Origin of the sequence: Streptomyces sp. NPDC000348 (assembly GCF_042898795.1) — a bacterium.
In the GTDB taxonomy this organism is placed as follows: domain Bacteria; phylum Actinomycetota; class Actinomycetes; order Streptomycetales; family Streptomycetaceae; genus Streptomyces.
This window is the reverse complement of the sequence record NZ_JBIAZD010000004.1, coordinates 311194-423674: the sequence shown is the minus strand read 5'-3', so window position 1 is coordinate 423674 and position 112481 is coordinate 311194. Positions and strand designations below refer to the sequence as shown.

Below are 112481 nucleotides of genomic sequence, written 5' to 3'. Positions count from 1 at the left end.
CGAGACGACGCGCAGGATGCTGTGCGCGACCATGTGCCCGCCGATGGGTGTTTCGAGGGCCAGTCCCTGAAGGTAGGGGTCGAGCGACACGTAGAGGGTTTCGAAGAGCATCTCGTCGTCCGCGAGCGAGACGTCCACCTCCTCGACCACCTTCTCGTAGATCCGGTCGATGTCGGGAACGCCCGGCACGTGCTCGCGCACGATCCATTTCTCGATCCTCATTCACACTCCTGGGCCACGGGGTCGGTGGTCGGGCGCCGGCCGACCGGGATGACGATCTGGGTGGGCGGCGGCTGGGTCCGGTCGATGTCGGCGGTGAAGTCCACACCGTCGTCCCGGCAGATGAACTGTGTGACGTGACGGCCCGCTGCCGCGGCCCGGATGAGGCCGCCGATCGTGGACCAGGTGCCGGAGAGATAGAAGTTCTTCAGCCCCGGCGCCACCGGACCGTTCTTGTTGATCTCCTTCTCCAGCGTTTCCGCGCCGTCCACGAACGGCAGCCAGCCGGCGATGGTTCCGTTGTGGTTGCCGGTGTAGCGGATCTGGGTGAGCGGAGTGCCGGTGTCGCGCGCCACGACCGCCTCCGCCAGCCCCGGGAACCTGCGGTCCAGGAAATCCGCGGCGGCGCGCTGCACCTGGCGCTTGGCGGCGTAGTACGCGGGGCCGCGGCGCACCGCCAGCGTATGCAGCTCCTCCCCCTTGTGCATGCGGCTGTGCTGGTCCGGCCCTTCGGTCAGCTTCCGCCAGACCCGGGTGTCGGAGAAGTAGGTGACGAAGACGACGCCGGTGCCGCGCGGCGAGAGTTCCGGGTAGTGGACGCTGCGGAACTGCACGTTGATGCTGGGATGCCCCATGCCGACGAACGAGGCCGCCTCTTCCTCGTCGAGCAGGTACGTCGTGCAGGGATCACCCTGCGGGAACGGGCGGTTCAGGCCCAGGAAGACGCTTACGTACCCGGGATAGAGCATTCCCGGCTCGTCGATGGTCTTCGTGTAGAGCCGCTCGTACGTCTTGTTGAGGTACCGGCCCTTGAGGAGGTCCATCATCGTGGTGCGGCCGTCGCAGGCGGAGACTACGATGTCGGCCCTGAACTCCCGTCCGTCGCTCAGCCGGACGCCCACGGCCTGGTCGTCCTTGACCAGCACATCGTCGACCTTGGCGTTGTAAGTGACCTCCCCGCCGAGTCGCAGATAGCGTTCCTCGACCGACCGCGCCAGTCCCAGCGAACCCCCTTCGGGCACGCCCGCGGTCCCGTTGGCGTGTGACGCCAGCTGGAAGTAGAAGGGGAGGACGGGGAACGCGGGGTGGTACTCGTAGAGGATGTGGTTGAAGGCGTCGCGCAGCAGCGGGTCGGAGAACCGCTCGGTGTAGTCCGTCATCAGGGTGGTGATCGATTTCCGGATGACGTTGAAGTACGGGACGAACGCCGCCAGCATGCGCAGGCGTTCGATCCGTCCCATGAGCCCCGCCGGCTTGAGGAAGGGGTAGACCGCCATGCACGCCTTGAATTTCCGCAGGCTCGCGCAGAACTCCTTGATGGGCTTGGCGTCGGCGGGCGAGAGGCCGAGCAGGTGTGCTTCGAGACGGTCCGGATCGGAGTAAAAGTACACCGCCCGGCCGTCGCGGGCGCGTACGACGTTGAAGACGTCGAAGTTGCGCATCTCTTTGCCCTGTAACGCGCCGAGTTCCAGCCAGATCTGGTGCATCTCGTCGCCGGGGCCCGAGCCGAGCAGCCAGCTGACGCACCAGTCGAAGGTGAAGTCGCCCTTGTCCCAGGCGGTGCAGCAGCCGCCCGGTAGCTCGTGCATCTCCAGGACCCGGGTCCGGTACCCGTTCATCTGTGCGTAGCAGCCCGTCGACAGTCCGCCGAGCCCTCCGCCGATGATGACCATCGTGCGCCGACGCCTTCGGCCGGATACGGTCTCATGCCCCATGCGTCCCACCTCCCGTGGCCGTGCTGGATGCGCCGACGCGGTGCTCGGCCGGCGTGCGGGTCAGGACCGCGCGGACCAGGCCGGCGTTGTGCTCCAGGTGCTCCGGATCGAGCATGTCGGCGTGTTCGCCGGAGCCGGTCAGCACCGCGGTCGAACCGGTGGAACTGCCGTGCCAGGAACCGGGCTCCCCAGCGGCGTAGAGGGCGGCCTTGTGTTCGTCGGAGATCACGGTGACGGCGGCGCGTACCGTGCCGAGGTTGGGGGTGCGGGAGCAGAAGCCGATGTAGTCCCTGGCCTGGTCGAGGGTTTCCTGGGCCAGTTCCTCGGAGCCGGTGTGCTTGCGCAGGTGCTCGCGCAACTCGCGCTCGAATTCCACGAGGTGCTCGTCACCGACGGTGTAGGGAGTGGGGACCCGGTACGCATCGAGGACGACGACATCGCGGACCTCCCGACCGCGGTGCTCCAATTCCTTGGCGACCTCGAAGGCGAGGTTGCCGCCGAGCGAGTAACCGAGCAGCTCACAAGGGCCGTGAGGCTGGAGGGTCTCGATCAGATCGGCGTAGCGGGCCGTCTTGCCGTCGCCGGTGAGATAGTTGAACGCCACGAGCTCGTACTCCGGCAATTGAGCGGCGAGGAGCCGGTAGACCAGCCCGTGGCCGCCGGCGGGCGGGAAGCAGAAGGTGACGGGTCCGGCACCGGGATTGAACCGCAGCCAGGGCTGCGCGCCGGGGAGCCGGCCGGTGATGATGTGCTCCACCGTCCTGGCCATGCCGTGCAGCGTGGTCACTCTGAACAGGTGACTGACCGGGATGGTCATGTTGAACTCGTTCTGCAGGTGATGGATCAGTTCGATCAGCTTGACGGAGCTGCCGCCGACTTCGAAGAAGTCGTGCTGGAGACCGACCTCTTCGACGCCCAGGACCGCTTTCCAGTGGTCCGCCATCCGGGTTTCGTAGAGGGTCACGGGCGGGTCGTGCGGAGTGTCGTCGGGGGCGGACCGGGGTGCGGGCAGCGCGGCAAGGTCGACTTTGCCGCTGGAGGTGAGGGACAGCTCCGGCAGTTCGGTGAAGGAGGCCGGGATCAGATGCGCCGGCAGATGCTCGGCGAGATGGCGGCGGAGTTGCCGCCAGTCCACTTCCGCACCGGGCGCTGCCACGCCGTACGCGCACAGGATGTTCTCGTCGCGGCCGTCGGGCCGCAGGGTGACGACCGCCTGGGTCAGCGCCGGCCATTGGGCGAGACGGGACTCGATCTCGCCGAGCTCGACCCGGTGACCGTGCACCTTCACCTGGGCGTCGGCTCGACCGAGGAGATGGACACACCCCTCGCTGTCCCATCGCGCGAGGTCGCCGGTCCGGTAGAGGCGAAGGGTCCGGGCATCGGACCCGCGGCCGACGGTGCGGGTGGCGAAGCGGTGCGCGGTCTGCTCGGGGTCGTTGAGGTAACCGGCGGCGACGCCCGTACCGCCGATCCACAGTTCGCCCGTGACACCGGGCGGCACCGGTTGGCCGTGCTCGTCGACGATGTACAGCTCGGTACCGGGGAACGGCCGGCCGATGGGCACGGTCCGGCTCGGTTCCAGACCGTTCACGGGCCCCTCGAAGTACGTGCTGTCGATGGTGGCCTCGGTGAGGCCGTAGGAGTTGACCAGACGGGTCTTCGGGCCGCACAGGGCGCGCAGCCGGTCGTACTCCTCGACCTTCCAGGAGTCGGAGCCCACGATCAGCAGCCGCATGAAGTCCAGCCGGTTGCCGCCGTGCTCGCAGTGGGCCACCAGCCCCCGGACGACGGAGGGCACGAACTCCGCGCAGTCGACACCTTCCTGGCGCATGACGGCGTACAGCCGCGCGGTGTTGAACAGCACCTCACGCCCGACGAGCACCAGGGTGCCGCCGGAGCACAGGGCGCGCACCAGGTCCCCGGTGAAGACGTCGAAGGACGGGCTCGCCATCTGCAGGTGCACGGCGACATCACGGTCGAGGCGGTACTCCATGCGCCAGGCTTCGTAGGCCGAGGCGAGATTGCGGTGGCTGACCAGCACCGCCTTGGGCCGCCCCGTGGAGCCGGAGGTGTGGATGACGTAGGCCGGTGCGTCCATGCCGGCGTCGGGTTCGGCTGCGTCCGAGTCGGGCGCGCCGGGCGAGGACCCCGCGGTCAGATCGTCCAGGGTGAGCACCCGGCACGGCAGGCCCGCGAACCGTTCGCCCTCGCCGGTGTCGACCACGGCCCGCTCGGCACCTGTGTGCGCGATGAGGAACGCCAGCCGGTCCTGCGGGTCGCGTGGGTCCAGCGGCAGATAGGCGGCACCGGCCCTCAGTACCGCCAGCAGGGTCACGATCAGCTCGGGTGACTTGTCCAGGCAGACGGCCACCACCGCACCGTCCCCCACGCCCAGCTCGCGCAGCCGTCGGGCACGGGCGCGACTGCGGAGGTCCAGTTCCCCGTAGGTCATCCGCAGGCCGGCGCCGTCCTCAGCGGGAGCGGAGACGGCGACGGCCCCGGGCCGCTCGGCGGCGATCCGGCTGATGAGCCGGTGCACCGGCACGTCGGGTACGACGGCCCGCCGCCCCGCCCCGCTCCAGCCGTCGACGAGACGCTCGCGCTCCCGGGCCCCGAGCATCTCCAGCCGGAGGGCGGGCTCCGCGGGAGCCGCGCGGGTCAGCGCGTCGAGCAGGTTGGTGTAGTGGGAGGCCATCCGCCGCATCGTCTCGGGGAGGAACAGGTCGGTGTTGTACTTGAAGACACAGTGGAAGCGACGATCGGACTCGTCCTCGTACACCGAGAGGGTGATGTCGAATTGCCCTTCCTCTTCCGGCAATTCGATGTACTCCAGGCGGTAGCCGTACTTCTCGGTGGCCACCTTGTGGGTGAGCAGGATGAACATCGCCTGGAAGACCGCGGACCGGCTCGGGTCGTGCTTCAGACCCAGTTCCTCGACCAGCAGTACGAACGGGTACTCCTGGTGGTCCAGGCCCCCGAGCACGACGTCGCGGACTTGGGCGAGGAGTTCGGCGACGGTCGGCCGGCGGGCGAGGTCGAGGTGGAGCGGCAGCGGGTTGACGAAGTAGCCGTAGACCTTGGCGAACTGCTCCTGGGTGCGGCCCGTCACCGGACTGCCGACGATGATGTCGTCCTGTCCGGAGTAGTGGTGGAGCAGTAGGTAGTAGGCGCTGATGAGCACCATGAACACGGTGACGTCGTGTTCCCGGGCCAGGGCGTGGACGCGGGCGCTGAGGTCGGCGTCGAGGACGAAGAACTCCGACGCGCCGTTGTGGGTCTGGACGGGCGGGCGGGGCCGGTCCGTCGGCAGACCGAGGGCCGGGATGTCGGTCGGCAGGTGGGCCTTCCAGTAGTCGAGCATCCGCCGGGCGTCGCGGCCGGTGAGGAACTGGTTCTGCCAGTTGAGGAAGTCGACGTAACGGGCGGGGACGGGAGGTAGTTCGGGCGTACGGCGCAGGCGCAGCGCCTCATGGACCGCGAGGAGTTCCTCGATGAAGGTGAACGTGGAGACCGCGTCGGAGATGATGTGGTGGACGGCCTTCATCAGCACCCAGCGGTCCGGGCCGCGTCGGAACAGGCGCAGTCGGATCAGCGGGTCGTGTGCGAGGTCGTACGGCTTGCGGTACTCACTGACGATCAGTGCGTGAATGTCGTCCCATGGCCGATCCTGGACGTCGAAGAGCGCGACGTCCGTCCGGGAGGCGGAGTCTTCGGCGGGAGCGGTCTTCTGCACCGGCTGCCCCTGGTCGTGGGTGAAGTTGGCCCGGAGGCAGGGGTGGCGTTCGATCAGGACGCGGAACGCCGCGAACATCAGCTCGGGGTCGACTTCGGTGCGGATCTCGACGGCGCCGCCGATGTTGTAGGCGAAGCCGTCGGGGTTGAGCTGCTTGAGGAACCACAGAGCCTTCTGGTTCTGGGTCAGGGGGTGCTGTCGCTCGTCGTGGAAGAACTCGACCGCGGCTGTGGTCTCGGCCTCGTCCGGACCCGCGGTGACCAGTTCCGTGAGTTCCTCGTGGAGACGGCTGATCAGGTCGCCGACGGGGGTGTTGCCGAGCAGGGCGACGACCGGGAGCGTGACGCCCAGGTCGGCCTGGACCCGCGAGCGCAGTTCCATCGCCAGCAGGGAGTCGAGACCGAGCGCGCCCAGTCCGGTGGCGGGGTCGACCTGTTCGGGCGGCATCCGCAGCACACCGGCGACGACGTGGGTGAAACGATCGGTGAGGAGGGCCTCGCGGGTGTCAGGGTCCGCGGCGCGGAAGACGGACCGGAAGGTGTCGAGGGCGCTGCCGTCCCCGGTCGCCGACGAGTCGCTCTCGTCCGCCGCCGCGGCCAGGTCGACGACGAGGGGCGGCGGCTGCGGGTACCAGGCGAGGAAGAGGGGCCAGTCGACGACGGTGGCGACGAGCAGTTGGGCCCGGTCCTGGCCGAGGACGCGTTCGAGGACGGCCATGCCCGCTTCGGGGGAGAGCGAGCTCATGCCCCGGCGGGTGCGGTAGTGCTCGACCAGCCCCAGTTCCTCGATCATGCCTGTGGCCCAGGGGCCCCAGTCAACGCTGAGGGCGGGCAGGCCGCGGGCGCGGCGATGGTGGGCGAGCGCGTCGAGGAAGGCGTTGCCGGCGGCGTAGTTGGTCTGGCCCGCGGTGGTCAGCAGCGAGGCGATCGACGAGAAGAGGACGAAGTGGTCGAGTGGTTCGTCGGCGAGGTGGCGGTGGAGGAGGTACGCGCCGAGCACCTTGGGGGTGTACACGGCGTCGAAGGTGGCCCGGTCCATGTCCGGCAGGAGGGTGTCGCGGACCTGGCCGGCGAGGTGGAACACACCGCGGATCGGCGGCGACTGACGCCGCCGGTAGTCGGCGAGCCACGTGGTGAGGGCGGACTCGTCGGCGATGTCGAGCGGGGCGAGGACCGGCTGGGCGCCGAGTGCCTCCAGCTCCTTGAGGAAGCGGATACGGTCACCGGAGGCGGAGTCCGGGTCGACGGTGTGCCACTGGTCACGGTCGGGCAGCGCGGTACGGCCGACGAGGATCAGACGGCGGGCGCCGCGGGTGACGAGCTGACGGCACAGCAGCCTGCCGAGCGCGCCGAACGCACCGGTCACCAGGTACGCGCCGTCAACACGAAGCCGTAGCGGCAGCGGGCGGGGCAGGCCGGTGACCGGGGTGAGACGGCTGGTGAGGCGGCGGCCGTCGCGCAGCGCGACCTCGTGCTCGCCGTCGGCCGCGGTCACCTCCCGCAGCAGGGCCTCGGCCTCCGCGGCGCGGGCCGTGGTGCCGTCACCGGCGAGAGGGTCGAGGTCGATGAGCGTGCCGCGGTGGTCGGGAAGCTCCTGCTGTCCCAGTACTCGACCGATGCCCCAGGAGGGCGCGGACAGCGGCTCGGCGTGGTCGCCGGGGACGACGGCCTGACAGCCACGGGTGACGATGTGGAGCCTGCTGCCCGGCTGGTGGGTCGGCAGCGCGCGGGCGAGCGCGACCAGCGAGTAGCCGGCGAGGTCGGCGCGCTCACGGACATCGGATGCCGCGCGGATCGCGTCCATCGGCGGGAGATCCAGACTCCACAGGTGGACGACATGGTCGTACGGCGGCGCACCGCCCGCGCGCAACTCGGTGAGGAGCCGCTCCAGGTCGGCGGTGGAACCCGGTGCGACCACCGACTCGTGCCGCTCGGGGGCCATGCGGTAGGCCGGGCCTGGCCGCACCAGGTGGCAGCGGCCACCGCGGGCGGTGATCCGGGCCGCCAGTTCGTCGGCGACGCCCTGCCCATCGGCGAGAACAAGCCAGTCCTGTACGGAAATCGCGGATGCGTCGGGGGCGTACGGGGCCTCGGTCCAGGTGATGTCGGCCAGCCAGGAGTCGATGGTGCCCAGGCTCACGGCGGCGGAGACCGTCTCAATGTCGGCGGCGCGGAAACCGGTGACACGGCCGAGCGGGCGGCCGTCGTCGGCGTGCACCGCGATGTCGCCGACGAGTTCACCGTCCGCGTTGCCGGTGAGGACGGCGTGCGCCCACAACGGCTGATTCCCGACGGTGTCGAGGTCCACCTCGCCGATCGACAGCGGCAGCCGGATACCGGTGCCGACCGCTTCCTCGCCCTCCTGGTGTCCGAGGAGTTGAGGTGTCAGCAGCGCCTGGAAGCAGGAATCCAGCAGGACCGGGTGCACATGGTGGCGGGCGGCGTCGTCGCCGATCGGCGCGGGCGGCCGGATACGGGCGAGCGCCTCGCCGGGGCCGATCCACACCTCCTCGATGCCCTGGAACGCCGGACCGTAGTGGTAGCCGAGGGCAGCCAGCGCTTCGTAGCAGGCGGCGCCGGTCAGGTGGAGTGTGCTGCCGCGCCGGACCGAGTCGACGTCCAGCGGGGGGAGACGCCGGTGGTGTCCGGGCTGGGTGGAGCGCACGGCACCGCGGGCGTGCACGGACCGCTCACCGGTGTCACCCCGGGAGGCGGTGGCGATGGTGAACTCCGCGTCCTCGCCGCGGAAGGAGAGCTGCACCGGTGCCGTCCCTCCGGCGGAGCCCTCGGGCCCGGTCGGCAGGAACAGCGCCTTGCGCAGTTCGATGTCGGCGAGGGTGGCACCGCCGCCGCTCATCGCCTGGACGGCCTGCGTCGCCATCTCCACATAGCCGGCCGCCGGGAAGACCGCGCTGCCCTGGATCCGGTGGTCCCCCAGGTAGGGCAGGGACTCGACGTCCAGCCTGGCCTCCCAGGTCGGCTCGGCGGTGTCGAGACGGCGGCCCAGCAGCGGGTGGTCCAACCAGCCGAGGCGAACCCGTGCGACCGGCTCGGGCTCGGTCCAGTGCCGGTCCCGCTTCCAGGGGTAGCGGGGCAGGGGCACCGGCCGACCGGTGGGGTGGACAGCCGCCCAGTCGATGTCGACACCGAGGTTGTGCAGGGCGGCGAGGGAGAGGGTGAAGCGCTCCCGCTCGTCCTCCTGGCGGCGGATCGACGGCATGGTCCGCGCCTCGCGCCCCTGAGCGGTGAGGACTTCGCTGATCGCGTGGCCGAGGATCGGATGGGGTCCGATCTCGAGGAAGACGCTGTGGCCGTCATCGGCCAGCCGGCCGACGGCGTCGGCGAACCGCACGCTGTCGCGGACGTTGCGCCACCAGTACGCGGCGTCCAGTTCCGGACCCTCCGCATACCGGCCCGCCCACTCCCCGCCCGCGGTCAGGCAGAGCGGGAGGCGTGCCGGTCGCGGCCGGAGACCGGCGAGAGAGGAGAGCAGGTCGTCCTCGATGACGTCCATGCGCGCGCTGTGGTACGGCACTCGAACGGCGAGGAACTTGACGAAGACCCCCTCGTCCTTGAGCCCGTCGGCGATCTCGGTGAGGGCCTGCTCGTCCCCGGCCAGGGTGATTGCCGTCGGACTGTTGACGGCGGCCACCGACACGTGGCCGGCGTGGGTTCGTACCCGGCGTAGGGCTTCCGCCTCCGGCAGACCCACCGCCAGCATGGTTCCGGTACCCACCAGCCTCTGCTGGAGCCGGCTGCGGTGGACCGCGATCGCGGCGGCGTCCCGCAGGCTGTAGACGCCGGCCTCGTAGAACGCCGCGATCTCACCGGTGCTGTGCCCGACGACGGCGTCCGGCCGCACGCCGTGACTGCGCCACAGAGCCGCGAGGCCCACCTGCACTGCGAAGTTGGCGGTCTGGGCCAGCCAGGTCTCGTCCATCCGGGAGCCGGTCTCGTCGGCGGCCAGCTCCTCCACCAGCGACCAGTCGGTGAACTCGCGCAGCGCGCGGTCACACGCCTCGACCGCCTCCCGGTAGACCGGCTCGGTCTCGAAGAGCTGCCGCCCCATGCCCCACCACTGCGGCCCCATGCCGGTGAAGACCCAGACCAGCCGCCGGTCCTGTGCGGGCCGTTGCCGGTCCAGCAGTACCCGGGGGTGGGCCTCGCCGCGCAGATGAGCGTCAAGGGCCTCCTTCAGCGAGGCAGGCGAGTCGTAGACCACCGACAGTCTCGCTTCGAGGTGCTGACGGCGGTGGGCCAGGGTGTGGGCGAGGTCAGGCAGGGAGGGTGCCGGGCCGTATGCGCCGGACAGTTCCCGCCGGATGTTCTCGGCGACCTCGGTGAGCAGGGCGGGATCGCGTGCGGTCAGGGGCAGGATGGCAGGGCCCGAGCGCGCACGGCGTTGCCTCGGCAGACCGGCCGTTCCGTCCGCCGGGGCGGCTTCGAGCAGGACATGGGCGTTGGTCCCGCCGAAACCGAAGGAGTTGACGCCCGCCCGCGCCGGACCCTCATGGTCGGGCCAGGGAACCGGACGGGTCGGGATCTCGTACGGCAGCGTCGCCAGATCGATCGCCGGGTTGATCTCGTCGAGGTTGATGTGGGCCGGGACGGTGCGGTGCTTGAGGCTCAGCACCGTCTTGATGAGCCCGGCGATGCCCGCGGCCGACTCGCAGTGACCGATGTTGGCCTTTACCGAACCCACGTAGCACCGGCCGCCGGGCGTACGCCCGATGGACAGCGCGCGGCCCAGCGCACCCGCTTCGATGGGATCGCCGACCGGGGTGGATGTGCCGTGGGCCTCGACGTACTGGAGGTCGCCGGGCATGATGCCCGCCTCGGCGCAGACCCGCTCGACGAGCGTGACCTGGGCATCGGCGTTGGGGACGGTGATGCCGTCGGTACGCCCGTCCTGGTTGACGCCACTGCCGATGATCACCGCGTGCACGGGGTCGCCGTCACGCAGGGCGTCGTCCAGACGTTTGAGGACGATCACACCGACACCTTCCGCGCGGACGTAGCCGTTGGCTGAGGCGTCGAAGGTGCGTGACCGGCCATCAGGTGAGAGGAAGCCGCCCTTGGTCTCGGCGATGGTGTACTGCGGGGCGCTGTGCAGGAGCACCCCACCGGCGAGTGCCAGCTTGCTCTCACCGCGGCTCAGGCTCTGGCACGCCAGGTGGACGGCCACCAAGGAGGAACTGCACGCGGTGTCGAGAGAGACACTGGGACCGCGGAAGTCGAAGCAGTACGAGATGCGGTTCGACACCATCGTCATCATGGTGCCGGTCGCGGTGTGGGCGGTGAGCGTCTCGAAACCGAGGTCGGCGAACTGAAGGATCTTGTAGTCGAGGGTGAAGGCGCCCACGAAGACACCGACGTCCTGACCCGCGAGTTCCGCCGGTTTCTGCCCGCCGTCCTCCAGCGCCTCCCAGGTCACCTCCAACAGCTTGCGCTGCTGCGGGTCCATATGGGCGGCCTCGCGCGGGCTGATACCGAAGAAGGCCGGATCGAACTCGTCGAAGCCGTCGATGTATCCACCGCGCCCGCCGACCAACCGGCCGGGCCTGGCCTGGTCCTGGCTGGCGAGTGTCGTGATGTCGTACCGGTCGGACGGCGTCGGGACGATGCAGTCCTTGCCGTGCAAGAGGTTCTGCCAGAAGGTCCGGTAGTCGGATGCTCCACCGGGCAACCGGCAGCCCATTCCGATGATCGCGACCTTGTCTCGCGTGGCAACGCGCTGTAACTCCGACATGGGCATTCCTTGAAGAGGCAATGATGGGGAGTCGCCGGTTGACAGGGGACGGCCGGCCGGCACGCGGCCGCCACCGTACTCGGGCGTGGCGGAAGTACGGTCACACGGAGTGCGAGATCACCTCGACCGGGTACCGCTGATCTCGGTGCGACAGCGACGCGCTCCCCACGGACGACCGTTCCAGCCCGGTCGGCCGGAAGGGCGTTTCACCGGACAGCCGGCGTGACGGTGCCCGGGGCCGTGCTGCTGAGGTACGTGGTGCTTTCACCCCGCGACGACTCGCGGAGTGAAGGCGGATGAGGTCTCTTTCGCAGCTCTTGCCGGAGTGGCCGGCTACAGGCGGTCGAAGGAGCAGTGGCTGGGGGCCGACTCGCTGGGGGTGTCGAGGATGACGACCTGGTTGGGCAGGTTGTAGTAGGGGCGCAGGGCCTGCTTGGTGGCGCGGGAGACGGTCCGTGCCTCGTAGGGGTTGTTCCAGCGCGAGACGAGGTTCCACTGGAACTCGTAGGGGCTGGAGCAGGTCGCCTGGGTGACGAAGGGCTTGAAGCCGTCGTAGAGGCTGCCGGGCTTCAGGCACTTCTGGGTGTCGGTGTTGCGGATGATGCAGCACTCGCTCTGCACCCGCTCCAGGCGCCAGGAGTCTCCGCTGGAGAGTTCGTTCCGGGCGTGGATGAGGATGTCGTTCTGGTGGTTCATGCCGAAGCCGTAGGGCACCAGGTGGCCGCTGGTCGCGGAGTTGACGATGCGCCAGGGGCCGCTGTCGAACTCGGCGGCGGTGGCGGTGTGGGAGGTGACGGCCAGCAGACCGAACAGAGCGGCCGGCATGACCGTGAGCCGGGCCAGGGGCTGGAAGAGCGGAAGAAGCGCTTGCTGCGCACGGGTGTTCTCCTTGTGCGAGGGGACGGCGCTCTCTGGCGTTGGTCTGCTACCGGTGTCGCGGCTGTCCAGCGGGGGCCGCGGGCAGCGCACGGCAACCCGCCGTCACAGCGTGACTGAGGTGATCGCGGGCGAGCCGCCCGAAAGGGGGATGGAAACCGGGAGCGGCCAAGAGGCAGGTCGCTTCGGGCCGTCAGGTGTCGGCATACGGTTCTGCCCGGCCGGCAGCGTGCAGTGCGTCGTGCGGACGTGGTCGGCCTTGGAGGGTGAGCCGGCCCGGCCCGCGTCAGATGGGGCGTCACCACTATGCGGTGTCACGCACAGAGAGCGCAACGGCGCTCTCGGTAACCATTCGTGTGGGTGAGGCATTTCCGCCGGAGCGCGCGACTCCGCTTCTTCTGGAGCCCTGCACGCCGGGGCGAGGAGTGCGACAACGGCACAGTCGCGCGCTGTTGCAGCCCAGCCTCCCGCATCCGCGCCGGTGGTACGCGACCTGTCCGCCGCCATGTTTCGTGCGCCGAAGGCCGACTCGGCGGCGCATGCGTCTTCGTGCGGAGCGAGAGGCCGCTCGAGGTGAGGCGGGGCCCGTGGAACGAGGAGCCGAAAACGGCCGGCGAGAAGTGCACAGCACCACCGCACCCGGGCCGCAGTGATCCCGCCCCTCATCAGCCTTCCCATACGCCGCGCCGGCGGTCCGCCGCTGGAAGCAGGTCCGCCACGTCCGGCTTCACGTACCACCTCTTCGTCGTCTTCACGTTGGTGTGCCCTTGAGCACCTTCGACACGGCCGGAACGGAGACGCCCGCGGACTCGGCGATGTACGCAACGGTCACCGGCCCGGGCCCGGCGCCAGGCTCACGGTGTTCGTCCGCCGAAGGTCTTCCCGATCGGCCGGCCGGCACGGTCGCCTTCCCCATCCCCCGACTGCTGCGACCGCCCTTCCGACTCCTTGCGTCAAGGGTGCGGTTGGAGCGCTGCGCCGACGGTCGCGGACTGCTCGGCGACGCGCTGCCTCACCGCGTCGGGAACCACGGTGACGGGCACGACGTCCTGAGCCGGGACCGTGCCCGCCCGGAGATCTCCCGAGCGGACACGGCGCTCAGCCGCGGGCGGTGCCGTGCAGGGTGCAGGTGCTCGGCGGGAGGGTGTCGCCGGTGCGGGTGGCCGGCCTGGAAGCCGATGCACCGACGCCCGGGGTCCCACCGCAGCCGGAGCCGGGGCGGCCGTGCCGGCGGACGCGGCAGCCGTGCGGGAAGGCCGTGGCCGGGGTGTCGTCGCCCTGGCCACGGCCCAGTGCCGTGTCGCTCACGCGCGGTTCCACTTCTGGTTGGCCTGGCCGTTGCAGGTCCACAGCACCAGCGGGGTCCCGTTGGCGGTGCCGGCACCGTTGGCGTCGAGGCACAGTCGGGAGCGGACGTTGCGGATCGAGCCGTCGGAGCCGACGGTCCACTTCTGGTTGTCCTGGCCGTTGCAGGGCCAGGTGATGACACGGGTGCCGTTGGTGGTGCCCTGGTTGTAGGCGTCCAGGCACTTGTCGCCGTAGACGCGGATCTCGCCGCCCGCCCATGTGGTCCACAGTTGGTTGGCGGCCGTGTGGCAGTCCCACAGCAGAGTCGCGGCGCCGGCGGCCGTCGAGGCGTTGTCCACGTCCAGGCAGCGGTCGGAGGCGTCGCCCCGCAGGCGTGAGGTGGTGGCGGCCAGCGGGCTGCCGCCGCTCACCCGGTACGCGGCGACGCCGTGCGCGGGGACGCTCGCCGAGATCTGCCCGGACGTGCTCGACGTGCCGCCGGTCCACAGGTCGGTGAGGGTGAACGGTCCTCCGCCCAGGCCGATCTGGGCGGCCGTCGCGGTGACCGTCGCCGCGCTCCCGCCCCGGTTGAACAGCCCCACCGCGACCGAACCGTCCGCCAGGGGCTTGGCGAACACCTCGATGGTGCCGTCATCGCGCACCCTGCGTCCGCCCGCGCCCTGGGAGTCCTGGTTCACCGCCAGCAGGCGCGGGTTGCGCAGGATCGCGCTGACGTCGGCGGACATCGTGCGGATGTCGTTGCCGGCCATCAGCGGGGCGCTCATCAGCGCCCACAGGGCGAAGTGGGAGCGGGACTCGGTCAGCGACAGGCCGGGGCGGCCGACGACCAGCATGTCGGGGTCGTTCCAGTGCCCCGGGCCGGACTGTGCGGCCAGCGGCGCGTTGACGTCCAGGACGTTGCCGACGCCCATCGGGTAGCTGTTGGTGTTGCCGTTCTGCCAGATGTCGAGCAGGTCCTCGGTCGTCCGCCACAGGTCGGCGACCTCGCCCCAGTTGTACGTGGACCCCGTGATGGCGTGGAAGCTGTTGGGGTTGATGCTGTAGACGATCGGCCGGCCGGTGGCGCGCAGGGCATCACGCATCAGCGTGAACCGCGCGACCTGCTCGTCACGGGTGCCGCTCGAGGAACACCAGTCGTACTTGAGGTAGTCGACCCCCCACGTGGCGAACGTGGCGGCGTCCTGGACCTCGTGGCCCCTGCTGCCCGTGGAGCCCGGGTAGGTGCCCACGGTCTGCGCGCAGGTGCGCTCGCCCGGCACCTGGTAGATGCCGAACTTCAGGCCCTTGCCGTGGATGTAGTCCCCGAGGGCCTTCATCCCGCTCGGGAACTTCGTCGGGTTGGCCCGCAGGTTGCCCTGCGCGTCACGCTGCGGGTCGAACCAGCAGTCGTCGACCACCACGTACCGGTAGCCGGCGTCCCGCATGCCCGAGGACACCATGGCGTCGGCGGCCTGGCGGACCTGGGCCTCGGTGATCCCGCACCCGAAGCTGTTCCAGCTGTTCCAGCCCAGCGGTGGGGTGAGCGCCGGACTGCCCGGCGCGGCCGTGGCGGTGGACTGCGCCGAGGCCGTCACGGAGGCGGTCACCGTCAGCGCGGCGGCCGTGAGGAGGCGGAACAGTCGTCCGCGTAATCGTCTGGGCACCGGGACTCCTTCGGCAGGGAAAAGGGAGGAGAGGGTTCGAAATTTCGGTTGACGTTCGGAAACCTCGGATGCCCCACGGATACTAGAGAGGCGACCGGTCATGTCAACACCTCGGCGGGGGACAGGATTTGTCGCGCGATCAGCAAGGGAGCAGGGCCGAGGCGCATCGACTCCACACCAGGCGCTTCGAACGTTTCGAAGCGGCGCACGACTTATGCGAGAAGGGTTGACGGGGTACGCCAACCTCCTATCATCCAGAATGCTCGACAAGTCGCACCACGTTCGACATTTCGAATGCGACAGAGCCACTCCGACCGATGAACTCGAGGTGAACACCTCCATGGATCTGTCATGGTCGCATCAACCCCTCACTCGTCGCCGCACGCTCGCGGCCGCCACCGGCCTGGCCGCCGGCGCCCTCCTCCCGCCCGGGCCCGCCCTCGCGGCCGCGGCGCAGTACGCGAACCCGGTGATCTGGCAGGACTTCGCGGACATCGACATCATTCGCGTCGGCGACACCTACTACGCCTCGGCCTCGACGATGCACTACTCGCCGGGCGCGCCCGTTCTGCGGTCGTACGACCTGGTGAACTGGGAGATCGCCGGCCATTCGGTACCCGTCCTCGACTTCGGCGCCAAGTACGACCTGAACGGCGCCCGCGGCTACGTCAGAGGAATCTGGGCGTCGTCACTGGCCTACCGGCCCAGCAACAGGACCTTCTACTGGCTCGGCCAGATCGACTTCGCCCGGACGTACCTCTACACCGCCACCGCGGTGGAGGGACCGTGGAACAGGCTGACGACGATCAGCACCCCCTACTACGACGCCGGCCTGCTCGTCGACACCGACGACACCCTCTACGTGGCGTACGGCAACACCACCATCAGCGTGGCCCAGCTCTCGCCCGACGGCCGCACCCAGGTCCGTACGCAGGAGGTGTTCAGGACACCGTCCAGTGTCGGCACCTTGGAGGGCGCCCGGTTCTACAGGATCAACGGGCAGTACTACATCTTCCTGACCCGCCCCGCGAACGGCCAGTACGTCCTCAAGTCCTCGAGCGGCCCCTTCGGCCCGTACACGATGCGGCAGGTCCTCCTCGACCTGCGCGGACCGATCCCCGGCGGCGGCGTCCCCCACCAGGGCGGGCTGGTGCGGACGCAGAGCGGCGCCTGGTACTACATGGCCTTCGTCGACGCCTACCCCGGCGGCCGCATGCCCGCCCTGGCACCGGTCACCTGGACCGCGGACGGCTGGCCCGTCGTACAGCTCGTCAACGGCGCGTGGGGCACCACGTATCCCAGTCCGGCCGTGCCCACTCCGCCCCGCCAGGTCACCCCGATGACCGGCGTCGACACCTTCGACGGTACGACCCTGAAACCGGGATGGGAGTGGAACCACAACCCCGACAACACCAAGTGGTCGGTCGGCAACGGCCTGACGCTGCGGACCGCGACCGTCACCCACGACCTCTACTGGGCCCGCAACACCCTCACGCACCGCATCCAGGGCCCCACCTCCACCGCCACGGTCCAGCTCGACCACTCCGCGATGCGGGACGGCGACCGGGCCGGGCTCGCGCTGCTGCGTGACTCCTCCGCCTGGATCGGCCTCAAGCGCGACGGCGGTGCGACACGGGTGGTGATGGTCACCGGGCTGACCATGGACGGCAACTGGAACACCACCGGCACCGGCACCGAGATCGCGAGCGCGCCCGTCTCCGGCGGCCGCGTCTGGCTGCGCGCGAACGCGGACATCCGCCCTGGCGCACCGCGCCCCGGGACCTTCTCCTACAGCACCGACGGCATCACGTTCACCCGTCTCGGACCCGCCTTCTCCATGGGCAACGACTGGCGGTTCTTCATGGGCTACCGGTTCGCCCTCTTCAACCACGCCACTCAGGCCCTCGGCGGCGCGGTCCGCGTCACACGGTTCGAGGTGTCCACACCCTGAACCGATCCATCGACCGCACCGCCCGGCCCCCGCCCCGACCAGGAGAACCATGAGCCCGCTGAGACAGCTCGGTCCTCGCCGGGCATCCGTCCCGAGCGTGCCGGCCGCGACCGTCCCGATGAACCCGGCACCGCGACCGGCGTCAGCAAAAGAAGGGGCGGGCCGCGACCAGTACCCAAGCCATCGGACCGGACGGCAGTCGCTGCTTCCGCTGCCGGACCCCGACCACCCCGGCCGGCTCCCCGGACGCCCCGTGCCGCGTCCGGGAGCGACCCGTTCGGGCCGGGGCCCGCCCCTCCCGGACAGTGAGGAGTCAGGCGCTGGCCCGGACGGCCAGGCGGGTGGGGAGGACCAGCGGGGTGGGGTCCTGCCCGTTGACGAGCGCGACGAGCATGCGCGCCATCTCCCGTCCGAGGGCCTCTATGGGCTGATGGACGGTGGTGAGCGGCGGATCGGCGATCCGGGCGACCGCCAGGTCGTCGAAGCCGACCACGGCGACGTCGGCGGGGACCCGTCGGCCGGCCTCCCGCACGGTGCGCAGCGCTCCCGCCGCCATGTTGTCGTTGGCGGCGAACACTCCGTCCACGTCGGGGTGTTCCGCCAGCAGCGCGGCCATGGCGGCGGCTCCGCTGCGCTCCGTGAAGTCCCCCTCCAGCGGCGGGAACGGATCGAGACCGGCGCCCAGCATGGCATCCCGGTAGCCGCGGTACCGGGCGCGCCCGGCCCCGGTGTCCAGACGCCCGCAGATCACGGCCACGCGCCTCCGGCCGAGTGAGACCAGGTGCTCGGTCGCCTCGCGCGCTCCGCCGACGTTGTCCACGTCCACGTACCACCGGGGAGCCGAACCGACCGGGCGCCCGCCGAACACGACGGGCATCTGCGCCTCGTCGGCCATCCGGGTCAGCGGATCGTCCTCGCGCAGCGCCATCAGCATCACACCGTCCGCGCCCCTGGACCGCAGGAGCTCCTCGACCCGCTTGCGGCCCCGGTCGGAAGCGGCCAGGCACAGCATCAGATGCAGGTCGGCCTCGTCCAGGGCGGCCGACGCCCCCACGATCACCCGGGCGAAGAACGGATCGGCGAAGATCGACGGATCCTCTCCCGAGACGACCAGGGCGGCCGCTCCCGTCTGACGGGTGGCCAGCGCGCGGGCGGTCGGATTGGGTACGTAACCGAGTTGCCGCACGGCCCGTTCGACGGCCTCGCGCTTGGCGCGGCTGACGTGCGGGGCGTTGTTGAGGGCGCGGGAGGCCACGGAGCGGGAAACGCCGGCGCGTTCGGCCACCTCGTCGAGCGTCGGATGCCGACGCGGCGCTGCTTCTGCCATGGCCCGTGAGTCTTTCACAGGCGGGGAGCGCTCAGGGACGCATGAGATGGGACCGCTTCCAGTGCAATGGCCTACAAGACCTGCGTCCCCCTGTGAAAGTCGAATACTGCGCCGACCATTGACAGCTCCAACACCCACCCTCACGATTGGGACCGCTTCCAGTGGGAGCGCTCCCAAAGCGCACCTCCTCTGAAACCGAGGTACTGTCTTGAGCCGCAGAATCCGCACCCTGATGGCAGCGCTCTGTGCTCTGCCGCTGGCGTTCGCCGCCGCACCCCCCGCCCACGCGGCCGACCCCACCACCATGACCAACGGGTTCTACGTGGACCCCGACTCGAGCGCGAGGCGGTGGGCGGCCGCCAACCCGGGCGACGGCCGGGCCGCCGCGATCAACGCGTCCATCGCCAACACACCGATGGCCCGCTGGTTCGGCTCCTGGAGCGGCACCATCGGCACCGCGACAGGTGCCTACGCCGGAGCGGCGGACTCCCGGGACAAGCTGCCCGTCCTCGTCGCCTACAACATCTACCACCGTGACTACTGCGGCGGGCACTCCGCCGGCGGAGCCGCCTCGCCGTCCGCCTACGCCGGCTGGATCGCTCAGTTCGCCGGAGGCATCGCGGCCCGCCCGGCCGTCGTCATCCTCGAACCGGACTCCCTCGGGGACTACGGCTGCATGACCCAGGCCCAGATCGACGAACGCGAGGCCATGCTCACCGGTGCCCTCGCCGAGTTCAGCCGCCAGGCCCCCAACACCTGGGTCTACATGGACGCCGGCAACCCGCGCTGGGCCGACGCGGCGACCATGGCCCGGCGCCTCCACGAAGCCGGCCTCCGACAGGCCCACGGCTTCTCGCTCAACGTCTCCAACTACATCACCACCGCCGAGAACACCGCCTACGGCAACGCCGTCAACAACGAACTGGCCGCCCGCTACGGCTACACCAAGCCGTTCGTCGTGGACACCAGCCGCAACGGCAACGGCTCCAACGGCCAGTGGTGCAACCCCTCCGGCCGCCGCATCGGCACGCCCACCCGGACGGGCGGAGGCGCCGAGATGCTCCTGTGGATCAAGACCCCGGGCGAGTCCGACGGCAACTGCGGTGTCGGAACCGGCTCCACGGCCGGCCAGTTCCTCCCCGAGGTCGCCTACAAGATGATCTACGGCTACTGATCCAGGACTCCCGCCGCCCGCACAGGCGACCGGCAGCCCGCCGGGCGGCGGGCACTCCCCGGCCATCTCACCGGAGAGAGGCCGACGTGATCCCCCCTTGAGGGTCCGGGGCCGGGTCCGGTCGGGACCATCCGTCACGACAACTGCGGCTGCGGCTGCGGCTGCGGTACCAGCGGTTCCCGCTCCTCCCACCACGACAGGTCCGGCACCCTCAAAACCCTCAACGGTCTGGGCGCCTGTTGCTCGGCGTGTACTTGCGGCCATGCCGGCAACAGGTCCCCGGGGATCGTCCCGAAGCCGTCCGGGTTCTCGCCCACCGGTGGCCCGGTGGGCGGCGGCTATCGCACGAGGCAGGGCCGCTTCGCGTCGAACTGCCAGCCGGGGACCAGGTACTGCATGCCGATGGCGTCGTCCCGCGCCCCCAGGGCCTTCGTCCGGTAGAGCTCGTGGGCGGCGAGGAGGCGGTCCATGTCGAGCCGGACGCCGAGGCCGGGTGCGTCGGGGACGGCGATCTCCCCGCCGACGATGCGGGGCGGGGCGGTGGTGAGCCGCTCCAGGCCCTCCTGCCATATCCAGTGCGTGTCCAGGGCGTTGTACGCGCCGGGCGCCGCGGCTCCGCAGTGGGTGACCATGGCGAGCGAGATGTCGAAGTGGTTGTTGGAGTGGCAGCCCCAGGTCAGCCCCATCGCGTTGCACAGCTGTGCCACGCGCACGGAGCCCTGCATGGTCCAGAAGTGAGGGTCGGCCAACGGGATGGAGACCGACTGCAGGGCGAGGGCGTGGGTCAGCTGCCGCCAGTCGGTGGCGATCATGTTGGTCGCGGTGGGCAGGCCGGTCGCGCGGCGGAACTCGGCGAGGACCTCCCGCCCGGAGTAGCCGCCCTCGGCTCCGCAGGGGTCCTCGGCGTAGGCGAGCGTCCCGATCAGCGGCCGGCAGAGCTCGACGGCCTCGCGCAGCGACCAGGCGCCGTTCGGGTCGAGGGTGATCCGGGCCTCGGGGAAGCGGTCCTTCAGCGCACGGACGGCCTTGACCTCCTCCGCACCGTCCAGGACGCCGCCCTTCAGTTTGAAGTCGCGGAAACCGTACAGCTCGTAGGTGGCCTCGGCCTGGCGGACGATCGCCTCGGGAGTCAGTGCCTCCTCGTGCCGGATCCGGTACCAGTCGGTCTCCGCGTCGGGTTCGCGGACGTACTCGAGGTCGGTGTGGTCGGGGTTGCCGACGTAGAAGAGGTAGCCCAGTACCCGTACCGAGTCGCGCTGCTGACCGTCCCCGAGGAGCGCCGCGACCGGTACGTCGAGGTGCTGGCCCAGGAGGTCCAGCAGGGCCGACTCCACGGCGGTGACCGCGTGGACGGTGGTGCGCAGGTCGAAGGTCTGCGCTCCGCGTCCGCCGGAGTCGCGGTCGGCGAAGCGGTCCGCGATCTCCCGCAGGACGCGCTTGTAGTCGCCGACCTTCGCACCGACCACGAGCGGCTCGGCGTCCCGCAGGGTCTGTGTGATCTTCTCCCCGCCGGGCACTTCGCCCAGGCCCGTACGCCCTTCGGAGTCCGTCAGGACGACGACGTTGCGCGTGAAGTAGGGACCGTGGGCGCCGGAGAGGTTCAACTCCATGCAGTCACGGCCCGCCACGGGGTAGACGGAGAACGCGGTGACGGTCGGCTGGCTCGTGCTCATGCTCTCTTCACATTCCTTGTACGACGGGGGAGGAGGGGCAGGACGGACGGTCACAGGCCGAGGACGTCAAGAGTCCACTCGGCCACCAGGACACCGCCCAGGCCGAGGACCGCCAGCACCGTCGTGTACGTGGTGCGGACCTTGATGGCCTGAACGACCGAGAGGTTGAAGTACTCCTTGAACAGCCAGAAGCCGGGGTCGTTGACGTGCGAGAAGGCGATGGAACCACAGGAGACGGCGAGCACCATCATCTCGGCGTGGGCTCCGCTGCCGGCGAGCAGGGGCAGCACCACGCCGGAGGCCGTGACCACCGCGACCGTCGCCGAGCCCAGGGCCACCCGGAGGATGGCCGCGATCAGCCAGGCGAGGACGAGGGCGGAGACGGACCAGGAGTCGGTGACGTCCTTGATGTAGTCGGAGATGCCTCCTTCGACCAGGACGTTCTTGAAGGCGCCGCCGGCCCCGATCACCAGCAGGATCATCGCCATGGCCTTGACCGCCGAGGAGCAGGAGTCGCCGACCTCCGACAGGCTGCGGCCGATCCTCGGCCCGAAGGCCCAGGTGGCCAGGAGCAGGGTCAGCAGGAGGGCGATGGGGGCCGAGCCGATGAACGCGACGGAGTGCAGGAACGGGCTCTCGTCGGAGGTGGCCATGTCGGTCACCGCGGCGCCGGCGATCAGGACGACGGGGAAAAGGGCCACCGACAGCGACCAGCCGAGGCCCGGCATCTCCTCGTCGGTGAACTCGCGCTCGGTGACCAGGCCCTTGGGGATGGCGGGGTTCATCGCCTTGATGAACGGCAGGCGCGGCCAGAGCAGTGCGATGAACGCGCCGACCGGAATCGCGATGAAGAGACCGTAGAAGAGGGTCAGCCCGACGGAGGCGTCGAACGTCGCGGCGACGGCGGTGGGGCCGGGGTGCGGCGGCAGGAAGCTGTGCATGGTGGACAGGGAGATCGACATGGGCAGCCCGACCCACAGCAGGTTCGCCCCGGTGACCCTGACCAGGGTGAACGCGATGGGCACGACGATGATGAAGGCGACCTCGTAGAACATCGTCACGCCGATGAGCATGGACGTGACCACCATGGCGACCTGGACCCAGCGGGGACCGAAGGCGTCGAGGAGTCTGCCGGCTATGCGCTGGGCGGCACCGGAGTCGCCCATGATGCTGCCGACCATGGCACCGAGTCCGATGGTGAGCATCGTGTCACCGATCTGGCCGCCGATGCCGTCCGCGAGGATGTCCGGGATGTCCACCAGCGGAATCCCCTGGACCACGGCGACGCCGACCGCCACCAGCAGGAGCGCCGCGAAACCGTTCAGTTTCAGTCTGGTCATGAGGAGCAGCAGAACCAGAACGCTGATTCCGACTACGAGAAGTGGCATGTCAGTTCCCCTTTGAACTGTGGGTTGGGGGACGGGCCGGCCGGCCCGGGCGTGCGGCACGCTCCGGTGGGGGACGAGCGGGACGGCCGGACGGGGTGCGGCCGTGACGTCGGGCCGTGGCGGTCGGGGAGGAGCGGGACACGGGCGGGGCGGCGCGCCGGACCGGCTCGTGACCGGTGCCGGTGCCCGGCCGTCTCCCCCGTCCCCGCGCTCCCCGCCCCGGCCCACGACGGCAGCCGTGAGCGGCGGAGCCGGCTCCCCGCTGTCGGACGGAGGACCAAAGCGGCCGGTGTGGCACACGGGATCCTGGTCGGCCGTGCGCTCACGCTCCGCGGGGCGCCTGGCCGGCGCGATCCGTCACGGCATCGAGGACCTCGGGCGGGATCCGGTCACTCGGGGCGGACCGCACCGACGGCGCTCCGGGACGGCGGCCACCGGCGCGTTCTGCCGGACGGAAGCAGGCATGGTCGCATCTCCTGGACGGGGGGCGCGACAAGCACTGCCGCGTACGATCCGAGCCACCGAACCGGTGGCTGAGTTGACCGTAGAGACGGTTCCGATGCACGTCTATGTCGAATATTGTTGGCTGCAATACCTTCTCTGTATGACTACTTCGTGACGGGGACGTGCCAGGCACGTGTCACAGGTGCTGCAGGAGCGCGTCCAGGGCCGGATTGTCGTTGTTCTTGCGCCACACGAGGTTCAGTTCGACGGGCTGGGGGTCCGGTAGGACCACGGGCCGGAAGACGATCCCGCTGTAGCGCATCCGGGCCGCGGCCTCGGGGACGAGGGCGAGACCCCAGCCGCCGCTGACCAGGGCCAGGATGCTGTGGACCTGGGTGAGGTACTGGGTGAAGACGGGCCAGACGTCCGCAGCCCTGAAGACGCTGATCAGCAGCTCGTGGAAGTAACGGGCCTCGCTGGGCGAGTACATGAGGAAGTCCTCGTCGGCGAAGTCCTCGACCCGCATGGGCTCGTCCGTGGCGGCCAGCCGGTGTCCTGCGGGCAGGGCGGCCAGCAGCCCCTCCCGCACGGCCGTCCGGGAGACCAGATCGGCCCCGGTGGCCGAGGGCCGGGCGAGCCCGAGGTCGAGCGAGCCCTCGCTGAGGGCCTCCAGCTGACGGCGGGTGACGAGCTCCTGGAGGAGGATCTCCACTCCCGGCAGCGCCGCCCGCGCGGTGTCCAGGAGACCTCCGAGAGCGGAGTAGGCGCCGGCCGCCGTGAAGCCGACGGCGATCGCCCCCGCCTCGCCGGTGGAGACGCGGCGCACGGCGAGGGTGGCCTGCTCGGACTGGCGCAGGATGCGGCGGGCCTCGATCAGGAAGGCCCGGCCGGCGGGGGTGAGCCGCACGGTGCGGTTCGTCCGGTCCAGCAGCTGCACGCGCAGCTCGCTCTCCAGTAGCTGGATCTGGCGGCTCAACGGCGGCTGGGTCATGTTCAGCCGTTCCGCGGCACGGGTGAAGTGCAGTTCCTCGGCCACGGCCACGAAGCTCGTCAGCTGAGCAAGGGTGAACATTGATGCTCTCCAGGTATTGCGGCATCCAAAATCTATGTTGGACGTGAATCACGCGTGACCGTAGCGTCAACGGCGGACAGTCGGCGACCGGAGAGTCGTCCGGCACCCGGCGCACGTGCCGTGACGGGCCCGTCGCGACGGCCGGGAGGCCTCCTTCCGGGCCGGCCCTCCGTCACGCACGTGCGGACGTCGGCTGTCCGGCCCCGACAACCGGTGCGCCGCCCGTGCGCGTCCGCTTGCGACGGACGTCGCCGTGCCGGACCCGGCCGCGGTCGCGGGCCCCGCACCGACCGCCTCGACCCCAGGGACAGGACGTAGGGACATGACGTGGTGACCACGCCGCGTACGGCGCCGCACGCCGTACGCACCGCAGCCGGGACCGCACCGGCCGGCGAAGCGAGGGCCCCCGGTGACCGGCCCCGCACACACACGGTCGCGGCGGAAGGGGCCGGTACCCGCCCCTGACCCGTCGCCCCCTCGGTTCCCGCCCCGGCCGGCGCTCCCCGGATCCCGGCGCGGGTGGCGTCGACCAGGACAGCCGCGCCACCCGCGCCGTCACCGCCTGCCGCCCCACCCGCCCGCCGCATCGCCGGCGTCCCGCCCCTCCCCCGCCCCACCACGACTCCCAGGAGCCCTCTCATGACGTCCTTCACCCCGACGGAACTCGGCCGGCGCATCGGCTCCGGACTGCTGTCCTTCCCCGTCACCCACTTCCGTGACGATCTGTCCTTCGACGAGGACGCCTACCGCGAGAACATCGTCCGCCTGGCCAAGTACGACGTCGGCGGCCTCTTCGCCGCCGGCGGCACGGGCGAGTTCTTCTCCCTCACCCCCGGCGAGGTCGAACGCGTCGTCACCGCGGCTGCCGACAGCGCCCCCGACGGCACCCCGATCCTGGCCCCGGCCGGCTACGGCACCGCCACCGCGATCGAGTTCGCCGCCGCCGCCGAACGCGCCGGCGCCGACGGCATCCTGCTCTTCCCGCCCTACCTCACCGAAGCCGGACAGGAAGGCCTGGCCCGGCACGTCGAAGCCGTCTGCCGCGCCACCTCCCTCGGCGTCGTCGTCTACAGCCGCGCCAACGCGGTCTACTCCGCCGACACCGTCGCCCGCCTCGCCGACACCTGCCCCAACCTGATCGGCTACAAGGACGGCGTCGGCGACATCGACACGATGACCCGCATCCACACCCGCCTCGGTGAGCGCCTCACCTACATCGGCGGCCTGCCCACCGCCGAGACCTTCGCCCTGCCCTATCTCCAGCTGGGCGTGACGACCTACTCCTCGGCCATCTTCAACTTCCTGCCCGGGTTCGCCCTCGACTTCTACGGCGCCGTCCGCGAGCGCCGGCACGCCGACGTCACCCGGATGCTGGCGGACTTCGTCCTGCCCTACACCGAGATCCGCAACCGCCGGGCCGGCTACGCGGTCAGCATCGTGAAGGCCGGCATGACCGCCACCGGCCACGGCGCGGGCCCGGTCCGCCCCCCACTCACCGACCTGGCCCCGCAGGAACTCGACGAGCTCAGGGCCCTGATCACCGCGCTGCCCGCCGCGGCGATCTGACCCCCGCCCCAGCCGCCTCGGGAGGAGGGCTCCCCGCACGGGCAGCGCCGCCGTCCCCCGCCACACGGCTCACCCGCCTGCGAACGGCCTGAGAGGGGCGATGGCCGTCACCGGGACCGGGCGGCCGGGGTACGTTCCCCGGCCGCCCGGTCGGCTCGGGAGCCGCCGCCGGGCGCCGCGCCCCCGCGCAGGAGCCATGGTGAACACGTCCCGTGACGCATGAGGCCGGTGCGGGCGGCGCGCCGGGCCCCGCCTCCGGGAACGGGCGCCGGAGAGCCGGCTCGGTGCTCCCGCCGGGGAAGCCGCCCGGCAGCCGCTGACATGCCGCCCGTCCGTTACCCGTCTAGCGTGGACCGGGCAGGCGTTGTCGCGGAAAGGAACCGCCCATGCCGGTCGCCCGGAAACCATTGCACGGCCGCACCGCCGTGGTGACCGGGGCCGCCCGCGGTCTCGGCGCGGCCCTGGCCCGGGTCCTGGTCGACCGGGGCGCCACCGTGGCGCTGCTGGGCCGCGAGGAGAGGACGCTGGCAAGGGTCAGGGACTCGTTGCCGGCGGGGAGCTCGGTGTGCTGGGAGGTCGACGTCACCGACGACCGGGGCATGGGTCTGGCCGCTTCCGGGATCCGCGCGCGGCTCGGGCCGCCGTCGGTGGTGGTCGCCAACGCCGGGGTGGCGGAGGGCGGCCCGTTCGCGGAGTCGGATCCCGCCGTCTGGCGCCGCGTCGTCGAGGTGAATCTCGTCGGCAGCGCGGTCACCGCGCGGACGTTCCTGCCCGACCTGTTCGACACGCACGGTTACTTCTTGCAGGTGGCGTCGCTGGCGTCCATAGGCGCGGCACCGATGATGAGCGCCTACTGCGCGTCGAAGGCGGGAGTCGAGTCGTTCGCCCACGCGCTGCAGGCGGAGGTCGCCCACCGGCACGTGGGGGTGGGGATCGCCTACATCAACTGGACGGACACCGACATGGTGCGCGACGCCGACGAGTACGCGGTGCTGCGGGAGTTGCGCGGGCACATGCCGCGACCGGCGCGCAAGGTGTACTCCGCCGCGTACGTGGCGGACCGGCTGGTCCGCGCCGTCGAGCGGCGCCGTCCCTCCGTCTACGTGCCGCGCTGGTTGCGCGGGACCCAGCTCGTGCGCGCCGCGATGCCGCCCGTCGTCACGTCGCTGTCGCGACGCGAACTGCCACGGCTGTCCGCCCGGGAGCCGTTCTCGGCGACCGGACTGCTCGGCGCCGGCGGCCGGGCCGACCAGGCGGGCGGCACCGGCGCTCCGAGCGGTTGAACGGCCGATCGCGCCCTCGCCGTGCATCCGCCCCGGGTGCCGGGGGCGAAGCAGTGCCGACCGGGCCTGTCCGCCTCTCCGGGGGCCCTCGAGGCCGGGAGGGCGGGCGGTCCCGCCGAACGGCGGGAGGACGGTCTCGCCGCATCGGCCGCGGACCACCGCGCCGCGACGCGCGCGGTCGCGTGGTGGCGGCCGTGAGCGACCCGGCGCCGAACGGTGTCCTGGAACGAGCCGGAGGGAAAGACCGTGGGGACGAACGGACCGCGGGACGCGGAGCAACTGCACTGTCTGGTGACCGGCGCCTCCGGGTACATCGGCGGGCGACTGGTGCCGGAGCTGCTGGAGGCCGGTCACCGGGTCCGCTGCCTGGTCCGTTCCCCCGCCAGACTGCGTGATCAGCCCTGGGCGGCGGAGGCCGAGAGCGTCCGGGGGGACGTCACCGACGCGGGGTCGGTGGCCGAGGCCATGCGCGGTGTCGACGTCGCCTACTACCTGGTGCACGCCCTCGGATCCGGTGCGGGTTTCGAGGAGACCGACCGCCGTGCGGCGCGGATCTTCGCCCGGCAGGCGCACGCGGCGGGCGTCCGGAGGATCATCTACCTGGGCGGCCTCACACCGCGGGACGTCCCCGAGCGTTCGCTCTCCCCGCACCTGCGTTCCCGCGCCGAGGTCGGCCGCATCTTCCTGGACTCCCCGGTGCCCGCGACCGTGCTGCGGGCCGCGGTCGTCATCGGCTCGGGGTCGGCCTCCTTCGAGATGCTGCGCTATCTGACCGAGCGGCTGCCGGTCATGGTGACCCCCAGCTGGGTGCACACCCGCACGCAGCCCATCGGGGTCCGCGACGTGCTGCGCTACCTGGTCGGCTCCGCCACCATGCCGGACGAGGTCGACCGGTCCTTCGACATCGGCGGACCCGACGTCCTCACCTACGAGGACATGATGCGCCGCTACGCCGTCGTGGCCGGCCTGCGCCGGCGGATCATCGTGCCGGTGCCGGTGCTCACCCCCCGGCTGTCCAGTCACTGGATCGGCCTGGTGACCCCGGTGCCGGCCGCCATCGCCCGGCCCCTGACGGAGTCCCTGCGCCACGAGGTCGTCTGCCACGAGCACGACATCGCCCGGTACGTCCCCGACCCTCCGGGGCATCCCCTGCCGTTCGACGAGGCGCTGGCCCTGGCGCTGCGGAGGGTCCGGGAGGCCCAGGTCGCCACCCGCTGGTCGTCCGCGTCCGTCCCGGGAGCTCCCAGCGATCCCCTCCCCACCGACCCCGACTGGGCCGGCGGCAGCCTCTACCAGGACGAGAGGCGGCTTCCCGTCGACGCGTCCCCGCAGGCGCTGTGGAAGGTGATCGAGGGGATCGGCGGCGAGAACGGCTGGTACTCCTTCCCGCTGGCCTGGGCGGTGCGCGGTCGGCTGGACCGGTTCGTCGGCGGTGTCGGCCTGCGCCGCGGCCGACGTGACGCGGAGCACCTGCGCGTCGGCGACTCGCTGGACTTCTGGCGCGTCGAGGAGATCGAACCGGTGCACCTGCTGCGGCTGCGGGCGGAGATGCGGCTCCCGGGGCTGGCGTGGCTGGAGATGTACGTCGAGACGGACCCCGAGGGCCGCACCCGGTACCGGCAGCGCGCCCTGTTCCACCCGCGGGGACTGTTCGGCCACGCCTACTGGTGGTCCGTCTCCCCCTTCCACTCCGTCGTCTTCGGCGGCATGGCCCGCAACATCACCCGGACCGCCGCCAGGGGACCGGTGCCCCGCAGGAGTGATCGTCGCGCCGGGCGCATCCGCGGCCTGTGCGACCGGCGAAGTGTCCGGCAGCGGACATCCGCTCACGCACCGCCGCACCAGGAGTGACGCCATGACCGTCGCGGTCGTCCTGTTCACCTCGGACCTGCGCCTGCACGACCATCCGCCGCTGCGCGCCGCGCTGGAGGCGGCGGACGAGGTGGTGCCGCTGTTCGTGCTGGACTCCGGGATCGGTGCGGCCGGCTTCGACGCTCCCAACCGGCGGGCCTTCCTCGCCGACTGTCTGCGGGACCTCGACGCCTCGCTGCGCCGCCGCGGCGGCCGGCTCGTCGTCCGGGCGGGGGCGGTGGCCCGGGAGGTGTGCGCGGTCGCCGCCGAGTGCGGGGCCTTCGAGGTGCACATGTCCGCGGGCGTCACCGCGTACGCCCACCACCGTGAGGAGCGGCTGCGCGAGCGGCTCGGCGGCAGCGGCGTGGCACTGCGCGTGCACGAGACGGTGCTCACCGCCGTCGCTCCGGGAGCGGTGACGCCCTCGGGTTCCGACCACTACGCCGTGTTCACCCCCTACTTCCGCCGCTGGGACCGGGAGCCGCTGAGGGCGTTCCTCCCCGCGCCGCGCGCCGTGCGCGTTCCCGACGGGGTGCGCGGCCGGCCGGTGCCCGGGCGCGCGGACGTGTCCGGCGTCTCGCCCGGTCTCCCGGCCGGAGGGGAGACCGCCGGCCGCGACCGGTTCGCGCGGTGGCTGCGGGCCGGGCTGTCCCACTACGAGGACCGGCACGACGACCTGGCCGGTGACGCGACCTCGCGGCTGTCGCCGTACCTCCACTTCGGGGCCCTGTCCCCGGTGGAACTCGTGCACCGTGCCCGGGGGCACGGCGGGCCCGGCGCGGACGCGTTCGTGCGCCAGCTGTGCTGGCGGGACTTCCACCACCAGGTGCTGGCCGCGCGGCCCGAGGCGTCCGTGACGGACTACCGCACGCGCCACGACCGCTGGCGTGACGAGGAGGACGCCGCCGACGACATCGCCGCGTGGCGGGAGGGGCGTACGGGATATCCGGTCGTCGACGCGGCCATGCGTCAGCTGCGCCACGAGGGCTGGATGCACAACCGCGCGCGGCTGCTGGCGGCGAGCTTCCTGGCCAAGACGCTGTACGTGGACTGGCGGATCGGCGCACGGCACTTCCTGGACCTGCTCGTGGACGGCGACATCGTCAACAACCAGCTCAACTGGCAGTGGGTCGCCGGCACCGGCACCGACACCCGCCCCCACCGCGTCCTCAACCCCCTCGCCCAGGCGAAGCGGTTCGACCCGGGCGGCGCCTACGTACGCCGCTGGGTCCCCGAGCTCGGGGACGTGACCGGCACAGCGGTGCACGAGCCCTGGCGGCTCCCGGCGGACCGACGCGAGGAACTCGGCTACCCCGGCCCGCTCATCGACCTCGCCGACGGACTCGCGCGCTTCGAGCACGCCCGCGGCCGCGCCTGAGGCGGCCCCGTCGCGCGCCGGCTCCTCGGCGGCCGGCCCGGCCCTGCGCGGACGCGGCCGAGCACGACGGGAACCTCCGCGTCACCCCTGCCGCCCCAGGTCGGCGAGCACCTCCCGTGCGGCACGCGTGCCCGACGCCAGAGCGCCCTGCACCGATCCGGTGGCCCGGTGGTCCCCGCACACGTACCTGCCGGGGCCGAAACGGGTCGTACGGCTCAGCGGCCAGGGCGGAAGCATCGCGGGCAGCGCGCCCTCGACGGTGTGGGCGGCGATCTGGCTCCAGCCGCTCGTGTCGGCGCCGTACAGGTCGGCCAGCCGGCGGCGCACCCCGTCCGCCGCACCGGGCCGGTCCCGTCCCAGTACGGAGGTGGAGACCAGCGCGGTGCCGGGCGGCGCGTACGTGGGGGCCACCTCGCTGAGCACACAGGTGTTCAGGACCGCTCCGGTGCCGTCCACCCGCAGGATCGGTTCCGCCGACGGCACGGCGTCGGTCGCGTGGTAGTAGGTGGTGACCGTGCGTCCGTCCGGCACGGACAGGCCCGGCAGCAGGCGGCCCGCGGTGGCCGCGTCCGTCGCGACCACGACGGCGGGGGCCGGCACGTCGGCGCCGTCCCCCAGGAGCACCCCCTCGTCGGTGACCTCGGCGACGGGCGTCCCGAGCCGCAGGACGCCGCCCGGCAGGCCGTCGGCGAGCCGGGCCGGCACCGCTCCGATGCCGGCGGCGGGCAGGCACAGGGATCCGCGGACCATGCTCCGCCAGACGAGGTGGAAGAAGCGCGCGGAGGTCTCCAGGCGGTCCTCCAGGAACACTCCGGACAGGAACGGCCGCAGTACGCGCGCGATCACCTCGTCCGACAGGAACGCGCGGGACAGGGCCGCCGAGGTCGGGCGGTCCGCGCGGCGTTTCAGGACGTCCACCGGCAGCACCGCGTCGCGGGCGGTGAGCGCCGCCAGCGCGGCCAGGTCACGGGCCGTGAGCACCCTCCCCGGCAGCAGCGCACGTACCGCGCCCGGACTCCGGGTGGGATCGGCGAGGCGCGCCGACCCGGTCGGGGTGTGGACGACGATGCCCGCGGTGAAGGGCCGCAGCCGGAGGCTTCTCAGGTCCAGGCGGCGTTTCACCTGCGGATACGAGGTGTTGAACACCTGGAAGCCGCGATCCAGCAGGAACCCGTCCCGCCGGTCCGTACGCATCCGGCCTCCCACGCCGTCGGACGCCTCCAGCAGGGCCACCCGCAGTCCGGCACGGCACAGATCCAGTGCGCAGGCCAGACCGGCCAGACCGGCACCGACGACGACGGCGTCCGGTGCCCCGCGGTGTTCGTGGGTCATGTCTCTCCTCGTTCGACGCGGTGTCCGTGACGCGGGGCCGGCCGTCGGGCCCGTCCGTCCGGCCGGTGCCCCGGACCTGCCGGTGCTCCGGACCTGCCGGTGCTCCGCACCTGCCGCCGGCACCGCCGGTCCGGCGGACCACGTTCCCGGGGCCGGTGCCGGGCGCCACGGCCGGGTGCCCCGGACGGCGGCACGTCACCGGGCGGCCACCGACTCCAGGGCGGCGACGGCCTCGGCGAGCCCCGCCGGACGCGCCAGACCGGCCACCGCCCGCCCTGCCCAGCCCGGCCCGAGCGTGAGGACGACCGGCCTGCGGCGGGCACCGCGCACGCCCCACTCCATGCCGGCCACGTGCTGGGCCAGCGGCCGGCTGGCGGTGGTACGGGACTGCGCCCACAGCCCCACGGCGGCCGGCCCGGTCCGGCGCACCGCCGCGACGAGGGACTCGACGGGCAGGGCGCCGCCGAACATGCGCACCGGGATGCCCCGTTCGGTGAGCGCGGCGGAGAGCACTTCCAGCGGGAGCGTGTGGTTCTCCCCCGGCACGCAGGCGAGCATCGTGGTGGCGCCGGGGCGGTCGGGGATCGTGTCGGGCACGGTGCGCCGCAGCGCGCCGGAGACGTGCCAGGACAGGAAGTGCTCGACCTCGACGTACTTCTCGCCCGACCTCTCCCACTTGCGGCCGACGGCCTGGAGGGTGGGCACGATCACCTCGGTCCAGGCCGTGACCAGTCCGTACTCGGTGATCGCGGCGAGCAGGAGCCGGTCCAGTGCGGCGGCGTCGAGCCGCAGGGCCGCGCGGGCGATGCCCTTGCACTCCTGGCGCACGTCGCCGAGCCGCAGTCCGCTGCCCGCCCGGCTGCGGGCCGGCGGTCGCGGTGCCCCGACGGCCGCCCCGGGAGCCGGGGGCACGGCCGGCGGCTCCCCGCCGCGCGCCAGGCGCGCGGCCTCGGCCGGGGGCAGCCCGGTCGCCGTCAACGCGCACATCCGCTCCAGCCGTGCCACGTCCCCCGCGGTCCAGCGCCGGTGCCGGCCGCCGGTGTGACGGTCGGGGCCCAGCCCGTAGCGGCGGTCCCACGTACGGACCGTGGTGGGAGCCACCCCCAGACGCCTCGCCACCTCGCCGGTGGTCAGCCCGCCACCCGGCGGGACGTCCTCACCGTCCCGGTGCTCACCGTTCTCCGTCAGTGCGTTCATGACCCCACTGTACGACGCACAAACGACGCATGTTGTCTGCGTCGTTTGTGCGTCCAAGACTGGAGACAGCCGCACGGCGGGCCACGCACGGCAGGCCGGCGGACCTGCCGTTCGGCGGGCGGCCTTCCGTCCCCGTACGACGCACCGCAGGAGGAGCCAGGCCATGAGCACCCATGCGCGACCCACCACCGCACTCGTTCCGCCCGTGGAGGAGACCCGGTACGAGGAGGAGCTGGCCCGCGGGCTCGTCGCCGCCGACGAGGAGGCGTTCGCGGCGATCTACCGGCACTGGGGCTCACTCGTCCACGCCATGGCCGCCCGGTCCCTCGGTGACGCCTGCGAGGCCGACGACGTGACCCAGCAGGTCTTCATAGGCGCCTGGCGCGGACGGCACGGTTTCCGTCCGGACCGGGGCACGCTCGGGGCCTGGCTGGTCGGCATCACGCGCCGCAAGATCGTCGACGCGCTGGCCGCCAGGACCAGGCGCCTGTCCCTCGTCGACTCGGCCGCCCACGACGCCGCCCCCGCCGGGCCGGTGACGGCGGCACCGGACGACGTGCTGGACCGCGTACTGCTCGTCCAGGCCCTGTCCCGGCTGCCGCACGCGCAGCGGAAGGTGCTGTGCATGGCGTTCTACGAGGACCTGACCCAGGTCCAGATCGCGGAACGCACCGGGGTGCCCCTGGGGACGGTCAAGAGTCACACCCGCCGCGGCCTGCACCGGCTGCGCCTGGTGATCGAACAGGACCACATGCCCGGCGCGGGCGTGTAGCCGGACCCGAGAAGCACCGCACCGGACGCATCCGCGGCACCACCCGCCCGGGAAACACGACCGAGACTCCGCAGCGTGCGAAGACTTCATTCGAAGGGATGATCCTCATGACCTTCCGGACCCCCGTCGCCATCGCCGCCTCGGCCGGCGCCTGCGCGCTCGCCCTGGGTGCGACCGCACCCGCCGTGGCGGCTCCCGACAAGGCACAGGACACGTCCATGGTGTCCGTCTTCCACGGCATCCCCGGGATGACGGTCGACGTCTACGCCAACGGCGACGAACTGCTCAGCGACTTCAAGCCCGGCACGGTGACCGAGCCGCAGTCCCTCGACGCGGGGACCTACGACATCCAGATCTTCGAAGCGGGCCGGGGCCCCGACGGCACACCGGCTCTGGAGAAGGAGGTGAAGGTGCCCGAAGGCGGCAACGCCACGGTCGCCGCCCATCTCTCCGCGGACGGCAAGCCCCGGCTGACGGCCTTCACCAACGACGTGTCGCGGGTGGACGCCGGCAAGGCGCGCCTGACGGTCCGCCATGTCGCGGCCGCGCCCGCCGTGGACGTACGGGCCGGCGGGCAGCCCGTCCTCACCGGTCTGACGAACCCCGGGGAGGACACCGCGGCGGTCGACGCGGGCACGGTGAACGCCGACGTCGTCCTCGCCGGGACGGACACCGTGGCCATCGGACCGGCCGACCTGGACCTCGAGGAGGGCACGAGCAACGTCGTCTACGCCTGGGGCAGTGCCGAGGACAAGAACCTGGCCCTGGCCACCCAGACGTTCAGCGGCATGGAGTCGACGCCCAACGCCGTCGACGCGGGCGGCAACGGAGCCGCCGTCACCCCGGACTCCTCCGGCCAGTGGCCGGCATGGGCGGCCGCGGCCGGAGCGGTCGCGGTGACCGGCGCCCTGGTGGCCCGCCGGGGCGCGGGCCGGCGTGGCTGACACCGCGCGCCGGCTGACCGGGCTGACCGTGGCGGCTGCCGCTCTGGCGGCCGCCCTCGGCGTTGCGGACCGGCCGTCGGAGCCGGGCCCGGCCCCGCCCGGCTTCGACGGCGCGTCGTCGGCGCAGCGGGCCGCGGCCGTCCCGCTCCCCGGCGGAACGCGGTCCGGGGCCGGCACGGCCCGGGAGGCGCCGCCCGAGCACGTCGAGGCCGCCGGCATCGGCCTCGCCGCCCGGGTCGAGGCGGTCGGCGTGACCCGGCGGGGAGCCATGACCGTCCCCGAGGATCCCTCCGTGGCCGGCTGGTACCGCTACGGCCCGGCACCCGGGAGCCCTCAGGGGTCGGCCGTGCTCGTGGGGCACGTCGACGGCGACACGGGCGACCTCGGCGAGTTCGCCGCTCTGTACGAGGTGCGGCGCGGAGACCGCGTCGAGGTGCGGCGGGCACGGGCGGAGCCGGTGGTCTACCGCGTCGTCTCGCGCACCACCGTGCCGAAGGACGAGCTGCCGCCGTCCGTCTTCCGCCGGACGGGCTCTCCGGTCCTCACCCTGATCACCTGTGCGCCGCCGTTCGTCCCCGAGCGGGGAGGTTACCTCTCGAACCTCGTCGTCACGGCGGAACCGGTGAAGGGCTGACGGCGCCCGCACGAGTTCGACCATCCCGTGCTCTCAGCGGTACGGAGTCCGAGACACAGGAGGGCGCAGTGGGTCACGTGGAGTCGGCGCACTTGTGGGAGCTGGCGCTGGGTCATACGACCGGTGACGAGGATGCCGGCGCCCTGCGGCACGTCTCGGGGTGCCCGCGCTGCCGGGCGGAACTGAAGCTGCTGACCCGCGTGGTGAAGGGCGTGCGGGACGCCGAGGCGGCGGACCTCCCGGCCGCGCCCTCCGAACGCGTGTGGCAGCGGATCGTCGAGGAACTGTCGCACGAGGCCGCCACGCCCCCTCCCCCCGGCGGGTGCCCCGGCCGGCGGTCCCCCGCCGGAACGGCGTACACGGTCCGGCACGTGCGGACAGCCGGGGCCGGGACGCGCGCGTGCCTCCTCGGCCTCGTCCTGGTCGCCGGTGTCGCCCTTCTCCGGCGGTTCCGGGTCAGGACTCGCGCCGGCGCGGGCGGTTGAGCGGTCGCCGGGCCCACCGCCCGGGACGGAGATCACGAGGTCGTGGGATCGAAGCTTCGCGAACCGGCACCGGTCGGAAGGCAACCCGTGACGCACACCTTCGATCATCGGATGGTCATACCGGAAAACACGTTCCCTCCGGCCGGCACCGCCTGCCTACGGTGCCACCACCGGCCGGGGCGAGAAGCACTGCCTCGCCGAAGCCGACGCAACCCACGAGCAGACCGAAGAGGGAGACGTCCATGGCAACTGTGGAAGTGTCGCTGAAGGACATCATGACCGTCACCGAGGGGGCCCTCGGAACGGCCGTCGTCGACTACTCCAGCGGCATGGCCCTGGGGACGCTGGGCGGCGGCAAGGACCTGGACCTGACCGTCGCGGCCGCCGGCAACACGGATGTCATCCGGGCCAAGGTGCGCACCATGGAACTGCTGGGCCTGAGCAGCCAGATCGAGGACATCCTCATCACCCTCGGCAGCCAGTACCACCTCATCCGGCCGGTCACCGGCCGCAGCGGCAACGGCCTGTTCCTGTACCTCGTCCTCGACAAGGCCCGGTCGAACCTGGCGATGGCCCGCCACCAGCTCAAGCGGGTCGAGGAGCAACTGGAAGTCTGAACGCCCCGGAGCCCCGGCCGACGTGCGCCCATGATGTGAAGACTTCTTCAAGTCACCACATCAACATGATCGGAACCCGTGGATGCGCGCCACGCCGGGCGAGAAGGATCGGCTCAGAAGGACCGGTTCGAAAAGGACCGGTCCGAAAAGGACGGCACATCGTGCGGCGGCGCCTTCGCGGGGCGCCGCACGATGGAGAACATCCCCGATGCGGCAGGGAGCACGCGCCCATGCAAGTCCCCCTCTACCAGGCCAAGGCGGAGTTCTTCCGCATGCTGGGACACCCTGTGCGCATCAGGGTCCTGGAGCTGCTGCAGCACGGGCCCGTGCCGGTGCGGGACCTGCTGGCCGACATCGACATCGAGCCGTCCAGCCTCTCGCAGCAACTGGCCGTCCTGAGGCGGTCCGGCATCGTCGTCTCGGTCCGGGAGGGCTCCCACGTCCGGTACGCGCTCGCCGGCGGCGACGTCGCCGAACTGCTCCGGGCGGCCCGCCGGATCCTCACCGAGCTGCTGGCCGGGCGGAGCGAGCTCCTGGCCGAACTCCGGCAGACCGACCCACCCGTGCCGGCGGTCCCCGGGAGCGAGCGGGGCTGAGGACTCCGGGGCCGTCACGGGTCGCCCGGCGCGTCCAGTCCGGTCAGGGCGCCCACGGGGTCCGGGTCGGGGGTGCCGCGGGGCCACCAGTCGTCGTGGCCCGGTTCGGACTCGTAGGCGTACCAGAGGTGGTCGCGGCCGAGGCGGAGCTGGACGTGGCCCCGGGGGTGGGTGAGGCGGTTGCGCCAGGGGCGGAAGGCGGGGAGGTCGGCGGCGAGGAGGAGCGGGCGGGCGCGGTCGAAGCGGCCGGCCGGCGGGTCCCAGGGCTCCTCGAGGACGGCCAGGCCCGTCGGGCCGCCCTGGCGCCAGGCGGCGACCGCGCGCGCCAGCTCGGCGGGGGTGCGGCCGGCGGCTCTGGCGAGGGAGGAGTACAGCGCGCGCGCCGCCCCGGTCAGGCCGGAACCGGGGCGGGCGGCGGCGAGCCGCACCGCGTCCTGCCAGAGGGTGAGCCGGCCGACCGGGTCGCGGCCGGTGGTGAGCAGGGCGTGCGCGCGGGCGGCGGCGTCGGTGGCCAGCTGGTCCAGCGCGAACGGGTCCGGTCCGCCCGGGGACGCGGGATACACGGGCGGCTGCCCGGGGTGCGGCGGCGGGGGCGACGGGGCCGGGAGCGGGGGGAGGGCGCGGTCGCGCCGGGCGAGGACGTCGGTCGCCCGCACGCCGGGCAGGGGCTCCGGTTCCCTCTCCCGGGCGGCGCGGGCCGCGCGGGCGGCGCTGAGCCGGGACAGCGCGTCGATCACCTCGCGCTCACCGCGTCCGCGCAGCAGGAGCAGCACGAACGGGTCGGCGTCGAGCAGCCGGGCCGTCTGGTAGCAGAGGGCGGCGGCGTGCTTGCAGGGGTGGCCGGAATCGGGGCAGCTGCACTGCGGGGCGAGGTCGCCGGGGCCGGGCAGCAGCGGGACCCCGCAGTCGGCGAGGGACTCGGGCATCTCCTTGTCCAGCAGCGCCGCGATGTGGCCGGGGCGGTCGGCGGCGGCGTCCAGGAACCGCTCCCAGTCGGCGTCCCCGAACGTCCGCAGCCGCACCTGCACGCGGTACGGCCGAGGGCGGCTGCCCTGCACGTACGCGAGCACCAGCCCCGGCGTGACGGTGATGGCGTCGACGTGCCCCTGCTCGGCGTACCCGCGCCCGCGGGCGAGCCGGGCGGCGTCCAGCGCCCCCTCCTCCAGCGCGGTGACCCACGCGTCACCCCACCAGGTCTCGGCGAAGCCCGCACGGTCCGAGGCTCGGGGCGGGAACGCCGGGAAGGTACGGCGCAGGTCGCCGTCGCGGCCGGGGGCGGCCATGGAGCGGGGGGTGACGGACGCGGGCGGTGCGGTGTCCCCCGGGGTGCGGGCCGTGCGTATGCCGGCGCCCTCCGCGGCCCCGCCCCGGGTACGGGGAACCGGAAGGCCGCCGTGTGCGCGCGGGTCGCCGGGCGTCGCGGGGGCGCCGCCCGGGCCGGGGGCGACGTCGGTCTCCGGATCCGGCGCGGGCATGCGGAAGGCGTCCGTGAGCGACTCCCGTACCTCACGGGCCCGGGCATCGTCGGCCCGGTCGCCGCGGGTGGTGCGCGGGACCCGGGGGGACGGGGTGCGTCGTTCACCGGACTCGGCGCCCGTCGCACGGTCGCCGGGTGCCGGGCGCGCCTTCAGTGCCTCCTCCCGCGCGGAACGCAGCGCCTCCCGCGCGACGTCCCCGGGGCGCGGGGTCCCGCGGTGTCCGGCGCCCCCGTCGGCGGTGGCCGCCGTGTCCCGGGGCGACGGGTCGGCGGGGGGCGGTCCGTCGCCGTGGGGCCGCTCCTCACGGGGTGCCGCGCCCTCCGCCGCCGTGTCCTCCGGCGCCGTGTCCTCCGCGGGAGGGTGCGCTGCCGGTGCGCCGGTGTCCTCGCGGTCCGGTTCCGCCTCGTCGGCGGACCCCGCCGTCCCGTACCGGGCCCGCACCGCCTGCCGCAGCGCCTCGCGGGCCACGTCGCCCGGGCGTGGTTCCCGGGCGCCGGGCCGAGCGGGCCGACGGGGGCGGTCGGACTGTCCGGCGGCCGGCCGGTCCTGAGCGGGCCGGTGCTCCGGCGTGTCCGCGGCCGTGGGCTCGCGGGCCGCCCGTGCGCGGGCCGCGCGCAGGGCCTCGCGGGCCTCGTCGGAGGGGCGGGTGGTCATGCCGGCCTCCGCAGGGACACCAGGTCGGACAGGTCACGGTCGGACAGCTCCGTGAGGGCCGACTCGCCGGAGCCGAGGATCGCGTCGGCGAGGGCGCGCTTGGACTCCAGCATCCCGGCGATACGGTCCTCGACCGTGCCCTCGGTGACCAGGCGGTGGACCTGGACGGGCTGGGTCTGGCCGATGCGGTACGCGCGGTCGGTGGCCTGCTCCTCCACCGCGGGGTTCCACCAGCGGTCGAAGTGGACGACGTGGCCCGCGCGGGTGAGGTTCAGGCCGGTGCCGGCGGCCTTGAGGGAGAGCACCAGCACCGGGGTCGCGCCGCTCTGGAAGCGGTCCACCATGCGCTCCCGCTCCGCCACCGGCGTACCGCCGTGGAGGAGGTCGACGGGGACCGCGCGCTCGGCGAGGTGCGCGGTGATCAGGCGGGCCATGCCGACGTACTGCGTGAAGACCAGGGCGGAGCCGTCCTCGGCGAGCAGGGTGTCCAAGAGCTCGTCCAGCAGGGCCAGTTTGCCGGAACGGGCCACGAGCCGGTCGCCTCCGCCGCGCGCGTGCTCCTCCTTCAGGTAGAGCGCCGGGTGGTCGCAGATCTGCTTGAGCGAGGTCAGCAGCTTCAGCACCAGTCCGCGCCGGCCCATGCCCCGCGCGCCCTCGATGGCGTGCATCGACTCGCGCACCACGGCCTCGTACAGCGCGGCCTGTTCGCGGGTGAGCGGTACCGGGTGGTCCGTCTCGGTCTTGGGCGGCAGTTCGGGGACGATGCCGGGGTCGGACTTCCTGCGCCGCAGGAGGAAGGGGCGGACCAGGCGGGCGAGGCGCTCGGCGGCCTCCTCGTCCTCGCCGGTCTCCACCGCGCGCGCGTGCCGGGCGCGGAAGGACTTCAGCGGGCCGAGGAGCCCGGGGGTGGTCCAGTCGAGGAGGGCCCACAGCTCGGAGAGGTTGTTCTCCACGGGGGTGCCGGTGAGCGCCACCCGCGCGGGGGCCGGGATCGTGCGCAGTGCCTTCGCGGTCGCGGAGTGGGGGTTCTTGACGTGCTGTGCCTCGTCGGCGACGACCATGCCCCACGTCCGCCCGGCCAGGTCCGGGGCGGCGGAGCGCATGGTGCCGTAGGTGGTGAGGACGAAGCCGCCGGCGAGGTCGTCCAGGGTGCGGTCGGGGCCGTGGAAGCGGCGCACGGGGACGCCGGGCGCGAACCGGGTGATCTCCCGCTGCCAGTTGCCCAGCAGCGAGGCCGGGCAGACCACCAGGGTCGGCTCGGTGCGGGCCCGCTTCAGGTGCAGCGCGATGAGGGTGACGGTCTTGCCCAGGCCCATGTCGTCGGCGAGGCAGCCGCCGAGGCCGAGGGAGGTCATGAGGTCCAGCCAGGCCAGGCCCCGCAGCTGGTAGTCGCGCAGGGTGGCGTCGAGGCCGGGCGGCGGCTGCGCGGGCCGTACACCGGCGGTCAGGCGGTCGCGGAGGGTGGCGAGGGCGCCGGCCGGCACCGCCTCGACCGTCTCCCCGTCGACCTCCGCGCGGCCGGTGAGGGCGACGGACAGCGCGTCGACCGGGTCGAGCAGTCCCAGGTCCCGTTTGCGGGCCCTGCGGACGAGGGCGGGGTCGACCAGCACCCACTGGTCGCGCAGCCGTACGACGGGGCGGTGGGCCTCGGCCAGTGCGTCCATCTCGGCCTCGGTGAGCGGGTCGCCGCCGAGGGCGAGCTGCCAGCCGAACCGCAGCAGGTCGCCGCTCTCGAAGAAGCCGGTGCCGTCGGTCGCCGAGCCGGGGGCCGGGCGGACCACCGCCGTGGCGGTCAGGTCCTGGGCGAGGTCCCGGGGCCAGTGCACGGCGACCCCGGCCGCGGCGAGCCGGGTGGCCGCCACGCCCAGCAGCTCGTTCAGCTCCTCCTCGGAGAGGGCCAGCGCGTCGGGCACGTCCTGGTCGGAGAGCCGGTCCAGCGGCGGCCAGACCCGGGCCGCGCGGCGCACCGCGAGGGCGGCGTCCACCCGCGCGCGGGGGCCGAAGGCGCTGTCCGCCGCGCCCGCCCACAGGGCGGCCGCATCGGTCACCAGGGTCGGGTCGGCGAGGCTGTGCACCTGGACGATCGCGGCTCCCGCGCTCCGCGCGGCGCTCCCGTCCCCGCCGGCTCCCCCGCCCGTGTCGAAGAGGTCGTACGCGGACAGGTCCAGGCGGAGCGAGATCCGTACGCCGGCGTCCATGCCGGCGGCGACCTCGGCGGCCCAGTCGTGGGCGTCGGGCAGCCGCTGCGCCTTCCGCGCGGCGAACGGCAACCCCGAGGCGTACGGCGCGGCCGGGGTGCGGGGCAGGGTGTCGGCGACCGCGTCCAGGAAGGCGCGCACCAGCGCCTCCGGGCGGGGCAGCCGGAGGGGGCCGGGGCCGGGCAGCGGGACGGCGTGGCCCTCGGGGGGCAGGGCGGCGGCCACCGCGCGCAGGTGCGCCACGTCCTCGGGGTCGAGCGGGCCGGCGCGCCAGGCGTCGTGGCCGGTGGCGGTCAGACCGGGCAGCAGCCGGCCGCGGGCGGTGAGCCGCAGGGCGTGCAGGGCGGCGGCGCCCCAGCAGGCGGTGGCGGGGTGGGCCGCGGGATCGTGCCGGGCGCGGACCAGCAGCGGGAGGGCCTCGTCGACGGAGAGGGAGAGCGCCGGGGTCGTCCGCCGCCGCACCCCCGCGCCGTGCGGGCGGACGACGGTGAGGTCGGTGCGCGGCGCGGACGCGGGGGCGTCGGGTGGTCCGGGCGGTCCTTCGCCGTCGGGGCCGCCCTCGGGGTCGTAGAAGGCGACGCGGCCCTCGCGCGGGAGGGGCGCCGGGAGGAAGACGGCCGCGAGCCGGACGGGGACGTCCGCCCCGCCCGCGCCGTCGGGCCCGGCCGTCGTGGTCCGCTCACCCATGTGTCCTTGTCACCTCCCGCCCGTCTGCCGGATCAGTCGTCTCCGACTCTACGGGCGGGGTCTGACAACGGGCCCCGGCGGCCGGGACCGCCGGGATCAGGGCACGGTGCGGGAGACGACGTACACCCTCGGGTAGCCCGGCTTGTGGTGGTTGACGACGACGTCGTGCGTGGGCGCCGGGTCCTTCTGCTCGTGGACGAGGCCGGACCAGGTGCCGGGTCCGTCGAACGTCCAGCCGGTGACGTCCCGGTCGCGCTCGCCGATGGTGATGTCGTCCTGCTTCAGATCGTCCTCCCGCACGCCCATGCTGGTGAGGAAGGCGCTCAGGCCCGCGTCGGTGGTCTCGAACTCGACGTAGAGGCGGCTGGTCCTCCAGTTGTTGGTCTCGTAGGAGGCCACCCACCAGGCGGGGTGCGGTACGGGCACCTGGTAGAGGCGGCGCTGCACCTTCGACGGCCAGCCCTCGGTGAGGCCGGTCGCGGAGTACTTCGCCTCCTTGTCCTTGCCGCTGGCCCGGCTCTGGTTCGCGGAGATCACCAGATACCCGGCCGGGACGCCGATGAGCAGCACGATGATCAGCAGGGTGAGTGCCCTGCGGCGGATCATGTGCCCCCGGTCCTCGGCCGGGCGGGGCGCGTCCGGGAGGGCCCTCCGGTGGGGGAACCCGTCGCTCACAGCGACTCCCGGGTGGTGCGGCGGGCCTCCGCGTACCGCTCGTAGCGTTCGTACCGCTCGACCCGGCGGCGCTTGGCACGGCGGAAGCGGCGGGCCACCAGCCTGGCGAGGTCCGCCGCGCCGACCATGCCGGCCTCGGGGCCGAGCTGGGCGCGGACGATGCGGGCCTCGGGGCGGTAGCCGCGGCCGGTGAGGTGCCGTTTGAAGGCGTCCCGCGCGGGGCCGATCAGCAGGTCGTCGGCGGCCGAGACGCCACCGCCGATGACGAAGCAGGAGGGGTCGAGGGCGGCGGCGAGGTTGGCGATGCCGACGCCGAGCCACTGTCCGATGTCCTGGAGCAGCTCGATGCACATGGCGTCGCCCTCGCGGGCCAGCTCGGTGATCATCGGGCCGCTGATGTCGGCGACGTTGCCCTTGACGTGCTCGATGATCCCGTAGGCGACCGGTGAGTCGGCGGCGGCCAGCTCGCGGGCCTCGCGGACCAGCGCGTTGCCGGAGCTGTACTGTTCCCAGCAGCCGCGGTTGCCGCAGGGGCAGCGGTGGCCGCCGGGGACGACCTGCATGTGGCCGAACTCGCCGGCCACCCCGTACTTGCCGCGCTTGACCTGCCCGTCCTCCAGGATCGCGCCGCCGATGCCGGTGCCGAGCGTGATCATGACGAGGTGGTCCTCGCCGCGGCCGGCGCCGAAGCGCCACTCGGCCCAGGCCGCGGAGTTGGCGTCGTTGTCCACCAGGACGGGGACGGCGAGGCGGTCGGCGAGGCGGTCGCGCAGCGGTTCGTTGCGCCAGGACAGGTGGGGGGCGAACAGCACGCGGTTGCGGTCGGCGTCGACCCAGCCGGCCGCGCCGATGCCGACCGCGTGCACGTCGTGCCGGTCGGACAGGTCCAGCACCAGTTCGACGATGGTGTCCTCGACGACCTTGGGGCTCTTGGACTTGTCCGGGGTCTCCGTGCGCAGCCGTTCCAGGATGTTGCCGTCGGCGTCGACGACGCCCGCCATGACCTTGGTGCCGCCGATGTCGATGCCCACCGTCGGGACACGGGGCGCCGTCAGGTGGGAGCGGCGTTCCCGGGTTCCGACGGTTCTCAGGACCGGGGCGCGGCGGGAGCCGATGGGGGCGGTGAAGTCGCGGTAGGTGCTCATCGTGTGCGATTGTGCCGCACCGGTGCGGTGATTGTGGTGCGGGGCAGGTGGGGGGTGGTGCGGATCATGGCCGGGCGCGGGTGCGTCGGGGTCGATCGCGCCCACGCGGCGGAGCCGCACATCTATACGGCCCCGCGCTCCTGAGGGGGCTGCAGTTCATGGCGTAGATCGTCCAGCTCGTTTCCGCCGGCCATTTGCCGGGTCAGCTCGTCCAGGGTGATCTCGTCCCGCGTGTGGTTGCCCACCATGGTGCCGCGCTTCAGCAGGACGAACCGGTCCCCCACCAGATAGGCGTGATGCGGGTTGTGGGTGATGAAGACGACGCCCAGGCCCTCGTCGCGTGCTGCCGACACATATCTCAGGACCACGCCCGACTGCTTCACGCCCAGGGCCGCCGTCGGCTCGTCCAGGACGAGGACCTTCGCTCCGAAGTGCACCGCGCGGGCGATGGCCACACACTGGCGTTCGCCTCCGGAGAGGGTGCCGATGGGCTGGTCGACGTCGCGGAGGTCGATGCCCATGCGGAGGAGTTCCGCGCGGGTGGTGCGGCGCATGTGGTCGACGTCCATGCGCTTGAAGGGGCCGATGCCCTTGCGGGGCTCGGAGCCGAGGAAGAAGTTGCGCCACACCGGCATCAGCGGGACGACGGCCAGGTCCTGGTGGACGGTGGCGATGCCCCGGTCCAGGGCCTCGCGCGGGGAGGCCAGGCGGGTCTCCTCGCCGTCGAGGGCGAGCGTGCCGGCGTCGTGCCGGTGCAGTCCCGCGATGATCTTGATCAGGGTGGACTTGCCGGCGCCGTTGTCGCCCAGCACACAGGTGATCTCGCCCGCGTGCACCTCCAGCGACACGCCTTCGAGGGCGCGGACGTTTCCGTGGTGCTTGCTGACGCCGGACAGCTCCACGAGGGCCGGGCGGTGATCGGTCCGTGTCATGTCGCGGCCTCCGCGCGGCGGCGTACCCAGGTGTTGAGCAGGGTGGCGAGGAGCAGCATCGCCCCGAGGAAGAACTTGAACCAGTCGGGGTTCCACTCGGCGAAGACGATGCCCTTGCTGGTCATGCCGAAGAGCAGCGCGCCGATCGCCGAGCCGACGGCGCTGCCGTGGCCGCCGGTGATCAGGCAGCCGCCGATGACGGCCGCGATGATGTAGATCAGCTCGTTGCCGACGCCCTCGCCGGACTGGACGACGTCGTAGCTGAAGAGCAGGTGCTGGCCGCAGATCCAGGCGCCGAGGGCGACGCCCATGTAGAGGGCGGTCTTGGTCCGGGTCACGGGGACGCCCACCGCGCGGGCGGCCTGTTCGTTGCCGCCGACCGCGAAGATCCAGTTGCCGGCCCGGGTGCGCAGCAGGATCCAGCTGCCGAGGGCGACCAGGGCGAGCCACCACAGGACGGTGACCTTGATGTGCGTGCCGCCGACGGTGAGGGTCGACGCGAAGAGCGCCCGCGCGGTGGTGAAGCCCTCCATGTCGGCGACGGCCTTGGTGGAGACGGTGCCGCTGATCAGCTTGGTGAGGCCGAGGTTCATGCCGGTCAGCATCAGGAAGGTGCCGAGCGTGACGATGAAGCTCGGCAGCCCCGTGCGGGCCAGCATGATCCCGTTGAAGGCGCCGACGGCGAGCGTGACCAGCAGGGACACGCCGACGCCGACCCAGACGTTGGCGGTCATCTGGTAGCTGAACATCGACGACACCAGTGCCGACGACGTGACCAGTACCCCGGCCGACAGGTCGAACTCGCCGCCGATCATCAGCAGCGCCACCGGGACGGCCATGATGCCGATGGTGGAGGACGCGTAGAGCACGGTGCCGAGGCTGGAGGGGCGCAGGAAGCCGTCGGCGGCGAGGGCGAAGCAGCAGAAGACGGCGATCGCGCCGACGAGGGAGCCCAGCTCGGGTCTGGTCAGCAGCCGCTGGAGCGGCGAAGAGCTGCGCAGAAACCTTTCATCAGAGAGTTCGGGAGTCGTCGCGCTCATCGGGTGCCCCGCTGCGTGTGGTCCTCGAGCGCGGCGGCGTCGTCCTCGGTGACGATCTGCGGTCCGGTGAGCACGGGCCGGCCGCCGCCGAGGACGTCGGCGTTGTACCGGTACAGCCACAGCAGGTCGACCGCCTCGTAGCCCTGGAGGTAGGGCTGCTGGTCGACGGCGAAGCCGAGGCTGCCGTCCTTCAGGCCGGCGACGACCTTGGCGTTGAGGTCGAAGGTGTCGATCTCGGCGTCGCTGCCCGCGCCCTCGCGGGCCTTCACGGCGGTGTCGGCGTAGGGGGCGCCCAGGGTGACGACGGCGTCCACGGCGGCGTCGGACTGCAGCCGGGCCTCGATCGCCGACTGCACGTCGGGCATGCTCGTTCCGTTGACGTGCAGGCGGACCACCGTGCCGTCGAAGGTCTTCTCCACACCGTCGCAGCGCTGCTCGTGACCGACGTTGCCCTGCTCGTGCAGGACGCAGAGGGCCTTCTTCCGGCCCCGCCCGTTCAGCTCCTCGCCGACCGCCTCGCCGGCGATCGTCTCGTCCTGGCCGATGTGGGTGAGCGCGCCGAACTCCTTCGACTCGGCCGAGCCGCTGTTCACGGTGACGACCGGGATGCCGGCCTCGCGGGCGCGGGCGAGGGAGGCCTTCATCGCGTCGGGCTTGGCGAGGGTGACGATGATGCCGTCCACCTTCTTGTCGACGGCCGCGTCCACGAGCTGCGCCTGCTGCTGGGCCTCGTCGTCGTGCGAGTAGAGGAAGCGGACGTTGTCCTTCACCGCGGCCTGCTTCGCACCGCTCTGGACGATGTCCCAGAAGGTGTCACCGTCTCCCGCGTGGGTGATCATCGCGAAGGTCCAGCGGGGGGTGTCCACCGCCGCTCTCCCCTGGGCCGCCGCGGCCGCGCGGACGTCCTCCGCCCGTTTGCCGCCGGTACTGCTGCATCCGGCGAGCGAGAGACCCAGCACCCCCGCCACCGCGATGCCCACCCAGGTCGAAAACCGTGACACGAGGACTTGCCCTTCTTGCCGTGCTCTTGCGTGTGCAAGGGGCCGATGCCCACACCGGCCCCAAACGCCCCATTGTCGAACACGGGCATCGGGCGTTCCCGCGCGGGGACCGGAACTCGGTCACATTGTCCTGACATGACGACGGCGCGGTGCACGCGCCGCACCGGATTGTCAGGACCGTACAAGCAGCTGGAACTCGAACGAGTAGCGGGAGGGCCGGTAGGTGTGGGTGCCGAACTCCACCGCCCGGCCGGTGTCGTCGAAGGTCACGCGCTCCATGGTGAGCAGCGGGGCTCCGGTCTCCTCGCCCAGCCGCTCGGCCTCGCCGGCGGTGGCGGCACGGGCGCCGATGGTCTGGCGGGCGCTGTGCAGGGTGATCCCGGAGGCCCGCATCAGCCGGTAGAGGCCGGTGGCCTCCAGCTGCCCGGTGTCCAGATCGAGCATGCCGGGCGGCAGGTAGTTGCACAGGTACGCCATCGGCTCGCCGTGGGTGAGCCGCAGCCGTTCGATCCGGTGCACCTCGCTGTCCTCGGCCACGCCGAGCGCGGCCGCGACCTCGGCGGACGCCGCCACGACGGTGTTGACCAGCACCTTCGTCCCGGGGCGCTGGCCGGCCGCCTCCAGGTCGTCGTAGAGGCTGCTGAGCTCCAGGGGACGCTTGACCCGGCTGTGCACCACCTGGGTGCCGACCCCCCGGCGGCGCACCAGCAGCCCCTTGTCGACGAGGGACTGGATGGCCTGGCGGACGGTCGGCCGGGACAGACCGAGCCGCGCCGCGAGCTCGATCTCGTTGCCCAGCAGGGTGCCGGGGGTCAGCAGGCCGTGCTCGATGGCGGACTCCAGCTGTTGGGACAGCTGGAAGTACAACGGCACGGGGGAGCCCCGGTCCACGCTCAGCTCCAGCTGTACGGTCGGGTCCACTTCTGGTTTCGGCACGGGCCGAGCGTAGCCCCGTGCGCTGTTGACGGGAAGTTGTGTAGTTCGGTTGTCCGGACATACGCATTGACAGGGAGCGGTGCGGGCCCCACTTTGTTTCCATGCGCATCGGGGTCATCGGTACGGGCCGCCTCGGCACCCTTCACGCCCACACACTCAGCAGGCACCGCGACGTCGGCTCCCTGATCCTCACGGACGTCGATCCGGCGCGGGCCCAGGCCCTCGCCCAGCGGCTCGGCGAGACGGCGGCACCCGGGGTGGACGAGATCTACACCTGGGGAGTGGACGCCGTGGTGATCACGACGGCCACGTCCGCCCACGCCGAGCTGATCGGCCGGGCGGCACGCGCGGGGCTGCCGGTGTTCTGCGAGAAGCCCGTCGCCCTGGACCTGTCGGGCACGTTACAGGCGATCACGGAGGTCGAGACGGCCGGAACCGTCCTGCAGATGGGGTTCCAGCGCCGCTTCGACACCGGCTACACGGGCGCGCGGGAGGCGGTGCGCTCGGGCCGGCTCGGACGGCTGCACACCGTACGGGCGACGGCCGGCGACGCGGAGCCGCCGCCGGCCGGGTATCTGCCGCAGTCCGGCGGGCTGTACCGGGACAGCCTGATCCACGACTTCGACATCCTGCGCTGGGTGACCGGCCGGGAGGTCACGGAGGTCTACGCGGCCGGGTCCGACGCCGGGCCCGCGATGTTCCGCGCGGCGGGCGACGTCGACACCGGCGCGGCGCTCCTCACCCTCGACGACGGCACGCTCGCCACGCTCACGGCGACCCGGCTGAACGGCGCCGGCTACGACGTCCGCATGGAGCTCGCCGGGGAGCGGGACCAGATCGTCGTCGGCCTGGACGACCGTACGCCGATCGCCTCCACCGAGCCGACCGGGCCGCCGGCCGCGGACAAGCCGTGGACCGGGTTCCTGGAGCGGTTCGGGCCCGCGTACGCGGCCGAGCTGATCGCGTTCGTCGAGGTGGTGCGGGGCGAGCGGGCCAACCCGTGCGACGGGCGGGAGGCCCTCCAGGCGCTGCTGATCGCGGAGGCGTGCGAGCTGTCCCGGCGGGAGCGCAGACCGGTCCGGCCGACGGAGCTGCTGCGCGGGGCGACGGCGGCGTACACCTGAGATCAGCGGTCCCCGGTCCCCTCCAGGAGGCCGGCGTCGTGGGCGAGCAGGGCGATCTGCACGCGGTTGTTGAGGCCGAGCTTGGCCAGGACGCGGGAGACGTGCGTCTTGACGGTGGCCACGCTCATGTAGAGCTCGGCGGCGATCTCGGCGTTGGCCAGGCCCCGGCCGACCGCGACGGCGACCTCGCGTTCACGGTCGTTGAGGTCCGCCACGCGCTCGCGTGCGCGCGTGCGCCGCGTGTCGGCGGCGGTGCCGGCCGCGTGCGCCATCAACTGCCGGGTGACCGTGGGCGACAGCACGGGATCGCCGGCCGCGACCCGGCGCACCGCGGCGACGATCTCGGCGGGCGGGGTGTCCTTGAGGACGAACCCGGCGGCGCCCGCGCGGAGCGCGCGCAGCACCTGCTCGTCGGCGTGGAAGGTGGTGAGCACCACGACCTGCGGAGCGTCCTCGCGCCGACGCAGCGACTCGGTGGCGGTGAGACCGTCCACCGACGGCATCCGGATGTCCATGAGGACGACGTCCGGCCGGGTGCGGTCGACGAGCGCCTCGACCTCTCCGCCGTCGGCGGCCTCGCCGACGATCTCGATGTCGTCCGCGCCGCCCATCATGAAGGACAACCCGGCCCGCACCAGCGGGTCGTCGTCGACGAGGAGCACTCTGATCGCAGTCATGGCGCGTACGTAATCACGGCCGCACGGAGCGGGGAAACACGGACCAGACGATTCCAGTTCACCCCCACGGCAACCGGGCCCGCACCCCGAACCCGCCGTCGGAGGCGGGCCCGTGCTCCAGCGTCCCGCCCGCCAGGATCGCCCGTTCGGCGAGGCCGATCAGCCCCTGCCCGGCACCGGGCACGTGCGGCACCTCCCCCTCCGGCGCGGGGTTGCGCACCGTCACGGTGAGACCCTCCCCCGGGCCGCCGGCGACCGACACCGTGACCTCCGTGCCGGGAGCGTGCTTGCGGGCGTTGGTCAGGCCCTCCTGGGCGATGCGGTAGGCGGTGCGGCCCACGGAGGCGGGGACTTCGGCCGGGTCGGCCACCCGCTGGTCCAGGACGACCTTCATACCGGCCTGCCGGGACTGGGCGACCAGGGTGCCGAGCGCCGCGAGCGTCGGCTGCGGCCGGCCCGTGTCGTCGGAATCGCCGGCCCGCAGCACGCCGATGATCTCCCGCAGGTCCTGCAGCGCATCGTGCGCGCTCTCCCGGATGACACCGGCCGCCCGCGCGACGTCCTCGCGCGGGGCGTCGGGCCGGAACTCCAGGGCGCCCGCGTGCACGCTCAGCAGCGTCAGCCGGTGCGCCAGCACATCGTGCATCTCCCGCGCGATGGCCTCGCGCGCGAGCCGCTGCGCCTGCTCGGCCCGCAGCCGCGCCTCGGTCTCGGCCCGCCGCGCCCGGTCCCGCAGGCTCAGCACGAGCTGCCGCTTGGACCGTACGAACATGCCCCAGCCGACGATCGCGCCCACCAGCATCACGAAGAGGATCAGCGAGGCGAGGTACGGCAGGTCGGGATCGGGCCGCCACCAGAAGTACAGCGGGACCAAGGCCGCGTGGACGCCGCCCGTCCACGCCACGTACCGGAAGGGGCGGTGCACGGCGAGCGTGAACAGGGTGATGACCACCACACCGCCGGAGGTCTCCGAGACGAAGCCGACCGGGACCATCGCGGCGGCCAGGGCGAACGGCCACCGCCTGCGCAGCCAGATCACGGCACAGGACAGCGCGCCGAGCACCTGGTCGGCGGCGACCAGCGCGCGCGGGAGGTCGCGGTTGTCGCTGAGCGTCTCGGCGCCCAGCAGGCCCACCAGGACGGCCAGCAGGAAGCAGACGAAGTCGACGACCCAGTCCCGCGCGGTGCGCCGGGGCCGCCGCCTGGAGCGGACCGGGTCGGGATCGAGTGCGTGGACGAGGGCGGACGGGAAGAACCATCGACGCCCCGTGAACACCGGGGCGGTCTGCGCCGCCTTGTCACCAGTCACGGTCGACGAATCTATGCGGGCGGCGCCTCCCTGCGCCGCCCCGCGGGCGGATCTCCTACCGAAGTCGCGGCATCGCAGACTTTCGGCGCTCCGGCCGACGCGGATCGCGGTCTTCCGCCGGAAAGGGCTCGCCCCGCGGCCGATGTGGGCGGGGGGGTCCGCGGGGCGAGGGTCGGGACATGAAGCAATTGCTGGAGGTTCTGGGTTTCCTCGCCGTGGTGCAGGGCGTGGCGGGTCTGGTGACCCGGTTCACCGACTGGAACTGGGGACTGGTGCAGCGGATCGGGTTCCTCGACGGCTACGAGATCTACGCGAGCATCGCCCTGCTGGTGCTGGGCGGCGCCCTGTTCGCCGCCGCGGAGAGCCGAAAGCCCGGCTGAACCCCCGTCCGGGCGGCGAACGCGCCACCGGTGCGCCGGTGTCAGGCGTTCTCCGGGAGCTCGTACGAGCCGTACTCGGGGCGGCCGGCGAAGTCGTAGGTCTGGACGGACACGCCCGCGGCGGTGATCTCTCCGCCGGTGTGCCGGAAGGCGCTCGGCATCGAGCCCTCCGGGAACAGGCGGCGCCCGGCGCCGAGGACGACCGGGAAGGTCAGCAGGTGCAGGGTGTCCACGAGGTCGAGCGCGAACAGGGACCGGGCGAGGGCGCCGCTGCCGTGCAGCTGGAGCTCGCCGTCGGTGCGCTCCTTGAGGGTGGTGACCTCCTTGGCGAGGTCGCCGCGGAGCACGGTGGTGCCGGCCCATCCGGGGTCGGCGAGGCCGGCGGAGGCGACGTACTTCGGCAGCGCGTTCAGTGCGCCGGCGACCGGGTCGGCGGGGTCGGTCATCTTCGGCCAGTACGAGGCGAAGATGTCGTACGTACGGCGGCCGAGGAGGAAGGCGCCCGCGCGGGAGAAGACCCCGTTGACGAACCGGCCGAAGTCGTCGTCGCCGTAGGGGACGCTCCAGCCTCCCTGCTCGAAGCCGTCCCTGGTGTCCTCCTGGGGACCGCCGGGGGCCTGGTAGACGCCGTCGAGGGTGACGAAGGTGGTGACCACGAGCTTGCCCATGGTGGGTTCCTGCCTTCCTGGGGCGGGGTGGGGACGTGTCGTCATCAGCTCAGACCCCGGTGGGGTCCGCAACTCATCGGTGGCGCGTCAGGTCGACGTCCGTTCGCCGCCAGCGCGCCCGGGGCGCGGGCGCTGGGATGGACGCATGACGACAGACACTTCTGTGAAGACCGTGGAGAAGACCCTGCTCGGCAAGGTGGCGCTGGTGACCGGCGGCAGCCGCGGGATCGGCGCGGCGACGGCGCTGCGGCTGGCCCGGGAGGGCGCGGACGTCGCGGTGACGTACGTGAACGGCAAGGAGGCGGCCGAGGACGTCGTACGGGCCGTCGAGGCGCTGGGGCGCCGTGCGGTGGCCCTGCGCGCGGACGCCGGCGCCCCGGAGGAGGCGGCCGGGGCGGTGGACGCCGCCGCGCGGGAGCTGGGCCGGCTCGACGTCCTGGTGAACAACGCGGGGATCGGCGTGCTCGGGCCGGTGGAGACACTGTCCCTCGCCGACGTCGACCGGGTGCTCGCGGTGAACGTGCGCGGGGTCTTCCTCGCCTCCCGCGCGGCGGCCGCCCTCATGCCGCGCGGCGGGCGGATCATCACCGTCGGTACGTGCATGACGCAGCGGGTGCCCGGACCGGGCGGGACGCTGTACACGATGAGCAAGTCGGCGTTGGTGGGGTTGACGAAGGCGCTGGCGCGGGAGCTGGGCGGGCGGGGGATCACGGCGAACATCGTTCATCCGGGGCCGATCGACACGGACATGAATCCGGCGGACGGGCCGTACGCGGGCGGGCAGGCGGAGATGACGGCGGTGGGGCGGTTCGGCTCGGCGGAGGAGGTCGCGGAGACGATCGTCCATCTGGCGGGGGCCGCGTACGTCACCGGGGCGGAGTTCGCGGTGGACGGGGGGCACGCGGCGTGAGGTGTGCCCGGGCGTGGCGGCCGGTGGCGGTCGCCACGCCCGGGGGCCGGTCTGCCGGCGGTTGCGGGGTGCCGGAGGAGAGGGCTGCTCCGCCGGCCGGTGCCGGGTGCCACGCGTAGGAGGCTGCTCCGCCGGCGAGTGCCGGGTGCCGCTGCGCCCACCCGTGCCGCCCCAGCGGCACGACTGCCCGCAGCTGCGGGCAGTGGCGCGGCATGACCTGCCCGCAGCTGCGGGGAGTGCGGCGCGGGGCCCCGGCTGCGGGGGTCAGGTGCCCGGTTCGGTGGTGCCCGGTTCGGTCGGTGAGCCGAAGAGGCGCAGGCGGGAGATGCCGCCGTCGGGGTGGACGTCCACGCGGGCGTGGGTGGCGGTCGCCGGGGCCGGGAGGACGAAGCGGTGGTTGGTGTCGGGCTGGAGGCGGGTGCGGGGGAGGATCTCCCGCCAGTCGCCGTCGTCGCCGTCCTTCACCGACACCGACGCCCAGCCCGCGCTGTTGCCCTTCAGGTACGCCGTGTCGATCTCCAGGGCGCGGATCCGCGACCGGGCCACCAGGCGGTAGCGGATCCAGTCGTGGCCCCGGTCGCGGCGGCGGCGGGTCTCCCAGCCGTCGTCCATCCGGTGGGAGCGGCCGGGCCGGATGGTGTTGGCGGCCGGTGAGTAGAAGCGGTCCGAGGCGTCCTCGACCCGGCCGCCGTTCTCCAGCGCGACGACGTCGAAGGTGCCGAGCGCCGCCAGCCAGGCCGGGTCCGGGACGACTTCGCCGTACACGCGCAGCCGGGCGATGCCGCCGTCGGGGTGCTGCTTGAGGCGCAGGTGGGTGAAGCGCTCCTCGCACGACACGGCGAAGCCGTTGGCCGCGTGGCCGCCGACCGGGGTGCGCGGGACGAGCGTCGTCCACGTGACGTCGTCCGAGAGCAGTTCCCCGGGCGACGGGGAGCCCGCCACCGACGTGCCCTCGACGGACACGGCCTGCGGGTGGTTGCCGCGGAAGTGGGCGGTGTCCACGACGATCCCGCGGACGACTCCGGGCGCGCCGAGCCGGATCAGCGCCCAGTCGTGGTCCTCGGCCGCCGGCCAGGGGTGGTCGGCGGAGGCGCCGCGCCGGCGCCGGGTCTCCCAGCCGTCCATGATCTTGCCCTTGTGCCCGAAGCTCTCTGGGTCGAACGCGGCGCGTCCGGGCAGCAGGAGGTTCTCGCGCTGGGCGAAGAACTCGTCGTTGGCGGCGATGACACCGGCGCCGAGCCGGCGGTCGGCGAGGTCGGCGTGGTGGGTGAAGGGGAAGTCGGCGGTGCGGTAGTCCGCGTACGGGTCACCGCCGCCGTAGGGGCGCGCGTCGCCGGTGAAGCTCTCGATCGCCGTCACGGTGGTCCGGTCCTGCCTTTCGGGAGTCGGGGTCAGGGGGAGCGGGTGAGCAGTCGGCCCTTCGGTTCGGTGAACGCGCCGTCGGCGACGATGCGTTCGCCGCGCAGCCAGGTGGACTTCACGACGCCGTACAGGGTCCTGCCCGCGTACGCCGTCACGCGGTTGCGGTGCTGGAGCGCCGCCGGGTCGACGGTGAAGGTCTCGTCGGGGGCGAGGACGGCGAAGTCGGCGTCGCGGCCGGGCGCGATGGCGCCCTTGCGCGCGTCGAGGCCGGCCAGCCGGGCCGTGCGCTCCGACATCCAGCGCACGACGTCCTCCAGGCCGTGGCCGCGCCTGCGGGCCTCGGTCCAGACGACCGGCAGACTGAGCTGGAGGCCGGAGATGCCGCCCCAGGCGGTCGAGAAGTCGTCCGTCTTGAGGTCGGCGGTGGACGGCGAGTGGTCGGTGACGACGCAGTCGATGGTGCCGTCCGCCAGGGCCCGCCAGAGCAGGTCCTGGTTGGCGGCCTCGCGGATGGGCGGACAGCATTTGAACTCACCGGCCCCGTCCGGGACCTCCTCCGCGGTGAGGGTGAGGTAGTGGGGGCAGGTCTCGACGGTGAGGCGCACGCCGTCCGCCTTGGCCGCCGCGATCAGGGGCAGCGCGTCACCGGAGGACAGGTGCAGCACGTGCACCCGCGCGTCCCGGCGTCTCGCCTGCTCGACGAGGTGTGCGACGGCGGTGTCCTCGGCGGCGCGCGGGCGGGAGGCGAGGAAGTCGGCGTACTTCGGGCCGCCGTGCTGCGGGGCGGCGGCGAGGTGGTGCGGGTCCTCGGCGTGCACGATCAGCAGCCCGTCGAAGGCGGCGATCTCCGCCAGCGAGCGGGTCAGCCGCTCCTGGTCCAGGTGCGGGAACTCGTCCACTCCGGACGGTGAGAGGAAGGCCTTGAAGCCGAAGACGCCGGCCTCGTGCAGCGGGCGCAGGTCCTGGACGTTGTCCGGCAGGGCGCCGCCCCAGAAGCCGACGTCGACGTGGGCCCGGCCGGCGGCGGCCCGCCGCTTGGCGCGCAGGTGGTCGACGGTGGTGGTCGGCGGGAGGGAGTTGAGCGGCATGTCGATCAGCGTGGTGATGCCGCCGGCCGCCGCCGCGCGGGTGGCGGTCCAGAAGCCCTCCCACTCGGTGCGGCCGGGGTCGTTGACGTGCACGTGGGTGTCGACCAGGCCGGGCAGCAGGACGTCGTCGCCGAGGTCCACCGGGCGGGCGCCCTCCGGGACGGGGGCGTCGTACGGCAGGACGGCCGTGATCGTGCCGTCGGCGACCGTGACGGACGCGGCGCGCATTCCCTCGGGAGTGATGACGCGCGTGGAGCGCAGCACCGGTTCGGCGTCGGACACCCGCATCCCCTGACCTTCCGCCGGAATGGAATTCAACGTTCTGTTGAAGGAGTCTTCACCCGCGCCTCCGGCCCGTCAAGGGCGCCCGCCCCGCCCGGTCCGGACCGGCGGCCATCCCTGGACGGTTCCACGGAGCGGAATTAAAATTTCACCCAGCAGAACGCGGCTCCGCACCAGCGGGCGGCCGGCCGGCCGCCGGGTAGGCTTCTGCCCTTCCTGCCAGGCCCCGAAAGGAACGCGCCGTGCCGACGTCCAGCGCCAGCACCACCGGCTCCGCCCGGTCCGCCGCCAGTGGCGGCGTGCAGTCCCTCGAGCGCGCCTTCGATCTGCTCGAACGGATGGCGGACGCGGGCGGCGAGGTCGGCCTGAGCGAGCTGTCCGCGAGCAGCGGACTGCCCCTGCCGACCATCCACCGCCTGATGCGCACGCTGGTCGCCTGTGGCTACGTGCGCCAGCAGCCCAACCGCCGCTACGCGCTGGGCCCGCGCCTGATCCGGCTCGGCGAGTCCGCCTCCCGGCTGCTGGGCACCTGGGCGCGCCCTTACCTGGCCCGCCTGGTGGAGGAGACCGGCGAGACGGCGAACATGGCGCTGCTCGACGGGGACGAGGTCGTGTACGTGGCGCAGGTGCCGTCGAAGCACTCCATGCGGATGTTCACCGAGGTGGGCCGGCGCGTCCTGCCGCACTCCACGGGCGTGGGCAAGGCCCTGCTGGCCGGTTTCCCGCCGGAGGAGGTGCGGGCCCTGCTCGGCCGCACCGGGATGCCCGCCGCGACGGAGAAGACCATCACCACGCCGGACGGCTTCCTCGCGGCCCTGGAGGACGTACGGAGCCTCGGCTACGCGATGGACGACAACGAGCAGGAGATCGGCGTCCGCTGCCTCGCCGTGCCGGTGCCGGACTCCCCCACGCCGGCGGCGATCTCCGTCTCGGGCCCGGCGGGACGCGTCACGGAGTCGGCGACGGAGAGGATCGTGCCGGTGCTCCAGCAGGTCGCGGCGGAGCTCTCCGGGGCGCTCAGCGCGCCGGGCGCCACCCCCGCCGGCTGACCGGGGCGCGCGTCAGCCGCGTGGTGACGGGCCGAACAGGTCCACCGCCTCGCGCAGTTCGCGCACACCCTGCCCCAGCGCGCTCACCGAGCCGATCGCGCCCGCGACCAGCAGCAGGGAGCGGCGCAGCCGGGAGATCTCGGGGTCGCCGGCGGCGGCCATGCCGGCCAGCGCGGCGAGTTCCTCCTCCGCGACGCCCCGGTCCCGGAAGTCCCCGGGATGGGCGGCGAGTTGACGGCGTAACCGGGACACGGCGGAGCGCAGCCCCGCCACCCGTGGGTCCAGCTGACTGCCGGGCACACGCCTCTGCTCCACGCTGCGCAACACAGTCCTCCCCCTGGCACCTTGTCGTGCGCCTCCCCAGCCGGCCGCGGCACCCGCCGGCCGGTCGCGCCAGTAAACGCCACCCCGGCCCCCTCGCGCCAGTCCGCTGCGTCATCGAGTTGCTCCGCAACGTGACATCGCGGCCCGAGGGCGCCCGTCCCGCGCCACCCCGATACCCCGTGCCGGGTGCGGTATGCAGGACGCATGACGACACATCACAGGGACGGGGAGACCGCCACGGAGGTCGTGGGACTGCTGCTGGCCGCAGGGGGCGGGCGGCGGCTCGGCGGGCGCCCCAAGGCGCTGCTCACGCACCGGGGACGGCCACTGGTGGAGCACGCGGCGGGGGTGCTCCGCGCGGGCGGCTGCGCGCGGGTGCACGTGGTGCTCGGCGCGCGGGCGGACGAGGTGCGCGCCCGCGCCCTCCTGCCGGACTGCGTCCTCGTCGACAACCCGGCGTGGGAGCGGGGCATGGGCACCTCCCTGCGGGCCGGCCTGGACTCACTGGCCGGGACGGGCGCGCGGGCCGCGCTGGTCTCGCTGGTCGACCAGCCCGGGATCGGCCCGGAGGCGGTCGCCCGGGTGCTCGGCGCCCACCGGTCCCCCGAGTCGCTCGTCTCGGCCGCCTACGACGGCGTGCGCGGCCACCCGGTGCTGTTCGGCGCCGCCCACTGGGCCGGGATCGCCGCGGCCGCGACCGGCGACCGAGGGGCACGCGCCTATCTGGAGGAGCACGCGGGAGGGCTCACGCTCGTCGAGTGCGGCGACGTGGCCGAGGCGTACGACATCGACACCGAGGCGGATCTGGCGCACCTCGAATGAGCCGGGGCGGCGGGTGAACGGTGGGGGCTCCTCCCGCCCGGGCGCCCCCGACCCGGAGTGCCCCGGCGTCAACAGAACATTGAACTTCCACCATGAGGAAACTACTATCCACAGATCAGAAGCGCCCGGCTTCCGTGCGGGCGTCCGCCGCCGCCCCCGGGTCGATGGGCACCCGGTGCCGGGTACGCCGAAGGAAGTGACAGCCGATGTCCGCACCAGCGCCGTCCCCGCTGACCGTCGTCGACGCCGGACCCCTGCCCCGGCAGGAGGAGGTCCTCACCGAGGGGGCGCTCGCCTTCGTGGCCGAGCTGCACCGGCGGTTCACGCCCCGGCGTGACGAACTGCTCGCCCGCCGCGCGGAGCGCCGTGCCGAGATCGCCCGTACGTCCACGCTCGACTTCCTGCCGGAGACGGCCGCCGTCCGTGCGGACGACTCCTGGCGGGTGGCCCCGGCCCCCGAGGCCCTGAACGACCGCCGGGTCGAGATCACCGGCCCCACCGACCGCAGGATGACCGTCAACGCCCTCAACTCCGGCGCGAAGGTCTGGCTCGCGGACTTCGAGGACGCCTCGGCGCCCACCTGGGGGAACGTGATCACCGGCCAGCTCAACCTGATCGACGCCCACACGCGGAACATCGACTTCACCGATCCGGGGTCCGGCAAGTCCTACGCCCTGCGCCCGGACGAGGAGCTGGCGACGGTCGTCGTGCGCCCGCGCGGGTGGCATCTGGACGAGCGTCACCTCACCGACGCCGACGGCACCCCGGTGCCCGGCGCGCTGGTCGACTTCGGCCTGTACTTCTTCCACAACGCCGAGCGGCTGGCCGGGCGCGGCAAGGGCCCGTACTTCTACCTCCCCAAGACGGAGTCCCACCTGGAGGCCCGGCTGTGGAACGAGGTGTTCGTCTTCGCGCAGGAGTACACGGGCGTGCCGCGGGGCACGGTCCGCGCCACCGTCCTGATCGAGACGATCACGGCCGCGTACGAGATGGAGGAGATCCTCTACGAGCTGCGCGAACACGCCTCCGGGCTGAACGCCGGGCGCTGGGACTACCTGTTCTCCCTCGTCAAGAACTTCCGTGACGGCGGGGCGAGGTTCGTCCTCCCGGACCGCAACGCGGTGACGATGACCGCCCCGTTCATGCGCGCGTACACCGAACTCCTCGTCCGCACCTGCCACCGGCGCGGTGCGCACGCGATCGGCGGCATGGCGGCGTTCATCCCCTCCCGCCGGGACCCGGAGGCCAACAGGATCGCCTTCGAGAAGGTGCGCGCCGACAAGGACCGGGAGGCGGACGACGGCTTCGACGGCTCCTGGGTCGCCCACCCCGACCTGGTCCCGATCGCCATGGAGTCCTTCGACCGGGTGCTCGGCGACCGGCCGCACCAGAAGGACCGCCTCCGCGAGGACGTGGACGTGCAGGCGGCGGACCTCATCGCCATCGACTCCCTGGACGCCAGGCCGACGTACGCGGGCCTGGTCAACGCCGTCCAGGTCGGCATCCGGTACATCGAGGCGTGGCTGCGCGGGCTCGGTGCGGTGGCCATCTTCAACCTGATGGAGGACGCCGCCACCGCCGAGATCTCCCGCTCCCAGATCTGGCAGTGGATCAACGCGGGCGTCGTCCTCGACAACGGCGAGCGGGTCACCGCCGAGCTGGCCCGCGCGGTCGCGGCCGAGGAACTGGCGGGCATCCGTGCGGAGCTCGGCGAGGAGGCGTTCGCGGCCGGCACCTGGCAGCGGGCGCACGACCTGCTGCTGAAGGTCTCCCTCGACGAGGACTACGCCGACTTCCTCACCCTGCCGGCGTACGAGCAGCTCGAGGGCTGAGCCCCACGCCCGCGAGCGGCCCCCGGAGTCCACCGGGGGCCGCTCAGCCGTCTCCTCCCAGGTGCACCGACCAGTCCTGCGCCGCCGCCGGTTTGCCGTGCAGGTCGGGAACCCGCTTCAGCCAGTCCGGGCGGCCCCGCCGCGTCCTGGCCGCCCGCCGGGCGTTCTCCTCGGCGAGCTCGTCCGGGCCGGGGAAGTCGGTGGGCAGCCACGCCCGGGACGCCCGCACGCGCGCGTGCAGGTACGTCACGTACGCCTCGCGGACCTCGTCGGGCGTGGCGAAGCCGGGGTCGTCGGCCAGCCAGTCGTCGGGGACCTCCGCGGCGACGGACCGCAGCAGCTCCTCGGTCACCTTCGGCGCGAGTTCGGCGTCCGCCGCGGGGACGTCGGGGCCGTAGCGGCCGAGGGCGTGGTGGCGGAAGTCGTACGCCTTGCCGGGGTCGGAGCCCTCCCAGCGGTGGTGGAAGACGAGCGCGGCCCCGTGGTCGATGAGCCACAGCCGCGGGGGCGCGACGCCCAGCGTCGGCCACACCACCAGGTTGGAACTGTGGACGGTGCGGTCCACGTTCACGGTGAGGGCGTCGAGCCAGACGATCCGCCCGGCCTCCAGCGGATCGACCGGGAAGTCCCGGGCGACCTCGGGGGTGAGGTCCCGCGCGCCCGGCAGGTAGTCCATGCCGAGATTGACGCCGGCGCTCGAGGCGTGCAGCTCCCGCACCTCCTGGTGCGGCTCGTCGTCCGCCACCGCCGGATCGAAGTGCACCAGCACCAGCTCCGGGAAGCGCAGCCCGAGGGCCCGGGCCAGCTCCCCCACGATCACCTCGGCGACCAGCGCCTTGCGCCCCTGCGCGGAGCCGGTGAACTTGACGACGTACGTGCCGAGGTCGTCGGCCTCGAAGACACCGGGCACGGAGCCGCCCTGCCGCAGCGGTGTGACGTAACGGGTGGCGGTGACCTCGGTCAGCATGTGCCGAACCCTACCCGCGGCCCCGCGTCAGGTCGCCCGCTGCCGCAGGAGCACGAGTTCACGGTTCATCTCCCTGAGGAACCGCACGATCACCGTCAGTTCCTCGGGGGTGAAGCGGCCGCGCGCGGTGTCGGTGCTGTGCGCCAGCGGCCGGAAGTACTCCCTGGCCAGGCCCCTGGCCCGCTCCGCGTACTCCAGGTGCACCACCCGGCGGTCGTCGGCCGCCCGGACGCGCCGGATGTGGCCCGCCCGCTCCAGCCGGTCCAGGCACGCGGTCACCGCTCCGGACGTGAGGTTGAGCTGCTTGCGCAGGCGGCCGGGCGTCATGGGCTCGTCCGGCGCGTCGGCGTCGGCGTCGGCGTCGGCGTCCAGGATCGCGATCAGGGCCTGCATGTCGGTGGGGTGCAGGCCCTGCGCGTGCGCGAACTCCTGGGCGATGCGATTGAACTCGCTGTTCATCCGGCGCAACTGGACGGCGAAGGCCTGCAACCCCGTCGGGTCGTCCGCCGGAAGAAGTGGCGAGGGGGTACCGGAGCCGCTCATGCATGCCAGTATAGGATCACTCGATGATTGAGATACTTAATCATTGACTTACCCCTTCGGCTCACGGGAATCCACATGAGAAGCGCACCGCACCGGGCCCGGTGGCTCGTCCCCCTCGCCCTGTTGATCGTCTGGCTGGCCGTGGGCGGGACACTCGGGCCGTACGCGGGCAAGCTGGGCGAGGTGGCCACCAACGACCAGGCCGCCTTCCTCCCGGAGAGCGCCGAGTCCACCCGGGTCCTCGATGCCCGCGAGGCGTTCGACCAGTCCGAGACCATGCCGGCCGTCGTGGTCTGGACGGCGGACGGCGACCGGGTCACCGGGGCCCAGCGGGCCGCCGCCTCGGACGCGGTCGGCGCCCTCGCCGGGACCGCCGGCGTCGTCGGCCGGCCCTCGCCGGCGCTGGTGTCCGAGGACCGGCAGGCCATGCAGGCCGTCGTCCAGCTCGAGCCCGACCTGGGCGAAAAGCTGCCCGAGGTGCTGGACGAGGTGCGCCGGGCGGCGGACGGCGTCTCCGGAACCACGGCGCGGATCGCCGGTCCGGCGGCGTCCCAGGCCGATCTGTCGGACGCGTTCGCGGGCATCGACGGACTGCTGCTGGGCGTGGCGCTCGGCGCCGTGCTGCTGATCCTGCTGCTGGTCTACCGGAGCGTCCTGCTGCCGTTCGTGATCATCCTCGGCTCCGTCTTCGCCCTGGGGCTCGCCTGTGCCGTCGTCTACGCGCTGGCGGACCGGGACGTGGTGCGGGTCGACGGCCAGGTGCAGGGCATCCTCTCGATCCTCGTGATCGGCGCGGCCACCGACTACGCCCTGCTCCTCGCGGCCCGCTTCCGTGAGGAGCTCGCCGAGCGCGGCGACCGGTACGCGGCCGCGCCGGCGGCCGTGCGCAGGTCCTTCGGCGCCATCACGGCGAGCGCCGCCACCGTGGCGCTCGGTCTGCTGGCCCTGCTCGCCAGCGACCTCACGAACAACCGCGCCCTCGGGCCGGTCGGCGCCATCGGCATCGTGTGCGCGGTGCTCTCCACGCTGACCTTCCTGCCGGCCGTGCTGGCCCTGCTGGGCCGGAGCGCGTACTGGCCCGCCCGGCCGAAGGCGTCGGACGCGTCCGTGGAGGGGCACGGCGTGTGGCGCCGGGTCGCCGCGACCGTGGACCGCCGGCCGCGCCGGGTGTGGGTGGTGACCGCGCTGGTCCTCGCCGTCTTCGCGGCCTTCGCCCCCTCCCTGTCCGCCAAGGGGGTGCCGCTCGACGAGATCTTCGTGAACGACGCGCCCTCGGTCGCCGCCCAGGAGACGCTCGGCGAGCACTTCCCCGGCGGGTCCGGGAACCCGGCCGTCATCATCGCCGACGTCGACCGCGGCGCCGAGGTGACGGCCGCGGCGAGGAGGACGGAGGGCGTGGCCTCGGCCGGCGCCGTCTCCGCCTCGGGGCGGCCGGGGGCCGGTGAGCCGCTGGTCGTCGACGGGCGCGTCCGCATCGACGCCACCCTGGAGGACGCGGCGGACAGCGACGCCGCGAAGGAGACCGTCGAGCGGCTGCGCGAGAGCGTGCACGCGGTCTCCGGAGCCGACGCGCTGGTCGGCGGCTACACGGCCCAGCAGTACGACACCCAGCGGACCGCCGCCCACGACCGCACCCTGATCGTCCCGGTCGTGCTCGTCATCATCCTGCTGATCCTCGTCCTGCTGCTGCGCTCCCTGCTCGTGCCCGTGCTGCTGGTCGCGACCGTCGCGCTCAACTTCCTGGCGACCCTCGGCGTCTCGACCCTCGTCTTCGAGCACCTCCTCGGATTCAGCGGCACCGACGCGTCGGTCCCCCTGTACGGGTTCGTGTTCCTGGTGGCCCTCGGCGTCGACTACAACATCTTCCTGATGTCCCGGGTGCGGGAGGAGGCGCTCGTGCACGGCACCCGGCGGGGCGTGCTGCGCGGGCTGACCACGACCGGCGGAGTGATCACCTCGGCCGGTGTGGTGCTCGCCGCGACGTTCGCCGCGCTGATGGTCATCCCCCTGGCCTTCCTGGTGCAGATCGCCTTCATCGTGGCGTTCGGCGTGCTGCTCGACACGCTGGTGGTCCGCTCGCTGCTGGTGCCCGCGCTGGTGATCGACATCGGCCCCCGGGCGTGGTGGCCCGGGGCCCTGGCCCGCGAGGACGCGGGAGGCGCGCCGCGGGCGGAGCGGGGCTGACTCACCCGCCGGCCAGGGGATTGGGCAGCGGGCGGTAGCGGGCGTCCGCGCCGTCCGCCGCGGTCCAGCGCAGGAGGAGGTTGGTCTTCGCCGGGAGGGCCGGGGTGGTGAGGAGGGAGGGGATCTCGGGGAGGTCGTGGCGGGACAGTTCGCCGCGCAGGGCGGGCCAGGGGTCGAGGCCGGGGTGGTGCTCGGCGAGGGCGGCGGCGATCTCCATGAGGTGGTTGACGACCAGGCAGTAGACCAGGCGCTCCCAGCCCGCCTCCCGGGAGACCGCGGACAGGAGTTTCACGCCCTCCGCGTCCCGGTACAGGGCCCGTACCGGCGTGCCGCCGGGGTCCACGGCGACGAGCGTGTTCTGCAGGTGGGCCTCCAGGACGACGCCGTGCCGGTGGAAGGCCGCCAGGACCGGGGGGACCACCCGCGACAGGTAGGCCTCCCACCAGGCCGCCGGCCGCGGGGCGGCGGCCAGGGGGTTGCCGTCGAAGCCCTCCGCCAGGGCGGCGGCCAGGTACGGGGTCGCGCCGGGCGGGACGTGGCCGCGCAGGCCGTCGCGTACGACCACGGCCAGCTGTTCGTGGGCGAAGTCCGCGGTGCGGTGCCCGCGGTCGCTCTGCCAGGCCGCGTCCAGCCCGGCGAAGGCGTCGCGTACGGCCGTGTCGGTCGCGCGGAGCCTCAGCAGGTCGTGGCGCCACAGCCGGCGGACGTCGTTGGTGATGCGCACGTCCAGGCTGAACTTCAGGAACAGGTCGTGCTCGGGCGCGTACACGGTGCGGACCGCCGCCGTGGGCCACACCGGGAAGGCGGTCGTGCCCAGCCGGATCAGGCGGCCGTCGGCGAAGGCGGGGGCGAGGTCCCGGGCCGCGAGGTCCAGCTGCCAGGGGTGCGCGGGCAGCAGGCGGTAACCGGGCGGTGCGGTGCCCAGGCCGTCGAGGGCCGCGGTGTCGCCCTCCTCCACCACCGTGTCCTCGCGCAGCCCCAGCAGCGCCAGCGGGAAGCGGGCGTGCGCCTCGGGCGCGTACGGCAGCCAGGCCGCCGCCGGGCCGCCGCCCCGTGCCTTGGGGGCGGGATGATGGGGGTGGCCGGTGACGAGGGCCTGCTCGGAGCGGAGATACGGGTCGTCGGGCGGCGTGGCCCGGGCGCGGGCGGCGAGCAGCGCGGCCACCGCCTCCCGGCTGTCGAGCATCTCGGCGGGCAGTTCGTGGTTGGACAGGCCGGTGCGCCGGCGCAGCTCCTCGGCGACGAGTTTCACCAGCTCCGGGTGGCCGACGCGGTGCCAGGCGCCGGCCGCGTGGACCTCGGGTTCACGGGGGCGCCGGGTGCCGCGCACCCGCAGCAGACGGCCCGTGCCGGGCAGGCGGTACGTCGGGTGCGCCCCCGGTCCCGGTACGGGCTGCGCCACTTCGCGCAGCAGGCAGTTCAGCAGCGGCACCGCCGCGTACGCGTCGGCGCGGCGGGCCGCGTCGTCGTCCGCGGGCGGGGTGATGGGCTCCACGCGTTCCTCTGGTCCCTTACGGTCTGTCCGGACGGAGACGATCAGTATGTCTGTCGTCGTCCGCCGCCGCGTCCCGTCCCGCGCGTCACCGAGGAGCCCGCCCGTGCACCGTCCCCCCACCGCCGAGGCCGAGGTCGCCGACGAGCTGGCCGTGGTGCGGCCCGGCCTCGTGCCCCGGTACGCCGACGAGCTGCCCGGCGCCCGCGCGGCCGTGCTGACCCGGCTGTGGCGCGGTCTCGCGCACGAGCCGCTGCCGTGGATCGCCCGCCGGGAAGCGGGCCGCGAGGGGCTCACCCTGCGGCTGGCGGACGGGCGGCGGCTGCGCGGCCCGCACGCGGATCCGTATGCGACCGGCGCGTACGTCACCGCCGTACGGCTGGACGAGGTGGCCTACGACGATCCGGCACGGCTGATGACGGAGCTGGCCGTACCGCACTCGGCGGTCTTCGCCGCCGAACTCGGGCTCAGTGCCGCGTCGTTGGCGCTGTCGCGGGCGGGACGGGATCACCCGTCGCAGTGGCCCGACCGGGACTGGGAGTGGGAGCAGCGGGTGGCCGACGGGCACCCGTTCCATCCCAACTGCCGTTCCCGGCCGGGTTTCTCGGTGGCCGAGCAGCTCGCCTACGGGCCCGAGCACGGGCCGGTCGTGGAGCTGGGGCTGGTGCCCGTGCCGGAGGCCGGGTGCCTGGTGACGGGGGTCTGGCCCGAGTGGCTGCGGGAGCCGGGGCGGGTGGTGGTCCCGGTGCACCCCTGGCAGGCGGCGCACGTGCTGAAGCGGACGGGCGGGCGGCGGCTCGCGGCGCACCCGCTGATGGCGCTGCGCACCCTCGCGCTGCCGGAGGGCCCGCACGTCAAGACGGCGCTGAGCGCCCGGCTGACGTCCTCGGTGCGGGACATCTCGCTCGGCTCGGTGGCCGCGTCGGCGGTGCTGTCGGACTTCGGGGAGGCGGTGGCGGCGCGCACGGACGGGCTGCTGCACATCACCCGCACGCTGGGCGCGGTGGCGGCCGGTTCCCCCGACCTGGCGGCGGTGCTGCGCGAGTCGCCCGGGGAATACGCCGGGGCCGGGGAGCGGGTCGTCCCGGTGGCGGCGCTGGCGACCACCGAACTGCCTCATCTCCCTGGTTGGTCGGGCCGGTTCGCGCGGCTCGCGCTCACGGTCGGGCTGCGGCTGCTGGAGCTGGGGGTGGCGCTGGAGGCGCACGGCCAGAACCTGCTGGTGGTGCTGTCGCCGGACGGGGATCCGGTGCGGCTGGTCTACCGCGATCTGGCCGATCTGCGGATCGGCCCGGACCGCCTGGCCCGGCACGGCGTCCCGCTCCCCGGGCAGCTGCCCGCGCGCATGGTCACGGACGACGAACGCACCCTGCGGCGCAAGCTGTTCGGTTCGCTGGTGGCCGGCGCGCTGGCGGGCACGGCGGGGTCGGGAGCGGCGCTGCGGGCGGCCCTGGAGAGCGCCGTACCGCATCTGCCGCGCACCCCGGACCTGACCGCCCTGCTCGACGGGCCGCTGCCGGCGAAGGCGCTGACGCTGATGCGGCTGTCGCCGCGGACGGCGGGGGACCAATGGGCGGAGCTGCCCAATCCGCTGCGGTACGGGCCCGGGTGACGCCTCGTTTTGGAGCACGGCGCGTCCGATCAATAGGATCCGCCGATGATCAGAAGAAAACGGCCGGTGGCAGGCGCCTGTGCCCTGCTCGCCGCACTGACGGCCGGGTTCGCCTTCCCGGCCGGGGCGGCCGCCGGTGAACCCACGGGTCAGGACGCGCCGAAGGTGAACCTCGTCCTCGATGTGAGCGGCTCGATGCGGGCCAAGGACATCGACGGGCAGTCCCGGATGGCGGCGGCGAAGCAGGCGTTCAACGAGGTGCTGGACGCGACGCCGGAGGAGGTCGAGCTCGGCATCCGCACCCTGGGCGCGAACTACCCCGGTGACGACCGCAAGCAGGGCTGCAAGGACACCGCGCAGCTCTACCCGGTCGGCCCGCTGGACCGCACCGAGGCCAAGACGGCGGTGGCCACGCTCGTCCCGACGGGCTGGACGCCGATCGGCCCCGCCCTGCTGAAGGCGGCCGACGATCTCGAGGGCGGCGACGGCTCCAAGCGGATCGTGCTGATCAGCGACGGCGAGGACACCTGCGCCCCGCTCGACCCGTGCGAGGTGGCCCGGGAGATCGCGGCCAGGGGCATCGGCCTGACCATCGACACGCTGGGCCTGGTGCCGAACGCCGAGCTGAGCCGGCAGCTCAGCTGCATCGCCGAGGCGACCGGCGGGACGTACACCTCGGTCGAGCACCAGGACGAGCTCACCGACCGGGTGAACGAGCTGGTGGACCGCGCGGCCGAGCCCGTGGTGACGCCGGTGGCCACCCGGGGCGCCGACTCGTGCGCCGAGGCTCCGGTACTGACGTCCGGTCTCTACACCGACCGCGAGGAGTTCGGCCGGCAGCGCTGGTACCGCGTGGAACTGCTCGCAGGCCAGGAGCTGCGCACCTCGGTGAGCGTGGCGGCGGACCGCGCCGTGCGCCCGGACCACGGTGTGCTGCTGCGGGCCGTCACGGTGCACGACCGGGAGATCGTGCGCGGCGAGGCGACCGGCAACGGCCGCACCGACGTGCTCTCCACCGGGCTGCGCTACCCCAAGCCCGAACGGGACGACGACGACGGCGACAAGCCCGCGGCCGAGACCGTGTGCCTGGTGGTGACCAACTCCTTCTCGGCGGACTCCGGGGTGAAGACCACGCCCGGCCTTCCGCTGGAGCTGACGGTCGACGTCGTGGACGGCCCGAGCGACGCGGACGACGTGGCCTCCTTCGGTCTCGGCCGGGGCTGGTGGCTGCTCGGCGCACTGATCCTCACCGGCTTCCTCGCCGGTCTCGTCTGGGGCTGGCTGTCACGCTGGCGGGTCGCCGTCTGGAGGACCAACTGATGCGCGCCGTACGTGTACTGAGTGCCGCCCTACTGGCCCTCGGACTGGCCGCCGCCCCCGCCGCGGCCGACTCCTCCCCCTCCCCCGGCGCGTCCGACGACGGCGGGGCACCCACCCGCGCGGGCACCTCGTTCCGTACGGCGACGGAGGTCGAACAGGGGCGGACGGCCACCGCGCGCGCCTCCACGGGCGACTACCTGTACTGGTCGTTCCCGGCGGACGCCGGGCAGCGTCCCACCGTCCGCGCGACGGTGGAGCTGCCGGAGAGCCACGCGGCCGAGACCTGGCAGATCGACGTGTACGACGGTCTGCGCCGCCGTCAGGCCTGCCAGTACGGCGCGCAGACCCGCACCGCCGGGACGGACACGCCCTCCGTGGAACTGGAGTGCGTGCTGCGCACGGTCCGCGCCTGGTCGGAGCCGTGGGCGAACGACCCGCTGCCGGGCACGTACTACGTCCGCCTCACGGCGCTGCGGCTGTCCACGGCCGACCTGGGCCAGCCGGTGGAGGCCGAACTGCGGGTCGGCTCCAAGGACATGGGCGGCGCGGCGGCGGTGGACGGCGCGCTGTCCGAGCCGCTGGTGCCGGGCATCGCGACGCGCGCCGAGTCGGAGGAGGAGGGCGACGGCCCGGCCGTACTGGCCGACCTGGAGCCCGAGGACGGCTGGACCTCCGGCTGGTGGTCCGACCGCTGGGTGTGGACCGCGGTGGGCGGCGCGCTGGCCGCCCTGGCGGGTGTCGTCGGCTACCGCCTGACGCGGGGCTCCGGGCGCCCGCCCGGGGTGCCACCGACCGCGTGACGTCCTCCCGGAAGGCCCGCCCCGTGCGGGCCTTCCGCCTTTCGTCTCACGTCTCCCGCAGGGCCTTGGCGAGCGTGCCGTCGCCCGCCACCCCGACCCGTCCCGCGCGGACCGCGTCGGCCAGGGTCAGTTCGCCGCGGCTGATCGCCGTGCAGGTGGCGGTGTCCAGGGAGAGCAGGGCGTCGGGCTCCCCGGGCGCGGGGCCGTCGCCGTACACGGGACCGTCCCCGGCGCCGACGTGCAGGTGGAAACTGCCCTCCTCCAGGCGGACTTCGACCAGGCCCTCCCCCTCCAGGGCCCGCAGCAGGGGCAGCGCGAACCAGTGGGCCCGTACCGCGTCCGTGGGCCGCCGCTCGCCCAGTTCGGCCTCGCCCCAGGCACCGAGGGACTGGAGCACGGGTAGCAACGCGCTTCCACGGGAGGTGAGTTCGTACACGTACGCCGCTCCGGGCGGGGGCAGCCGCCGCCGGGTGGCGAGGCCGTCGCGCTCCATGTCCTTCAGCCGTGAGGCCAGTACGTCCGTGCTGACGCCGGGCAGGTCCGCGTGCAGGTCGGTGTAGCGGCGCGGTCCGGCGAGGAGTTCCCGGACGATCAGCAGGGTCCAGCGGTCGCCGACGACGTCGAGCGCGCGGGCTGCGGAACAGTACTGGTCGTAGCTTCGGCGTGGTGACATGCGACGCAGTCTAGACATGTCGTTGGACTTTCCAAGCTCCTGCTTGGTAAAACCAAGCAACACCAGAATCCGGAGGGGCGCATGGAGTTCCGGCAGTCGAGCAAGCTCAGCGAGGTCTGTTACGAGATCCGCGGTCCGGTGATCGAGCACGCCAACGCGCTGGAGGAGGCGGGGCACAGCGTGCTGCGCCTGAACACCGGCAACCCGGCCCTGTTCGGTTTCGAGGCGCCGGAGGAGATCCTCCAGGACATGATCCGGATGCTCCCCCGGGCGCACGGCTACACCGACTCCCGCGGCGTCCTCTCCGCCCGCCGCGCGGTGGCCCAGCGCTACCAGACCCTGGGCCTGGAGGTCGACGTGGACGACGTCTTCCTCGGCAACGGCGTCTCCGAGCTGGTGTCGATGGCCGTGCAGGCCCTGCTGGAGGACGGCGACGAGGTCCTCGTCCCGGCGCCGGACTTCCCCCTGTGGACGGCGGTGACGACCCTCGCGGGCGGCAAGGCGGTCCACTACCTGTGCGACGAACAGGCCGACTGGTACCCGGACCTGGACGACATGGCGGCGAAGATCACCGACCGCACCAAGGCCGTGGTCGTCATCAACCCCAACAACCCCACGGGCGCGGTCTACCCGAAGGAAGTGGTCGAGGGCATCCTCGACCTGGCCCGCCGCCACGGCCTGATGGTGCTCGCCGACGAGATCTACGACCAGATCCTCTACGACGACGCCGTGCACCACTCGGCCGCCGCGCTCGCCCCCGACCTGGTCGTCCTCACCTTCTGCGGCCTGTCCAAAACCTACCGTGTGGCGGGCTTCCGCTCCGGCTGGCTGGTGGTCACCGGCCCCAGGCAGCACGCGAAGGACTACCTGGAGGGCCTGACCATGCTGGCCTCCATGCGGCTGTGCGCCAACGCGCCCGCCCAGTACGCCATCCAGGCCGCGCTCGGCGGCCGGCAGTCCATCCACGAGCTCACCGCGCCCGGCGGACGGCTGCGCGAACAGCGGGACGTCGCCTGGCAGAAGCTGAACGAGATCCCCGGCGTGAGCTGCGTGAAGCCGAAGGGCGCGCTGTACGCGTTCGCGCGGCTGGACCCCAAGGTGCACAGGATCCACGACGACGAGCGCTTCGTCCTGGACCTGCTGCTCCGGGAGAAGATCCAGGTGGTCCAGGGCACGGGCTTCAACTGGCCGTCCCCCGACCACTTCCGCATCCTCACCCTCCCCCACGCGGACGTCCTGGAGACGGCGATCGGCAGGATCGGGCGGTTCCTGAGCGGATACCGGCAGTAGGGCCCGGGAACCACCGCCGGGACGATCACGTCGGATCAGGGTATGCGGGAAGAGAGACTGGGCTGTGCGGGCATCCTCCTGGCGGCCGTGGGAGCCGTCGCGGCGGTGCTCGCCTGGGCGCCGAAAGCGCGGGTCAGCGTCCACGGCGGCTTCGAGGGCATGCACCGGGACCTGAGCGTCCTCTACGTCGACCTCCCCCTCATCGCCCTCGGCGGCGCGCTCGTCCCGCTCGCCGCCTGGCTGCTCACCCTGCGCGCGCTGCGCCGCCCGTGGCTCGCGGCCGCGGTCGCGGCGGGCGCGCTCGCGCTCGGGGTCTGGGGGTTGCTGAGCTGGTGGACGCCCTACGAACGGCCCGAGTTCATGGGTTAGGTCCCGTACCCTTGCCGATGCCACGAGCCTGTTGCAGCACCGTCAGCGCCGCGGAGGAGGCGGACGCGGGCTCCGTGGTGAAGGTGACGAGGGACTGGTGCGGTTCCTGCGGGACGTGGAACGTCTGTTGTGTGACGGTCAGGTCCCCGACGACCGGATGGGCCAGGTCGTAGACGTCGCGGCCGCAGGGCTCGACGGTGTGTTCGGCCCACAGCGAGGCGAACTCGGGGCTGTGGATCGCCAGTTCGCCGACCAGCGCGGCGAGGCGCGCGTCGTCGCGATTGCGGGCCGTCAGGATGCGCAGGTTGCCCACCACCGCGCGGGCCTTGGCGGGCCAGTCGCGGTAGAGGGCGCGGGTGTGCGCGTCCAGGAAGACCAGCCGGGACAGGTTGGGCCGGGTCTCCGGGTCATCGGGCGAGGCGGAGGCCAGGTGACCGGCGAGCAGGGCGTGCCCGGCTCCGTTCCAGGCCAGCACGTCGTTGCGGCGGCCCACGACGAGCGCGGGCACGTCACCCATGGCGGCCAGCAGCGTCCGCAGATCGGCGGAGGCGTGCTCCTCGGGAGGCGTCACCGGTCCGCTCCGGTGACTCGCCGTCGTCGACAGGACGTGCAGGTGTTCCCGCTCGGCCGGGGTCAGTCGCAGGGCGGTCGCGATCGCGTCGAGGACCTCGGCCGAGGCGTTGAGCGACTGGCCCTGTTCGAGCCGGGTGTAGTAGCCGGCGCTGACCCCCGCGAGCATCGCGAGTTCCTCCCGGCGCAGCCCGGGCACCCGGCGCCGGTCCCCGTACCGGGGCAGGCCGACGTCGTCCGGGCCCAGTTGTGCCCGCCGCGCCATCAGGAACTCACCGAGCGGTGATCTGCGGTCCATGGCGGCAAGTATGCGCGGCGGCCGTGTCCGTCGCCTGCACCTGTCAGGGGTAGGCAGGAGCGGGTCTGGTCACCCGGGCCCGGGGCCCTCAGAGTCGATCACACGGATCACGGAACGAGCCCTCCGCATCCGTCCCACCCGCCGTCCACGACGCCGCCGGACGCATCGCGAACCGACCCTGCGCGCCACACCCGAACGAGGGAGACACATGCCCGCCACCCCACCCGCGCCGCTCTCGCCCACGGAGGCGACCGTCTCCACGGCGTCCCAGGTCACCACGATGAGGCTGGGGGACGTCGAGATCACCCGCGTCATCGAGTTCTCGGACATCTCACCGATGACGACCGACGTGTTCTTCCCCGGCAGCAAGCCGGAGGAATGGCAGCGCCACGCCGCACTGCTGGACCCGGATCACTGGGACGCCCGCACCGACCTGACGCGCGTCGCCACCCAGTCCTGGGCGCTGCGCAGCGAAGGCAGGGTCATCCTGATCGACACCGGCGCGGGCAACGGCAAGTACCGTCCGCTGCAGCCGATCTGGTCGTACCTGAACACGAACTACCTGGAGAACCTCGCCGCGGCCGGCATCGATCCCGAGGACGTCGACCTCGTCGTCAACACCCATCTGCACGACGACCACGTCGGCTGGAACACCCGGCTCCACGGACGCGACTGGGTCCCCACCTTCCCCAACGCGACCTACCTCATGCCGCGGCCCGACGTCGAGTACTGGCATCCGGAGAACCTGCACAACACCGTGTTCGGCCGGGGGAACCAGAACGTCTACGAGGACAGCATCGACCCGGTGATCGACGCCGGGCTCGTCAGGACCTGGGACGACTCCTACGTCATCGACGCCAACCTGCGGCTCGAACCGGCCCCCGGGCACACTCCGGGTTCCTCGGTCGTCCACCTCGAGTCCGGAGGCGACCGCGCGGTCTTCGCCGGCGACCTGATGCACGGCGCGATCCAGGTCCACGAGCCCCACCTCAACAGCTGCTTCGAGGAGGACGAGGACGCCGCCCGCGCCAGCCGGGCGCGGATGTACGCCTACGCCGCCGACCACAACGCCCTCGTGCTGCCCGCCCATCTGCCCGGCCACGGGGCCTTCGAGATCAGGCGCAGGGGCGCCGGGTTCGAGATCTCCGGCTGGGCGCCCTTTTCCCGCACCTGACCACCGGATCGAAGGAACCCCCATGTCCAGCACGCCTCTCGACGTCTCCTCCTACGGATTCACCCGGCACATCCGGGTGGCGGCCCGCCCGGCTCAGGTCTACGACCTGGTCAGCACGGTGTCGAACATCAGCAGGTGGAGCCCCGACGCCCTGCACGCCGAGTACGAGGACGGCGCCGGGCCCCGTGCGGGCGCCTGGTTCCGCGGCCGCAACCAGGGGTCGGTCAGACAGTGGGAGAGCCGTTCCCAGGTCACCGTGGCCGAACCCGGCGCCGTGTTCGCCTTCACCGTGCTCGGCTCCGCCTCCGTGCCCGTCGTCGAATGGCGCTGGACGTTCACCGCGCACGGTTCGGGAACCCTGGTGGCGCAGACATGGCGACTGCTCGTCGCCGACCCCGTCCTGGGCAGCACCTACGAGGACCTCGACCGGTTGCGCGACGCCACCGTCGACGGCGTCGAGGCCACGCTGACGTCGCTCGCCGACTGGGTGGCCTGCAACGTCACGGCCCGATGACCCGGCGTCCCGTCCCGGGACGCGCCCGCACCACACCGACCGGCCGCGGCTCCCTCCGGGGCGGCGACGGCTCACAGGTAGCGGACGCCCGTCAGTTCCTCGGCCACCGCCCAGAGTCGCCTGCCCACGGCCGGATCGGCCGCCTCCCGGCTGAGCCGGGCCTCGGTGACCCGACCGCGTGTCTCCCCCAGCCCGGACGGCCCGAAGAACTGACCGCCCCGCACACCGGGGTCGGTGGCGGCGCGCAGTTGCGGCAGCGCGCCCCGCTCCACCGGCTGCGTGACCAGCAGGCCGGCCCGCGCGATCACCTGTCCGAGCCGGCCACGGTGCTCCCAGGCGCGCGGGGTCAGGTTGGTGCGGGTGAGACCGGGGTGGGCCAGTGTGCTGATGACCGGTGATCCCGCGGCGCGCAGGCGCCGGTCCAGTTCGACGCCGAAGACCGTGGTGGCGAGCTTGGACCGGCCGTAGGCGGGAGCGGCCCGGTAGTCACGCTCCGACATCAGGTCGTCGAAGTCGAGGTGCGCGTTCTTGTGGGTGATCGAGCTGAGACCCACCACCCGGGGTTCCCGCGCCGCCTCCAGCCTGTCGAGCAGCAGGCCGGTCAGCGCGAAGTGCCCCAGCATGTTGGTGCCGAGGTGCAGCTCGAAGCCGTCGGCGGTGGTGCGGCGCGGGCCGAGCAGCACCAGGCCGGCGTTGTTGACCAGCAGGTCGACCGCCGGATGGTCGGCGGCCAGCTTCGCGGCGAACGCGCGGACCGAGCCGAGCGAGGCCAGGTCCAGCTCGCGCACCTCCGCGTCACCGCCGATCCGGCGGGCGGCCTCCGCACCGGCGGCGGTGTCGCGGACCGCGAGCACGACGTGGGCGCCCCGGCGGGCCAGCTCCGTGGCCGTGATCAGGCCGAGGCCCGAGTTCGCGCCGGTCACGACGGCGGTCCTGCCCTGCTGGTCGGGGATGCGGTCGGCGGTCCATCCGGCCATCTGCTGCTCCTGGGGTGTCGGTGGGTGGACCTACGACGCTAGGAACGGTACGGGCCGGTTCGGTCGTTCTCGTTTCCCTAGGTCTGCGGGACCTACCTCGGGTGCTCACCGGGAAGGCACACTTGCGGCATGACCCATCCGTACGCCCGTGAGCTCGGTGATTTCCTGCGCGCCCGGCGCGACCGGCTGCGTCCGCGGGACGTCGGTCTGGAGCCGGGCGGCCGGCGCAAGGTCACCGGGCTGCGGCGCGAGGAGCTGGCCCTGCTGGCCGGGCTGAGCACCGATTACTACCAGCGGATGGAGCAGGGCCGGGAAGTACGCCCGTCCGACGACGTCCTGGACGCGCTGGCCGGCGCGCTCGGCCTCGACGAAGCGGAACGCAGGCACCTGTTCGGCCTGGCCCGTGCCGCCCGCCGGCCGGTGCCCGCCCGGCCGGACCGCGGTCCGGAGCGGGTCCCGGACAGCACCCGGCGGCTGCTGCGGGTCATGGACACCCCGGCGGTGGTGCTCGGCCGCCACCTCGACCTGCTCGCCTGGAACCCGATGGCACAGGTGCTGCTCGGCAGCCCGGACGGCTACCCGCCCGAGCGGCTCAACATGCTCCTCCTGCTGTTCGACGACACCCGGACCGGCGAGCGGAGCTGTCCGGACTGGGAGCGGCAGGCCCTGGAGTACATCGGCATGATGCGCGCCGCTGTCGCCACCGACCCCGCCCATCCGCGCGCCACCGCGATCATCGGCGAGCTGAGCATCCGCAGCGCCGAGTTCCGGCGGCTGTGGGCCCGGCACGACGTACGGGTCTCGGTCAGCGGCACCAAGACCTTCCGGGTCCCCGAGGTCGGTGACGTCGTCCTGGACTGGGACACCTATCCGCTGCCCGGCCGACCCGGTCCGGTCATGCTGGTCTTCACCGCCGAGCCGGGCAGCGCCGACGCGGACCGGCTGCACCTCCTCGCGTCGTTGCGCGCGACCCGCTCCACCGCGAAGGCCACGCCGCCGGTCACCTCGGACTGAGCCCAGGGGGACCTCGCACCACACCGTCCTGGTGTACGGGTCGCCGCCGGTCACCGGCCCCGTTCCAGGCAGGCACGTCGTTGCGGCGGCCCACGACGAGGGCGGCTCCGGCGGCGGCGCCGAGGTCGAGGGCACCGACGTCGGCCGTGACGGCCGAGGCCGGGGCGGAGCCGGCACGGCGCGGGATCAGACCCTGCAGCGGGGCGATGGTGGCGGTGGCCGGCAGGCCCAGGACCACGAGCACGGCGGTGGGCTTCCAGCCCGCGGCGAACGGCATGGCCCCTATGAGTGGGGCACGCCGTGCAGGCCGTCGAGACGAGGGGTCATTCCAGCCACGTCCCGTCCCGCATGACGACCCTTCCGCGCAGTTCCGGCACACCGCGCCATGCACGCACGGTCCTCGGGACCATACGTACGTACAGATAGGGATCCCTTTCCGTGCGCGGATCCCATCCGAACTTGTCGGCGAACGCCTCCGCCGCGCCGTCGGGAACCTCCCGGTCAGGGAAGCACTCCGCCTCGCCCTGGAGGAGCACCACGTCGAAGGAGTCCGGCAGCGCCAGACGTACGCGCGGCTCCGTGCGGACGTTCCGCGCCGTCACGGACGTGGCGCCGGTGCACATCCACATCGCACGCCCGTCCCACAGGAACCACAACGGCACCTGGTGCGGCCCATGATCGGGGTGAGCCGTCGACAGCCACACGTCCCGCTCGGTACCGAGCCGCTCGAGAACGTCGCGCACCCGCTCCGCCGTACCGCGACGAACAGTCTCCGTGGTTCCCATGAGGATCGACCCTAGCCAGCGGCACCGCACCACGCCTGAGGCGCAGGACCTACTCCCGGAGACCGAGGGAACTCCTCAGCTCCCGGCTCGGGTTCGGCCCCGACTGCGTCGTCAGTGGAGGGCGCTACCGTGCCGGCGTGACTGATCTTGAGGTGGTGGCACGTGGGACGGTCGGCGGCGACGTCACGCGGTTCGCATACAGCCTCTCCATCGCACGGATGCCCAGGAAGAAGCTCCCCTCGTCCGGGAACCCGGCGAAGCCGCAGCACCGCACGTCGTCGTCCACGTCTTCCTCGGGAGGATCCAGGTTGTTCTGCAGCAGCCACGCCCGCAAGTCCTGGGGGAAGGAGAGACCCATCCGCTCCTCTGCGGACGCGAGCGTGTCCTCCGTGGCGGGCCCGGGCAGGCCCGCGTGGTCGGCCGGGGCGTGCTCCCGGAGCAGACGCATCACGCGGGACCAGCTCTCCACCGCACCCATTGCCCGCTGCCCCTTCGACCGGCTCCTCAGCAGTCGTCACCCCAGCGGGACTTCGCACCACACCGTCTTGGTGTACGGGTCTCCGGCGGTGGTGCCCCAGTGGGAGGCCAGCGCCTCGACGAGGAGGAGGCCGCAGCCGGACTCCATGTCGGGTGCGACGGGCGCCAGTGTGCCGGAGCTCGGTGGGCGGTGGTCGGGGCGATGTCGACGTTCATGCCACTCAGCGTGGCCGGTCGACCCCACTCTGCGCAGTGGCGATGCCGATACGCGGAGTCACCGTGCGGATGCTGTCCGGGTCTGTCCGGGTCGCGACGCGTGACGCCCCGCACGGGCGGCGAGTTGGGCACGGGTGGCACAAGGAGGTGTGAGGGCATGAGCGTGGAACCTTACGGCGCGGACGAGGAGTCGGCGGCCGTTCTGCGAACCGTCGGACGGGTCATCAAGATGTGCCGGGAGCGAGAGGGCATGACCCAGGCCGGTCTCGCCACGGCCATCAGGTACGGCGAGGAGCAGGTGTCGTCCGTCGAGCGCGGACGCCGGGCTCCGGCGGAGGAGTTCCTGGAGGCGGCGGACCGGGTGCTCGAAGCGGGCGGCCTGATCGCGGGGCTGAAGAAGGAGGTGGAGAAGGCCCGGTTCCCGAAGAAGGTACGGGACTTGGCCAAGTTGGAGGCGGAGGCCGTGGAGATCTGTGCCTATGACAACTCCGTCATCAACGGGCTCCTGCCGACCGAGGAATACCTGCGGGCAGTGTTCGGGTCGCGGCGTCCGGCGTTCTCCGAGGAGGAGGTGGACCGGCTTGTCACTGCGCGGCTGGCACGTCAGGAGGTCATCGGGGGTATGCAGACGGACCTGTCCTTCAGTTTCGTGCATGATGAGGCTGCACTGCGGAGGCGGGTCGGGGGCAGAATGGTGCTGCGCCGACAACTCGAACGACTGTTGGAGATCGGACAGAAGCGGAACGTGGAGATCCAGGTCCTTCCTCTGGATCGTGAGGACAACGCCGGTCTCGGCGGCCCCTTCCACCTGCTGCGGCTCAAGGAGGGCGCCACGGTGGCACACAACGAGGTCCAGCGGACCAGCCGACTGATCCCGGAGAGGAAGGAGATCCAGATCTTGGAGCTGCGGTACGGAGTCATCCGGGCCCAGGCCCTCCCGCCACGTGAGTCGCCGGCCTTCGTCGAGAAAGTCCTTGGAGAGACATGAGTGTGAAGCCCCCGGCCAGTGACGGTGACGCGCTGGCGTGGTTCAAGAGCAGCTACAGCACCGACGACGGACCCGCCTGCGTCGAGGTCGCCTTCGCCCCCGAGACCATCCACGTCCGCGACTCGAAGCACATACAGGGCCCCCGCCTGACCTTCGCCCCCCGGCAGTGGGCCGCCTTCCTCCCGTACGCCTCCGGACGCCGATGACCCGACCGCTCACCGCCGCGCAGCGCCGGCTCATCGACGCCGCCGATCCCGGCACCGGGCGGCTGAAGGGTACGCCGGCGCAGCTCGCCGCACTGGTGAAGCGCGGGCTCGCGTTCCGGCATCCGAGGCCGCCTCACGACCACTTCCTGACTCCGGCGGGACACCGGATACGGGAGGCGGAGCCGGAACCCACCCCGGTGGAGACGGACGGGCCGGCCCCGACCGGGGTGTTCGCCGCGCGGGTCGGCGGCGAGCACCTCGCGCCGGAGTCGGGCCCCGCCCGGCTCCGGGAGGTGCGCGGCGCCTGGCAGGGCATGCTGGAGCTGCGCCGGATGACCAACACCGACGGCGCCACGGACCGGCCGTGCGGCTGGGAGCGTTCGCACCTGGTGCAGGCCGCCGCGCTCGCCCTGGAGGCCGCCGGACACCGCCCGGCCGGCGCGGACGCCGGGGGCGGCGGTTACCGGGTGCGGGAGACCCCGCAGCCCGAGGCGGTCGCCGTGCACGAGCCGGACGGCGCGGCACTGCGGGCCTGCGCGGCCACCCTGGAGGGGGCCGGCTGGCAGGTCGGGGAGTACACGGAGCCGAGGACGCGGGCCCGCTATCTGCTGGCCTCCCCGCGCCGGGTGTGAGGGGCACACCGGGGGCACACCGGGATCGGCGGGTCGGGCGACGGACCGGACCGGAGCCCGGATCGGCTTTCACGCGCTGAAAGTTTCCGCCGCCCGGTTCCCGAGTTTCCAGGCCATCCGCTCCTACAGTGGACCAGACCACCAGAGAGGAGCGAAGGCTCTTTACACGCCTGGAATCTACGTGCGTAACTAATGACGCGCGCACGTCAACCTGTACGGATCCGCCCAGGTGGCAGCGGCCGACGTCACCTCCTTCGCTCATCCCCACATGTGTCAGGAGGCAGCCCCATGTTCTCTCTCCCCCACCCCCGCAGACGGATCGTCACGGCGTGCGGCGTCCTCGGCGCCGCACTCGCGCTGACGGCCACCGCCACGGGCGGCGCGTCCGCCGCGCCGGGGCCCGACCGGGACCGCGTCCACGTGGAGCCCGGCGAGGCGTACATGGGTGTCGGCACCCGCGTCCACGAGGGCGACCCGGCCGGGGCCCCGTCGCGGGGCGCCCTGGCCCCCACCGACGGCGTCCAGGGCATCGACGTCTCGCACTGGCAGGGCGCCGTCGACTGGACCTCGGTGCGCGGTGCCGGCGTCCAGTTCGCCTGGATGAAGGCGACCGAGGGGACCACCTACAAGGACCCGAGCTTCAACACCAACTACCCGGCCGCGTACCACGCGGGCGTGATCCGCGGCGCGTACCACTTCGCCCTCCCCAACGCCTCCGACGGCGCCACCCAGGCGAACTACTTCGCCACCAACGGCGGCGGCTGGTCGCGCGACAACCTCACCCTGCCGGGCGTCCTGGACATCGAGCACAACCCGTACGGGGCGATGTGCTACGGCCTGTCCACCACGCAGATGCGCAGCTGGATCAACGACTTCCACACCGCCTACACGTCGCGCACGAGCCGTGACGTCGTCATCTACACCACGGCGAGCTGGTGGAACACCTGCACCGGCAACTGGACCGGCATGTCCGCCAAGAGCCCGCTGTGGGTGGCGCACTGGACCTCGGCGTCGTCGCCGACCATCCCCATCGGTTTCCCCACCTGGACGGTGTGGCAGTACACCAGCACCGGTTCGGTCTCCGGCGTCTCCGGCGATGTGGACCGCAACCAGTTCAACGGTTCCCGCGACCGGCTGCTGGCGCTCGCCAACAACACGTGACGGCGTAGGTCCCGGCGCATACGCGAGCACACGGTGGGGGCCGGCGGCCGTCCGTCGCCGCCCCACCGCTCCCCCACCCCTCCCCTCCCCCACGAGGAGTGACGTGCATCCTCACAGCGCCCTCCGGCGCCGTCTCCTGCTCTCCGGCGCGGCCTCTCTGGCCGCCGCCACCGCCCTGCCGGGCACCGCACACGCGCGCGACACCGACGTCATGGAGCCGGACATCGACTCCACCGCGGCCTGGGGCGCCCGTTCCCCGCAGGGGACCATCAGCCTCCTGCGGTACCGGCCGGGCAGGATCGTCGTCCACCACACGGTGAGCGCCAACAGCTCCGACTTCTCCCGCGCCCAGGCGCACGCCCACGCCCACTGGGTGCAGGACCTGCACCTGGACAAGAACAACTGGATCGACACCGGCTACCACTTCCTGGTCAGCCGGGGCGGCTGGATCACCGAGGGCCGGCACGGCAGCCTCCAGGCGCTCACCGGAGGCCGGGACTTCGTGCTCGGCTCCCACACCTCAGGACAGAACGAGCAGGCCGTCGGCATCGCGTGCGAGGGCGCCTACCACGCGGGCGCGGTGCCGCCGGACCCCCAGTGGGACGTCCTGGTGACGCTGTGCGCGTACGTGTGCGCGCGGTACGGCATCCCCTCCGCGCAGCTCCACGGCCACAAGGACTACGGCGGGACGCTCTGCCCCGGCGTGTACCACGAGATGCTGCCCCGGCTGCGGGAGGAGGTGGCGGCGGCCCGGACGTCCTGACCGGCAGCGGGCCGAGGAGTTCGCGCCCGGGGCACCGGCGATGAGCGGGCCGGGGCCCCTCTCGTGCTCGGGGCCGTCTCCGGGACGTACGCGTCCCCGGGACGGCCGCCGCGCACCCCCTGTCCGGGATCCACGGTCACCGGCCGGGGGCTTCGGGGTGTTCAGCCCTGCGCGGCGATCCGTGCCAGCCGTCGGGCCTCCTCACGGGTCGAGCGGGCGATCGCGTCCTCGTCGGCGGTGAGCAGCCGGCCGTTCTCCACGATCTGCCGGCCGTCGACGAAGGAGGCGGTGACCGGGGCCGCCGCGCCGAGGACCAGCGCGGTCACCGGGTCGGCGATGGAGGCGTGCGCGAGGGTGTCCATCCGCCACAGCACCAGGTCGGCGAGCTTGCCCGGCTCCAGGGAGCCGATCTCGCCCGCCCGGCCGAGCACCTGCGCTCCGCCGTACGTGCCGAGGCGCAGCGCCTGCCGGGTGTTCAGGGCGGCCTCGCGGTGGGGGCCGAGGCGGTTGACGAGCAGGGCGTTGCGCAGTTCGGTGTGGAGTTCACCGGACTCGTTGGACGCCGTGCCGTCGACCCCGAGGCCGACCGGGACGCCGGCGGCGAGCAGGTCGGGGACGCGGGCGATGCCCGCCGCGAGGCGCGCGTTGGAGGAGGGGCAGTGGGCGACTCCCGTCCCCGTACGGGCGAAGGCGGCGATGTCGGAGTCGTTCATGTGGACGCAGTGCGCCATCCAGACGTCCTCCCCCAGCCAGCCGGTGGACTCGAAGTAGTCGGTCGGGCCCATGCCGAACAGCTCGTGGCAGAACTTCTCCTCCTCCACGGTCTCCGAGCCGTGGGTGTGCAGGCGTACGCCGAGCCGCCGGGCCAGCTCCGCGCCTTCCCGCATGAGTTCGGTGGAGACGGAGAAGGGCGAGCAGGGGGCGACGGCGACCTGGGTCATGGCGTCGAAGGAGGCGTCGTGGTGACGGCGCACCGTCTCCTCGGTGGCGGCGAGCGCGCCGTCGAGGGTCTCGACGGCGAAGTCCGGGGGCAGTCCGCCGTCCTTCTCGCCGCGGTCCATGGAGCCGCGGGCGAGGGTGAAGCGGACGCCCAGGTCACGGGCGGCGCCGATGACGGCGCCGGACAGGTCGCCGGTGCCCCGCGGGAAGACGTAGTGGTGGTCCATGGCGGTGGTGACGCCGCCGCGGGCCATCATCGCGAGCGAACCCCGGGCCGCCGCGCGCACCATCGGCTCGTCGATGCGCGCCCAGGTCGGGTAGAGGGCGACGAGCCAGTCGAAGAGGTTGTGGTCGGTGGCCAGGCCCCGGGTGATCCACTGGTAGAAGTGGTGGTGGGTGTTGACCAGGCCGGGGGTCACCAGGTGCCCGGTGGCGTCGATCCGGCGGGCGACGTTCCCGAGGCCCTCGGGGGCCCTGCCCGCGCCGAGCGACTCGATGCGGTTGCCGGCGAGGACGACGTACCCCGACGCGTACTCGGTGTCCTCCGCGTCGACGGTGGCGATCGCGCAGTTCTCGATGACGGTGCGCCGGTCCGCTGCCATGGTTCGTCCTTTTCGGGTGCGCCGAAGTGCCGTGTTCTCAGAGGTTGGTGAGGTCCGCCGGTATCCGCGCCTCGCAGCCGTCGCGCAGGACGGTGGCCTCGATCAGGCCGTAGGGGCGGTCGGCCGCGACGTACACGGCCCCTTCGGCGGTGTCGTTCTCCAGGCCGAACGGCTCCAGGTCCACCAGGAAGTGGTGGCTGTTGGGGAGGGAGAAGCGGACCTCGTCGATCTCGCCGCGGTGGTCGATGATCCGCGCGCCCATCCGGTACAGCGTCTGCTGCAGGGAGAGGGAGTAGGTCTCGGCGAAGGCCCGGAGCAGGTGCTTCCTGGTCTCCTCGTAGGACCTCTCCCAGTCGGGCATCTCCTGCTCGTCGTCGGTCCAGTTGAACCGCCAGCGGCCGGAGACCGAGGTGGCGAGGACGCGGTCGCGGGTCTCCTCGAGCGTCGTGTACGCGTCCTTGACGTAGCCCCGGAACTCGGAGGCGGTGGAGTTCAGCACCGTCAGGTCCTTCAGGCCGGAGACGACCTCCCACTTCTCCCCGTCGTACGTGATCTGGGCGAGCCGGGTCTCCTGCCCCCTGCGGACGAAGGAGTGCTCGCCCTCGTGCGCGTCGGAGGTGGCGATGCGCTCCCAGGCGTACTCCTCGACGCGTATGCGCGCCCGGTGGATGGGCTCCTGGGAGGTGACGAAGTGGCGGGCGAGGTGGATGCCGAACTGTTCGGCGGACTCGACACCGTGCTTCTTGGCGAAGGCGAAGACGGTGTTCTTGGTGGTGTCGGTCGGCAGGACGTGGGCGTTGGAGCCGGAGTAGTGGACCTCGTCCATGTCGCCGGACAGGGCGACGGAGACGTTCAGGTCCTTGATGCGGTGGGTGGTGCCGTCCCGCGTGATCCTGACGACTCGGTTCTCCGCCTTGCCGTACTGGTTCTGGCCCAAGATGGTCGGCATTGCTCGCTAGCTCCCTCGGTAAACGGAGTAGCCGAACGGGTTGAGCAGCAGCGGTACGTGGTAGTGCTCGCCCGGTACGACGGCGAACGTGACCGCCACCTCCGGGAAGAACACCCCGGTTCCGCCGTCCCGGTGCGCGGGGGCGTCCTGCTGTGCCTCGGCCTGGTTCCTCGCTGATGGTGCGAAGTACGCCTCGACCGCGAAGTCGAGCCGTACGTGGGTGGTTCCCTCCGGCGGGGCCGGCAGGTCCTCGCACCGCCCGTCCGCGTCGGTCGCGGAGCCGCCGAGCGCCCGCCAGTCCGCGTCCCGGCCCGAGCGGGCGGCGAGGCGGACGGCGACGCCCGCGGCGGGGCGGCCGGCGCTGGTGTCCAGGATGTGCGTGGACACGGAGGCGGTGGTGTCGGTGCTCATGTGCGTCAGTCCTCTCCGGCTTCGGCTCTGGCTTCGACCTTGGCTTCGCCCTCGGCGTCGGCTTCGGCGTCGGCGTCCGCTTCGCCCTCGCCCTCGGCTTCGGCCGCGACGAGACGGGCCAGCCTGATGCGGTTGATCCTCCCCAGTTCGGTGCGGACGATCCCGCGTTCCCGCTCCGGCGTGTTGCCGAGGCGTTCCCGGACGGCGTCGCGCATCTGCTCGCCGGTCCGGCCGGTGGCGCAGATGAGGAAGACATGGCCGAACCTCTCCTGGTAGGCCAGGTTCAGTTCCAGCATCTCGGCCCTCAGCCCCTCCGGGGCGCCGGCCATGCCGCTCTGTTCCCGGGCGGAGGCCGGGTCCCCCGGCTCCGGCCGACCGATCGGCGGGTGCCCGGCCATCGCCTCTTCCAGGTCGGCCGTGGTCAGCCCGGCCGTGGCGGCGTCACTGGCGGCGTACAGGTCGTCGGCGGTGCTGTACGGGCGGGCGGCGAGCAGACGCCGGGCCCAGGCCGTGGAGGCGCAGGCCTCGTGGAGTGCGGCGAGGGCGGCGTGCTCCGTCAGGGTGTTGAAGCGGGCCAGGCCCCTGGGGGTGGAAGTCGACGTCACGGAAGCCTCCGTGGCCGCGAGCGGCCTTCGTGTCGAGCGGGCGTGCCGACAGTGAACGCCGTCACGGACAACCACGTCAACAGTTTGTTGAAAAATCCGCGTAACCGGAGGGCGCATCCGTCGGCCGGCGGATTCAGGTGCCCTTCTCGCGGTTGAGGTAGTTGTAGACGGTGAAGCGGCTGACCCCCAGCGCGCTCGCCACGGTCTCCACGCCGTGCCGCACGGCGAAGGCGCCGCGCGCCTCCAGACCGCGCACGATCTCCTGCTTGGCCTTGCGGTCCAGGTCCGCGAGCGGCCTGCCCTTCCTGCGCTCCAGTGCCGCGAGGATGTGGTCGAGGGAGTCCGCGAGCTGCGGCAGCCGCACGGCGACGACGCCGGCGCCCTCCCAGGAGAGCACCACGTCGTCGGCTCCCGCCTGGTCCGGCGGGACCATCTCGCCGCCCATGGCGTCGACCAGCGGCTTCACCGCCGCGACGAAGGCCTCGACGCCGGTGCCGGTCACCGGTCCGCCTCCTCGACGACGTTGACCTGGAGGGAGATCCGGGTGGCGCCCGCGGTCAGCGCCCTGCGCAGCATCGTGTCCACGGCGCCGAGCACCGCGTCGGCGCCGCCCTCGGCGGTGTTGCCGAAGGGGCCGACGTCCACCGCGTCCAGCTCGGCCGTCTCGACGACCTCCCGCGCCACCACCGCGTGCGCGGGCGCCTCGTCGAGGTCGAAGGGCTCGGTCGTGAACTCCACTCTCAAACGCACTGCGCCCCCCATGAGACCGGCTCTGATCTGCTCGTTCTCCCGGCCCCCGGCCCGGAGAGTCGCTCCTGGACGACCTTAACGGACTCCTCCCGGGCGGGCATCGAGGATGCGCGGACCCGTCGTGAGGCGGGGAGCCCCGACCCCGCCGCCCCGGAGACCGTCACCCGGGTGCTCGCCGCCCGTCACGCCGTCGACGGCGTCACCGGCCGGCTGGAGCTGAGCGCGGAGGCCGTGGCCGTGGCCTGCCGGGAACTCGGTCTGCGGGGCACGGACCATCCGTCCGTGGTACGGACGGCCGAGCGGATCCTCCGCCGTTTGGAAGAGGATCCCGGAGTTGCCCTGGTGATCGGCGAGAAGGACTGACCATGACCTCCGTATCCGCCCCTTCCTCCGCTGCTTCGTCCCGCGCGGGGGAACCGGCCGGTCTCCCCGGCTCGCTCGACGGGCCCCGGCTCGCCGGCGCCGCCGCGGAGCACGGCACTCCGCTGTGGGTGTACGACGCCGGGACGATCCGCGCGCAGATCGGCCGGCTGCGCCGCTTCGACGTCATCCGCTTCGCCCAGAAGGCCTGTTCCAACCTGCACATCCTGCGTCTGATGCGCGAGGAGGGCGTGCTCGTCGACGCCGTGTCGGAGGGCGAGATCGAGCGTGCGCTCGCGGCCGGCTACCGGGTCGGGGGAGCCGACGAGCCGATCGTCTTCACCGCCGACCTGCTGAACCGCTCCACGCTGCGCCGGGTCGTCGAGCTGGGCATCCCGGTCAACGCCGGTTCCCCGCAGATGCTCGACCAGGTGGGCGAGGCCTCCCCCGGCCACCCGGTGTGGATCCGGATCAACCCGGGATTCGGCCACGGGCACAGCCGCAAGACCAACACCGGTGGCGAGCACAGCAAGCACGGCATCTGGCACGAGCACCTCCAGGAGAGCCTCGCGCTGGTCGACCGGCACGGGCTCGACCTCGTGGGCCTGCACATGCACATCGGCTCCGGGGTGGACTACGGCCACCTGGAGTCGGTCTGCGAGACCATGGTCAAGCAGGTCAGGCTGGCCGGGCGGGACATCCGGGCCATCTCGGCCGGCGGCGGTCTCTCCGTGCCGTACGCGCCGGGCGACCCGGAGATCGACACCGACCGCTACTTCGAACTCTGGGACGCCGCCCGGCGGGAGCTCGTCTCCGAGCTGGGCCACCCGGTCCGGCTGGAGATCGAACCCGGGCGCTTCCTGGTGGCGGGCTCGGGGGTGCTGGCCGCCGAGGTCCGCGCCCAAAAGCCCGTGGGCAGCAACTACTTCGTGCTGGTCGACGCCGGGTTCAACGACCTGATGCGGCCCGCGATGTACGGCAGCAGCCACCGCGTCTCGGTCCTCGGCGGCGACGGCGTCCCGCGCGGCGGGGACGCCCGCGACACGGTCCTGGCCGGCCCGCTGTGCGAGTCGGGGGACGTCTTCACCCAGGTGGAGGGAGGCGACGTGGAGCCCGTGCCGCTGCCCCGCACCGAGATCGGCGACCTGGTGGTGTTCCACGACACCGGCGCCTACGGCGCGAGCATGTCGTCCACCTACAACTCCCGGCCGCTCATCCCCGAGGTGCTGGTCGACGGCGACGACACCAGGCTGATCCGCCGCCGGCAGACCGTCGCCGAACTGCTGGCGCCGGAGCTCGACCTCCCGCTCTGACCCGGCCCGCTGCGCGCAGGGCGCGTCCGGCGTGCGGTGCGCACGCCGGACGCGCCCTTCTCTGCCCGCACGCGGGCCCCCGCACCGTTCCACGCCCCGATGCGGACGGTCCCGCGTCCGGGGTGCGGATCCGTCCGGCGCGCAGCAGCCTGGGGACATGGCACATCCAACGGAGCATCCGCACATCGTGGTGCACTCCCCGGCCCTGGACGGCTCGCGGCGGGTCACCTCCGGTGACGACACGCTGGGCATCGCCACGCACGTCGACGACGTGGGCGAGATCCTGCGGCTGGCCGACCTGTACGTCACCGACGTCGAGGAGACCGACCTCATCGAGTGGCAGGGCGGCGGCCCCGACGACTGGCCGGGGCTCTCCGAGCACCACGGGACGACCTGAGCGGCGCTACGGCATCGGCCGTACACCGGCTACGTCACCCTCAAATGAACCTCTGAAGGCGGCCCGGAAGGCTTCGGCCACCCCCGTCGGCGGGCACACTCCTGGCACACGGGGCCCGCCGGCACGGGGGCGGCGGGCCCCGGCCGAGGGGGTGTCGTGCCATGACCACCATGGGGAACGTCCGGGGAACGCCGCACGAGCTCGCCCTGCTGGCCGGCGGTCCGCGCGCCGCGGTCACGGTGGCCGTCGTCGCCCTGCATCTGCGGGGCGCGGTCGAGGCGGGCGCGCCGGGCACGGTACGGGCGGTCGACGGGGAGGCGGGGCGGGCCCTGCCGCCGCTGCCGACGCCCGAGCGGTTCCTGGAGCAGGAGGAGGGCGTCCCGGCCGGCATGCGGGCGCCGTACCTGGAGAGCGCGGTGTACCACTGCCTGGAAGAGCCCTCGGACATGGGGGAGTTGCTGCGGCACCCGGATGTCCGCTGGGCGCTGGCCGAGCTGCGGGTCGGGCTCGCGGAGACGGGGATGCTGGGGTATCCGCTGCTCAGGCGCACCAGGGCCGCCCGCCGACGGCTGAAGGTCCTGCGGAAGGCGTTTCCGCTGCCGTCGAGCCGGCACGGCCGGCCGGACCACGAGAAACTGCTCGCCGTCGCCCTGCACGGCAAGGACGCCCTGCTCGTCTTCGTCCCGCGCTTCGCCCTCCGGGCGGGGCTGACCGACCGGGTCGACATCAGGGACAAGGGCCTTCGCCACTCCCCGGGCGGCGGCACGTACGGCGGCAGCGGCGGCTACCTGTACTGCGGAAGCGGCGGCGGAGGCGGCGGGGAGTGAGCACGGCGAGGGGCGGCCCGTCCCCCTCGGGCGGGCCGCCCCTCGCGTGGGTACCCGGATGCCGGACCTTCAACGTCCCGATCGATACCGGGGCTTGCCCCGGCCCGGTCGCGAGTTCCCCGAACCCGACGGCGTCACCGACGTCGTTGGCCGTCGGCGCCGACGGTGTCGCCGGGCAGCGGGGTCCCGCCGGTCCCGTGCGCACAGGAGAGCACGGTCACCGGAAGTCCTCCTCGCGGTACTCGTCGGCGGAGCCGGCGGCCGTGGCCTCGCGCAGCTCGATGCGGCGGATCTTGCCGGAGACCGTCTTGGGCAGTTCGCCGAACTCGATGCGGCGGACGCGCTTGTAGGGGGCGAGCGTCTCGCGGGAGTGCTCGAAGAGCACCTTCGCGGTGTCCGGGCCGGGCCGCCAGCCCTCCGCGAGCACGACGTACGCCTTGGGGACGGCCAGCCGCAGTTCGTCCGGGGCGGGCACGACGGCCGCCTCGGCGACCGCCTCGTGCTCCAGCAGGGCGCTCTCCAGCTCGAAGGGACTGATCTTGTAGTCGCTGGCCTTGAAGACGTCGTCGGCGCGTCCGACGTAGGTGAGGTACCCGTCCTCGTCGCGGGCGCCGATGTCGCCCGTCCGGTAGTAGCCGCCGGCCATCGCCTCGGCCGTGCGGTCGGGGTCGCCGTGGTAGCCGGTCATCAGGCCCACCGGGCGGTCGGAGAGGTCGAGCGCGATCTCGCCCTCGGCGACGCCGGGCGCGCCGGAGACCGGGTCGAGGAGTTCGACGCGGTAGCCGGGGCTGGGACGGCCCATGGAGCCGGTCTTGAGGACCTGGCCGGGGCTGTTGGAGATCTGGACGGCGGTCTCGGTCTGGCCGAAGCCGTCCCGGACGGTGACGCCCCAGGCGCGCCGCACCCGCTCGATGACCTCGGGGTTGAGCGGCTCCCCGGCGGCGACGACCTCGCGGGGCGGGGTGCGCAGCCGGCCCAGGTCGGACTGGATGAGCATGCGCCACACGGTCGGCGGGGCGCAGAAGGTGGTGACGCCGGCCTTGTCCATCTCGGCCATCAGCCGGGCCGCGTCGAAGCGGGTGTAGTGGTGCAGGAAGACGGTCGCCTCGGCGTTCCACGGGGCGAACAGGTTGGACCAGGCGTGCTTGGCCCAGCCGGGCGAGGAGATGTTGAGGTGCACGTCGCCGGGTTTCAGGCCGATCCAGTACATGGTCGCCAGGTGGCCGATCGGGTACGAGGTGTGGGTGTGCTCGACCAGCTTGGGGCGGGCGGTGGTGCCGGAGGTGAAGTACAGCATCAGCGGGTCGTCGGCGAGGGTCGGCCCGTCGGGCGCGAAGTGCTCGGCGGCGCCGTGGGTGTCCTCGTAGGGGAGCCAGCCGTCGGCGGCCCCCTCCCCCACCGCGATCCGGGTGTAGTCGCCGGGCACCCCGTCGAACTTCGCGGTGTCCGCGGCGCGCACGACCACATGGCGGACGCGGCCCCTCCCGACTCGGTCGCGCAGGTCGGCGGGGCCGAGCAGCGGGGTGGCCGGGATGACCACGGCGCGCAGCTTCATCGCGGCGAGGGCGGTCTCCCACAGTTCGGCCTGGTTGCCGAGCATCACCAGCACCCGGTCCTCGGCGGCCACGCCCCGCTGCCGGAGCCAGTTGGCGACCTGGTCGGAGCGGCGGGCGAGCGCGGCGAAGGAGAGCCGGGTCTCGTCGCCGTCCTCCTCGACGAGGTGCAGTGCGGTGCGGTCGTTGCCGTCCGCGATCACGTCGAACCAGTCGAGGGCCCAGTTGAACCGCTCGGGCCGGGGCCAGGCGAAGTCCCGGTGGGCGGTGGCGTAGTCCTCGCGGTGTTCCAGCAGGAAGTCCCGGGCCCTGCGGAACTCTTCCGTCGACGTCGTCATGTCTCCTCCTCGTACCGGACCATTGCCGGGCGGCTCCCCGCCATCGTGTAATCCGTGATGCGGGTCTCACTACCCCCGAACGGGGGTGCGCGTCCGCACGGGAGCCGCGGTGAAGGGGCGAACAGGTGACAGCCGACCCGATGGACACGGGCGACGCGGCGGATCGGCCACGAGTACGACGCCCCGGTCGCCGCCGAGGGCCTGCGCGCCGTCGTCGCCGTGCCCGTGGTCGTACGGCGGCGGGTGCGGGCGGTGCTCTGCGGCGCCCTGCGCGCCGCGCGCCCTCCCCCACCGTCCTTCGGGCAGTGGGGAGGCTGGGGGTGACGGCCGGGACCGTCACGGCGGTATCTGCGGCCGGCGATGCGGAAGCCGGGGGTGCGGACCCGTGGGCAGGCCGTGGCCGCGACCCGCCGGGCGGGGTGGTTGCCATAGGTTTGCGGTGTTTTCCCGCGAGGGGTATTACCAGCAGTACGACTTTGGATTTGCCCTTGCCCGGCCTGCTGTAATTTGCCTCACTACACGGTCCGCCCGGAATTAAGGAACCTGTTGCCTAATATTGGCCAGGACACGCCACACGGAGGGGAGCGGTGACCGTGCGACGGGACTTCAAGGAGCCTGCCAGGTGCCGCCCCGACCTGGTCATAGGCCGGGAGGAGCTGTACTCCGAGGCGCGGGAGCAGCTCGCCCGAGGGGGCAGCGTGCTGCTGCACGGCCCCGCGGGAATAGGAAAGTCGACCGTGCTGCGGGCACTCGCGGCGGAAAACGCCGGTGCGACGGGGACCGTGTTGCGCTGCTCGGCCACGGAGTCCGAATCCCATCTTCCGTTCCTGGCGCTGGCCGATCTGTTCGGTCTGGTCCTCGACAAGGTCTCCGCCCGGCTGCCGGCCGCCCAGCGCACCGCCCTGGAGTCGGCGCTCACCGGGCGCGGCGAGTCCACCCTCCAGCGGGACGGCCTCGCGCTGCGCCTCGCGGTGCTGTCCATGCTGCGGGCGCTGGCCGCCGAGGGGCCGGTCCTCCTCGTCGCCGACGACCTCCAGTGGCTGGACTCCGCCAGCGCCGAACTCCTCGGTTTCGCCGCCCGGCGGCTCGGCGACAGCCCGGTGCGGGTGCTGTGCGCGGTGCGCACGGACGGCGAGGAGTACGACCGTCATCTGCGCGCCTGCCCGCCGGACACGCTCGCGGTGCGGCTGGGCCCGTTCTCCCGGACCCAGGTGTCCGCCCTCCTGGACCACCGCGGCTACACCGGCCTGTCCCGCTCCACGGCCCGTGACATCCACCGCACCAGCGGCGGCAACCCGCTGTTCGCCCTGGAACTGGGGCGTGCCCTCGCCGAGAGCCCCACCCGGCCCAGACCGGGCGAGCCGCTGCCGGTGCCGACCTCGCTGCGGGCCCTGGTGCTGAGCCGCCTGGAGATGCTGTCGGACGAGGCGCGCCGCACCCTGCTGGTGGCCAGCGCGGGCGCCCGCCCCACCCTGGCGCTGCTGCACGCGGCCGGCCGGGAGAACGCCGAGGCGGAGACGGCGCAGGCCGCCGCGCTGGGGCTGCTGGCGACGGACCCGGAGGAGCCGGCGGTGCGGTTCGCGCATCCGCTGATCTCGGCCGCCCTGTACGCGGAGGCCCCGGCGCGGGAGCGGCGGGCCGTGCACACGGCGCTGTCCACGGCGGCCTCCGACCCCATCGAGCGGGCCCGGCATCTGGCGCTGGCCGCCACCGGCCCCGACCCGGAGGTGGCGGCCCGGCTCGCCGGGGCCGCCGCGCTGGCCCGGGACCGGGGGGCGCCCTCGGTCGCGGCCTCGCTCGGGCTGCTCGCCGCCCGGCACACCCCGGCCGACGGCGAGCCGGGCCCCGACGAGCGGCGGCTGCAGGCCGCCGAGGACGCGATCACCGCCGGCGAGGCCGACCTGGCCCGGGACATAGCGCGCGAGGTGCTGACCCGGGCGACGGTGCCGGCGGAGCGGGTGCGGGCGTGGATGGTGGTCATCGAGGCGGCCGGGCAGGCGCTCGGCGAGGTCGACGCCGTGTTCCCGCAGGTGCTGGCCGACGCCGGCGACGACCCCCGGCTGCTGGCGCTGGTCCACTACCAGCTGGCCTGGCGGGAGGTGGTGGTGGACGGCGACTTCGCCAAGTCCCGCCAGGAGGCCGCGCACGCGGCGGAGCTGGCCGCGCGGGGCGGCGACCGGCGCACCGAGCTGATGGCGCTGGCCTTCCAGTCGTCCACCGAGACCCTGATGGGCCACCCCGACGCCCCCGCGACCATCCGGCGGGCGCTCCAGGAGCCCCAGGACCCCGATGTGGCCTGCCACCACAACGGCGCCGCCATGGCGAGGTTCCGCTGGCTGCTCATGAGCGACCAACTGCCGGAGGCCCGTACGGCCATCACGGCGCTGCTGCGGGAGGCGCGGCGGCGCGGCATGGTGGAGAGCGAGGTGCACTTCTCGCGGCTGCTCGCCGACACCGAACTGCGCTTCGGGCACTGCGGCCGGGCCCTGGACCTGGCCCGCGAGAGCCTGCGGCTGGCCCGGGACTCCGGGATCGGCGAGAGCGCCTCGGCCATGCTCGCCTCGCTCGCGGAGGCGTCGGGCGGGGACGTGGACCGGGCGCTGACGCTGGCCCGCGAGGCGGCGGACCACGCCGAGGTGGACGGCGACCAGCTGTACCTCTCCCTCGCCCTGGCCGCCCTCGGGTACGCCCAGTTGGTGGCGGGGGACGCGCAGGCCGCGGTCCGTTCGCTGCGCCGGGTGCGGGAGCTGGAGCACGGCATGGGCATCAGCGACCCGGCGCGGGGCCGCTGGCAGGGCGACCTCGCCGAGGCGCTGGTGCGGATCGGTGAACCCGGCGAGGCGCAGGAACTCATCGACGTCACCCGGGTGCACGCGCTGCGCCTGAACCGCGCGAGCGTCCTCGCGGTGCTCGACCGCGCCGAGGCGCTGGTGCGCGCGGCCCGTGGTGAACACCAGGCGGCGCACGCGCAGTTGGCGTCGGCGCAGGAGCGGCTCGCCAAGCTGGGGTACGGCCTGGAGGAGGCGCGGGCCGCCTTCGCGCTGGCCCGGCTGCGCGGGCGGGGGCCGGCGCCGGCGGCGTACGACGAGGCCGCCCGGCTGTTCCGGCGCTGCCGCGCGCTGCCGTGGCTGCGCCAGGTGGACCGGGCCGTGGCCGCCGGTCCCGCGGAGGCGGAGACCGTGCCCGTCGCCGCGCCGGGCGCCCTGGACGGACTGGCCGCGATGGAGCGGCAGGTCGCCGCGCTGGTGATGGAGGGCGCCACCAACCGGGAGATCGCCGGCCGGCTGTTCATCAGCGTCAAGACCGTCGAGGCGACCCTCACCCGGGTCTACCGCAAGCTGGGCATCCGCTCCCGGGTCGACATCGTCCGCCTGGCGGCGGGCCGTCGCACGACGTGACCCCCACGGGGCGCCACCGGGGCGACCGAGGGTTTTCCCTGCCCCAACTGCCTTAGGGGGTTCCCTCATTGGGACGCCCGCGCTCCGGGTCGTAGCGTGACGGCGTGCCGCTCGCCGGGCACACGGGGGCCGGTCCCTGGGCCCTCGTGCCAGACCCCCACCCCGCGCGACCCCCACCGGCAACCCCCGAGGAGACCCATGTCCGGGCTCACCCGTGTCAAGAAGGCCGCAGCCGTCGTCGCGGCGACCGCCGCCGCGGCCGCGACGGCGCTGATCGCCGCCCCCTCCGCCGTCGCCGCCCCGCAGCCGATCGTCGGCGGTACGACGACCACGACGTCCGCGTACCCGTTCATGATGCAGATCACCGACGCCTCGCAGAACCAGTTCTGCGGCGGCACCCTGGTCTCGCCCACCAAGGTGGTCACGGCCGCGCACTGCATGGTCGGCGAGACCACGAGCAGCGTGCGCGTGGTCGGCGGTCGCACCTACCTGAACGGCACCAACGGCACGGTCGCCAGGGTCAGCGGGATATGGATCCACCCCACCTACCGGAGCGTCACCCGGGGCGACGACGTGGCCGTGCTGACCCTGTCGACGTCGATGCCGTACACCACGGCGCCCTACGTGTCCTCCTCCGACACCTCGGTGTACGCGGCAGGCACGACCGCCCGCATCATCGGCTGGGGCACCACCTCCTCGGGCGGCAGCTCCTCCAACCAGCTGCGCACCGCGACCGTGCCGACCGTCTCCGACACCAGCTGCCGCGGCTCCTACGGCAGCCGGTACGTGCAGAGCGACATGGTGTGCGCCGGCTACTCCTCGGGCGGTGTGGACACCTGCCAGGGCGACAGCGGCGGACCGCTGCTGATCGGCGGCCGGCTGGCGGGGATCACCTCCTGGGGCGACGGCTGCGCGGCGGCCGGCTACCCGGGCGTCTACACCCGGCTGACCACCTTCTCCGCGGACGTGACGGCCCAGGTCAACGGGTGAGGGACGTCCCCATGAGTTCCTGAGTACCCCTCAGGTGGCAAACCAGGGGGCGTTGCGGGCTTCCACGAGCAGCCCGCAACGCCCCCTCTCCATGCCCGGGTTCACTTCCGTACGGTCCCGAAGCGGATGTCGTGCGCCGTCCCCGGGTGCATCGCGCGGAGCATCCGCTCCCCCTCGGCGGCGACCTCCGCCCGCTGCCGCCCGCCGAGCCGGCCGAACGGCTCGATGACGAGGGCGTGTCCGTCCAGCCGCCACAGGCCCGCCAGGAAGCCGTCGACGAGGAGGACGGGGTGGGCGACGTTGCCCTGCCAGTGGCGGCCCCGGTGCTCGGGCGGTACGACGCGGGTGCGGTCGGCGTGGGAGAGGAGCAGGTTGTCGAACTCGGGCAGGAAGCGGGGCGGGGCGGGGGTGTCCGGGTCGGGGCGGGGGGCGTCCGGGAGGTCGAAGAGCTCGGCGCCGGTTTCGTCGCGGAAGGTGACGAGGTCCGGGCGGAGGCGTTCGAAGGCCGGACGCAGCCGGGTCAGGCCGGCCCAGGTCTGCATGTCCTTCACGGAGGCCGGCCCGAAGGCGGCGAGGTAGCGCAGCACGGTGGCGTCCGGCGCCGGCGCCGGCTCGGCGGGCCTGCCCAGCCAGTGCTCGGCGGTGGTGAGCGTGACCTGGCCGCTGCGGCCCCACAGCCCGCGCGGGGTGATCTGCACGAGGGGGAGCCTGCAGCGGGCGGCGACGGAGAGGGACTGCGGGTCGGCGTCGGGCCACCGCTTCAGCAGGGCCTCGCGCACCTGCTTCATCGTGCGCGGTTCCGCCTCGACGAGTTCACGGGCCAAGGCGGCGAGCCGGTCCAGGTCGACGCCCGCGAGCCCGTCGCGGAACCGGGTCAGCTCGCGGTCGCGGGCGGCCTGCACCAGGGACCGCAGGGTGAGGCAGTCGCGGGCGGTGTGGGTGTGGATGGTCGAGCGCAGGGTGACGATGCGGGCGAGCGCGCGGCCGGCCATCGGCCGGGACAGCGCCTCGGGGGTGAAGCCGTCGAGGCGGGCGGCGAGCGCGTAGTAGGGCGGCTTGACGTTCTGCGCCTGGAGACCGACGAGGTGCCCGACCGCGTCCTCGGCGGACATCGGCGAGCGGCGCAGCAGCAGTTGCCGCTCGAGGGTGGCCCGGTTCAGCGCCCGCGTACCGAGCACCCGCTTCGTCGTCGTCATACCCACATGCTGGCGGCCCTTGCGGTCAGGTTCTGTCCGCGGGCGTGCGGCGCCGATTGCGTCCCGCCGGAGCGGGCACCCGGGGCGCACTGTGTACGGACGAGAGGGACCGGGACCGCGAAGGGTCCTGCTGACCGGGTGGTTCAGCTTCCGCGACGGGGAGGCGACCGCCGGGGACGTGCTGGCGCTGCGCCGGGTGGAGGAGGTGCTGCGGGGCGCCGGGATGGCGTACGACGTCGTGTGGAGCCCCGTTTTCCGGCCGGAGGCGCTGCACTTCGACGACGTGCGGCCCGGCGACTACTCGCACCTGGTGTTCGTGTGCGGGCCGCTGCACGGGCCGCAGGTCGAGGAGCTGCACCGGCGTTTCGCGCACTGTGTGCGGATCGCCGTGGGGACGTCGGTGATCGACCCGGACGACGCGGCCGTGACCGGCTTCCACCGGGTACTGGCGCGGGACGCCCCCGGCAGGGAGCCGTCCGAGGACCTGGCGGCCCGGGCCCCGGCGGTGCCGGCGCGGCCCGTGGTCGGGGTGATCCTCACCCACGGACAGCGGGAGTACGGGGAGCGGCGGCGGCACGGGCAGGTCGCGGAGCGGGTGACGCGCTGGCTGGCCGGGAAGGACTGCGCCCGGCTGGAGCTGGACACCCGGCTGGACACCCGTGACTGGCATCTGAGCGCGACACCGGCGCAGGTGCAGTCGGTGCTGGCCCGGCTCGACCTGGTCGTCACCGACCGGCTGCACGGGCTGGTGCTGGCGCTGCGGGTGGGCACGCCGGTGCTGGCGGTGGACCCGGTGGCCGGTGGCGCCAAGGTGAGCGCGCAGGCCCGGGCCTGCGGCTGGCCCGCGCTGCTCGCCGCCGACCAGCTGGACGCGCGCCGGCTGGAGCGGTGGTGGGACTGGTGCCTGACCTCGGGCCGGGTGGCCGCCCGGCAGCTGCGCGACGCGTTCCGCGAGGACCGGGTGCCGGACGGGGCGGACCGGCTGGTGGAGGTGCTGGCGCCACGCGCCGGCGCCGGTTAGGCGGGAGGCCTCCCGGGCACCCGGACGTCCTTGCCCTCGCGGTCGCCGGAGGAGGGGCGGTATCCATCGGCCGGCTCACCGATCACGAACAGCGCGTCCTCGACGAGATCGAGCGGATGCTCGGCCGCGACCGCCGTCCGGCCCGGCGGCTGCGCACACTGCGGGTCCGCCGGGGACCCGGCCTGACGCGCCCGCTGCTGCGGGTCGCGTCCTGCCGTCCGCGCGGCCGTACCGTGGCGGTCCTGCTCGCGGTGTCCGTCGCGCTGATGGTGACCGGCATCGTCACCTCGGCCCCCTGGGCGATCTGTGCCTTCGCGGCGGTGTGGCCGCTCACCCTCTTCGCGGCGTTCCGGCTGCTGTGCCGGTGGTCCGGCGGCTGAGCGTGTGCCCATCGGGGCCCCGGGCGCGCGGCCCGCCACGGGTGCCGCGGGGGCGGGCCTTGGTGCGCGCGGCGCGACCCGCCACCGGTGCCGCGGGGGCGGGCGCCGTGCGCGGGGTGCGCGGTTCAGCCGGTGTAGCGGCGGGCCGTGGAGGTGCGCTGGGCGGGTTCCAGGAGGCGCAGACGGGACTCGACCTCGCGGGGGAGGACCCGGCGTTCGCGCAGGACCCAGGGCAGGGCCGCGGCCGCCTCGGCGAAGGCGCGCAGGGAGGCGGTGTCGCGGGGCACGGTGCGGGCCAGCTCCAGGGTGCGGCGCAGGGCGGGACGGGCCGGGCGGCGCAGCCAGGTGAACCACAGGGTGTTGCGGATGCCGTGCATCCGACGCAGGGTGGCGTCCCGCGCGGCCGACGCCTGGTGGTGGATCGTCAGGTGATCGGCGTAGACGAGCCACCAGCCGTCGGCCGCCAGGTCGGCGGCCAGCAACTCCTCCTCGCCGCCGAGCCACAGGCGCGGGTGGAAGCCGCCCGCGGTGCGGAAGGCGTCGGTGCGCAGCACGGTCGCGGCGGCCAGGAAGGAGCCGAGGGCGGGACCGGGCAGCCAGGGCGGGCCGGGGACGGGCGATTCGCGCAGTTCGCGGACGATCGGGTCGTCGGTGCCGTCCGGTTCGACGATGATCCGCGCCGTGACCGAGCCGAGCGCGGGGTACCGGTCGAGCAGGTCGGCGGCGCCGGCCAGGGAGCCGGGTGACCACCAGGAGTCGTCGTCGCAGAAGGCGACGTACGGCGTGCGGACGTCCCGTACGGCGAGGTTGCGGCCGACGGCGCCGAGGTTGCGGCCGGGGCGCAGCAGCCGGACCTCCGGGTGGTGGCGGGCGACGGCCTCCGCGGTGCCGTCGGTGGAGCCGTTGTCGGTGACGGTCACCGGGGGTTTCTCGGGGAGTCCGGCGAGTTCGCCGAGGGTGCGCAGCAGTTCGGGGCGCCGGTTGTGGGTGATGACGACGACGGTCGTGCGGGGATCGGTCATGCGGTCGTCCTCTCCGGCTCCAGCAGGCGGGCGGCCCGTTCCACGTGCGGGGGCAGCGGCCTGCGCTCGCGCAGGGCCGCCGGCAGACGGACCAGGGCCTCCCGCAGGGCGCGCCGGGCCTGGTCGTCGCCGCGCGCCTCGGCCGCGAGGGCTCCGGTGCGGGCGAGGGCGTACGGGACGGGGCGGCGCAGCCAGGCGGTCAGGACCGCGTTGCGGCGCTGGAGCGCCGGGCGGCCGGGGCGGGCCGCGGGGGCCGGGTGGTGGTGGGCGACGACGTCGGGACAGTGGGTGACGCCCCAGCCGCGCGCGGCCAGGTCGTAGGCGAGCAGGGTCTCCTCGCCGCCGAAGAACAGCAGCCGGTGGAAGCCGCCCGCGTCGAGGTGGGCGCGCCGGCGGACGACGGCGCCGCAGGCGAGGAAGCCGAGCACCTGGGTGCCGGGGAGATCGGCGGCCGGGCCGAGGGGGGAGGCGGCGAGGAGGTCGTTGAGCGGGTCGGGGTCCGCGCCCGGGCCGACGAGGGTGCGGGCGGCGATCAGGCCGAGCCGGGGGTGGGCGTCGAAGAGCTCGGCCGCCCGGCCGAGGGCCCCGGGCGCCCACCAGGAGTCGTCGTCGCTGAACGCCACGTACGGGGTGTCGAGGGCGCGGGCCCCGTGGTTGCGGGCGAGGGCGCCGTGGTTGACGGGCAGCGCCAGCACCCGCACCCCGGGGAAGTCCCGGGCGATCATGGCGCGGGTGCCGTCGGTGGAGGCGTTGTCGACGACGAGGATCTCGGGCCGCTCGGGCAGGCGGCTCAGCTGCCGGAGGGTGACGGCGAGCCGCTCGCAGCGGTCACGGGTGGCGATGACGACACCGGGACGCGGGTGATCGGTCATGATGCGTGCTCCCTTGCGCCGGCCGGCCGCCCCGGGCCCGCCGGGGTGAACCCCTGCCGCGCACGTCCACGGTCCGCGGGCGGGGTGGTCATGGTGTGGTCCCGCGTGCCGGGGGCGGGCCGCCGGGGAGGCGGGCGAGGGCGCGCAGCACCTCGTCGGGGGTGATGCGCAGGAGGGCCGGGTCGGGGCGGTGGCCGTGGGGGTCGCCCTCCGGGCCGTGCCACAGGGTGATGTGGCGGGGGTGTGCGAGCGGACCCCACCGGGCGGGCGGGACCGGACCGAAGAGGGTGACCGTCGCGGTGGCGTGGGCGACCGCCAGGTGGGCGACGCCGGTGTCGCCGCTGACGACGGCGCGGGCGCCGGCGACGAGCGCGGAGAGCCGGTCGAAGGGCAGGCCGCCGGCGAGGACGTCGGTGTCGGGCAGCCGGGCCTCCTTGGCGAGCCGTGCCACCAGGTCGTCCTCGTCCGCTCCCCCGGTGACCACCACCCGCAGCCCGCGCCCGCGCAGGACGTCCGCGACGGTCGCGTACCGCTCCACGGGCCAGCGGCGCGCGGGCGCTCCCGCGCCGGGGTGCAGGACGACCGCGCCGGGGGCGGGGGACGCGGCGTGCGGGCGGGGCAGCAGCAGGTCGGCGGGGTCGGCGGCGATGCCGTACCAGTGGAGCAGCCGGCACCAGCGGTCCCGTTCGTGCTCGTCCGCGTACCAGGGCGGGCCCTCGATCTCCGGGGTCCCGGGGTGCGCGAACGCGAGCAGCCGCAGGGGGCGCAGCTGCTGCAGCAGGCGGTGGCTGGGCGGCCCGTTGCCGTGCAGGTCCACGGCGACGTCCGGGGGCGGGCCGGTCCAGTCGAGGGTGCGGGGCACGGCCCGTCCGGGCGCGGAGGCGGGCAGCACCCGGTCGACCGCGCCCGTGGCCCCGGCGGCCGGCGCGAGCCCGGCGGGCGCCGCCAGGACGAGTTCGTGCCCGGGAAACCCCCGCCGCAGCGCCCGCAGCGCGGGGACCCCGGCGAGCAGGTCGCCGAGCCCGAGGGCGCGCAGCACCAGGAGCCGCGGCCGCGGGCCGGCGGTGTCCCGCCGTGCGGCCGGGGACGGCGCCACGCCGGCGCCGCCCGGCACTGGCCCGGTCCCGCCTCCCCGGGTCGTGGACACCCGCCCGTCACCCGGCCCGGTCGCGGGCGGGCAGCCGGTGGGGTGCGCGGCGCGGGGGTACGGCGGCGCTGTCGGCACCGGGACGGACGTGGCCGGCGTCGGCACCGCCGCCGGGCGCGCCGCGGGGGCTCGCGGGCCCGGACACCGTGGCGGTCCTCATCGGGTCACCTCCTTCAGCAGCCGCTCCCAGTCGTCCAGGAAGCGGGACAGCCCGTAGCGGGCGAGCGCCGCCGCGCGGGCGCGCTCACCGGTGCGGCGGGCGTGCGCGGGGTCGGCGACGAAGTCCCGTACGGCGTCGGTCAGTACGTCGAGGCGGTTGGACACCACACCGGCGCCGGGCGGTACGGCCTCGGTGACCTCGGTGGTGGCGAGGGCGACGACGGGCATGCCGAGGTGCATCGCCTCCAGCAGGGACAGGCCGAGGGAGGTCCAGCGCACGGGGTGGGCGTAGACCCGGCGGCGGGCCAGCGCCCCGTGCAGTTCCGCCTGCGTCAGTTCGTACGAGCGGCAGCGGTCGGGGGGCAGGCCGAGGTGGCCGGCGAGTCCCTCGGTGCGCATGCCGAAGACGTCGAGGGGCGCGGCGTCGGCGAAGGCCGGCAGCAGGTCGGTGCCGGTGGTGCGGCCGCGCCGCACCGGCTCGTTGACGACGACGGCGGCGTGCGGGAGCTCGCCGGTCCAGCGCGGTCCGGGGTCGACGATGCCGTGCTCGATGACGGTGGTTCCGGTGCTCCCGGCGTCCCACATCAGGCGGTTGAAGTGGGTGACGTGGACGAGGGTGACGCCGGGGATGTCCGCGGCGGGGTGCCGGGTGTCGGGCACCCCCGGGGAGCCGCCGTGCGGGGCGTTGTGCTCCAGGTAGACCAGGGGCGGGCGGCGGCCCAGCCACCGGTCGACCAGGGCGGGCTCGTGCGGCCGTTGCAGGACGACGACGTCGATGTCCTGCTCCCGGAGGCGCTCCGGGGGCACCTCGACGACCGAGTCGGGCCAGTCGAAGGTGCGGGCGCGGCCGAGTCCGTCGGGTCCGCGGTCCGGGGTGACGGGGACGACGTAGGTGTGCGGGCCCCGCACGAAGGCCGTGGTCCACGACCCGTGCACGTGCCACAGCAGGATCCTCATGTCACCTCCACGAGCTTGTCGACCGCCGCGACGACGTCGCGCGCGGTCACGGTGTCCAGGCAGGGATGGCCGGGTACGGGGCAGCGCCGGGCGCGGGTCCCGGCGCAGGGTGCGTCCTGGTCGCCGAGCAGCACGTACGGCACCCCGTACGGCCGCCAGCGCTCGGCGGGGACGACCGGGGCGAACAGGGACACCACCGGGGTGTCGACGGCGGCGGCGAGGTGGGCGGGGCCGGTGTTGCCGGTGACCACGCAGGCGGCCCCGGCGAGCACGCCGGCGAGTTCTCCGGCACCGGTGCGGCCGCCGAGGTCGACGGCCCGGTCGCCGGCGACGTACGCGGTCAGGTCCCGCTCCCCCGCGCCGCCGGTCACGACCACCCGGCGTCCGGCGGCGGCGAGTTCGCGCACCGCCTGCGCGCACCGGTCGGGGCTCCAGGCGCGGGCGGGCACGCTGGCGCCCGGGTGGACGACGACGTACTCCCCTTCCCCGGAGCCGGTGAGCGCGCCGGTCGCGGGCGGCGGGAGCACCCGCAGCCGTCCGTCGTCGACGCGGGGGAAGCCGGCGGCCTCGGCGAGGTCGAGCGCGGCCTCCGCCTCGTGGGCGTGGGGGGCGCGGTGGTGGCGCACGTCGAGCAGGGAGCCGGGGTGGTCCTCGCTGTCGGCGGCGATGAAGCGGACGCCGGCCAGGCGCAGCAGGAGGGCGGTGGGCAGCGGGGACTGGTGGAAGGAGGTGAGGACCAGCGCGGTGTCGGCGTCGACGGCGTCGACGACGGCGTCGATCTCCTCCCGGCTGACCGCGGGCGGCTGGAACCCGGTCCACGGCGAGTCCCAGACGAGCACCTCGTCGACCCCGGGCAGCAGGCGCGCGGCGGGGGCCCCGTGCGGCCCGCACAGCAGCGTGACGGTGTCGGCGCGGGCGGCGACGGCCCGCACGGCGGGCCCGGCGAGCAGGACGTCGCCGAAGCTGTCGAGCCGGGTGACGAGGGCTTTCACACGGACCTCCCCGGCAGCGGGCGCTCCGCGCCGGTGGGCGGTGGAAGGTCCGCGGGCTCGTCCCACGGCGGGGCGGCCAGGAGCAGGCGTACCGCTGTCGTGAGGTCCGGGGCCACGTGGGGCGCGGCGGTCGTCTCCTCGGTGCGCGTGCCCGGGGTGGGGACGAGGATGGCGTGGGCGCCGGCGCGTCGCGCGGCCTCCACGTCGGCGCCGATGTCGCCGATGACGACGCAGTCGGCCGGGTCCACGCGAATGCGGCCGGCGGCCCGGAGGATCATGCCCGGCCGGGGTTTGCGGCAGGGGCAGCCGTCGTCGGGGCCGTGCGGGCACACGGCCCAGACGTCGAAGGGGCCGAGGAGCTCGTCGACGCGCCGGTTGACGCGGCGGGCGTCGGCCTCGGTGAGCAGTCCGCGCGCGATGCCGGACTGGTTGGTGACGACGCCGGTGCGGATGCCGCGGGCGCGGAGCGCGTCGAGCGCCTCGCGGGCGCCGTCGACGGGCCGCACCAGGCCGGGGTCGGCGTTGTAGGGGACGTCGTGGACCAGCGTGCCGTCACGGTCGAACAGCACCGCCCGCACCGGGCTCATCGGGCCACCTCCCGCCAGGCCGGGGCGTTGCGGTGGCGCCAGGCCCCGGCCAGCCGGTGCCAGGTCGCGGCGGGCGGGATGACGACGCTGGTGGCCAGCACGGTCGTCACCTCGTCGCGGGTGCGCGGTCCGGGCACGATGCGGGCGCGGGCGAACTCGGCGGTCCCCGCGGCCCAGCCGAGCGCGCAGGCGGTGGCGGCCCGGCGGTGTCCGGCGGCGGCGAGGACGCAGGCGGCGGCACCGGCGGCGGTGATGGCCGCGTGCCGGCGGATCCGGCCGCGCGGCGCGACCGCCTTGTCCCACCAGTCGGGACCGTGCAGCCGTCGCATCAGGGCGTCGTCGGCGTTGCCGCGCTGCTGCCCCACCGACGCCCAGCGGGAGGCGGAGCGCACCGGGTGCAGCGTGGTGCGGCGGCCCTTGCGGATGCGCCAGCCGGCGTCGAGGAGGCGCAGCGCGAGGTCGGCGTCCTCGCGGAAGGCACGGGGGAAGCGTTCGTCGAAGCCGCCGACCTGCCGGAGGGCCTCGGTGCGGTAGGCCATGTCGGCGGTGATCCAGCGGGCCCGGGCGAGCCCGGCGGTACCGCGTTCCCAGTCGGTGGGACGGCGTTCGCCGGGCAGCGGCACGGTGATGACGCCCTGGACACCGGCCGTGTCGGGGGACGCCTCCTCGAGGTCCCGCACGAGCTGCGCGCACCAGTGCGGCCCCACCTGGACGTCGTCGTCGAGGAAGGCGACCCAGGGCGTGGTGACGGTGCGCAGCCCGAGGTTGCGTGCGGCGGCGGGTCCCCGGCCGCCGGTGACGACGGTGGTGGTGCGTTCGCGCAGGTGGCCGAGGACGGTCAGGGCGTGGGCCAGTGCGTCGGGCGCGGGATCGGGGCCGGGCCGCCGGTCGTCGACGAGGACGATCTCGTCGGGCCGCGGCCCGCGCGCCGCGGCCAGTGCGGCGAGGCAGTCGGCGAGGGTGTCCCGCAGCAGGGTGGGGATCACGACGGCGTACGACGTCATCCGGGCGTCCTCCCCCCGCGCACCGCGCGGGGCCCGGTCGCGGGCGGGCCCTCCCCGGCCGCCGTCCCCCGGCCGTCGACGGGCGGAGCGGCGGCGGGGCCGTGGGCCGGTGCGTCGGTACCGAGGATGCGCATGTGGAGTGTGCTCCGTCCTGCGACATGTGAGTACTGCGGAGGTGCGGGTGCCGCACCCGCAGCTGTCTCAAACACTTGGAGACAGCTCGCAGTGTTCCGTCCCGGTACACACCTGTATGCACCAGCTCCGGGCGGCGGGCAACCGTGCGGGGCGGGAGGAGTGAAGCGGATCGGGGGGCCGCGGACCGCGAGAACCGGCCACCCGCGGGCCGCTCGCCCCGGCGCGAGAGGCCCGGTGACGTCCCTCGCGCTCCCCCGCCCGGTCGGCCCCGGGCGGAAGTCCTGCGGAGCGCCGCCGCGGAGGGCCACGGGACAGAGGAGGCGGGGCCATGGGGGCGCCCGGTTCCTCAGCCGCTCGTCCCGGGGAAGGCGGAGCCCGGGGAGGTGTGCCGGTACTACCGGTAGTACCCGGGACTGGGCCGGGCGGGTGATCCGTACCCGGACCCGCCGACGGGCCGGGCGGATTTCCTAGGATTCCCCCGTGGCCCTCTTCCAGCTCCAGCGCACGGCGCCCCTCCCTCCCGACGAGGCCTGGCGCCGACTCACGACGTGGTCCCGCCACGGAGAGGTGGTCCCGCTGACCCGGATGACGGTGGTCACTCCCCCGCCCACCGGCGAGGGCACGCGGTTCGTCGCCCGCACGGGCCTCGGCCCGCTCTCCTTCGACGACCCGATGGACGTGACGGTGTGGCAGCCCCCGGAGGACGGCTCCCCGGGCCACTGCCGTCTGGAGAAACGCGGCCGGGTCGTCACCGGCTGGGCGGAGATCGAGGTGCGGCCGGGGCCGGGCGGCCGGACCCGGGTGACCTGGCGGGAGGACATCCGGGTCCGCTTCCTGCCCTCCTTCTGCGACGCGGTCCTGGCACGGGCGGGCCGCCGGGTGTTCGGGCGGGCGGTGAACCGCCTGCTGCGGCAGGCGTGACGGCTCCGGAGCGCTCAGGCCACCGGCCCGGCCCGGCCCGCCGGTCCGGACGCGCCGTCGTGGTGGATCGGGGTGCGGGCCCCGGTGAGGGGCGTGCCGCCACCGCCGCGCCGGGCGGCGACGATCTCCGCCGCGATGGACAGCGCCGTCTCCTCCGGTGTGCGGGCGCCGAGGTCCAGGCCGATCGGTGACCGGAGGCGGGCCAGCTCCGCCTCGGTCACGCCGGCCTCGCGCAGGCGGGCGGCGCGGTCCAGGTGGGTGCGGCGGGAGCCCATCGCACCGACGTACGCCACCGGCAGCCGCAGCGCCAGCCGCAGCAGCGGCACGTCGAACTTCGCGTCGTGGGTCAGGACGCACAGCACCGTGCGCGGGTCGACGGACGTGCGCTCCAGGTACCGGTGCGGCCACTCGGCGACGATCTCGTCGGCCTCGGGGAAGCGGGCGCGCGTGGCGAAGACGGGCCGCGCGTCGCAGACCGTGACGTGGTGGCCGAGGAACTTGCCCACCCGGACCAGCGCCGCCGCGAAGTCGATCGCACCGAAGACGATCATCCGGGGCGGGGGCACGGAGGACTCGACCAGAAGTGTGAGCGGTGCTCCGCAACGCGAGCCCCGCTCACCGATCTCCAGGGTGCCGGTGCGGCCGGCGTCCAGGAAGGCGCCCGCCTCGGCGGCGACCGCGCGGTCCAGTTCCGGACGGTCGCCGAAGCCGCCCTCGTACGAGCCGTCCGGGCGGACCGTCAGCGCGCGGCCCGTCAGCTCCGCGGGGCCCCGCACGATCCGCGCCACCGCGGCCGCCTCCCCGCGCGCGGCGGCGGCGAGCACGGACGCGAGCACCGGGCGGGCGGGGTCCGCCGCCCGTACCGGTGCGACCAGGACGTCGATGCTCCCGCCGCAGGTCAGACCTGCGGCGAAGGCGTCCTCGTCGCTGTGGCCGAAGCGTTCCAGGACGGTGCCGCCGTCCCTCAGCACCTGCTCGCACAGCGCGTACACCGCGCCCTCCACGCAACCGCCCGAGACCGAGCCGATCGCCGTGCCGCCGGCGTCCACCGCGAGCGCGGCGCCGGGCCCGCGGGGCGCGCTGCCACCGACCGCCACCACGGTGGCGACCGCGAAGTCACGGCCCTGCCCGACCCACCGGTTCAGCTCCTCGGCGATGTCCAGCATCTCTCGGTCTCCTCGACTGCCGTCGCGCGGAAGGTGCTCGTGCCCGGCCGCCGGCGCACGCCCGGCCGGCTCCCGACCGGGGCGAGGGCGGGCGGCGCCTTGCCGGCGAAGCCCGTCAGGAGCGTGGTGAGGGCGGCGGCACGGGCCCTCACCCGGTGCCCGTGAGGTGTTCCGGGCGGACCGGGGTCCTGTTCAGCTCCAGGCCCGTGGCGTCGCGGATGGCCGCCAGGACCGCCGGGGTCGAGGACAGGGTGGGGGCCTCGCCGACGCCCCGCAGGCCGTAGGGGGCGTGGTCGTCGGCGAGTTCGAGGACGTCGACGGGGATGGTCGGGGTGTCGAGGATGGTGGGGATGAGGTAGTCCGTGAAGGACGGGTTGCGCACCTTCGCGGTCCTCGGGTCGACGACGATCTCCTCCATGACCGCCATGCCCAGGCCCTGGACGGTGCCGCCCTGGATCTGGCCGATCACGGACAGCGGGTTGAGCGCCTTGCCGACGTCCTGCGCGCAGGCCAGTTCGACGACCTTCACCAGGCCGAGTTCGGTGTCGACCTCGACGACGGCGCGGTGCGCGGCGAAGGAGTACTGGACGTGGCCGTTGCCCTGGCCGGTGCGCAGGTCGAAGGGCTCGGTCGGCCGGTGCCGCCACTCCTCCTCGACCTCGACGGCCTCGTCGCCGAGGACGTCCACCAGGTCGGCGAGCACCTCGCCGCCGTCGGTGACGACCTTGCCGTCCTCCAGCAGGAGTTCGGCGGTGGCCCAGGCCGGGTGGTGGGAGCCGAACCGGCGCCGGCCGAGTTCCAGCACCTTCTCGCGGACCAGTTCGCAGGCGTTCCTGACGGCGCCGCCGGTGACGTACGTCTGCCGGGAGGCGGACGTCGAACCCGCCGAGCCGACCCGGGTGTCGGCCGGGTGGATGGTCACCCGGGCGACGCCCAGCTCGGTGCGGGCGATCTGCGCGTGGACGGTGACGCCGCCCTGGCCGACCTCCGCCATCGCGGTGTGCACGGTGGCGACCGGCTCACCGCCGACGGCCTCCATGCGGACCCGGGCGGTGGAGTAGTCGTCGAAGCCCTCGGAGAAGCCGACGTTCTTGATGCCGACCGCGTAGCCGACCCCGCGGACGACACCCTCGCCGTGCGTGGTGTTGGACAGGCCGCCCGGCAGCCGGCGCACGTCGGCGCCCTCGCTGGACTCCCACTGGCGCTCCGGGGGCATGGGCATCGCCTTGACGCGGCGCAGGAGTTCGGCGACCGGCGCCGGCGAGTCGACCGGCTGCCCGGTGGGCATGAGCGTGCCCTGCTCCATGGCGTTGAGCTGTCTCAGCTCCACCGGGTCCATGCCGAGCCGTGCCGCCAGCTTGTCCATCTGCGCCTCGTAGGCGAAGCACGCCTGGACCGCGCCGAAGCCGCGCATGGCGCCGCAGGGCGGGTTGTTGGTGTAGAGGGCGATCGCTTCGATGTCGACGTCGTCCACGGCGTACGGGCCGATGCCGAGCGAGGAGGCGTTGCCGACCACGGCCGGGGAGGCGGAGGCGTACGCGCCGCCGTCGAGGACGATCCGGCACGTGACGTGGGTCAGCCTGCCGTCCGCCGTGGCCCCGTGCTCGTAGGACAGCTTGGCCGGGTGGCGGTGGACGTGGCCGAAGAAGGACTCGAAGCGGTTGTAGACGATCTTGACGGGCTTGCCGGTGCGCAGGGCGAGCAGACAGGCGTGGATCTGCATCGACAGGTCCTCGCGGCCGCCGAACGCGCCGCCGACGCCGGCCAGCGTCATCCGTACCTTGTCCTCGGGCAGGCCCAGCACGGGCGCGATCTGGCGCAGGTCGGAGTGGAGCCACTGGGTGGCGATGTAGAGGTGGACGCCGCCGTCCTCCTCGGGGACCGCGAGGCCGGACTCGGGGCCGAGGAAGGCCTGGTCCTGCATGCCGAAGGTGTATTCGCCCTCGACGATCACGTCCGCGCGGCGCCGGGCCGCGTCCACGTCGCCGCGCACGATGGGCTGGCGGTGGACGACGTTGGGGTGCGGGACGTGGCCGATGTGGTGGTCGTCGCGGTGCTCGTGGACGAGGACCGCGTCCGGGGCGAGGGCGGAGGCCTCGTCGGTGATCACGGGGAGTTCGCGGTAGTCGACCCTGATCCTCGCGGCGGCGCGGCGGGCGGTCTCCGGGTGGTCGGCGGCGACGATCGCGACCGGTTCGCCGTGGTGGCGGACCTTGCCGTGGGCGAGGACCGGGGTGTCCCGGATCTCCAGGCCGTAGTGCTTCACCTCGGCCGGCAGGTCGTCGTACGTCATCACGGCGTACACGCCCGGGGTGGCGAGGGCCTCGCCGGTGTCGATGGACACGATCTCGGCGTGGGCGACGGTGGAGCGCAGGATGTGGCCCCACACCATGTCCTCGTGCCACATGTCCGAGGAGTACGCGAACTCGCCGGTGACCTTGAGGGTGCCGTCCGGGCGGAGGGTGGACTCGCCGATGCCGCCCCTGGTCCCCGAGCCCTGCGTGAGCGTGGTGGGAACACCGTTCGTCGGCATGCTCAGACCTCCTCGGACCGGCGTGCGGCCGCCAGGCGGACCGCGTCCATGATCTTCTCGTAGCCGGTGCAGCGGCACAGGTTGCCCGACAGGGCCTCGCGGATGTCCGCGTCGGCCGGGTCGGGATTGCGCTCCAGCATCTCGTCGGCGGCGACCAGCAGACCCGGGGTGCAGAAACCGCACTGGACGGCGCCGGCGTCGATGAACGCCCGCTGGATCGGGGCGAGCGCGCCGCCCTCGCCGGTCCGCGAGCCGGTGTCCTCGGCGTGCTCAGTCTGCCGTCCCCCGGCCGACGGGGTGCCACGGGCGCCGGTACCGCGGGAGCGCCGCTCGGCGAGGTCAGCCAGCCCTTCCACGGTGACGACCTCGCGGCCTTCGGCCTGACCGGCGGCGACCAGGCAGGAGCACACCGGCACACCGTCGAGGCGCACCGTGCACGATCCGCATTCGCCCTGCTCGCAGGCGTTCTTGGAGCCCGGCAGGCCCAGTCGCTCGCGCAGCACGTACAGCAGGGACTCGCCCTCCCAGACGTCGTCGGCCTCCCGGGGGCGTCCGTTGACGGTGACGTTGAGGCGCATCAGGCGGCTCCCTCCGTGGTGCGGTGGGCGTCGCGGTACGACTCCCAGGTCCAGGTCAGGGTGCGGCGGGCCATGACGCCGACCGCGTGACGGCGGTAGCCCGCGGTGCCCCGCACGTCGTCGATCGGGTTGCAGGCGGCGGCGCACAGGTCGGCGAACCGCTGGGCGACGGAGGGGGTGACGACCTTCCCGTTGTCCCAGAAGCCGCCCTCCTCCAGCGCCGCGTTCAGGAACTCCTCGGCCGCCCGCGCCCGGACGGGCGTCGGGGCGGCCGAACCGATCCCCGTCCGCACCGTCCGCGTCCCGGGGTGCAGGGCGAGCCCGAAGGCGCACACGGCGATGACCATGGCGTTGCGGGTGCCGACCTTGGAGTACTGCTGGGGGCCGTCGGCCTTCTTGATGTGGACGGCGCGGATCAGCTCGTCGGGCGCCAGCGCGTTGCGCTTCACGCCGGTGTAGAACGCGTCGATCGGGATGCGCCGCGATCCGCGCACCGACTCGGCCTCGACCTCGGCGCCGGCCGCGAGCAGCGCCGGGTGGGCGTCGCCGGCCGGGGAGGCGGTGCCGAGGTTGCCGCCGACGCCGCCGCGGTTGCGGATCTGCGGGGAGGCGACCGTGTGGGAGGCGAGGGCGAGGCCCGGCAGTTCGGCGCGCAGGTGCTCCATGATCTTCGTGTAGGGGACGGAGGCGCCGAGCCGTACGCTGTCCTCGCCGACCTCCCACTCGTACAGGTCGCCGACGCGGTTCAGGTCCATGAGGTACTCGGGCCGGCGGTGGTCGAAGTTGATCTCGACCATCACGTCGGTGCCGCCCGCGATCGGCACGGCGGCGGGGTGCTCGGCCTTCGCGGCGAGCGCCTCCTCCCAGCTGGCGGGGCGAAGGAAGTCCATGACCGGCTCTCTTCTTCGTCTCGTGGGGCGTGCGGATCGAGCCGATCCGTGTGCGGCGGGCCCGGCTCGTCGGTGTGCGGTTCACTCGGGGTGCGGCCAGTACACCGCCGTGCGCTCCGCGGGGTCAGTCACGGAAACCATGAAGGAGTTGGCTGGCCAGCTGGGGCATCTTGTAGATTCGTATGAACGGAGGTCCTCTGTAACCTCCCCACCTTCCTCCGGTAACAGGGGACACGGTCCAGGACACGGCCGACACCGCCGATCAGCCACCCGACGGGCCCTCACCGGGCGATCCCGCCACGGTCCATCGCAGGTATCGAGACAAGAAACGACGGAGACGAGAATGCGGCTGCGCGCACTGCTGGACACCGACGCGCTGGGCCTGAGGCTGCTCTGCGGCGAGGACGAGCTGGAACGCGGGGTGCGCGGGGTGATGACCACCGACCTGAGGGACCCCAGCCGCTATCTCTCCGGCGGGGAACTGGTGCTCACGGGCCTGGCCTGGCGCCGGGACGCGGCGGACTCCGAGCCGTTCGTACGGATCCTGGCGCAGGCCGGGGTGGCCGCCGTCGCGGCCGGTACGGCGGAGCTGGGCGATGTGCCGGACGATCTGGTCGTGGCCTGCGCGCGGCACCGGCTGCCGCTGTTCGCGGTGCACGAGTCGGTGGCCTTCGCGACCGTCACCGAGCACGTCGTGCGGCAGGTGTCCGGCGAGCGCGCCGGTGACCTGGCGGCCGTGGTGGACCGGCACCGGCGGATGATGACCGCCGGTCCCGCGGGCGGCGGCCCGGAGGTCGTGCTCGACCTGCTGGGCTCGGACCTGGACCTGCGGGCGTGGGTGCTCTCGCCCACGGGCCGGCTGATCGCGGGGTCGAAGGCGGCGGGCCCGTCGCTGCCCGCCGACGTGTGCGCGCGGCTGGCCGCGGAGCAGCTGGCGGCCGCCCGCACCGGCCGGCGCGGCCCGTACCGCGTCACGCCGGACCGGACGACGTACAGCCTCTTCCCGGTGCGCGGCGGCGGGCGTTCCACGCCGGCGTCGCGCGACGTGCGCGAGACGGTGCTGTCGGACTGGGTGCTGGTGGTCGAGGCGGACGCCGGGGACTGGGCCGAGGAGCGGCTGGACCTGCTGCACGGCGTCACCCAGCTGATCGCCGTCGAGCGGGACCGCAGGGACGCGGCGCGCACGGTGCGGCGCCGGCTCGCGCAGGAGCTGCTGGAGCTGGTGCAGACGGGTGCCGCGCCCGCCGAGATCGCGGCGCGGCTGCGGGTGGCCGCGCCGGTGCTGCTGCCGGGGCTCGGGGCCGCGCCGCACTGGCAGGTCGTGGTGGCCCGTGTCGACTGGGACGGCGGGGAGGCCGACGGCGGGCCGGTGGCCCAGGCGCTGCTGGAGGAGATCCTGGTCGATCCGGCGTCGACGGGGCCCGAGCACTCCGACCGGATCGCGGTGGCCCACACCGGCGACGAGGCGGTCGCCCTGGTGCCGCTGCCCGCGGTGACCGGCGGGCACGACGGCCCCGGTACCGGCGTCCTCGCCGAGGCTCTGCTCGCCTCCGTGCGCGACCCGCTCACGGCCGGGCTCGACGGTGACGGCCGCCTCACCCTCGGCGTCTCCGCAGCCGTGCACTCGGCGGAGGGGCTGCGCGGGGCGCTGGAGGAGGCACGGCACGCCCGGCGCGTGGCCGCCGCCCGCCAGGGCCGGGTCTGCGCGGCCGGCCACCAGGAGCTCGCCTCGCACGTCCTGCTGCTCCCCTTCGTCCCCGACGACGTACGGCGCGCCTTCACGGCCCGGCTGCTCGACCCGCTGCGGGACTACGACCGCCGGCACCGCGCGGAGCTGATCCCCACCCTGGAGGCGTTCCTCGACTGCGACGGCTCCTGGACCCGCTGCGCCTCCCGCCTCCACCTGCACGTCAACACGCTGCGCTACCGCGTCGGGCGCATCGAGCAGCTGACGGGCCGTGACCTGTCCCGTCTGGAGGACAAGCTGGACTTCTTCCTCGCGCTGCGGATGAGCTGAACCCGTCCGGGTCCGGGCGTGCGATTCGGGCCCGTGATCCGGGACTTTGTGAAATCCTTCACCCACCCTCTTGGCCGGGCCCGGTGGTTCGTGCTGAGATGCGGCCACCACTCAACAGCTCGATGGCGTGCTCGGGGAGGGCAACGTGGCGCATACCGCCATGTCCGGTGACGGAACGACCGCCGATGACGATCCCCTCCAGACCGCGGTGTGGCGGCTGCGCTCCCGCGCCTGCTGGGCCGACGCCGCCGCCCTGCTCGAACCGGCCGGCCCGGACGCGGCGCTGCAGCGGGCGTCGCTGCTGGTGGAGCGGTGCCTGTACACCGAGGCGGGATGGGAGGAGGCCGAGGACGCGCTGCGCACGGCCGAGGCCGTGGCGCACAGCGACGACGAGCGGGGGGCCGCCGCTTGTGAACGCGGGTACTTGGCCTACGCCGCCACGCTGTTCCAGGTCCGCGACCGGGCCGACGAGGCGCGGGCCGCGCTCGGCCGGGCGGCGGCGCTGATCGCTCCGGGCGCGGCGGGGCGGGCGCTGCTGGACTTCCGGCGCGGGCTGATCGCCGAGAACCTCACCCGGTCGCCGCAGGCGGCGCGGGCCGCGTACCGGCGCGCCCACGCGGGCGCCACCGCGCACGCCGACCCTCTGCTGCTCTCGGCCACCTGGCGCCATCTGGCCGGACTCGCCCTGCGCGAGGGCGAGTTGACGGAGGCCCGGCACGGCTTCGCCGAATCCCTGCGGATCCGCGAGGAGCTGGGCTACCTCGTCGGCACGGCCCCGGCCCTGGTCTCCCTCGCCGACACGGAGACCGAACCGGAGGCCTCCCGCCTCCGCGAGGAGGCCCGCCGCCTCTTCCGCCTCCTGGGCGGCGTCCCCACCTGGCTGGCCCGCCACCTCACCCCGCCGGCCCCGGGGGCGGCGACGGCATAGCGCCCCTGGAGGGGCCTTGG

General features: G+C 73.5%; 97 protein-coding genes and 2 pseudogenes (1 of these 99 running past the window's edge). 44 read left to right on the top strand and 55 right to left on the bottom strand.

What is annotated here, in order from left to right:
• The 6 genes from ACFY3N_RS11490 to ACFY3N_RS11465 all read right to left on the bottom strand — a co-directional run.
• Window positions 1-222, bottom strand: the beginning of a protein-coding gene (locus ACFY3N_RS11490) for a zinc-binding dehydrogenase (RefSeq protein ID WP_390816406.1). It extends 834 nt beyond the left edge of the window; only the first 222 of its 1056 coding nucleotides appear in the window; its start codon is at window positions 220-222; its stop codon lies beyond the left edge, outside the window.
• Window positions 219-1892, bottom strand: coding sequence for a phytoene desaturase family protein (locus ACFY3N_RS11485; RefSeq protein WP_390816405.1), 1674 nt, complete (start codon window positions 1890-1892; stop codon window positions 219-221). The genes ACFY3N_RS11490 and ACFY3N_RS11485 overlap by 4 nt, the downstream gene beginning before the upstream one ends.
• Before the next feature lie 31 nt (window positions 1893-1923).
• Window positions 1924-11415 carry an amino acid adenylation domain-containing protein gene (locus ACFY3N_RS11480; RefSeq protein WP_390816404.1) on the bottom strand — a complete coding sequence of 3164 codons (9492 nt, stop codon included), beginning with the start codon at window positions 11413-11415 and terminating at the stop codon, window positions 1924-1926.
• A 333-nt stretch (window positions 11416-11748) separates the two neighbouring features.
• Window positions 11749-12240, bottom strand: a complete 492-nt coding sequence (locus ACFY3N_RS11475) for an RICIN domain-containing protein (protein ID WP_390816403.1) — start codon at window positions 12238-12240, stop codon at window positions 11749-11751.
• A gap of 1149 nt (window positions 12241-13389) precedes the next feature.
• A complete protein-coding gene (locus ACFY3N_RS11470) occupies window positions 13390-13599 on the bottom strand; it encodes a hypothetical protein (RefSeq protein WP_390816402.1) in 210 nt (69 codons plus the stop codon).
• Window positions 13596-15242 carry a glycoside hydrolase family 27 protein gene (locus tag ACFY3N_RS11465; RefSeq protein ID WP_390816401.1) on the bottom strand — a complete coding sequence of 549 codons (1647 nt, stop codon included), beginning with the start codon at window positions 15240-15242 and terminating at the stop codon, window positions 13596-13598. The genes ACFY3N_RS11470 and ACFY3N_RS11465 overlap by 4 nt, the downstream gene beginning before the upstream one ends.
• A 340-nt stretch (window positions 15243-15582) precedes the next feature.
• On the opposite strand from ACFY3N_RS11465, the gene ACFY3N_RS11460 reads away from it, so the two are divergent.
• Window positions 15583-17193, top strand: a complete 1611-nt coding sequence (locus tag ACFY3N_RS11460) for a glycoside hydrolase 43 family protein (protein WP_390816400.1) — start codon at window positions 15583-15585, stop codon at window positions 17191-17193.
• A 313-nt stretch (window positions 17194-17506) separates the two neighbouring features.
• Here ACFY3N_RS11460 and ACFY3N_RS11455 read toward each other — a convergent pair whose 3' ends face one another.
• Window positions 17507-18520: a LacI family DNA-binding transcriptional regulator gene (locus tag ACFY3N_RS11455; protein WP_390816399.1), complete on the bottom strand. Its 1014-nt coding sequence runs from the start codon at window positions 18518-18520 to the stop codon at window positions 17507-17509.
• Window positions 18521-18728: 208 nt separating this feature from the next.
• Here ACFY3N_RS11455 and ACFY3N_RS11450 point away from each other — a divergent pair, with 208 nt between their 5' ends.
• Window positions 18729-19694: a glycoside hydrolase family 6 protein gene (locus ACFY3N_RS11450; protein ID WP_390816398.1), complete on the top strand. Its 966-nt coding sequence runs from the start codon at window positions 18729-18731 to the stop codon at window positions 19692-19694.
• Window positions 19695-20032: 338 nt separating this feature from the next.
• Here the strand turns inward: ACFY3N_RS11450 and ACFY3N_RS11445 are convergent, their stop codons facing one another.
• The 3 genes from ACFY3N_RS11445 to ACFY3N_RS11435 form a co-directional block, all read right to left on the bottom strand.
• Window positions 20033-21367, bottom strand: a complete 1335-nt coding sequence (locus ACFY3N_RS11445) for an enolase C-terminal domain-like protein (protein WP_390816397.1) — start codon at window positions 21365-21367, stop codon at window positions 20033-20035.
• Window positions 21368-21417: 50 nt separating this feature from the next.
• A complete protein-coding gene (locus tag ACFY3N_RS11440; RefSeq protein ID WP_390816396.1) occupies window positions 21418-22755 on the bottom strand; it encodes a gluconate:H+ symporter in 1338 nt (445 codons plus the stop codon).
• Between the two features lie 640 nt (window positions 22756-23395).
• Window positions 23396-24271 (bottom strand): LysR substrate-binding domain-containing protein, encoded by an 876-nt coding sequence (locus ACFY3N_RS11435; RefSeq protein WP_390816395.1) that lies wholly within the window; start codon window positions 24269-24271, stop codon window positions 23396-23398.
• A gap of 639 nt (window positions 24272-24910) precedes the next feature.
• Between ACFY3N_RS11435 and kdgD the strand changes: the two genes are divergently transcribed.
• The 4 genes from kdgD to ACFY3N_RS11415 all read left to right on the top strand — a co-directional run bounded on the left by kdgD (window position 24911) and on the right by ACFY3N_RS11415 (window position 30349).
• Window positions 24911-25837 carry a 5-dehydro-4-deoxyglucarate dehydratase gene (kdgD, locus tag ACFY3N_RS11430; RefSeq protein WP_390816394.1) on the top strand — a complete coding sequence of 309 codons (927 nt, stop codon included), beginning with the start codon at window positions 24911-24913 and terminating at the stop codon, window positions 25835-25837.
• A 386-nt stretch (window positions 25838-26223) separates the two neighbouring features.
• Window positions 26224-27120 (top strand): SDR family oxidoreductase, encoded by an 897-nt coding sequence (locus ACFY3N_RS11425; RefSeq protein ID WP_390816393.1) that lies wholly within the window; start codon window positions 26224-26226, stop codon window positions 27118-27120.
• A 246-nt stretch (window positions 27121-27366) separates the two neighbouring features.
• Window positions 27367-28971 (top strand): SDR family oxidoreductase, encoded by a 1605-nt coding sequence (locus tag ACFY3N_RS11420; protein WP_390816392.1) that lies wholly within the window; start codon window positions 27367-27369, stop codon window positions 28969-28971.
• 4 nt (window positions 28972-28975) lie between these two features.
• Window positions 28976-30349, top strand: a complete 1374-nt coding sequence (locus ACFY3N_RS11415; RefSeq protein WP_390816391.1) for a cryptochrome/photolyase family protein — start codon at window positions 28976-28978, stop codon at window positions 30347-30349.
• 81 nt (window positions 30350-30430) lie between these two features.
• On the opposite strand, the gene ACFY3N_RS11410 is transcribed toward ACFY3N_RS11415, so the two are convergent.
• Window positions 30431-31681, bottom strand: a complete 1251-nt coding sequence (locus ACFY3N_RS11410; RefSeq protein WP_390816390.1) for an NAD(P)/FAD-dependent oxidoreductase — start codon at window positions 31679-31681, stop codon at window positions 30431-30433.
• A 195-nt stretch (window positions 31682-31876) separates the two neighbouring features.
• Window positions 31877-32878, bottom strand: a complete 1002-nt coding sequence (locus ACFY3N_RS11405) for a MerR family transcriptional regulator (RefSeq protein WP_390816389.1) — start codon at window positions 32876-32878, stop codon at window positions 31877-31879.
• A gap of 163 nt (window positions 32879-33041) precedes the next feature.
• Between ACFY3N_RS11405 and ACFY3N_RS11400 the strand changes: the two genes are divergently transcribed.
• The 6 genes from ACFY3N_RS11400 to ACFY3N_RS11375 all read left to right on the top strand — a co-directional run bounded on the left by ACFY3N_RS11400 (window position 33042) and on the right by ACFY3N_RS11375 (window position 36926).
• The gene (locus ACFY3N_RS11400) at window positions 33042-33650 is read left to right on the top strand and encodes an RNA polymerase sigma factor (protein ID WP_390816388.1); all 609 of its coding nucleotides are present in this window, start codon (window positions 33042-33044) and stop codon (window positions 33648-33650) included.
• A gap of 107 nt (window positions 33651-33757) precedes the next feature.
• Complete coding sequence (locus tag ACFY3N_RS11395) at window positions 33758-34594, top strand: DUF4397 domain-containing protein (protein ID WP_390816387.1); 837 nt, start codon at window positions 33758-33760, stop codon at window positions 34592-34594.
• Entirely contained in the window at window positions 34587-35228 is a 642-nt protein-coding gene (locus ACFY3N_RS11390; protein ID WP_390816386.1) for a class F sortase, read from the top strand. Before ACFY3N_RS11395 ends, ACFY3N_RS11390 begins: the two co-directional genes overlap by 8 nt.
• Window positions 35229-35296: 68 nt before the next feature.
• A complete protein-coding gene (locus ACFY3N_RS11385; protein WP_390816385.1) occupies window positions 35297-35713 on the top strand; it encodes a hypothetical protein in 417 nt (138 codons plus the stop codon).
• Between the two features lie 242 nt (window positions 35714-35955).
• Complete coding sequence (locus ACFY3N_RS11380; protein ID WP_390816384.1) at window positions 35956-36330, top strand: hypothetical protein; 375 nt, start codon at window positions 35956-35958, stop codon at window positions 36328-36330.
• 230 nt (window positions 36331-36560) lie between these two features.
• Window positions 36561-36926, top strand: a complete 366-nt coding sequence (locus ACFY3N_RS11375) for an ArsR/SmtB family transcription factor (protein ID WP_390816383.1) — start codon at window positions 36561-36563, stop codon at window positions 36924-36926.
• 14 nt (window positions 36927-36940) lie between these two features.
• Here ACFY3N_RS11375 and ACFY3N_RS11370 read toward each other — a convergent pair whose 3' ends face one another.
• From ACFY3N_RS11370 to ACFY3N_RS11335, 8 genes are all read right to left on the bottom strand, one after another.
• Window positions 36941-39058, bottom strand: a complete 2118-nt coding sequence (locus ACFY3N_RS11370) for an SWIM zinc finger family protein (protein WP_390816382.1) — start codon at window positions 39056-39058, stop codon at window positions 36941-36943.
• Window positions 39055-41943, bottom strand: a complete 2889-nt coding sequence (locus ACFY3N_RS11365) for a DEAD/DEAH box helicase (RefSeq protein ID WP_390816381.1) — start codon at window positions 41941-41943, stop codon at window positions 39055-39057. Before ACFY3N_RS11365 ends, ACFY3N_RS11370 begins: the two co-directional genes overlap by 4 nt.
• A 96-nt stretch (window positions 41944-42039) precedes the next feature.
• The gene (locus ACFY3N_RS11360) at window positions 42040-42618 is read right to left on the bottom strand and encodes a sugar kinase (protein WP_390816380.1); all 579 of its coding nucleotides are present in this window, start codon (window positions 42616-42618) and stop codon (window positions 42040-42042) included.
• On the bottom strand, window positions 42615-43763 hold the full coding sequence (locus tag ACFY3N_RS11355) for an ROK family glucokinase (RefSeq protein ID WP_390816379.1): 1149 nt from the start codon (window positions 43761-43763) through the stop codon (window positions 42615-42617). The genes ACFY3N_RS11360 and ACFY3N_RS11355 overlap by 4 nt, the downstream gene beginning before the upstream one ends.
• Before the next feature lie 122 nt (window positions 43764-43885).
• Window positions 43886-44695: an ATP-binding cassette domain-containing protein gene (locus tag ACFY3N_RS11350; protein WP_390816378.1), complete on the bottom strand. Its 810-nt coding sequence runs from the start codon at window positions 44693-44695 to the stop codon at window positions 43886-43888.
• Entirely contained in the window at window positions 44692-45735 is a 1044-nt protein-coding gene (locus ACFY3N_RS11345; RefSeq protein ID WP_390816377.1) for an ABC transporter permease, read from the bottom strand. Before ACFY3N_RS11345 ends, ACFY3N_RS11350 begins: the two co-directional genes overlap by 4 nt.
• Window positions 45732-46736 (bottom strand): sugar ABC transporter substrate-binding protein, encoded by a 1005-nt coding sequence (locus tag ACFY3N_RS11340; RefSeq protein ID WP_390816376.1) that lies wholly within the window; start codon window positions 46734-46736, stop codon window positions 45732-45734. The genes ACFY3N_RS11345 and ACFY3N_RS11340 overlap by 4 nt, the downstream gene beginning before the upstream one ends.
• 171 nt (window positions 46737-46907) lie before the next feature.
• Entirely contained in the window at window positions 46908-47657 is a 750-nt protein-coding gene (locus ACFY3N_RS11335) for a GntR family transcriptional regulator (RefSeq protein ID WP_390816470.1), read from the bottom strand.
• A gap of 116 nt (window positions 47658-47773) precedes the next feature.
• Between ACFY3N_RS11335 and ACFY3N_RS11330 the strand changes: the two genes are divergently transcribed.
• Window positions 47774-48796, top strand: a complete 1023-nt coding sequence (locus tag ACFY3N_RS11330; RefSeq protein WP_390816375.1) for a Gfo/Idh/MocA family oxidoreductase — start codon at window positions 47774-47776, stop codon at window positions 48794-48796.
• Between the two features lie 2 nt (window positions 48797-48798).
• On the opposite strand, the gene ACFY3N_RS11325 is transcribed toward ACFY3N_RS11330, so the two are convergent.
• Window positions 48799-49473: a response regulator gene (locus tag ACFY3N_RS11325; RefSeq protein WP_390816374.1), complete on the bottom strand. Its 675-nt coding sequence runs from the start codon at window positions 49471-49473 to the stop codon at window positions 48799-48801.
• Window positions 49474-49531: 58 nt separating this feature from the next.
• Entirely contained in the window at window positions 49532-50782 is a 1251-nt protein-coding gene (locus tag ACFY3N_RS11320; RefSeq protein ID WP_390816373.1) for a sensor histidine kinase, read from the bottom strand.
• 179 nt (window positions 50783-50961) lie between these two features.
• Here ACFY3N_RS11320 and ACFY3N_RS11315 point away from each other — a divergent pair, with 179 nt between their 5' ends.
• Window positions 50962-51162, top strand: a complete 201-nt coding sequence (locus tag ACFY3N_RS11315) for a hypothetical protein (protein ID WP_390816372.1) — start codon at window positions 50962-50964, stop codon at window positions 51160-51162.
• A gap of 41 nt (window positions 51163-51203) precedes the next feature.
• On the opposite strand, the gene ACFY3N_RS11310 is transcribed toward ACFY3N_RS11315, so the two are convergent.
• Window positions 51204-51830 (bottom strand): dihydrofolate reductase family protein, encoded by a 627-nt coding sequence (locus tag ACFY3N_RS11310; RefSeq protein ID WP_390816371.1) that lies wholly within the window; start codon window positions 51828-51830, stop codon window positions 51204-51206.
• 145 nt (window positions 51831-51975) lie between these two features.
• Between ACFY3N_RS11310 and ACFY3N_RS11305 the strand changes: the two genes are divergently transcribed.
• Window positions 51976-52740, top strand: coding sequence for an SDR family NAD(P)-dependent oxidoreductase (locus ACFY3N_RS11305; RefSeq protein WP_390816370.1), 765 nt, complete (start codon window positions 51976-51978; stop codon window positions 52738-52740).
• A 264-nt stretch (window positions 52741-53004) separates the two neighbouring features.
• Here ACFY3N_RS11305 and alc read toward each other — a convergent pair whose 3' ends face one another.
• Both alc and allB read right to left on the bottom strand, forming a co-directional pair.
• Window positions 53005-54099 (bottom strand): allantoicase, encoded by a 1095-nt coding sequence (alc, locus tag ACFY3N_RS11300; RefSeq protein ID WP_390816369.1) that lies wholly within the window; start codon window positions 54097-54099, stop codon window positions 53005-53007.
• 32 nt (window positions 54100-54131) lie between these two features.
• Window positions 54132-55472 (bottom strand): allantoinase AllB, encoded by a 1341-nt coding sequence (gene allB, locus ACFY3N_RS11295; protein WP_390816469.1) that lies wholly within the window; start codon window positions 55470-55472, stop codon window positions 54132-54134.
• Window positions 55473-55714: 242 nt separating this feature from the next.
• Between allB and ACFY3N_RS11290 the strand changes: the two genes are divergently transcribed.
• On the top strand, window positions 55715-56521 hold the full coding sequence (locus ACFY3N_RS11290) for an IclR family transcriptional regulator (RefSeq protein WP_390816368.1): 807 nt from the start codon (window positions 55715-55717) through the stop codon (window positions 56519-56521).
• 12 nt (window positions 56522-56533) lie between these two features.
• Here ACFY3N_RS11290 and ACFY3N_RS11285 read toward each other — a convergent pair whose 3' ends face one another.
• Complete coding sequence (locus tag ACFY3N_RS11285) at window positions 56534-56848, bottom strand: DUF5955 family protein (protein WP_390816367.1); 315 nt, start codon at window positions 56846-56848, stop codon at window positions 56534-56536.
• Window positions 56849-57049: 201 nt separating this feature from the next.
• On the opposite strand from ACFY3N_RS11285, the gene ACFY3N_RS11280 reads away from it, so the two are divergent.
• Together ACFY3N_RS11280 and aceB are read left to right on the top strand one after the other, a co-directional pair.
• Entirely contained in the window at window positions 57050-57667 is a 618-nt protein-coding gene (locus ACFY3N_RS11280) for an NTP transferase domain-containing protein (protein WP_390816366.1), read from the top strand.
• A gap of 206 nt (window positions 57668-57873) precedes the next feature.
• Entirely contained in the window at window positions 57874-59499 is a 1626-nt protein-coding gene (aceB, locus tag ACFY3N_RS11275) for a malate synthase A (protein ID WP_390816365.1), read from the top strand.
• A gap of 43 nt (window positions 59500-59542) precedes the next feature.
• Here aceB and ACFY3N_RS11270 read toward each other — a convergent pair whose 3' ends face one another.
• Window positions 59543-60466, bottom strand: coding sequence for a HipA family kinase (locus ACFY3N_RS11270; RefSeq protein WP_390816364.1), 924 nt, complete (start codon window positions 60464-60466; stop codon window positions 59543-59545).
• Window positions 60467-60493: 27 nt separating this feature from the next.
• Window positions 60494-61009, bottom strand: coding sequence for a MarR family transcriptional regulator (locus ACFY3N_RS11265; protein ID WP_390816363.1), 516 nt, complete (start codon window positions 61007-61009; stop codon window positions 60494-60496).
• Window positions 61010-61084: 75 nt separating this feature from the next.
• Here ACFY3N_RS11265 and ACFY3N_RS11260 point away from each other — a divergent pair, with 75 nt between their 5' ends.
• The gene (locus ACFY3N_RS11260) at window positions 61085-63193 is read left to right on the top strand and encodes an MMPL family transporter (RefSeq protein WP_390816362.1); all 2109 of its coding nucleotides are present in this window, start codon (window positions 61085-61087) and stop codon (window positions 63191-63193) included.
• A gap of 1 nt (window position 63194) precedes the next feature.
• Here the strand turns inward: ACFY3N_RS11260 and ACFY3N_RS11255 are convergent, their stop codons facing one another.
• Complete coding sequence (locus ACFY3N_RS11255) at window positions 63195-64688, bottom strand: IucA/IucC family protein (RefSeq protein ID WP_390816361.1); 1494 nt, start codon at window positions 64686-64688, stop codon at window positions 63195-63197.
• Window positions 64689-64791: 103 nt separating this feature from the next.
• Between ACFY3N_RS11255 and ACFY3N_RS11250 the strand changes: the two genes are divergently transcribed.
• From ACFY3N_RS11250 to ACFY3N_RS11240, 3 genes are read left to right on the top strand one after another with little or no spacing between them, the layout of a single operon-like run.
• Complete coding sequence (locus ACFY3N_RS11250) at window positions 64792-66297, top strand: IucA/IucC family protein (RefSeq protein WP_390816360.1); 1506 nt, start codon at window positions 64792-64794, stop codon at window positions 66295-66297.
• 45 nt (window positions 66298-66342) lie between these two features.
• On the top strand, window positions 66343-67617 hold the full coding sequence (locus tag ACFY3N_RS11245; protein WP_390816359.1) for a VWA domain-containing protein: 1275 nt from the start codon (window positions 66343-66345) through the stop codon (window positions 67615-67617).
• On the top strand, window positions 67617-68417 hold the full coding sequence (locus tag ACFY3N_RS11240) for a hypothetical protein (RefSeq protein ID WP_390816358.1): 801 nt from the start codon (window positions 67617-67619) through the stop codon (window positions 68415-68417). Before ACFY3N_RS11245 ends, ACFY3N_RS11240 begins: the two co-directional genes overlap by 1 nt.
• A 46-nt stretch (window positions 68418-68463) precedes the next feature.
• On the opposite strand, the gene ACFY3N_RS11235 is transcribed toward ACFY3N_RS11240, so the two are convergent.
• Window positions 68464-69090 carry a winged helix-turn-helix transcriptional regulator gene (locus ACFY3N_RS11235; protein ID WP_390816357.1) on the bottom strand — a complete coding sequence of 209 codons (627 nt, stop codon included), beginning with the start codon at window positions 69088-69090 and terminating at the stop codon, window positions 68464-68466.
• A gap of 81 nt (window positions 69091-69171) precedes the next feature.
• Between ACFY3N_RS11235 and ACFY3N_RS11230 the strand changes: the two genes are divergently transcribed.
• Together ACFY3N_RS11230 and ACFY3N_RS11225 are read left to right on the top strand one after the other, a co-directional pair.
• Window positions 69172-70380, top strand: a complete 1209-nt coding sequence (locus ACFY3N_RS11230; protein WP_390816356.1) for a pyridoxal phosphate-dependent aminotransferase — start codon at window positions 69172-69174, stop codon at window positions 70378-70380.
• A 42-nt stretch (window positions 70381-70422) separates the two neighbouring features.
• Entirely contained in the window at window positions 70423-70749 is a 327-nt protein-coding gene (locus ACFY3N_RS11225) for a hypothetical protein (protein WP_390816355.1), read from the top strand.
• Here the strand turns inward: ACFY3N_RS11225 and ACFY3N_RS11220 are convergent.
• Window positions 70739-71617, bottom strand: a complete 879-nt coding sequence (locus tag ACFY3N_RS11220) for a helix-turn-helix domain-containing protein (RefSeq protein WP_390816354.1) — start codon at window positions 71615-71617, stop codon at window positions 70739-70741. The genes ACFY3N_RS11225 and ACFY3N_RS11220 overlap by 11 nt on opposite strands.
• Window positions 71618-71897: 280 nt before the next feature.
• Between ACFY3N_RS11220 and ACFY3N_RS11215 the strand changes: the two genes are divergently transcribed.
• Together ACFY3N_RS11215 and ACFY3N_RS11210 are read left to right on the top strand one after the other, a co-directional pair.
• Entirely contained in the window at window positions 71898-72791 is an 894-nt protein-coding gene (locus ACFY3N_RS11215; protein ID WP_390816468.1) for an MBL fold metallo-hydrolase, read from the top strand.
• Between the two features lie 22 nt (window positions 72792-72813).
• Entirely contained in the window at window positions 72814-73305 is a 492-nt protein-coding gene (locus ACFY3N_RS11210) for an SRPBCC family protein (protein WP_390816353.1), read from the top strand.
• Window positions 73306-73376: 71 nt separating this feature from the next.
• On the opposite strand, the gene ACFY3N_RS11205 is transcribed toward ACFY3N_RS11210, so the two are convergent.
• Window positions 73377-74282 (bottom strand): oxidoreductase, encoded by a 906-nt coding sequence (locus ACFY3N_RS11205; protein ID WP_390816352.1) that lies wholly within the window; start codon window positions 74280-74282, stop codon window positions 73377-73379.
• A 129-nt stretch (window positions 74283-74411) separates the two neighbouring features.
• Here ACFY3N_RS11205 and ACFY3N_RS11200 point away from each other — a divergent pair, with 129 nt between their 5' ends.
• The gene (locus ACFY3N_RS11200) at window positions 74412-75296 is read left to right on the top strand and encodes a helix-turn-helix transcriptional regulator (RefSeq protein WP_390816351.1); all 885 of its coding nucleotides are present in this window, start codon (window positions 74412-74414) and stop codon (window positions 75294-75296) included.
• On the opposite strand, the gene ACFY3N_RS11195 is transcribed toward ACFY3N_RS11200, so the two are convergent.
• From ACFY3N_RS11195 to ACFY3N_RS11185, 3 genes are all read right to left on the bottom strand, one after another.
• A complete protein-coding gene (locus ACFY3N_RS11195) occupies window positions 75283-75573 on the bottom strand; it encodes a hypothetical protein (RefSeq protein ID WP_390816350.1) in 291 nt (96 codons plus the stop codon). The genes ACFY3N_RS11200 and ACFY3N_RS11195 overlap by 14 nt on opposite strands.
• A gap of 46 nt (window positions 75574-75619) precedes the next feature.
• Window positions 75620-76081, bottom strand: coding sequence for a pyridoxamine 5'-phosphate oxidase family protein (locus tag ACFY3N_RS11190; protein WP_390816349.1), 462 nt, complete (start codon window positions 76079-76081; stop codon window positions 75620-75622).
• A 124-nt stretch (window positions 76082-76205) separates the two neighbouring features.
• Window positions 76206-76559 (bottom strand): SMI1/KNR4 family protein, encoded by a 354-nt coding sequence (locus ACFY3N_RS11185; RefSeq protein ID WP_390816348.1) that lies wholly within the window; start codon window positions 76557-76559, stop codon window positions 76206-76208.
• A gap of 372 nt (window positions 76560-76931) precedes the next feature.
• Between ACFY3N_RS11185 and ACFY3N_RS11180 the strand changes: the two genes are divergently transcribed.
• The 5 genes from ACFY3N_RS11180 (at window position 76932) to ACFY3N_RS11160 (ending at window position 80524) form a co-directional block, all read left to right on the top strand.
• Entirely contained in the window at window positions 76932-77762 is an 831-nt protein-coding gene (locus ACFY3N_RS11180) for a helix-turn-helix transcriptional regulator (RefSeq protein ID WP_390816347.1), read from the top strand.
• Complete coding sequence (locus tag ACFY3N_RS11175) at window positions 77759-77968, top strand: DUF397 domain-containing protein (protein WP_390816346.1); 210 nt, start codon at window positions 77759-77761, stop codon at window positions 77966-77968. Before ACFY3N_RS11180 ends, ACFY3N_RS11175 begins: the two co-directional genes overlap by 4 nt.
• Window positions 77965-78600, top strand: coding sequence for a hypothetical protein (locus ACFY3N_RS11170; protein ID WP_390816345.1), 636 nt, complete (start codon window positions 77965-77967; stop codon window positions 78598-78600). The genes ACFY3N_RS11175 and ACFY3N_RS11170 overlap by 4 nt, the downstream gene beginning before the upstream one ends.
• A 288-nt stretch (window positions 78601-78888) precedes the next feature.
• Complete coding sequence (locus ACFY3N_RS11165) at window positions 78889-79761, top strand: lysozyme (RefSeq protein WP_390816344.1); 873 nt, start codon at window positions 78889-78891, stop codon at window positions 79759-79761.
• Window positions 79762-79864: 103 nt separating this feature from the next.
• Window positions 79865-80524: a peptidoglycan recognition family protein gene (locus tag ACFY3N_RS11160; protein ID WP_390816343.1), complete on the top strand. Its 660-nt coding sequence runs from the start codon at window positions 79865-79867 to the stop codon at window positions 80522-80524.
• A 161-nt stretch (window positions 80525-80685) separates the two neighbouring features.
• On the opposite strand, the gene ACFY3N_RS11155 is transcribed toward ACFY3N_RS11160, so the two are convergent.
• The 6 genes and pseudogenes from ACFY3N_RS11155 to ACFY3N_RS11130 all read right to left on the bottom strand — a co-directional run bounded on the left by ACFY3N_RS11155 (window position 80686) and on the right by ACFY3N_RS11130 (window position 84780).
• Window positions 80686-82065, bottom strand: coding sequence for an 8-oxoguanine deaminase (locus ACFY3N_RS11155; RefSeq protein ID WP_390816342.1), 1380 nt, complete (start codon window positions 82063-82065; stop codon window positions 80686-80688).
• Between the two features lie 37 nt (window positions 82066-82102).
• Complete coding sequence (gene pucL / locus ACFY3N_RS11150) at window positions 82103-83014, bottom strand: factor-independent urate hydroxylase (RefSeq protein WP_390816341.1); 912 nt, start codon at window positions 83012-83014, stop codon at window positions 82103-82105.
• 6 nt (window positions 83015-83020) lie between these two features.
• Window positions 83021-83425, bottom strand: a complete 405-nt coding sequence (uraH, locus tag ACFY3N_RS11145; RefSeq protein WP_390816340.1) for a hydroxyisourate hydrolase — start codon at window positions 83423-83425, stop codon at window positions 83021-83023.
• Between the two features lie 107 nt (window positions 83426-83532).
• Window positions 83533-84030 (bottom strand): annotated as a pseudogene (gene uraD / locus ACFY3N_RS11140) (2-oxo-4-hydroxy-4-carboxy-5-ureidoimidazoline decarboxylase); the annotation flags it as partial.
• Between the two features lie 133 nt (window positions 84031-84163).
• A complete protein-coding gene (locus ACFY3N_RS11135; protein ID WP_390816339.1) occupies window positions 84164-84532 on the bottom strand; it encodes a helix-turn-helix domain-containing protein in 369 nt (122 codons plus the stop codon).
• Window positions 84529-84780, bottom strand: a complete 252-nt coding sequence (locus ACFY3N_RS11130) for a hypothetical protein (RefSeq protein WP_390816338.1) — start codon at window positions 84778-84780, stop codon at window positions 84529-84531. Before ACFY3N_RS11130 ends, ACFY3N_RS11135 begins: the two co-directional genes overlap by 4 nt.
• Window positions 84781-84948: 168 nt before the next feature.
• Between ACFY3N_RS11130 and ACFY3N_RS11125 the strand changes: the two genes are divergently transcribed.
• The 4 genes from ACFY3N_RS11125 to ACFY3N_RS11110 all read left to right on the top strand — a co-directional run bounded on the left by ACFY3N_RS11125 (window position 84949) and on the right by ACFY3N_RS11110 (window position 87677).
• Window positions 84949-85143 carry a hypothetical protein gene (locus ACFY3N_RS11125; protein ID WP_390816337.1) on the top strand — a complete coding sequence of 65 codons (195 nt, stop codon included), beginning with the start codon at window positions 84949-84951 and terminating at the stop codon, window positions 85141-85143.
• 2 nt (window positions 85144-85145) lie between these two features.
• A complete protein-coding gene (gene lysA, locus ACFY3N_RS11120) occupies window positions 85146-86453 on the top strand; it encodes a diaminopimelate decarboxylase (protein ID WP_390816336.1) in 1308 nt (435 codons plus the stop codon).
• Between the two features lie 157 nt (window positions 86454-86610).
• A complete protein-coding gene (locus ACFY3N_RS11115) occupies window positions 86611-86850 on the top strand; it encodes a hypothetical protein (protein ID WP_390816335.1) in 240 nt (79 codons plus the stop codon).
• Between the two features lie 161 nt (window positions 86851-87011).
• Window positions 87012-87677, top strand: a complete 666-nt coding sequence (locus ACFY3N_RS11110) for a TIGR04222 domain-containing membrane protein (RefSeq protein WP_390816334.1) — start codon at window positions 87012-87014, stop codon at window positions 87675-87677.
• 217 nt (window positions 87678-87894) lie between these two features.
• On the opposite strand, the gene ACFY3N_RS11105 is transcribed toward ACFY3N_RS11110, so the two are convergent.
• Window positions 87895-89568 carry an AMP-binding protein gene (locus tag ACFY3N_RS11105; RefSeq protein WP_390816333.1) on the bottom strand — a complete coding sequence of 558 codons (1674 nt, stop codon included), beginning with the start codon at window positions 89566-89568 and terminating at the stop codon, window positions 87895-87897.
• Window positions 89569-89721: 153 nt separating this feature from the next.
• On the opposite strand from ACFY3N_RS11105, the pseudogene ACFY3N_RS11100 reads away from it, so the two are divergent.
• From ACFY3N_RS11100 to ACFY3N_RS11090, 3 genes and pseudogenes are all read left to right on the top strand, one after another.
• A pseudogene (locus ACFY3N_RS11100) lies at window positions 89722-89853 on the top strand (helix-turn-helix transcriptional regulator); the annotation flags it as partial.
• 302 nt (window positions 89854-90155) lie between these two features.
• Entirely contained in the window at window positions 90156-92966 is a 2811-nt protein-coding gene (locus ACFY3N_RS11095; RefSeq protein WP_390816332.1) for an AAA family ATPase, read from the top strand.
• A 198-nt stretch (window positions 92967-93164) separates the two neighbouring features.
• Window positions 93165-93956, top strand: coding sequence for a S1 family peptidase (locus ACFY3N_RS11090; RefSeq protein ID WP_390816331.1), 792 nt, complete (start codon window positions 93165-93167; stop codon window positions 93954-93956).
• A 101-nt stretch (window positions 93957-94057) separates the two neighbouring features.
• Here ACFY3N_RS11090 and ACFY3N_RS11085 read toward each other — a convergent pair whose 3' ends face one another.
• Window positions 94058-95152, bottom strand: a complete 1095-nt coding sequence (locus tag ACFY3N_RS11085) for a winged helix DNA-binding domain-containing protein (protein WP_390816330.1) — start codon at window positions 95150-95152, stop codon at window positions 94058-94060.
• Between the two features lie 91 nt (window positions 95153-95243).
• On the opposite strand from ACFY3N_RS11085, the gene ACFY3N_RS11080 reads away from it, so the two are divergent.
• Complete coding sequence (locus ACFY3N_RS11080; protein ID WP_390816329.1) at window positions 95244-96173, top strand: polysaccharide pyruvyl transferase family protein; 930 nt, start codon at window positions 95244-95246, stop codon at window positions 96171-96173.
• Window positions 96174-96289: 116 nt separating this feature from the next.
• Window positions 96290-96553 (top strand): hypothetical protein, encoded by a 264-nt coding sequence (locus ACFY3N_RS11075; protein WP_390816328.1) that lies wholly within the window; start codon window positions 96290-96292, stop codon window positions 96551-96553.
• A gap of 125 nt (window positions 96554-96678) precedes the next feature.
• Here ACFY3N_RS11075 and ACFY3N_RS11070 read toward each other — a convergent pair whose 3' ends face one another.
• The 8 genes from ACFY3N_RS11070 to ACFY3N_RS11035 form a co-directional block, all read right to left on the bottom strand.
• A complete protein-coding gene (locus ACFY3N_RS11070; RefSeq protein ID WP_390816327.1) occupies window positions 96679-97575 on the bottom strand; it encodes a glycosyltransferase family 2 protein in 897 nt (298 codons plus the stop codon).
• Window positions 97572-98447, bottom strand: coding sequence for a glycosyltransferase family 2 protein (locus ACFY3N_RS11065; RefSeq protein ID WP_390816326.1), 876 nt, complete (start codon window positions 98445-98447; stop codon window positions 97572-97574). The genes ACFY3N_RS11070 and ACFY3N_RS11065 overlap by 4 nt, the downstream gene beginning before the upstream one ends.
• Window positions 98448-98535: 88 nt before the next feature.
• Window positions 98536-99543 (bottom strand): glycosyltransferase family 9 protein, encoded by a 1008-nt coding sequence (locus ACFY3N_RS11060; RefSeq protein ID WP_390816325.1) that lies wholly within the window; start codon window positions 99541-99543, stop codon window positions 98536-98538.
• Window positions 99544-99601: 58 nt separating this feature from the next.
• Entirely contained in the window at window positions 99602-99754 is a 153-nt protein-coding gene (locus ACFY3N_RS11055; RefSeq protein WP_390816324.1) for a hypothetical protein, read from the bottom strand.
• The gene (locus ACFY3N_RS11050) at window positions 99751-100710 is read right to left on the bottom strand and encodes a glycosyltransferase (protein ID WP_390816323.1); all 960 of its coding nucleotides are present in this window, start codon (window positions 100708-100710) and stop codon (window positions 99751-99753) included. Before ACFY3N_RS11050 ends, ACFY3N_RS11055 begins: the two co-directional genes overlap by 4 nt.
• Window positions 100707-101702, bottom strand: a complete 996-nt coding sequence (locus ACFY3N_RS11045; protein ID WP_390816322.1) for a glycosyltransferase family 9 protein — start codon at window positions 101700-101702, stop codon at window positions 100707-100709. The genes ACFY3N_RS11050 and ACFY3N_RS11045 overlap by 4 nt, the downstream gene beginning before the upstream one ends.
• Window positions 101699-102289, bottom strand: coding sequence for a D-glycero-alpha-D-manno-heptose-1,7-bisphosphate 7-phosphatase (locus ACFY3N_RS11040; protein ID WP_390816321.1), 591 nt, complete (start codon window positions 102287-102289; stop codon window positions 101699-101701). The genes ACFY3N_RS11045 and ACFY3N_RS11040 overlap by 4 nt, the downstream gene beginning before the upstream one ends.
• Entirely contained in the window at window positions 102286-103293 is a 1008-nt protein-coding gene (locus ACFY3N_RS11035; RefSeq protein ID WP_390816320.1) for a glycosyltransferase family 2 protein, read from the bottom strand. The genes ACFY3N_RS11040 and ACFY3N_RS11035 overlap by 4 nt, the downstream gene beginning before the upstream one ends.
• Before the next feature lie 615 nt (window positions 103294-103908).
• Between ACFY3N_RS11035 and ACFY3N_RS11030 the strand changes: the two genes are divergently transcribed.
• A complete protein-coding gene (locus tag ACFY3N_RS11030; protein ID WP_390816319.1) occupies window positions 103909-104349 on the top strand; it encodes an SRPBCC family protein in 441 nt (146 codons plus the stop codon).
• A 14-nt stretch (window positions 104350-104363) separates the two neighbouring features.
• On the opposite strand, the gene ACFY3N_RS11025 is transcribed toward ACFY3N_RS11030, so the two are convergent.
• The 4 genes from ACFY3N_RS11025 to ACFY3N_RS11010 form a co-directional block, all read right to left on the bottom strand.
• A complete protein-coding gene (locus tag ACFY3N_RS11025) occupies window positions 104364-105515 on the bottom strand; it encodes an XdhC family protein (protein WP_390816318.1) in 1152 nt (383 codons plus the stop codon).
• Window positions 105516-105663: 148 nt separating this feature from the next.
• Window positions 105664-108048 (bottom strand): xanthine dehydrogenase family protein molybdopterin-binding subunit, encoded by a 2385-nt coding sequence (locus ACFY3N_RS11020; protein WP_390816317.1) that lies wholly within the window; start codon window positions 108046-108048, stop codon window positions 105664-105666.
• Between the two features lie 2 nt (window positions 108049-108050).
• Window positions 108051-108626 (bottom strand): (2Fe-2S)-binding protein, encoded by a 576-nt coding sequence (locus ACFY3N_RS11015; RefSeq protein WP_390816316.1) that lies wholly within the window; start codon window positions 108624-108626, stop codon window positions 108051-108053.
• Window positions 108626-109516 carry an FAD binding domain-containing protein gene (locus ACFY3N_RS11010; RefSeq protein ID WP_390816315.1) on the bottom strand — a complete coding sequence of 297 codons (891 nt, stop codon included), beginning with the start codon at window positions 109514-109516 and terminating at the stop codon, window positions 108626-108628. Before ACFY3N_RS11010 ends, ACFY3N_RS11015 begins: the two co-directional genes overlap by 1 nt.
• Window positions 109517-109859: 343 nt before the next feature.
• Here ACFY3N_RS11010 and ACFY3N_RS11005 point away from each other — a divergent pair, with 343 nt between their 5' ends.
• Complete coding sequence (locus ACFY3N_RS11005) at window positions 109860-111533, top strand: PucR family transcriptional regulator (RefSeq protein ID WP_390816314.1); 1674 nt, start codon at window positions 109860-109862, stop codon at window positions 111531-111533.
• Between the two features lie 160 nt (window positions 111534-111693).
• Window positions 111694-112461, top strand: coding sequence for a hypothetical protein (locus tag ACFY3N_RS11000; RefSeq protein ID WP_390816467.1), 768 nt, complete (start codon window positions 111694-111696; stop codon window positions 112459-112461).
• The last annotated feature ends 20 nt before the right edge of the window (window positions 112462-112481 follow it).

What these genes read in the sequence shown, in the direction of transcription:
- ACFY3N_RS11485 (WP_390816405.1), bottom strand. Translation starts at nt 1,892, where the DNA reads ATGGTCATCATCGGCGGAGGGCTCGGCGGACTGTCGACGGGCTGCTAC.
- ACFY3N_RS11480 (WP_390816404.1), bottom strand. Translation starts at nt 11,415, where the DNA reads ATGTCGGAGTTACAGCGCGTTGCCACGCGAGACAAGGTCGCGATCATC.
- ACFY3N_RS11475 (WP_390816403.1), bottom strand. Translation starts at nt 12,240, where the DNA reads ATGCCGGCCGCTCTGTTCGGTCTGCTGGCCGTCACCTCCCACACCGCC.
- ACFY3N_RS11460 (WP_390816400.1), top strand. Translation starts at nt 15,583, where the DNA reads ATGGATCTGTCATGGTCGCATCAACCCCTCACTCGTCGCCGCACGCTC.
- ACFY3N_RS11455 (WP_390816399.1), bottom strand. Translation starts at nt 18,520, where the DNA reads ATGGCAGAAGCAGCGCCGCGTCGGCATCCGACGCTCGACGAGGTGGCC.
- ACFY3N_RS11445 (WP_390816397.1), bottom strand. Translation starts at nt 21,367, where the DNA reads ATGAGCACGAGCCAGCCGACCGTCACCGCGTTCTCCGTCTACCCCGTG.
- ACFY3N_RS11440 (WP_390816396.1), bottom strand. Translation starts at nt 22,755, where the DNA reads ATGCCACTTCTCGTAGTCGGAATCAGCGTTCTGGTTCTGCTGCTCCTC.
- ACFY3N_RS11435 (WP_390816395.1), bottom strand. Translation starts at nt 24,271, where the DNA reads ATGTTCACCCTTGCTCAGCTGACGAGCTTCGTGGCCGTGGCCGAGGAA.
- kdgD (WP_390816394.1), top strand. Translation starts at nt 24,911, where the DNA reads ATGACGTCCTTCACCCCGACGGAACTCGGCCGGCGCATCGGCTCCGGA.
- ACFY3N_RS11425 (WP_390816393.1), top strand. Translation starts at nt 26,224, where the DNA reads ATGCCGGTCGCCCGGAAACCATTGCACGGCCGCACCGCCGTGGTGACC.
- ACFY3N_RS11415 (WP_390816391.1), top strand. Translation starts at nt 28,976, where the DNA reads ATGACCGTCGCGGTCGTCCTGTTCACCTCGGACCTGCGCCTGCACGAC.
- ACFY3N_RS11410 (WP_390816390.1), bottom strand. Translation starts at nt 31,681, where the DNA reads ATGACCCACGAACACCGCGGGGCACCGGACGCCGTCGTCGTCGGTGCC.
- ACFY3N_RS11405 (WP_390816389.1), bottom strand. Translation starts at nt 32,878, where the DNA reads ATGAACGCACTGACGGAGAACGGTGAGCACCGGGACGGTGAGGACGTC.
- ACFY3N_RS11400 (WP_390816388.1), top strand. Translation starts at nt 33,042, where the DNA reads ATGAGCACCCATGCGCGACCCACCACCGCACTCGTTCCGCCCGTGGAG.
- ACFY3N_RS11395 (WP_390816387.1), top strand. Translation starts at nt 33,758, where the DNA reads ATGACCTTCCGGACCCCCGTCGCCATCGCCGCCTCGGCCGGCGCCTGC.
- ACFY3N_RS11380 (WP_390816384.1), top strand. Translation starts at nt 35,956, where the DNA reads ATGGCAACTGTGGAAGTGTCGCTGAAGGACATCATGACCGTCACCGAG.
- ACFY3N_RS11375 (WP_390816383.1), top strand. Translation starts at nt 36,561, where the DNA reads ATGCAAGTCCCCCTCTACCAGGCCAAGGCGGAGTTCTTCCGCATGCTG.
- ACFY3N_RS11370 (WP_390816382.1), bottom strand. Translation starts at nt 39,058, where the DNA reads ATGACCACCCGCCCCTCCGACGAGGCCCGCGAGGCCCTGCGCGCGGCC.
- ACFY3N_RS11365 (WP_390816381.1), bottom strand. Translation starts at nt 41,943, where the DNA reads ATGGGTGAGCGGACCACGACGGCCGGGCCCGACGGCGCGGGCGGGGCG.
- ACFY3N_RS11355 (WP_390816379.1), bottom strand. Translation starts at nt 43,763, where the DNA reads ATGAGCACCTACCGCGACTTCACCGCCCCCATCGGCTCCCGCCGCGCC.
- ACFY3N_RS11350 (WP_390816378.1), bottom strand. Translation starts at nt 44,695, where the DNA reads ATGACACGGACCGATCACCGCCCGGCCCTCGTGGAGCTGTCCGGCGTC.
- ACFY3N_RS11345 (WP_390816377.1), bottom strand. Translation starts at nt 45,735, where the DNA reads ATGAGCGCGACGACTCCCGAACTCTCTGATGAAAGGTTTCTGCGCAGC.
- ACFY3N_RS11330 (WP_390816375.1), top strand. Translation starts at nt 47,774, where the DNA reads ATGCGCATCGGGGTCATCGGTACGGGCCGCCTCGGCACCCTTCACGCC.
- ACFY3N_RS11325 (WP_390816374.1), bottom strand. Translation starts at nt 49,473, where the DNA reads ATGACTGCGATCAGAGTGCTCCTCGTCGACGACGACCCGCTGGTGCGG.
- ACFY3N_RS11315 (WP_390816372.1), top strand. Translation starts at nt 50,962, where the DNA reads ATGAAGCAATTGCTGGAGGTTCTGGGTTTCCTCGCCGTGGTGCAGGGC.
- ACFY3N_RS11310 (WP_390816371.1), bottom strand. Translation starts at nt 51,830, where the DNA reads ATGGGCAAGCTCGTGGTCACCACCTTCGTCACCCTCGACGGCGTCTAC.
- ACFY3N_RS11305 (WP_390816370.1), top strand. Translation starts at nt 51,976, where the DNA reads ATGACGACAGACACTTCTGTGAAGACCGTGGAGAAGACCCTGCTCGGC.
- ACFY3N_RS11280 (WP_390816366.1), top strand. Translation starts at nt 57,050, where the DNA reads ATGACGACACATCACAGGGACGGGGAGACCGCCACGGAGGTCGTGGGA.
- aceB (WP_390816365.1), top strand. Translation starts at nt 57,874, where the DNA reads ATGTCCGCACCAGCGCCGTCCCCGCTGACCGTCGTCGACGCCGGACCC.
- ACFY3N_RS11270 (WP_390816364.1), bottom strand. Translation starts at nt 60,466, where the DNA reads ATGCTGACCGAGGTCACCGCCACCCGTTACGTCACACCGCTGCGGCAG.
- ACFY3N_RS11265 (WP_390816363.1), bottom strand. Translation starts at nt 61,009, where the DNA reads ATGAGCGGCTCCGGTACCCCCTCGCCACTTCTTCCGGCGGACGACCCG.
- ACFY3N_RS11260 (WP_390816362.1), top strand. Translation starts at nt 61,085, where the DNA reads ATGAGAAGCGCACCGCACCGGGCCCGGTGGCTCGTCCCCCTCGCCCTG.
- ACFY3N_RS11245 (WP_390816359.1), top strand. Translation starts at nt 66,343, where the DNA reads ATGATCAGAAGAAAACGGCCGGTGGCAGGCGCCTGTGCCCTGCTCGCC.
- ACFY3N_RS11240 (WP_390816358.1), top strand. Translation starts at nt 67,617, where the DNA reads ATGCGCGCCGTACGTGTACTGAGTGCCGCCCTACTGGCCCTCGGACTG.
- ACFY3N_RS11235 (WP_390816357.1), bottom strand. Translation starts at nt 69,090, where the DNA reads ATGTCACCACGCCGAAGCTACGACCAGTACTGTTCCGCAGCCCGCGCG.
- ACFY3N_RS11230 (WP_390816356.1), top strand. Translation starts at nt 69,172, where the DNA reads ATGGAGTTCCGGCAGTCGAGCAAGCTCAGCGAGGTCTGTTACGAGATC.
- ACFY3N_RS11225 (WP_390816355.1), top strand. Translation starts at nt 70,423, where the DNA reads ATGCGGGAAGAGAGACTGGGCTGTGCGGGCATCCTCCTGGCGGCCGTG.
- ACFY3N_RS11220 (WP_390816354.1), bottom strand. Translation starts at nt 71,617, where the DNA reads ATGGACCGCAGATCACCGCTCGGTGAGTTCCTGATGGCGCGGCGGGCA.
- ACFY3N_RS11215 (WP_390816468.1), top strand. Translation starts at nt 71,898, where the DNA reads ATGAGGCTGGGGGACGTCGAGATCACCCGCGTCATCGAGTTCTCGGAC.
- ACFY3N_RS11210 (WP_390816353.1), top strand. Translation starts at nt 72,814, where the DNA reads ATGTCCAGCACGCCTCTCGACGTCTCCTCCTACGGATTCACCCGGCAC.
- ACFY3N_RS11205 (WP_390816352.1), bottom strand. Translation starts at nt 74,282, where the DNA reads ATGGCCGGATGGACCGCCGACCGCATCCCCGACCAGCAGGGCAGGACC.
- ACFY3N_RS11200 (WP_390816351.1), top strand. Translation starts at nt 74,412, where the DNA reads ATGACCCATCCGTACGCCCGTGAGCTCGGTGATTTCCTGCGCGCCCGG.
- ACFY3N_RS11195 (WP_390816350.1), bottom strand. Translation starts at nt 75,573, where the DNA reads ATGCCGTTCGCCGCGGGCTGGAAGCCCACCGCCGTGCTCGTGGTCCTG.
- ACFY3N_RS11190 (WP_390816349.1), bottom strand. Translation starts at nt 76,081, where the DNA reads ATGGGAACCACGGAGACTGTTCGTCGCGGTACGGCGGAGCGGGTGCGC.
- ACFY3N_RS11185 (WP_390816348.1), bottom strand. Translation starts at nt 76,559, where the DNA reads ATGGGTGCGGTGGAGAGCTGGTCCCGCGTGATGCGTCTGCTCCGGGAG.
- ACFY3N_RS11180 (WP_390816347.1), top strand. Translation starts at nt 76,932, where the DNA reads ATGAGCGTGGAACCTTACGGCGCGGACGAGGAGTCGGCGGCCGTTCTG.
- ACFY3N_RS11175 (WP_390816346.1), top strand. Translation starts at nt 77,759, where the DNA reads ATGAGTGTGAAGCCCCCGGCCAGTGACGGTGACGCGCTGGCGTGGTTC.
- ACFY3N_RS11170 (WP_390816345.1), top strand. Translation starts at nt 77,965, where the DNA reads ATGACCCGACCGCTCACCGCCGCGCAGCGCCGGCTCATCGACGCCGCC.
- ACFY3N_RS11165 (WP_390816344.1), top strand. Translation starts at nt 78,889, where the DNA reads ATGTTCTCTCTCCCCCACCCCCGCAGACGGATCGTCACGGCGTGCGGC.
- ACFY3N_RS11155 (WP_390816342.1), bottom strand. Translation starts at nt 82,065, where the DNA reads ATGGCAGCGGACCGGCGCACCGTCATCGAGAACTGCGCGATCGCCACC.
- pucL (WP_390816341.1), bottom strand. Translation starts at nt 83,014, where the DNA reads ATGCCGACCATCTTGGGCCAGAACCAGTACGGCAAGGCGGAGAACCGA.
- uraH (WP_390816340.1), bottom strand. Translation starts at nt 83,425, where the DNA reads ATGAGCACCGACACCACCGCCTCCGTGTCCACGCACATCCTGGACACC.
- lysA (WP_390816336.1), top strand. Translation starts at nt 85,146, where the DNA reads ATGACCTCCGTATCCGCCCCTTCCTCCGCTGCTTCGTCCCGCGCGGGG.
- ACFY3N_RS11115 (WP_390816335.1), top strand. Translation starts at nt 86,611, where the DNA reads ATGGCACATCCAACGGAGCATCCGCACATCGTGGTGCACTCCCCGGCC.
- ACFY3N_RS11110 (WP_390816334.1), top strand. Translation starts at nt 87,012, where the DNA reads ATGACCACCATGGGGAACGTCCGGGGAACGCCGCACGAGCTCGCCCTG.
- ACFY3N_RS11105 (WP_390816333.1), bottom strand. Translation starts at nt 89,568, where the DNA reads ATGACGACGTCGACGGAAGAGTTCCGCAGGGCCCGGGACTTCCTGCTG.
- ACFY3N_RS11090 (WP_390816331.1), top strand. Translation starts at nt 93,165, where the DNA reads ATGTCCGGGCTCACCCGTGTCAAGAAGGCCGCAGCCGTCGTCGCGGCG.
- ACFY3N_RS11085 (WP_390816330.1), bottom strand. Translation starts at nt 95,152, where the DNA reads ATGACGACGACGAAGCGGGTGCTCGGTACGCGGGCGCTGAACCGGGCC.
- ACFY3N_RS11075 (WP_390816328.1), top strand. Translation starts at nt 96,290, where the DNA reads ATGCTCGGCCGCGACCGCCGTCCGGCCCGGCGGCTGCGCACACTGCGG.
- ACFY3N_RS11070 (WP_390816327.1), bottom strand. Translation starts at nt 97,575, where the DNA reads ATGACCGATCCCCGCACGACCGTCGTCGTCATCACCCACAACCGGCGC.
- ACFY3N_RS11065 (WP_390816326.1), bottom strand. Translation starts at nt 98,447, where the DNA reads ATGACCGATCACCCGCGTCCCGGTGTCGTCATCGCCACCCGTGACCGC.
- ACFY3N_RS11055 (WP_390816324.1), bottom strand. Translation starts at nt 99,754, where the DNA reads ATGAGGACCGCCACGGTGTCCGGGCCCGCGAGCCCCCGCGGCGCGCCC.
- ACFY3N_RS11050 (WP_390816323.1), bottom strand. Translation starts at nt 100,710, where the DNA reads ATGAGGATCCTGCTGTGGCACGTGCACGGGTCGTGGACCACGGCCTTC.
- ACFY3N_RS11040 (WP_390816321.1), bottom strand. Translation starts at nt 102,289, where the DNA reads ATGAGCCCGGTGCGGGCGGTGCTGTTCGACCGTGACGGCACGCTGGTC.
- ACFY3N_RS11035 (WP_390816320.1), bottom strand. Translation starts at nt 103,293, where the DNA reads ATGACGTCGTACGCCGTCGTGATCCCCACCCTGCTGCGGGACACCCTC.
- ACFY3N_RS11025 (WP_390816318.1), bottom strand. Translation starts at nt 105,515, where the DNA reads ATGCTGGACATCGCCGAGGAGCTGAACCGGTGGGTCGGGCAGGGCCGT.
- ACFY3N_RS11020 (WP_390816317.1), bottom strand. Translation starts at nt 108,048, where the DNA reads ATGCCGACGAACGGTGTTCCCACCACGCTCACGCAGGGCTCGGGGACC.
- ACFY3N_RS11015 (WP_390816316.1), bottom strand. Translation starts at nt 108,626, where the DNA reads ATGCGCCTCAACGTCACCGTCAACGGACGCCCCCGGGAGGCCGACGAC.
- ACFY3N_RS11010 (WP_390816315.1), bottom strand. Translation starts at nt 109,516, where the DNA reads ATGGACTTCCTTCGCCCCGCCAGCTGGGAGGAGGCGCTCGCCGCGAAG.
- ACFY3N_RS11005 (WP_390816314.1), top strand. Translation starts at nt 109,860, where the DNA reads ATGCGGCTGCGCGCACTGCTGGACACCGACGCGCTGGGCCTGAGGCTG.
- ACFY3N_RS11000 (WP_390816467.1), top strand. Translation starts at nt 111,694, where the DNA reads ATGTCCGGTGACGGAACGACCGCCGATGACGATCCCCTCCAGACCGCG.